Source organism: Sanguibacter sp. 25GB23B1, from assembly GCF_040012415.1.
Lineage (GTDB): Bacteria > Actinomycetota > Actinomycetes > Actinomycetales > Cellulomonadaceae > Sanguibacter.
This window is the reverse complement of record NZ_JBDYKL010000004.1, coordinates 1-115343: the sequence shown is the minus strand read 5'-3', so window position 1 is coordinate 115343 and position 115343 is coordinate 1. Positions and strand designations below refer to the sequence as shown.

Annotated in this window: 103 protein-coding genes, 1 tRNA gene and 2 pseudogenes; 36 read left to right on the top strand and 70 right to left on the bottom strand. The window is 70.0% G+C overall.

Annotation, left to right across the window (positions count from 1 at the left end):
• Positions 1-50: 50 nt before the first annotated feature.
• Both ABKW26_RS04220 and ABKW26_RS04215 read right to left on the bottom strand, forming a co-directional pair.
• A complete protein-coding gene (locus tag ABKW26_RS04220) occupies positions 51-1898 on the bottom strand; it encodes an ABC transporter ATP-binding protein (protein WP_348591189.1) in 1848 nt (615 codons plus the stop codon).
• A complete protein-coding gene (locus ABKW26_RS04215; RefSeq protein ID WP_348591188.1) occupies positions 1895-3712 on the bottom strand; it encodes an ABC transporter ATP-binding protein in 1818 nt (605 codons plus the stop codon). Before ABKW26_RS04215 ends, ABKW26_RS04220 begins: the two co-directional genes overlap by 4 nt.
• A 75-nt stretch (positions 3713-3787) precedes the next feature.
• Here ABKW26_RS04215 and ABKW26_RS04210 point away from each other — a divergent pair, with 75 nt between their 5' ends.
• The gene (locus ABKW26_RS04210) at positions 3788-4423 is read left to right on the top strand and encodes a TIGR03085 family metal-binding protein (protein ID WP_348591187.1); all 636 of its coding nucleotides are present in this window, start codon (positions 3788-3790) and stop codon (positions 4421-4423) included.
• Positions 4424-4455: 32 nt separating this feature from the next.
• Here ABKW26_RS04210 and hisF read toward each other — a convergent pair whose 3' ends face one another.
• From hisF to ABKW26_RS04180, 6 genes are all read right to left on the bottom strand, one after another.
• Positions 4456-5229, bottom strand: a complete 774-nt coding sequence (gene hisF, locus ABKW26_RS04205; RefSeq protein ID WP_348591186.1) for an imidazole glycerol phosphate synthase subunit HisF — start codon at positions 5227-5229, stop codon at positions 4456-4458.
• A 107-nt stretch (positions 5230-5336) separates the two neighbouring features.
• On the bottom strand, positions 5337-6242 hold the full coding sequence (locus tag ABKW26_RS04200) for an FKBP-type peptidyl-prolyl cis-trans isomerase (RefSeq protein WP_348591185.1): 906 nt from the start codon (positions 6240-6242) through the stop codon (positions 5337-5339).
• Between the two features lie 44 nt (positions 6243-6286).
• Positions 6287-7651, bottom strand: coding sequence for a Pup--protein ligase (gene pafA, locus ABKW26_RS04195; RefSeq protein WP_348591184.1), 1365 nt, complete (start codon positions 7649-7651; stop codon positions 6287-6289).
• Positions 7648-8370 carry a proteasome subunit alpha gene (gene prcA, locus ABKW26_RS04190; RefSeq protein WP_348591183.1) on the bottom strand — a complete coding sequence of 241 codons (723 nt, stop codon included), beginning with the start codon at positions 8368-8370 and terminating at the stop codon, positions 7648-7650. The genes pafA and prcA overlap by 4 nt, the downstream gene beginning before the upstream one ends.
• Entirely contained in the window at positions 8367-9227 is an 861-nt protein-coding gene (prcB, locus tag ABKW26_RS04185; protein ID WP_348591182.1) for a proteasome subunit beta, read from the bottom strand. The genes prcA and prcB overlap by 4 nt, the downstream gene beginning before the upstream one ends.
• 5 nt (positions 9228-9232) lie before the next feature.
• A complete protein-coding gene (locus tag ABKW26_RS04180) occupies positions 9233-9427 on the bottom strand; it encodes a ubiquitin-like protein Pup (RefSeq protein ID WP_348591181.1) in 195 nt (64 codons plus the stop codon).
• Positions 9428-9562: 135 nt separating this feature from the next.
• On the opposite strand from ABKW26_RS04180, the gene ABKW26_RS04175 reads away from it, so the two are divergent.
• Positions 9563-13543 (top strand): hypothetical protein, encoded by a 3981-nt coding sequence (locus tag ABKW26_RS04175; protein ID WP_348591180.1) that lies wholly within the window; start codon positions 9563-9565, stop codon positions 13541-13543.
• A gap of 27 nt (positions 13544-13570) precedes the next feature.
• On the opposite strand, the gene dop is transcribed toward ABKW26_RS04175, so the two are convergent.
• The 4 genes from dop to ABKW26_RS04155 all read right to left on the bottom strand — a co-directional run bounded on the left by dop (position 13571) and on the right by ABKW26_RS04155 (position 19272).
• Positions 13571-15172: a depupylase/deamidase Dop gene (gene dop / locus ABKW26_RS04170; RefSeq protein ID WP_348591257.1), complete on the bottom strand. Its 1602-nt coding sequence runs from the start codon at positions 15170-15172 to the stop codon at positions 13571-13573.
• 76 nt (positions 15173-15248) lie between these two features.
• The gene (gene arc, locus ABKW26_RS04165; RefSeq protein ID WP_348591179.1) at positions 15249-16949 is read right to left on the bottom strand and encodes a proteasome ATPase; all 1701 of its coding nucleotides are present in this window, start codon (positions 16947-16949) and stop codon (positions 15249-15251) included.
• 61 nt (positions 16950-17010) lie between these two features.
• Positions 17011-18021, bottom strand: coding sequence for a tRNA (adenine-N1)-methyltransferase (locus tag ABKW26_RS04160; protein ID WP_348591256.1), 1011 nt, complete (start codon positions 18019-18021; stop codon positions 17011-17013).
• A gap of 129 nt (positions 18022-18150) precedes the next feature.
• Positions 18151-19272, bottom strand: a complete 1122-nt coding sequence (locus ABKW26_RS04155) for a M50 family metallopeptidase (protein ID WP_348591178.1) — start codon at positions 19270-19272, stop codon at positions 18151-18153.
• Positions 19273-19325: 53 nt separating this feature from the next.
• Here ABKW26_RS04155 and ABKW26_RS04150 point away from each other — a divergent pair, with 53 nt between their 5' ends.
• Positions 19326-20216: a PD-(D/E)XK nuclease family protein gene (locus tag ABKW26_RS04150; protein WP_348591177.1), complete on the top strand. Its 891-nt coding sequence runs from the start codon at positions 19326-19328 to the stop codon at positions 20214-20216.
• Here ABKW26_RS04150 and ABKW26_RS04145 read toward each other — a convergent pair.
• Together ABKW26_RS04145 and ABKW26_RS04140 are read right to left on the bottom strand one after the other, a co-directional pair.
• The gene (locus ABKW26_RS04145; RefSeq protein ID WP_348591176.1) at positions 20188-20946 is read right to left on the bottom strand and encodes an HAD family phosphatase; all 759 of its coding nucleotides are present in this window, start codon (positions 20944-20946) and stop codon (positions 20188-20190) included. The two genes, ABKW26_RS04150 and ABKW26_RS04145, sit on opposite strands and share 29 nt — an antisense overlap.
• Positions 20947-20998: 52 nt before the next feature.
• Positions 20999-23140 carry a DEAD/DEAH box helicase gene (locus tag ABKW26_RS04140; protein ID WP_348591175.1) on the bottom strand — a complete coding sequence of 714 codons (2142 nt, stop codon included), beginning with the start codon at positions 23138-23140 and terminating at the stop codon, positions 20999-21001.
• 270 nt (positions 23141-23410) lie between these two features.
• On the opposite strand from ABKW26_RS04140, the gene ABKW26_RS04135 reads away from it, so the two are divergent.
• The gene (locus ABKW26_RS04135) at positions 23411-24286 is read left to right on the top strand and encodes a PAC2 family protein (RefSeq protein ID WP_348591174.1); all 876 of its coding nucleotides are present in this window, start codon (positions 23411-23413) and stop codon (positions 24284-24286) included.
• A 19-nt stretch (positions 24287-24305) separates the two neighbouring features.
• On the opposite strand, the gene mshC is transcribed toward ABKW26_RS04135, so the two are convergent.
• Together mshC and ABKW26_RS04125 are read right to left on the bottom strand one after the other, a co-directional pair.
• The gene (mshC, locus tag ABKW26_RS04130) at positions 24306-25583 is read right to left on the bottom strand and encodes a cysteine--1-D-myo-inosityl 2-amino-2-deoxy-alpha-D-glucopyranoside ligase (RefSeq protein WP_348591173.1); all 1278 of its coding nucleotides are present in this window, start codon (positions 25581-25583) and stop codon (positions 24306-24308) included.
• 90 nt (positions 25584-25673) lie between these two features.
• On the bottom strand, positions 25674-26540 hold the full coding sequence (locus ABKW26_RS04125) for an undecaprenyl-diphosphate phosphatase (protein WP_348591172.1): 867 nt from the start codon (positions 26538-26540) through the stop codon (positions 25674-25676).
• Between the two features lie 49 nt (positions 26541-26589).
• Between ABKW26_RS04125 and ABKW26_RS04120 the strand changes: the two genes are divergently transcribed.
• Positions 26590-27558: an aldo/keto reductase gene (locus tag ABKW26_RS04120; protein WP_348591171.1), complete on the top strand. Its 969-nt coding sequence runs from the start codon at positions 26590-26592 to the stop codon at positions 27556-27558.
• Positions 27559-27575: 17 nt separating this feature from the next.
• Here the strand turns inward: ABKW26_RS04120 and ABKW26_RS04115 are convergent, their stop codons facing one another.
• Positions 27576-27887: a primosomal protein gene (locus ABKW26_RS04115; protein WP_348591170.1), complete on the bottom strand. Its 312-nt coding sequence runs from the start codon at positions 27885-27887 to the stop codon at positions 27576-27578.
• 226 nt (positions 27888-28113) lie between these two features.
• Here ABKW26_RS04115 and ABKW26_RS04110 point away from each other — a divergent pair, with 226 nt between their 5' ends.
• On the top strand, positions 28114-28356 hold the full coding sequence (locus ABKW26_RS04110; RefSeq protein ID WP_348591169.1) for a DUF5703 family protein: 243 nt from the start codon (positions 28114-28116) through the stop codon (positions 28354-28356).
• Positions 28357-28371: 15 nt separating this feature from the next.
• Here the strand turns inward: ABKW26_RS04110 and ABKW26_RS04105 are convergent, their stop codons facing one another.
• Genes ABKW26_RS04105 through ABKW26_RS04090 form a run of 4 tightly spaced genes read right to left on the bottom strand, consistent with a single transcriptional unit; the run spans position 28372 to position 34276 of the window.
• Positions 28372-29748 carry a M20/M25/M40 family metallo-hydrolase gene (locus tag ABKW26_RS04105; RefSeq protein ID WP_348591168.1) on the bottom strand — a complete coding sequence of 459 codons (1377 nt, stop codon included), beginning with the start codon at positions 29746-29748 and terminating at the stop codon, positions 28372-28374.
• A complete protein-coding gene (locus ABKW26_RS04100) occupies positions 29745-31913 on the bottom strand; it encodes a M3 family metallopeptidase (RefSeq protein ID WP_348591167.1) in 2169 nt (722 codons plus the stop codon). Before ABKW26_RS04100 ends, ABKW26_RS04105 begins: the two co-directional genes overlap by 4 nt.
• 9 nt (positions 31914-31922) lie before the next feature.
• A complete protein-coding gene (gene ald / locus ABKW26_RS04095) occupies positions 31923-33077 on the bottom strand; it encodes an alanine dehydrogenase (protein WP_348591166.1) in 1155 nt (384 codons plus the stop codon).
• Complete coding sequence (locus ABKW26_RS04090; RefSeq protein WP_348591165.1) at positions 33077-34276, bottom strand: AI-2E family transporter; 1200 nt, start codon at positions 34274-34276, stop codon at positions 33077-33079. The genes ald and ABKW26_RS04090 overlap by 1 nt, the downstream gene beginning before the upstream one ends.
• Before the next feature lie 220 nt (positions 34277-34496).
• On the opposite strand from ABKW26_RS04090, the gene ABKW26_RS04085 reads away from it, so the two are divergent.
• Positions 34497-34579 (top strand) — tRNA-Leu (locus ABKW26_RS04085).
• A 122-nt stretch (positions 34580-34701) separates the two neighbouring features.
• Here ABKW26_RS04085 and ABKW26_RS04080 read toward each other — a convergent pair.
• The gene (locus tag ABKW26_RS04080) at positions 34702-35499 is read right to left on the bottom strand and encodes a methyltransferase domain-containing protein (protein ID WP_348591164.1); all 798 of its coding nucleotides are present in this window, start codon (positions 35497-35499) and stop codon (positions 34702-34704) included.
• 76 nt (positions 35500-35575) lie between these two features.
• Positions 35576-39127, bottom strand: a complete 3552-nt coding sequence (locus ABKW26_RS04075) for a S8 family serine peptidase (protein ID WP_348591163.1) — start codon at positions 39125-39127, stop codon at positions 35576-35578.
• A 163-nt stretch (positions 39128-39290) separates the two neighbouring features.
• On the opposite strand from ABKW26_RS04075, the gene ABKW26_RS04070 reads away from it, so the two are divergent.
• Positions 39291-40076 (top strand): lysoplasmalogenase, encoded by a 786-nt coding sequence (locus ABKW26_RS04070; RefSeq protein WP_348591162.1) that lies wholly within the window; start codon positions 39291-39293, stop codon positions 40074-40076.
• Here the strand turns inward: ABKW26_RS04070 and ABKW26_RS04065 are convergent.
• The 5 genes from ABKW26_RS04065 to ABKW26_RS04045 form a co-directional block, all read right to left on the bottom strand.
• Entirely contained in the window at positions 40033-40857 is an 825-nt protein-coding gene (locus ABKW26_RS04065) for a serine hydrolase domain-containing protein (protein ID WP_348591161.1), read from the bottom strand. The two genes, ABKW26_RS04070 and ABKW26_RS04065, sit on opposite strands and share 44 nt — an antisense overlap.
• 91 nt (positions 40858-40948) lie before the next feature.
• Positions 40949-41965 (bottom strand): dihydrodipicolinate synthase family protein, encoded by a 1017-nt coding sequence (locus ABKW26_RS04060; RefSeq protein ID WP_348591160.1) that lies wholly within the window; start codon positions 41963-41965, stop codon positions 40949-40951.
• Between the two features lie 51 nt (positions 41966-42016).
• The gene (locus tag ABKW26_RS04055; protein WP_348591159.1) at positions 42017-45379 is read right to left on the bottom strand and encodes an error-prone DNA polymerase; all 3363 of its coding nucleotides are present in this window, start codon (positions 45377-45379) and stop codon (positions 42017-42019) included.
• On the bottom strand, positions 45372-46970 hold the full coding sequence (locus ABKW26_RS04050; protein WP_348591158.1) for a DNA polymerase Y family protein: 1599 nt from the start codon (positions 46968-46970) through the stop codon (positions 45372-45374). The genes ABKW26_RS04055 and ABKW26_RS04050 overlap by 8 nt, the downstream gene beginning before the upstream one ends.
• Before the next feature lie 3 nt (positions 46971-46973).
• The gene (locus ABKW26_RS04045) at positions 46974-47924 is read right to left on the bottom strand and encodes a hypothetical protein (RefSeq protein WP_348591157.1); all 951 of its coding nucleotides are present in this window, start codon (positions 47922-47924) and stop codon (positions 46974-46976) included.
• A 225-nt stretch (positions 47925-48149) separates the two neighbouring features.
• Here ABKW26_RS04045 and ABKW26_RS04040 point away from each other — a divergent pair, with 225 nt between their 5' ends.
• Genes ABKW26_RS04040 through ABKW26_RS04020 form a run of 5 tightly spaced genes read left to right on the top strand, consistent with a single transcriptional unit; the run spans position 48150 to position 52040 of the window.
• Complete coding sequence (locus ABKW26_RS04040) at positions 48150-48542, top strand: metalloregulator ArsR/SmtB family transcription factor (RefSeq protein WP_348591156.1); 393 nt, start codon at positions 48150-48152, stop codon at positions 48540-48542.
• Positions 48543-48547: 5 nt separating this feature from the next.
• Entirely contained in the window at positions 48548-50248 is a 1701-nt protein-coding gene (locus ABKW26_RS04035; RefSeq protein WP_348591155.1) for a SulP family inorganic anion transporter, read from the top strand.
• Positions 50249-50256: 8 nt separating this feature from the next.
• A complete protein-coding gene (locus tag ABKW26_RS04030) occupies positions 50257-50787 on the top strand; it encodes a YbhB/YbcL family Raf kinase inhibitor-like protein (RefSeq protein WP_348591154.1) in 531 nt (176 codons plus the stop codon).
• 9 nt (positions 50788-50796) lie between these two features.
• On the top strand, positions 50797-51402 hold the full coding sequence (locus ABKW26_RS04025) for a YbaK/EbsC family protein (protein ID WP_348591153.1): 606 nt from the start codon (positions 50797-50799) through the stop codon (positions 51400-51402).
• Complete coding sequence (locus ABKW26_RS04020; protein WP_348591152.1) at positions 51399-52040, top strand: GNAT family N-acetyltransferase; 642 nt, start codon at positions 51399-51401, stop codon at positions 52038-52040. The genes ABKW26_RS04025 and ABKW26_RS04020 overlap by 4 nt, the downstream gene beginning before the upstream one ends.
• Here ABKW26_RS04020 and ABKW26_RS04015 read toward each other — a convergent pair.
• A complete protein-coding gene (locus ABKW26_RS04015) occupies positions 51966-52553 on the bottom strand; it encodes a TetR/AcrR family transcriptional regulator C-terminal domain-containing protein (protein ID WP_348591151.1) in 588 nt (195 codons plus the stop codon). The genes ABKW26_RS04020 and ABKW26_RS04015 overlap by 75 nt on opposite strands.
• 134 nt (positions 52554-52687) lie before the next feature.
• Complete coding sequence (locus ABKW26_RS04010; RefSeq protein ID WP_348591150.1) at positions 52688-53461, bottom strand: TetR/AcrR family transcriptional regulator C-terminal domain-containing protein; 774 nt, start codon at positions 53459-53461, stop codon at positions 52688-52690.
• Between the two features lie 228 nt (positions 53462-53689).
• On the opposite strand from ABKW26_RS04010, the gene ABKW26_RS04005 reads away from it, so the two are divergent.
• Positions 53690-53923: a hypothetical protein gene (locus ABKW26_RS04005; RefSeq protein ID WP_348591149.1), complete on the top strand. Its 234-nt coding sequence runs from the start codon at positions 53690-53692 to the stop codon at positions 53921-53923.
• Between the two features lie 26 nt (positions 53924-53949).
• Here the strand turns inward: ABKW26_RS04005 and ptsP are convergent, their stop codons facing one another.
• The 7 genes from ptsP to ABKW26_RS03970 form a co-directional block, all read right to left on the bottom strand.
• Positions 53950-55629: a phosphoenolpyruvate--protein phosphotransferase gene (gene ptsP, locus ABKW26_RS04000; protein ID WP_348591148.1), complete on the bottom strand. Its 1680-nt coding sequence runs from the start codon at positions 55627-55629 to the stop codon at positions 53950-53952.
• A gap of 11 nt (positions 55630-55640) precedes the next feature.
• Positions 55641-55901, bottom strand: a complete 261-nt coding sequence (locus ABKW26_RS03995; RefSeq protein ID WP_348591147.1) for an HPr family phosphocarrier protein — start codon at positions 55899-55901, stop codon at positions 55641-55643.
• Positions 55894-56184, bottom strand: coding sequence for a PTS transporter subunit EIIB (locus tag ABKW26_RS03990; protein WP_348591146.1), 291 nt, complete (start codon positions 56182-56184; stop codon positions 55894-55896). The genes ABKW26_RS03995 and ABKW26_RS03990 overlap by 8 nt, the downstream gene beginning before the upstream one ends.
• Positions 56181-57050, bottom strand: coding sequence for a PRD domain-containing protein (locus ABKW26_RS03985; RefSeq protein WP_348591145.1), 870 nt, complete (start codon positions 57048-57050; stop codon positions 56181-56183). Before ABKW26_RS03985 ends, ABKW26_RS03990 begins: the two co-directional genes overlap by 4 nt.
• A gap of 76 nt (positions 57051-57126) precedes the next feature.
• The gene (locus tag ABKW26_RS03980) at positions 57127-58551 is read right to left on the bottom strand and encodes a family 1 glycosylhydrolase (protein WP_348591144.1); all 1425 of its coding nucleotides are present in this window, start codon (positions 58549-58551) and stop codon (positions 57127-57129) included.
• Between the two features lie 87 nt (positions 58552-58638).
• On the bottom strand, positions 58639-60531 hold the full coding sequence (locus ABKW26_RS03975) for a beta-glucoside-specific PTS transporter subunit IIABC (RefSeq protein ID WP_348591143.1): 1893 nt from the start codon (positions 60529-60531) through the stop codon (positions 58639-58641).
• Positions 60532-60726: 195 nt separating this feature from the next.
• The gene (locus ABKW26_RS03970; RefSeq protein ID WP_348591142.1) at positions 60727-61578 is read right to left on the bottom strand and encodes an HAD hydrolase family protein; all 852 of its coding nucleotides are present in this window, start codon (positions 61576-61578) and stop codon (positions 60727-60729) included.
• 133 nt (positions 61579-61711) lie between these two features.
• On the opposite strand from ABKW26_RS03970, the gene ABKW26_RS03965 reads away from it, so the two are divergent.
• Entirely contained in the window at positions 61712-63307 is a 1596-nt protein-coding gene (locus tag ABKW26_RS03965) for an ABC-F family ATP-binding cassette domain-containing protein (protein ID WP_348591141.1), read from the top strand.
• 34 nt (positions 63308-63341) lie between these two features.
• On the opposite strand, the gene ABKW26_RS03960 is transcribed toward ABKW26_RS03965, so the two are convergent.
• The 3 genes from ABKW26_RS03960 to ABKW26_RS03950 form a co-directional block, all read right to left on the bottom strand.
• Positions 63342-63833: a hypothetical protein gene (locus tag ABKW26_RS03960; RefSeq protein WP_348591140.1), complete on the bottom strand. Its 492-nt coding sequence runs from the start codon at positions 63831-63833 to the stop codon at positions 63342-63344.
• Positions 63834-63942: 109 nt separating this feature from the next.
• The gene (locus tag ABKW26_RS03955; RefSeq protein WP_348591139.1) at positions 63943-64347 is read right to left on the bottom strand and encodes a hypothetical protein; all 405 of its coding nucleotides are present in this window, start codon (positions 64345-64347) and stop codon (positions 63943-63945) included.
• A 32-nt stretch (positions 64348-64379) separates the two neighbouring features.
• The gene (locus ABKW26_RS03950) at positions 64380-64682 is read right to left on the bottom strand and encodes a hypothetical protein (RefSeq protein WP_348591138.1); all 303 of its coding nucleotides are present in this window, start codon (positions 64680-64682) and stop codon (positions 64380-64382) included.
• 176 nt (positions 64683-64858) lie between these two features.
• Here ABKW26_RS03950 and nrdD point away from each other — a divergent pair, with 176 nt between their 5' ends.
• The 3 genes from nrdD to ABKW26_RS03935 are packed head-to-tail and all read left to right on the top strand — an operon-like array spanning position 64859 to position 68680.
• Positions 64859-67090, top strand: a complete 2232-nt coding sequence (gene nrdD / locus ABKW26_RS03945) for an anaerobic ribonucleoside-triphosphate reductase (RefSeq protein ID WP_348591137.1) — start codon at positions 64859-64861, stop codon at positions 67088-67090.
• 3 nt (positions 67091-67093) lie between these two features.
• Entirely contained in the window at positions 67094-67681 is a 588-nt protein-coding gene (gene nrdG, locus ABKW26_RS03940; protein ID WP_348591136.1) for an anaerobic ribonucleoside-triphosphate reductase activating protein, read from the top strand.
• Between the two features lie 9 nt (positions 67682-67690).
• Positions 67691-68680, top strand: coding sequence for a hypothetical protein (locus ABKW26_RS03935; protein WP_348591135.1), 990 nt, complete (start codon positions 67691-67693; stop codon positions 68678-68680).
• Positions 68681-68720: 40 nt separating this feature from the next.
• Here ABKW26_RS03935 and ABKW26_RS03930 read toward each other — a convergent pair whose 3' ends face one another.
• From ABKW26_RS03930 to ABKW26_RS03910, 5 genes and pseudogenes are all read right to left on the bottom strand, one after another.
• Complete coding sequence (locus ABKW26_RS03930; RefSeq protein ID WP_348591134.1) at positions 68721-69164, bottom strand: hypothetical protein; 444 nt, start codon at positions 69162-69164, stop codon at positions 68721-68723.
• Positions 69165-69303: 139 nt separating this feature from the next.
• A complete protein-coding gene (locus ABKW26_RS03925) occupies positions 69304-71034 on the bottom strand; it encodes a BCCT family transporter (protein ID WP_348591133.1) in 1731 nt (576 codons plus the stop codon).
• Positions 71035-71280: 246 nt separating this feature from the next.
• The gene (locus ABKW26_RS03920) at positions 71281-72840 is read right to left on the bottom strand and encodes an NCS1 family nucleobase:cation symporter-1 (protein ID WP_348591132.1); all 1560 of its coding nucleotides are present in this window, start codon (positions 72838-72840) and stop codon (positions 71281-71283) included.
• Positions 72841-73002: 162 nt separating this feature from the next.
• Complete coding sequence (locus ABKW26_RS03915) at positions 73003-73365, bottom strand: hypothetical protein (RefSeq protein WP_348591131.1); 363 nt, start codon at positions 73363-73365, stop codon at positions 73003-73005.
• Between the two features lie 157 nt (positions 73366-73522).
• Positions 73523-73907 (bottom strand): annotated as a pseudogene (locus ABKW26_RS03910) (TrmH family RNA methyltransferase); the annotation flags it as partial.
• Between the two features lie 114 nt (positions 73908-74021).
• On the opposite strand from ABKW26_RS03910, the gene ABKW26_RS03905 reads away from it, so the two are divergent.
• Entirely contained in the window at positions 74022-74837 is an 816-nt protein-coding gene (locus ABKW26_RS03905) for an abortive infection family protein (protein ID WP_348591129.1), read from the top strand.
• A 281-nt stretch (positions 74838-75118) separates the two neighbouring features.
• Here the strand turns inward: ABKW26_RS03905 and ABKW26_RS03900 are convergent.
• Positions 75119-75453, bottom strand: a pseudogene (locus ABKW26_RS03900) (TrmH family RNA methyltransferase); the annotation flags it as partial.
• A gap of 418 nt (positions 75454-75871) precedes the next feature.
• Between ABKW26_RS03900 and ABKW26_RS03895 the strand changes: the two are divergent.
• Positions 75872-76540 carry a DUF3223 domain-containing protein gene (locus tag ABKW26_RS03895; RefSeq protein ID WP_348591128.1) on the top strand — a complete coding sequence of 223 codons (669 nt, stop codon included), beginning with the start codon at positions 75872-75874 and terminating at the stop codon, positions 76538-76540.
• A gap of 463 nt (positions 76541-77003) precedes the next feature.
• On the opposite strand, the gene ABKW26_RS03890 is transcribed toward ABKW26_RS03895, so the two are convergent.
• The 10 genes from ABKW26_RS03890 to ABKW26_RS03845 form a co-directional block, all read right to left on the bottom strand.
• Positions 77004-78068: a UvrD-helicase domain-containing protein gene (locus ABKW26_RS03890; RefSeq protein ID WP_348591127.1), complete on the bottom strand. Its 1065-nt coding sequence runs from the start codon at positions 78066-78068 to the stop codon at positions 77004-77006.
• Positions 78065-79663, bottom strand: coding sequence for an AAA family ATPase (locus ABKW26_RS03885; RefSeq protein WP_348591126.1), 1599 nt, complete (start codon positions 79661-79663; stop codon positions 78065-78067). Before ABKW26_RS03885 ends, ABKW26_RS03890 begins: the two co-directional genes overlap by 4 nt.
• Before the next feature lie 240 nt (positions 79664-79903).
• Positions 79904-80314, bottom strand: coding sequence for a TrmH family RNA methyltransferase (locus tag ABKW26_RS03880; protein ID WP_348591125.1), 411 nt, complete (start codon positions 80312-80314; stop codon positions 79904-79906).
• 108 nt (positions 80315-80422) lie between these two features.
• Positions 80423-81241, bottom strand: coding sequence for a hypothetical protein (locus ABKW26_RS03875; protein ID WP_348591124.1), 819 nt, complete (start codon positions 81239-81241; stop codon positions 80423-80425).
• A 299-nt stretch (positions 81242-81540) separates the two neighbouring features.
• Positions 81541-82341, bottom strand: a complete 801-nt coding sequence (locus ABKW26_RS03870; protein WP_348591123.1) for an RNA methyltransferase — start codon at positions 82339-82341, stop codon at positions 81541-81543.
• A 57-nt stretch (positions 82342-82398) separates the two neighbouring features.
• The gene (locus tag ABKW26_RS03865) at positions 82399-84414 is read right to left on the bottom strand and encodes an ABC transporter ATP-binding protein (protein WP_348591122.1); all 2016 of its coding nucleotides are present in this window, start codon (positions 84412-84414) and stop codon (positions 82399-82401) included.
• Positions 84411-86144 (bottom strand): ABC transporter ATP-binding protein, encoded by a 1734-nt coding sequence (locus tag ABKW26_RS03860; RefSeq protein ID WP_348591121.1) that lies wholly within the window; start codon positions 86142-86144, stop codon positions 84411-84413. Before ABKW26_RS03860 ends, ABKW26_RS03865 begins: the two co-directional genes overlap by 4 nt.
• A gap of 166 nt (positions 86145-86310) precedes the next feature.
• A complete protein-coding gene (locus ABKW26_RS03855; RefSeq protein ID WP_348591120.1) occupies positions 86311-87576 on the bottom strand; it encodes an SPFH domain-containing protein in 1266 nt (421 codons plus the stop codon).
• 80 nt (positions 87577-87656) lie between these two features.
• Entirely contained in the window at positions 87657-88124 is a 468-nt protein-coding gene (locus ABKW26_RS03850) for an NfeD family protein (RefSeq protein ID WP_348591119.1), read from the bottom strand.
• Between the two features lie 94 nt (positions 88125-88218).
• Entirely contained in the window at positions 88219-89034 is an 816-nt protein-coding gene (locus tag ABKW26_RS03845) for an ABC transporter ATP-binding protein (RefSeq protein WP_348591118.1), read from the bottom strand.
• A gap of 76 nt (positions 89035-89110) precedes the next feature.
• Between ABKW26_RS03845 and ABKW26_RS03840 the strand changes: the two genes are divergently transcribed.
• Positions 89111-89968, top strand: a complete 858-nt coding sequence (locus tag ABKW26_RS03840) for a hypothetical protein (protein WP_348591117.1) — start codon at positions 89111-89113, stop codon at positions 89966-89968.
• On the opposite strand, the gene glgA is transcribed toward ABKW26_RS03840, so the two are convergent.
• Complete coding sequence (gene glgA, locus ABKW26_RS03835) at positions 89965-91185, bottom strand: glycogen synthase (protein WP_348591116.1); 1221 nt, start codon at positions 91183-91185, stop codon at positions 89965-89967. The genes ABKW26_RS03840 and glgA overlap by 4 nt on opposite strands.
• 58 nt (positions 91186-91243) lie before the next feature.
• On the opposite strand from glgA, the gene ABKW26_RS03830 reads away from it, so the two are divergent.
• Both ABKW26_RS03830 and serB read left to right on the top strand, forming a co-directional pair.
• Positions 91244-92482, top strand: coding sequence for a glucose-1-phosphate adenylyltransferase (locus ABKW26_RS03830; protein WP_348591115.1), 1239 nt, complete (start codon positions 91244-91246; stop codon positions 92480-92482).
• 214 nt (positions 92483-92696) lie between these two features.
• Entirely contained in the window at positions 92697-93311 is a 615-nt protein-coding gene (gene serB, locus ABKW26_RS03825; protein ID WP_348591255.1) for a phosphoserine phosphatase SerB, read from the top strand.
• Between the two features lie 22 nt (positions 93312-93333).
• Here serB and ABKW26_RS03820 read toward each other — a convergent pair whose 3' ends face one another.
• The 3 genes from ABKW26_RS03820 to fabG all read right to left on the bottom strand — a co-directional run bounded on the left by ABKW26_RS03820 (position 93334) and on the right by fabG (position 95477).
• The gene (locus tag ABKW26_RS03820) at positions 93334-93870 is read right to left on the bottom strand and encodes a histidine phosphatase family protein (protein ID WP_348591114.1); all 537 of its coding nucleotides are present in this window, start codon (positions 93868-93870) and stop codon (positions 93334-93336) included.
• On the bottom strand, positions 93867-94634 hold the full coding sequence (gene fabI / locus ABKW26_RS03815) for an enoyl-ACP reductase FabI (RefSeq protein WP_348591113.1): 768 nt from the start codon (positions 94632-94634) through the stop codon (positions 93867-93869). The genes ABKW26_RS03820 and fabI overlap by 4 nt, the downstream gene beginning before the upstream one ends.
• 111 nt (positions 94635-94745) lie before the next feature.
• Positions 94746-95477, bottom strand: a complete 732-nt coding sequence (gene fabG / locus ABKW26_RS03810) for a 3-oxoacyl-ACP reductase FabG (protein WP_348591112.1) — start codon at positions 95475-95477, stop codon at positions 94746-94748.
• Between the two features lie 250 nt (positions 95478-95727).
• On the opposite strand from fabG, the gene ABKW26_RS03805 reads away from it, so the two are divergent.
• The 3 genes from ABKW26_RS03805 to ABKW26_RS03795 are packed head-to-tail and all read left to right on the top strand — an operon-like array spanning position 95728 to position 97314.
• Entirely contained in the window at positions 95728-96132 is a 405-nt protein-coding gene (locus ABKW26_RS03805; protein WP_348591111.1) for a DUF3099 domain-containing protein, read from the top strand.
• Entirely contained in the window at positions 96125-96370 is a 246-nt protein-coding gene (locus ABKW26_RS03800; protein WP_348591110.1) for a hypothetical protein, read from the top strand. The genes ABKW26_RS03805 and ABKW26_RS03800 overlap by 8 nt, the downstream gene beginning before the upstream one ends.
• Before the next feature lie 2 nt (positions 96371-96372).
• Entirely contained in the window at positions 96373-97314 is a 942-nt protein-coding gene (locus ABKW26_RS03795) for an SURF1 family protein (RefSeq protein ID WP_348591109.1), read from the top strand.
• Between the two features lie 8 nt (positions 97315-97322).
• Here ABKW26_RS03795 and ABKW26_RS03790 read toward each other — a convergent pair whose 3' ends face one another.
• Complete coding sequence (locus ABKW26_RS03790; RefSeq protein WP_348591108.1) at positions 97323-97781, bottom strand: GatB/YqeY domain-containing protein; 459 nt, start codon at positions 97779-97781, stop codon at positions 97323-97325.
• Between the two features lie 94 nt (positions 97782-97875).
• On the bottom strand, positions 97876-99474 hold the full coding sequence (locus tag ABKW26_RS03785; RefSeq protein ID WP_348591107.1) for an ABC-F family ATP-binding cassette domain-containing protein: 1599 nt from the start codon (positions 99472-99474) through the stop codon (positions 97876-97878).
• 181 nt (positions 99475-99655) lie between these two features.
• Between ABKW26_RS03785 and ABKW26_RS03780 the strand changes: the two genes are divergently transcribed.
• The 7 genes from ABKW26_RS03780 to ABKW26_RS03750 all read left to right on the top strand — a co-directional run bounded on the left by ABKW26_RS03780 (position 99656) and on the right by ABKW26_RS03750 (position 105249).
• Complete coding sequence (locus ABKW26_RS03780; protein ID WP_348591106.1) at positions 99656-100330, top strand: biotin transporter BioY; 675 nt, start codon at positions 99656-99658, stop codon at positions 100328-100330.
• A 3-nt stretch (positions 100331-100333) separates the two neighbouring features.
• Complete coding sequence (locus ABKW26_RS03775) at positions 100334-101029, top strand: ABC transporter ATP-binding protein (RefSeq protein WP_348591105.1); 696 nt, start codon at positions 100334-100336, stop codon at positions 101027-101029.
• Positions 101026-101703, top strand: a complete 678-nt coding sequence (locus tag ABKW26_RS03770; protein ID WP_348591104.1) for an energy-coupling factor transporter transmembrane protein EcfT — start codon at positions 101026-101028, stop codon at positions 101701-101703. The genes ABKW26_RS03775 and ABKW26_RS03770 overlap by 4 nt, the downstream gene beginning before the upstream one ends.
• A gap of 34 nt (positions 101704-101737) precedes the next feature.
• Positions 101738-102625: a neutral zinc metallopeptidase gene (locus tag ABKW26_RS03765; RefSeq protein ID WP_348591103.1), complete on the top strand. Its 888-nt coding sequence runs from the start codon at positions 101738-101740 to the stop codon at positions 102623-102625.
• Between the two features lie 64 nt (positions 102626-102689).
• A complete protein-coding gene (locus ABKW26_RS03760) occupies positions 102690-102947 on the top strand; it encodes a ferrous iron transport protein A (protein WP_348591102.1) in 258 nt (85 codons plus the stop codon).
• The gene (gene feoB / locus ABKW26_RS03755) at positions 102944-104965 is read left to right on the top strand and encodes a ferrous iron transport protein B (RefSeq protein ID WP_348591101.1); all 2022 of its coding nucleotides are present in this window, start codon (positions 102944-102946) and stop codon (positions 104963-104965) included. The genes ABKW26_RS03760 and feoB overlap by 4 nt, the downstream gene beginning before the upstream one ends.
• A gap of 2 nt (positions 104966-104967) precedes the next feature.
• Positions 104968-105249, top strand: a complete 282-nt coding sequence (locus ABKW26_RS03750) for a hypothetical protein (protein ID WP_348591100.1) — start codon at positions 104968-104970, stop codon at positions 105247-105249.
• 72 nt (positions 105250-105321) lie between these two features.
• Here the strand turns inward: ABKW26_RS03750 and ABKW26_RS03745 are convergent, their stop codons facing one another.
• The 8 genes from ABKW26_RS03745 to ABKW26_RS03710 form a co-directional block, all read right to left on the bottom strand.
• Entirely contained in the window at positions 105322-105672 is a 351-nt protein-coding gene (locus ABKW26_RS03745) for a metal-sulfur cluster assembly factor (protein ID WP_348591099.1), read from the bottom strand.
• 43 nt (positions 105673-105715) lie between these two features.
• Positions 105716-106234, bottom strand: coding sequence for a Fe-S cluster assembly sulfur transfer protein SufU (gene sufU, locus ABKW26_RS03740; protein ID WP_348591098.1), 519 nt, complete (start codon positions 106232-106234; stop codon positions 105716-105718).
• Positions 106235-106247: 13 nt separating this feature from the next.
• Complete coding sequence (locus ABKW26_RS03735) at positions 106248-107609, bottom strand: SufS family cysteine desulfurase (RefSeq protein WP_348591097.1); 1362 nt, start codon at positions 107607-107609, stop codon at positions 106248-106250.
• An 83-nt stretch (positions 107610-107692) separates the two neighbouring features.
• Complete coding sequence (gene sufC, locus ABKW26_RS03730; protein WP_348591096.1) at positions 107693-108454, bottom strand: Fe-S cluster assembly ATPase SufC; 762 nt, start codon at positions 108452-108454, stop codon at positions 107693-107695.
• Positions 108455-108466: 12 nt separating this feature from the next.
• Complete coding sequence (locus tag ABKW26_RS03725) at positions 108467-108811, bottom strand: non-heme iron oxygenase ferredoxin subunit (RefSeq protein WP_348591095.1); 345 nt, start codon at positions 108809-108811, stop codon at positions 108467-108469.
• Positions 108808-110061: a Fe-S cluster assembly protein SufD gene (gene sufD / locus ABKW26_RS03720; RefSeq protein ID WP_348591094.1), complete on the bottom strand. Its 1254-nt coding sequence runs from the start codon at positions 110059-110061 to the stop codon at positions 108808-108810. Before sufD ends, ABKW26_RS03725 begins: the two co-directional genes overlap by 4 nt.
• Positions 110061-111509, bottom strand: coding sequence for a Fe-S cluster assembly protein SufB (gene sufB / locus ABKW26_RS03715; protein WP_348591093.1), 1449 nt, complete (start codon positions 111507-111509; stop codon positions 110061-110063). The genes sufD and sufB overlap by 1 nt, the downstream gene beginning before the upstream one ends.
• Positions 111510-111615: 106 nt before the next feature.
• Positions 111616-112317, bottom strand: coding sequence for a helix-turn-helix domain-containing protein (locus tag ABKW26_RS03710; protein WP_348591092.1), 702 nt, complete (start codon positions 112315-112317; stop codon positions 111616-111618).
• A 142-nt stretch (positions 112318-112459) separates the two neighbouring features.
• On the opposite strand from ABKW26_RS03710, the gene ABKW26_RS03705 reads away from it, so the two are divergent.
• From ABKW26_RS03705 to ABKW26_RS03695, 3 genes are all read left to right on the top strand, one after another.
• Positions 112460-113380: an ABC transporter ATP-binding protein gene (locus ABKW26_RS03705; RefSeq protein ID WP_348591091.1), complete on the top strand. Its 921-nt coding sequence runs from the start codon at positions 112460-112462 to the stop codon at positions 113378-113380.
• Positions 113377-114162 carry an ABC transporter permease gene (locus ABKW26_RS03700; protein ID WP_348591090.1) on the top strand — a complete coding sequence of 262 codons (786 nt, stop codon included), beginning with the start codon at positions 113377-113379 and terminating at the stop codon, positions 114160-114162. The genes ABKW26_RS03705 and ABKW26_RS03700 overlap by 4 nt, the downstream gene beginning before the upstream one ends.
• A gap of 73 nt (positions 114163-114235) precedes the next feature.
• Positions 114236-115165 (top strand): COX15/CtaA family protein, encoded by a 930-nt coding sequence (locus tag ABKW26_RS03695; RefSeq protein ID WP_348591089.1) that lies wholly within the window; start codon positions 114236-114238, stop codon positions 115163-115165.
• Positions 115166-115343 lie beyond the last annotated feature (178 nt).

The window sequence follows — 115343 nt, the reverse complement described above, 5'->3', positions numbered from 1 at the left end:
CGTGGATCTTCCCACGTCCGGGCCAGCCGACCCTAGTCGTTTCGCGGGCGTCAGTGAACCTGGACCACCCAAGCCTCGTGCATGCGGGCGTACTGGCCGTCCGCGGCGACGAGCTCGCGGTGCGGTCCCATCTCCACGACGCGTCCCGCCTCGACGACGACGACGAGGTCAGCAGCCTCGGCGGTCGACATCCGGTGCGCGATCGTGATCGTGCTGCGGCCCTCGGTGAGCGAGTCCAGCGCGCGGGCGATCCGCACCTCCGCCGCCGGGTCCACGGCGGAGGTCGCCTCGTCGAGCACGAGCAGGTCGGCACCGGCGAGGTAGGCCCGCGCGATCGCGACGAGCTGCCGCTCACCCGCGGAGAGGGACTCCCCCCGCTGGCCGACCTGCGTGTCGAGCCCACCCGGGAGGTCGGCTACCCAGTCGCCCAGCCCCAGCGCGTCGACGACGACCTCGAGCGCTGCGGCCTCGTCGCCTGGCGCGTCGGCCCCGGCCCTCTGGTCCCCCCGGTAGCCGTACGCGATGTTCTCGCCGAGGGTCCCCTCGAAGAGGAAACCCTCCTGAGGGACCATGACGACCCGCTCGCGCAGGCTCCGAGAGGAGATGTCCCGCAGGTCCACCCCGTCGAGCAGGACCTGGCCCCGCGTGGGGTCCATGAGGCGTGTGGCGAGCTTGGCGATGGTGGTCTTGCCCGAGCCGGTCGCGCCGACGACAGCGACACGCGTGCGGGGCGGGAGGTGCAGGTCGACGCCGTGGAGGACGTCGGGACCGCCCGGGTAGGCGAAGGAGACGTCGCAGAGCTCGATGCGTGCCGGGCCGCGCGGTGAGGTCACGCCGCCCGGGCCCGGGTCAGCGACGAGCACGGGCGTCTCGAGGACCGCCAGGACCCGACGCCACCCGGCGACGGCGTTCTGCAGCTCGTTGAGCACCTCCGTCGCCATCTGCACCGGACCGGTGAAGAGCTGGACGAGGAAGAGGAACGCCAGGAGCTGGCCCACCGTGAGCCCGTCACCGACACCGAGGTAGGTCCCGGCGACCACCACCACGCTGAGGACGAGGTTCGCGACGAGCACGCCGGAGGAGAAGACGACGCTCACGAGCTTCTGGGCGTGCACAGCGGCGGTCCGGTGGTCGTCGATCGCGGCGTCGATCCGACGCCGGGTGCGCGCCCCGACACCGTAGGCGCGGATGGTCTCGGCACCGACGACCGCCTCGGAGACGGCGCCCAGCATCGCCCCGACCTTGGCCCGCACAAGGGTGTACGCCCCGCTGACCTTCTGCTGCGCTGGTCGCAGGACGAGGAAGAGAGGGACGAAGCACACCCACACGAGGAGCGCGAGCTGCCACGAGTAGAGACACATGAGGACGGTGGCGGCGAGCAGCTGGAGGACCGAGACGAGGAGCATGATCCCGCCCCACTGGACGAACAGCGAGATCGTGTCGACGTCCGACGTCACCCGCGAGACGAGGGACCCACGACGTTCCGTGCTCTGGGAGAGCACCGACAGGTCGTGCACGTGCCGGAACGCCTTGACGCGCAGCGTCGCGAGGCCCGCCTCCGTGCTCCGGAAGAGCCGGACGTTGACGAGTGCCGAGCAGAGCCCCGCGACGAGGAGGATCACGGCGGCAGCGCCGACGAGGGTGAGCACCCGTCGCTCGTCGACACCACCGTCGGCGAGGATGCCGGTGTCGACCGTCTGCTGGACCGCCAGCGGCACGACGACGCGACCTGCTGCGGCGAGGACGGCCAGGACGAGCGTGATGACGGCGCCGTCGAGGATCTCGGGCGAGACCCGCAGGCCGTGGCGCAGCGTCGCGACCACGCCGGCCTCGCTCGCCGACGCGATCGATCCGTGCGCGGTCTGAGTGCTCGGTGTGGTGACCTTCCTCGTCGTCATTCCTCGTCCTGTCGTCGTGCGGCCTCGCGCTGGTAGGCGAGAGCGAGGTCGCGGTACCCGGGGTCGCGCTCGAGAAGCTCGTCGTGCGTGCCGACGTCGACCACCCGGCCGGCCTCGAGGTGGACGACCCGGTCGGCGAGCGCGACGCTCGACATGCGGTACGCCACCATGACCACGGTGGTCCCGGACGTCTCGCGCAGTCCCGCGAGGATCGACCGCTCGACCTCCGGGTCCACCGCCGAGGTCGCGTCGTCGAGGACGAGGAGCGCTGGCCTGCGGACGAGAGCGCGCGCGATGGCGACGCGCTGACGCTGACCTCCCGAGAGGTTCGCCCCACGTTCTCCGAGCGGGGCGTCGAGCCCTTCGGGCAGCGCGCGCACGACGTCGTCGACCCGGGCGAGACGCAGGGCTGCCCAGACCGCCGCGTCATCCGGTCGCGCGGGGTCGTCGTCGTCCGCGAGCGTGACGTTGGCGCGGATCGTGTCCTCGAAGATGAACGTCGACTGCGCGACGAGCGCGACAGCGCTCGTCAGGCTGCGGGGTGTCAACGACCGGACGTCCGCGCCGTCGAGGAGCACCTGACCGCTCGTCGGGTCGGAGAGCCTGCTCAGCAGGGAGACGAGCGTGGTCTTTCCCGCACCCGTCTGGCCGACGACCGCCACGGTGCTCCCGGCGGGGACGGTCACCGAGACGTCGCGCACGAGGTGCGCCTCGCCGGTCGGCAGCCGGACGGACACACCCACGTCGACGAGGTCGACGCGGGCACCACGAACCTCGCCGACGGACGCCGCACGCTCGGTGGTGCCGTCCACGAGCGCACCACGGGCGTCGAGCACCTGGCTGATCCGGTCGTGCCCCACGAGACCGCGGGGCAGCTCTCCGAGCACCCAGCCGAACGCCCGGACGGGCACCGCCATCATCGTGAGCAGGTACGCGGCGGAGACGATGTCGCCGGTCTCCACGTGCCCACCCGCTGCGCGGACGGTGCCCACGCCGAGGACGAGGAGGGTGCCGAGGGACGGCAGGAACTCGATGACGGGGTCGAAGAACGCTCGGACGGTCCCGACCCGGACGTTGGCCTCGCGCAGCTCGTCCGTGCCGCGGGCGAAGCGACGCTCCTCGCGCTCCTCGGTGCCGAGCGCCTTGACGAGGAGAGCCGCCTCGAAGCTCTCGTGGGCGACGTCCGCAACCTGGGCCCTCAGGTGCTGGGCACGCGTGATCGCCGGGGACATGTACCGCTGGAAGACGACGTTCACCGCCACCGCGAGCGGCAGGACGCTCAGCGCGGCGACAGCCAGCCACACGTCGATGCTCAGGAGCGCGACTGCCGCGACGACGATCATCACGCACACCCCGAGGGCGAACGGCAACGGGTTGAAGACCCCGGTCGCCGCCTCGACGTCCGAGCTGACGTTCGACAGGAGCTGACCCGTCGGGTGGGCGCGGTGCCACGACACGGGCAGCTCGAGATAGCGGCCCGTCACAGCCCGTCGGTGACGGGCCTGGAGGTTCGCGAGCCCGACGCCGGCGAGGATGCGCCGTGCGGCGACGCTCAGCGCGAGGCAGAGCGCGACGCCGGCGAGCGCTAGGCCGCCGAGCCAGATGGCATCCACGTCCGCGGTGCCCTCGAGCGCCGGGAGCACGAGCCGGTCGGTCACCTCACCGAGCACGCGGCTGACCGCGACGGTGAGGCCACCGAAGAGTGCGGAGGCGAGGATCGCCCAGACGTAGACGCGCCACTCGTCCCTGATGCCGCGGGTGATGAGAAGGACTGACCGACGGGTCCGTGACCCCTGGAGGGCGTGCACACTCACGAAGCCGATGTCCTTCCGATGGGAAGGTCGATCCTCTCACAGCCCGCTGCGCCGGATCGTGCCACCATTGCGACCATGCGGACCTCCTGGAACGAACTGGAACGTGCTCATCTCGCTCAGGCGCTCGCGACCGCCGGTCCCGGCGCCCCGACGCTCTGCGAGGGATGGAGCACCGAGCACCTCGCGGCGCACGTGGTGCTGCGCGAGCGCAAGCCGTGGGCCGTCCGGGGCGCCACCTTCGAGCGCACCGTCGCCGAGGCGAGGGATCGTCCGACGTTCGACACCCTCGTGACGACCTTCGCAGGAACGCCTCCTGTGTGGAGCCCCGCGCGCTGGGCGGGCGAGCCGATGAACCTCGTCGAGTATTACGTTCACCTGCAGGACGTCGTGCGGGCGGGCCCGGCCGACGGCACCCTGCTCGATCCCGAGCCGGCGCACGAGCGTGCCCTGTGGTCACACCTCAGGCCCGCCGCGCGGCTCCTGTACCGGTCCGCACCGGTGGGTGTGGTCCTCGAGGTCGTCGGCGGTCCACGAGCCGTCGCGCGCAAGCCCAGGTCGGGCACAGGGAGCGTCGTCGTCACGGGTCGCCCGAGCGAGCTCGTCCTGCACGCGTTCGGTCGTGGCGCGGTGGCCGACGTCACCGTCTCGGGTGCATCGCACGACGTCGCCGCGTTGGCCGCGCGCTTCCCCGCACCGCCGCAGCGCGCCTGAGCCGCGCCCGGTCCGAGGGGTCGCGCGGTCGTTCAGCGGCGGACCTCGACGCCGGCGCTCGCCATCGCGTCCTTGACCTCACGGATCGAGAGCTTGCCGAAGTGGAAGACGCTCGCGGCCAGGACCGCGTCGGCTCCGGCCTGCGCTGCTGCGACGAAGTCGTCCGTGGTGCTCGCACCACCGCTCGCGATGAGCGGGACGCCGACCTCTCGACGGACGAGGGAGAACATCTCGAGGTCGTACCCGCCGTAGGTGCCGTCGGCGTCCATGGAGTTGAGGAGGATCTCCCCGGCCCCGAGCTCCGCAGCCTGCGTCGCCCATCGAAGAGCGTCGATGCCCGTGCCGTGTCGACCACCGTGCGTCGTCACCTCGAACCCCGACTCCGTGCGCGTGTCCCCGCTGACACGACGCGCATCGATGGAGAGGACCAGCACCTGGCTGCCGAAGCGGTCGGCGATCTCCGCGAGGAGCTCAGGCCGCGCGATCGCCGCCGTGTTCACCCCGACCTTGTCAGCACCGGCGCGCAGCAGCCGGTCGACGTCGTCCGCGCTGCGGACACCACCGCCGACCGTCAGCGGGATGAACACCTGCTCGGCCGTGCGTCGCACCACGTCGTAGGTCGTCTCCCGGTCCCCCGAGGACGCCGAGACATCGAGGAACGTCAGTTCGTCAGCACCGCCGGCGTCGTACGTACGGGCGAGCTCGACCGGGTCCCCCGCGTCGCGGAGGTTCTCGAAGTTGACGCCCTTGACGACACGGCCCGCATCGACGTCGAGACACGGGATCACTCGGACTGAGACGGACATCTGCTGCTGCTTCCTCGCGGGTGTGGACGCCCGGAGGTCCGTGCTGAGGCCGGAGGCCGCGCGGGCGTCGTCAGACGGCGGCGAAGGTCTCGCCCACCGGGGTGTACCTATGCTGGCGGTGAGACCGCCAGGATGTCGACCACATAGACGAGCGTCTCGGCCGAGAGGTCGTTCCCGCTCGGACCGAAACCCAGACCGGGTGGGACGACGAGCATGACCTGGCTGCCGACCGGCAGGTCGACGAGGCCCTCGTCGAACCCCTCGATGAGCTGGTCCGCCCCCAGCGTGACCGTCTCCGGCAGGAGATCGGCTCCCCACGTCGTGTCGAACACCTCTCCCGTCGACCACTTGACGGCGACGAACTGGATGACGACCTTCTGACCAGCCGTGACCTGCTCCCCCGTCCCACGGATCAGCTGCTGCACGACAGGGCTCGGCGGCGGGAGCGCACCGGCCGGAACCGTGACCGTCGGTGCACCGGCCTCGTCGAGAGTGACCGTCGGCAGCCCCTCGCCCAAGGTCCTCGGCTCGCCCACCGCACGGGTGGGAAGGATGTCGATGCTCATGACGAGCGGGGTACCGTCCGCCTCGACGACGTGCAGCAGTCGTGTGCCGACCGTCTTCCCGCTCAGCACGGTGTAGAGATCCGTGCCGATGGCTTCCGGCGTGAGGAGGTACGGCTGGGGCACCGAGGCGAAGTCGTCACGCACGACCGTCGCGTCCGTCGCGTTCTCGGAGTAGATGCTCAGGAGAACGGGCTGGTTCTCGGCGACGGGCTCGCCGTCACCCTCCCAGACGACCTCGGTCGACGGCTCCTCGACGACCAGCGGGACCGTGTACGTGAAGACCGGTGCCTGGCCGCCGGTCCCGGAGATCTCGACGAGCGGAGCGGTCGTGGTCGTGGTCGTCGGCGCATCCTCGGGGGACGGCCCGCACCCGCTCACCACCAGGCAGAGCCCGAGCGAGAGGGCACACAGGCCGGATCTGACCGTTCGCATTCTCGAGTGGCGCATGGGGACCTATCCTACCGAGGCGCGCGAGCAGTCGGCGCCGAGAGCTACATGCTCTCGATGAGCCGCTCCACCCGCTCGTCGACACTCTGGAAGGGGTCCTTGCACAGGACGGTGCGCTGCGCCTGGTCGTTGAGCTTGAGGTGGACCCAGTCGACCGTGTAGTCACGCTTGGCCTCCTGCGCCTTGCGGACGAAGTCTCCACGCAGCTTCGCACGCGTGGTCTGCGGCGGGACCGCGGTGGACTCGAGCACCTCGATGTCGCTCGCCACCCGCTCGACCATCCCCCGGGCCGCCAGGAGGTTGTAGAGACCCTCGGTCCGAGAGATGTCGTGGTACGCGAGGTCGAGGCGAGCGATCCGCGGATCGCCGAGCTCGATCGAGTGCTTCTCCTGGTACCGACGGATGAGCCGGTGCTTGATGACCCAGTCGAGCTCGCGCTCGACCGGCGTGAGGTCCCCGGACTGCAGGGCGAGGAGCCCACGCTCCCAGAGGTCGAACACCTGCTTGTCCGTGGACGAGATCTCTCCGCTCGCCTCGACGAAGTCACGGACCCGGACGAGGTACTCCTGCTGCAGGTCGACCGCGGTCACGGTACGACCCGACGCCAGCACGACCGGGGCCTTGCCGGTCATGTCATGGCTGATCTCCCGGATCGCGCGGATCGGGTTCTCCAGGGCCATGTCCCGCATCGGGATGCCCGCCTCGATGACGCGCAGCACCATGTCGGTCGCGCCGACCTTGAGCATCGTCGTGGGCTCCGCCATCGACGAGTCGCCCACGATGACGTGCAGCCGGCGGTAGCGCTCCGCATCGGCGTGCGGCTCGTCCCGCGTGTTGATGATGGGCCGCGAGCGCGTCGTCGCGCTGGAGACCGCCTCCCAGATGTGGTCGGCACGCTGCGACAGGCAGAAGGTCGCTCCGCGCGGCCCGGGCAGCACCTTGCCCGCACCCGTGAGGATCTGCCGCGTGATGAGGAAGGGGACGAGGATGTCCGCGAGCCGCGAGAAGTCGCCCTGCCTCCGGACGAGGTAGTTCTCGTGGCACCCGTAGGAGTTGCCTGCGGAGTCGGTGTTGTTCTTGAAGAGGTGGATCGTGCCCGGGATCGACTCGAGCTCGAGGCGGCTCTGCGCATCGGCCACGAGGCCTTCGAGGATGCGCTCGCCGCCGCGGTCATAGGCGATGAGCTGACGCACGTCGTCGCACTCTGCAGTGGCGTACTCGGGATGGGAGCCGACGTCGAGGTAGAGGCGCGAGCCGTTGCGCAGGAACACGTTGGAGGACCGCCCCCAGGCGACGACCTTGCGGAAGAGGTACCGCGCGACCTCGTCGGGCGAGAGCCCGTGACCGTCCGGTGCGGCGCACGTCACGCCGTACTCCGTCTCGAGGCCGAAGATGCGACGCGTGCTCATCGCTGCACCCCCTGGGCGTCGAGGAGCTCGTCGAGGGCAGGCCCTGCGAGGCGCTTGAACGCACGTCGCGGACGATCCCGGTCGAGGATCGCGACCTCGAGGCTCGCCGGCGAGATCTCCCGGGGCGAGGCGTCGGCCTCGTCGCCGGTGGCCGGCGTCGCGAGCACGCGCCGGACGAGGGCGAGCACCTCGGCCAGCGAGAGGTCCGGCCGCCACCCGTCGCCGAGCACCTCGCCGAGCTGCTCCGACTGACCGCCGATGACGACCGCGCCGTGCTCGTCGGCCACAGAACCGTCGTAGGACAACCGGTAGATCTGGTCCTGCGCGGCGGTCCGACCCACCTCCGCGACGATGAGCTCGACCTCGAGCGGCTTCGACTCGGTCGTGAAGACGGTCCCGAGCGTCTGCGCGTACGCGTTCGCGAGCCCGCGCGCGTTGACGTCGGCCCGGTCGTAGGAGAATCCGCGCAGGTCCGCGTAGCGGACGCCGGCCACACGCAGGTTCTCGAACTCGTTGTACTTCCCGACGGCCGCGAACGCGATGCGGTCGTAGATCTCCGAGATCTTGTGCAGCGCGCGCGAGGGGTTCTCCGTCGCGAACGCGATGCCGCCCTCGTACGCGGCGACGACGACGGACCGGCCGCGCGCGATGCCCTTGCGGGCATAGTCGGCCCGGTCCTTCATGAGCTGTTCGGGCGAGACGTAGAACGGCATGCTCACAGCAGGTCACCCCCGTGGCGCGGTGCGTGGCTCGCACGAGCGACGCGGGACTGCTCGGTGCGCGACGCGAGGATCGCGTCGACCGTCTCCTCGAGCTCGGCGTCCGGCACCCGCCGGAAGCCCGTAGCGCCGATGGTCGCGACGACCGGCCAGATCTTGCGGACGGTGTCCGGCCCACCGGTCGCGGAGTCGTCGTCGGCCGCGTCGACCAGCGACTCGACAGCCACCCGGACGGCAGCTGCCGCATCCAGTCCAGGTCGCCAGAGCTTCTTGAGCGCCCCCCGGGCGAAGACCGAGCCGGAGCCGACGCTGTGGTGCTCCAGCTCCTCGTAGCGTCCACCCGTGACGTCGTAGGAGAAGATCCGTCCGACGTGTGCCGCGAGGTCGTACCCGGCGAAGAGCGGGACGACAGCCAGGCCCTGCATCGCGAGGGCGAGGTTCCCGCGGATCATCGTCGAGAGCCGGTTCGCCTTGCCGTCGAGAGAGAGGAGCGTGCCCTCGATCTTCTCGTAGTGCTCGAGCTCGAGCTGGAAGAGACGCACGAGCTCCAGCGCGATCCCGGCTGATCCGGCGATCCCCACCGCGGAGTACTCGTCTGCTGCGAAGACCTTCTCGATCTCGCGGTTGGCGATCATCGACCCCATCGTCGCGCGCCGGTCCCCCGCCATGACGACACCACCGTCGAAGGTCGCGGCGACGATCGTGGTCGCCCGCGGGCTCGCAGGGACGTCACCGTGCGGGAGCGGGCGGCCGCCCGGCAGCATGGCCGGCGAGTGGGACGCCAGGAAGTCGACGAACGACGACGTGCCCGGTGTCGTGAACGCTCGAGGGAGACGGCCCGTCGGTTCCTCCGTCATGCGGCCTACTGCCCGCCCTTCTGGACGAATCCTCTGACGAAGGACTCGGCGTTCGTCTCGAGGACGTCGTCGATCTCGTCGAGGAGCGCATCGACCTCCGCGTCACGCACGACCGGCGCGCTCGTGGGGGCCGGTGCCGGGTCGACGTCGTCGGGCGTCCGATCCTGCGGAGAGTGCTGCTGGTGTTCCTGACCTGACATGTGCTCCTCCTACCGTCCGCGCACAACTGTGACGAACTCCCATCTAACCTCATCGACGCCCCGACCGAGCAAGTGTCCACAGGCTCCGGCGGCAGATGCACGCCGGCAGCAGCACGTACGGCAGGATCAGGCCCCATGACGACGACACGATCGGCCGGACAGGCCTCGCAGTGGTTCGACAGGGCCCTGCTGACGGACGCCTCACGGTGCCCGGCCTGCGGCGCAGCCCTCGCGGGACCGCGGTGCGGCGCCTGCGGGCTCTCCCTCGTCGGCCCCGGGGGCACGGAGCTGTGGGACGTCTCGACCCGCGCCGCCAGCCTGCTCGATCGTCGTGACACCCTCATCAGGACGATGCGCAGCACTGGTCGTGCGCACGCCATGCCGGCGCAACAGCCACCTCTCGCGCGCCCGTCGCAGACACCTGCCGTGTCGCCGGGCGCTGCGTACCTGCCACCCGGGGTCCCCGTCCCGCGCATCGCGGTGCCCCACCAGCCGCCGACGCCCCACCAGGCACCAGCACCGAGGGCGAGCTGGCCGCTCCAGAACGTCCTCCTCGGGCTCGGTGCGCTGCTCCTCGCGGGCGCGAGCATCGTCTTCCTCGCCTTCGCGTGGGGCGTCATGCCGCTCGGTCTCCGCGCCACCGTCATCGCCGTCGTCACCGCGGCCGTCTTCGGCGCCGCCACGCTCGCGGGCCGCAAGGGGCTGTCCTCGTCCGCGGACGCCATCGCGGCGCTCGGATCGCTGCTCGTGGTCCTCGACGCGTGGGCACTCCACGCGACCGGTCTGGTGCCGCAACCGGACGGAGCCACGTTCGCGGCCGTGGCCGCTCTCGGGTCGGCAGCGGCGCTCGTCGGGCTCGGTGTCCTCCTGCGGCTCGACGTCCCTCGCACGGTCGGCTGCATCCTGCTGCCGGTCGCACCTCTCCTCCTCAGCCTGGACGCGCGCACGGTGAGCCTGGGAACGCTGCTCGTGGTCTTCGCGGTCATCGCGTGCGGCATCCAGTTCACCGGCTTCTGCGACCGGCGGGCTGCACCCGTCCTGCGGGTGCTGGCCATGGTCCTCATGGCGCTCGCGCTGCTCCTGACGGTCGTGGTCCTGCTCGTCGACGGCCCGCTCGCGACAGCAGGAGTCCTCGTCGTCGTCGCCGTCGTCTCCCACGCGTGGTCGTGGCTCCTCCGATCACGGAGCACGGTGTGGTCGATCGCCGCCGGCTCGAGCCAGACCCTCGCCGTCGTGTGCCTGGCCCTCGCCCTCGCAGGCGACGTCGTGAGCGCGTCCTCGCTGTGGGTCGTCCCGCTGGGCGCCCTCGCCGGCGCAGCGAGCATGGTCCTCCTCGTCCGCCTCCTCCCTCGACTGGACTCCGGTGGCTCGACTGCGGGGTGGTGCGTCTTCTTCGCGACGACCGCACTCCCGTCGCTCACCATCGTCCTGCTCATGCTCTCGGTGCTGGGGAACGGCCCTGTCTCCCCGGACCTGCAGCCCACGCTGTGGGCAGGGCTGCTGGGAGTCGTCGTGGCACTGGGCGGAGCGTGCGTGCACGCGGCTGTCGACCGTCCGACGCTGCCGTCGACGCCCGCGCCCGCACCCGCACCCGCACCCGCGCCCGCACCCGCACCAATGCTGTGGACGGCTCCCGGACACCCCGGAGGGCCGTCGGGCGGGTTCACGACCAGACGGGCCGTGCTCAGGCCCGCGCCCTGGTATGCGGCCCTCCTCGTCCTCGGTGTCGCACTGCTCCTGACGGAACCCGCTCTCGTCGTCGCCTACTGGCTCGTCGTCCCGCTGGTGCTCGTCGTCGCAGCCGGACGCCGTCTTCCGCGCGAGTGGTCCACGGCACTGCGCACCACCTGTCTCACGGCCGTCGGGCTCGCGATCCTCCTGAGCGTCGACCTGGCCACCGGCACTGCGGCCACGGTCACGGACCGCGACGGCGGGCTGCTGCTCGCCGCCTCGCTCGGCACGCTCATGACCGTCCTTCTCGTCGCCCGGTCCTGGGTCGGGGGCACGACCACGGTTGCGCAGCCGGCCCAGGACTCTCGGGCCGGTCTCCTGCTCGTCGCGCTCGTCGTCGGGGCAGCAGGCGCTGCCACCGCGCTGGGTTCGGCCACGGCCGAGCCCAGCGCCGCCTGGCCGGGTGCGACACTGCCGCTCGTCCTGCTGGCTCTCGGGATCCTCGCGGTCGCCGACAACTCCGTCCGGGACGCCACCGGGCAGGTCAGGGTTCTCTCCTGGACGATCACGGCACCGGACGTGCACGCGGTCCTCGGTGCGACGACCGCCGTCAACGCCCTCGCGATCGTCGCAACAGCACTCACCCCAGGCGGGTGGCTCGTGGCCACACCCTCAGCCGACGCACCACCGCCATGGGTCACCGTCCTGGCACTCACGAGCGTGACCCTGCTCGCAGTCCTCGCCGGTGCGCTCGCCCTCGGTTCTCGGCAGTCCGTCCGGCCGGTCGCGGTCGTCGCCGGCGCGGCCGCGACACCGGTGCTGGCCGTCCTCGCCGCTCTCACCGTGCGCCCCCTCGTCGCCGACCGTGCGATCGAGTGGGAGATCATCAGCCTCGTCGTCGTCGCACTCTTCCCGATCGTCGCCGGCACACGCAGGACCGGCGACGCCCGTGTGCGGAACGCCATGGAGACGAGCTCCGTGGCCCTCGGGCTCCTCGTCCTCCTCCTCGTCGCCGTCCATCGGCCCGTGGACGTCCTCACGGTGGCCCTCGTCATCGCTGCGACCGCCACCGCGGCCTGGGCGTTCATGCCCGGCCGCGCTCGTGCGGGCTGGTTCGCGCTCGCGCTCGCCATCAGCGCATCGTGGAACGCACTCGGGTCAGGAGGGATCGAGACGGTCGAGGCGTACACGGCACCCGGCGCTCTCGTCCTCGCCGCGGTCGGTGCACACGCCGTGCGGCACCGACGACGTGCCGGTCGCGATCTGCTCCTCGCGGGCTGCACGATCCTCCTGCTGCCGACCGTCCTCCTCGCCCCGGGCTCGACCCAGTGGCGCTCTCTCGCGGTCCTCGCAGCCCTCGTCGTCGTCGCGGCCGGGGTTCTCGTCGCCGGGGAGCTCCGCGTCGCACGCGCGAGCAGCCACGAGGGCACCACCGGTCCAGCCGAGACCCGGGGCGCCGCGCTCGGCGGTCCGGCTCCGGTCCGAGCGGTGGTGCCCGGCCTCACCACGTGGTTCCTCCTGCTCGGCCTCGTCGTCGCCGTGATCGGTGTCGCCGGTCGTTCCGCGGTCCTCGCTACGGCGTGGGCAGCTCTGCACGGCCGCGGGACCGCGATGTCGCAGGACCACGCCCGGTCCCTGCTCTCCGACACCGCCGCCCAGCCCGGTCTGTGGATCGGCCTGGCTGCGCTCACCGTCTCCGGCTTCTCCTGGCTGCTCGCCCGGGAGTGGCCGTGGGCACCGACCGCGGGGCCTCGCAGCTGGGCTGCGAGCCTCACGGCTCTCACGCTCACGGTCCCCGCGTGGACCCTGGTGGCGAGCGGCTCGCTCGGCGACACCGGCACCCTCTGGACCGTCGTGTCCCTCGTCATGGTGTGGGGTGCCGTCGCACTCCTCGGGACACCGCCCGGACTGCCTCGCGTCGGCTCGCGGGCGGAGTTCCTGCGCCGCGCCGTCCCGCCGCTCGTCGCCGCCTACGCGGTCGCCCTCGGGCTCACGTCCTCCACCGCGGTGCCACCCGACCTCATGCTCACGCTCGTCGGGGTCTTCGTCGCGGTCGCGGCGGTCCGCGCAGCCATCGTCGAATCGGCCGTCCCCACATGGAGCACCGTCAGCTATGGCGTCTTCGCGACGCTCGCACCGGTCACCGTCACGCTCATGAGCGACCCTGAGGGCTGGCGCGTCGCGCTCGGCGTCCTCACCGCCTGCGGCTGGCTGCTCGCCGGGCTCCGGATGCGCTGGCAGGCGCCCGTCGCGATCGGTGCCGCCGCCCTCGTCCTCCAGGTGGTCGTCCTCGCCGGGCCGCCCGCTCTCGCAGCGCTCACCGGTATCCCGGGATGGGTGGTCCTCGCCGTGACCGGCCTCGTGCTCCTCACGCTCGGGCTCACCTACGAGCGTCAGATCACGACCGCTCGAGCAACCCTGCGCCGGTACGCCGAGCTCCGGTAGACCGCCCGGTCGGAACGGTCGCGACAGCTAGGCCAGGAGCGCCGCGAGGAACTCGCCGGGGTCGGTCGTCGACTCGAAGAGGCGACCCACGTGCTCCTGCGTCCCACGCCACGGATCCATCATCGGCACCCGCTGCAGGGACGCGGCGCCCGGGATGTCGAAGATCACGGAGTCCCAGCTCGCGGCCGAGACAGCGTCACCGAACCGAGCCATCGCCTCCCCGCGGAAGAACGCCCGGGTGTCGCGCGGCGGATGGGCGACGGCCCACCCGACCTCGGCATCCTCGACCAGCCGCTCGACAGCACCGGCGCTCACGAGCCGGTGGTAGATCCCTCGCTCGGGGCGCACGTCCGACCACTGGATGTCCATCGCTGCGAGCCGCGGGTGGTCCCACTCGAGCCCGTCGCGCGAGCGCAGCCCCTCGAGGAGCCGGAGCTTGGCCACCCACTCGACGTCCCGTGCGCACGACTCACGGTCCGCGGCGAGCCGCCGGAGCACGGACGCCCACCGGTCGAGGACCGACGAGGTGTCGTCGTCCCACCCGTCGACGGCGTCCAGCGCCCGGCGCACCGCCGCGACGTGGAGCTCCTGGATCTCCAACGCGGTGAGCCTGCGGCCGTCCGCGAGCACGAGAGGCGCAGTGAGGTCGAGGTCGCGACTGACGATGCGCACCGCACCGACGGGGTCCGCCAGCCGGAGCGCAGCGAGCTCTCCCCGCAGACCGGGGACCGCATCGAGGTTCTCGAGCGCCCAGAGCACGAGCGACGTGGTGCCGAGCTTGAGGAAGGTCGCGGTCTCGAAGAGGTTGGCGTCACCGATGATGAGGTGGAGCCGGCGCCACCTCGACCGGTCGGCGTGCGGCTCGTCGCGGGTGTTGATGATCGGCCGACGCAAGGTGGTCTCGAGCCCGACCTCCGCCTCCATGTAGTCGGCGCGCTGGGAGAGCTGGAACCCGGGCTCCGCCCCGGTCGCCCCGATCCCCACCCGGCCCGAGCCGGCGAAGACGTTCCGGGTGACGAGGAAGGCCGTGAGGAGCTCGACGATGTCGCTGAACGGCACGTCGCGATCGACGAGGAAGTTCTCGTGCGTGCCGTAGCTCGCCCCCTTGCCGTCGGTGTTGTTCTTGTAGAGCTGGACGTCGACGTTCATCGTCCCGGCCACCTCGCGGGCAGCGGTGAGCATGATCCGCTCCCCCGCCACGTCCCAGCGCACGGCGTCGAGCGGGTTGCTCACCTCGGGCGACGCGTACTCGGGGTGAGCGTGGTCGACGTAGAGGCGCGCACCGTTCGTGAGGATCGCGTTGGCGGCGCTGGGGTCGTCGTACTCCTCGGTCGTCGGCCGGTCGATGATCTCCAGCCGGGCGTGGTCGCCCGGAGCCCCGGGGACCGGGCCTGCGGGCGCCGGGTTCCGCGGGTCGTCCGTGAGCATCGACGGGTGCGCAGACGCGCGCTGCACGTGGAAGCCCCGCGCATCGAGCAGCGGGTCCTCGTCGACGTAGTCCCACCGGGCCCGGCCTCGCGCGGACGAGCTGATCGCCCGGTAGGCCATGACCACCTGGCTCGACATGAGCATCGGGTTCGCCATCGGGTTCCCGCGCTGGAGCACGCCGTACTCGGTCTCGATCCCCATCACGCGTCGCACAGTCACGGGTCAACCGTAGTGCCCGGCGCCGACCGGACCTGACGAGGACCGTCCGACGGACGGTTCAGAGGTACTGGCCGGTGTTCGTCACCGTGTCGATCGTGCGGCCGGACGCGGTCTTCCCCTTGCCCGTCTTGTCCTGGACGATCGTCCGGATGAAGACGATGCGCTCGCCCTTCTTCCCGGAGATGCGCGCCCAGTCGTCGGGGTTCGTCGTGTTGGGAAGGTCCTCGTTCTCCTTGAACTCGTCGACGCACGCGGTGATGAGGTGCTCGACGCGGATCCCGCGCTGTCCGGTGGCGAGGAAGTCCTTGATCGCCGACTTCTTCGCCCTGTCGACGATGTTCTGGATCATCGCCCCCGAGCTGAAGTCCTTGAAGTAGAGGGTCTCCTTGTCTCCGGAGGCGTAGGTGACCTCGAGGAACTGGTTCTCCTCGCTGTCGGTGTACATCCGCTCGACGACGCGCTGGATCATCGCCTCGAACGCCGCTGCGGCGTCGCCGTCGTGCTCGGCCAGGTCGCCCGCGTGGAGGGGCAGGTCCGGCGTGAGGTACTTGCCGAAGATCTCCCGCGCACCTTCCGCGTCGGGGCGCTCGATCTTGATCTTCACGTCGAGCCGGCCGGGCCGCAGGATGGCGGGGTCGATCATGTCCTCGCGGTTGGACGCGCCGATGACGATGACGTTCTCGAGGCGCTCGACCCCGTCGATCTCGCTGAGCAGCTGCGGCACGATCGTCGTCTCGACGTCGGAGGACAGGCCCGTACCGCGGGTGCGGAAGAGCGACTCCATCTCGTCGAAGAACACGACGACCGGGTTCCCCTGCGACGCCTTCTCCCGCGCTCGGGCGAAGATGAGACGGATATGGCGCTCGGTCTCGCCGACGTACTTGTTGAGGAGCTCCGGGCCCTTGATGTTGAGGAAGTAGCTCTTCGACTGGGTGGAGGTCTCGACGACGGTCCCGCCCTCCCCGCCATCGAGCGCGGCCTTCTCCGCGGCGCGGCGGTCCACCGCCGCGGCCAGCGAATGGGCCACCGCCTTCGCGATGAGCGTCTTTCCGCAACCGGGTGGCCCGTACAGCAGGATCCCCTTGGGCGGTCGGAGGCCGTGCTCGCGGAACAGGTCCGGGTGGTTGAACGGCAGCTCCACCGCGTCACGGATCTGCTCGATCTGCGGTCCGAGCCCGCCGATGTCCGTGTACTCGATGTCCGGCACCTCCTCGAGGACGAGGTCCTCGACCTCGGCCGTGGGGATGCGCTCGTAGACGAAGCCGGCCCGCGGGTCGATCGTCAGGGCGTCGCCGACGCGCAGCGGACCGTCGGCGAGGGGCCCCGCGAGACGGACGACGCGTTCGTCGTCCGCGCGGCCGACGACGAGCGCACGACCGTCGTCGAGCAGCTCCTTGACCGTGACGAGCTCACCGACCATCTCGTAGCCACCGGCGGCGACGACGGTGAGCGCCTCGTTGAGCTTGACCTCCTGGCCGGGACGGATGCTCTCGAGGTCGACGGCAGGGCTCGCGCCGACATGCATCTTGCGACCGGCGGACATGATGTCGACCGTGCCGTCCTCGTGCGCGCCGAGGAAGACCGCGTAGGTCCCAGGTGGCTTCGCGAGGTCGTCGATCTGCTGCTGGAGCTCGACGATCTTCCCGCGGGCCTCCCCCAGGACCTGGGCGAGGCGCTCGTTCTGGGCGGAGAGCGTCGCGAGGCGCCGGGCCTGCTCGTCGCGTTCCCCCCGGAACGACGTCGCTGACATGTCACTCATGTGGGTGCACCTCTTCCGCTGTGAGAGCATCGAGTCGTCCGCTACCGGAGCAACGACCTTGTCATACATCCTCGCCCGGTGCGGGACCGTCCGCATCAACGTCGTGTGTCGGTCCGGTAACACCGGACGCGTCGAGCGCCTGGCCCACGTCCCGGCGCACGCGGCGCACCTTCTTGTCGGAGACGGCACGCTCGCCGAGCTCCTCTGGGCTCCACTCGCCGTCGACCGGGTACGCGCCCTTCGACGGCCTGCGGCGACGCACCGGGGCGTCGATCCCGTCGGCCATCCGACGGCTCTTGAGGAGGAAGCCGGTGTGCCCGACCATCCGGTGCTCGGGGCGCACCGCGAGCCCTTCGATGTGCCAGCCGCGGATCATCGTCTCCCACGCCTCAGGCTCGGTGTACCGGCCGTCGGCGCGCAGCTCCTCGCCCAGGCGGGAGAGCTGCGTGGTCGTCGCGACGTAGCAGATGAGCACCCCGCCCGGAGCGAGCGCGACGGCCGAGGCCTCGAGGTTCTCCCAGGGCGCGAGCATGTCGAGGACGATCCGGTCCACCGAGCCCGGAGCCGCGACCTCGGGCAGCACGTCCGAGAGGTCACCGATGGAGAGCTCCCAGGCGGGGTGCGGCCCGCCGAAGAAGAGCTCGACGTTCCCGCGGGCGATGTCGGCGAAGTCCTCGCGACGCTCGATGGAGTGCAACGAGCCGCCGTCGCCGACGGCGCGAAGGAGCGACATCGTCAGCGCACCGGAGCCGACGCCCGCCTCGATGACGCGCGCGCCGGGGAAGATGTCCGCCATCGCGACGATCTGGCCGGCGTCCTTGGGGTAGACCACCGCGGCACCGCGTGGCATGGAGAGCGTGTAGTCGCTGAGCAGCGGCCGCAGGGCGAGGTAGTCGATCCCTGACGTCGTGGTGACGACGGAGCCTTCGCTCGTGCCGATGATGTCGTCGTGCTGGAAGTAGCCGCGGTGCGTGTGAAAGGAGGCCCCGGCGGCGAGGGTGATCGTGTGGAGCCGGCCCCGGGGGTCGGTGAGCTGCACCCGGTCGCCCACGCGGAACGGGCCGCGCCGCATGGCCGCTCCGGTGGGGGCGACCCCGTCGTCCGGCGCGCTGCCCGCGAGCGCCGCGGAGGGTTCGAGCGGGGCGGTCGGAGCGTCGAGCGGGGCGGGTGGCACGGTGTTCACGTCATCAGTCACAACGGGTCAGTCTAGGTGCATGGCTCGCGCGACGTCCGTCACGCGCAGCAGCCCGACCACCTGCGGGCCGTCCGTCACGGCGAGAGTGCTCGTCTGGCGGGCCGCGCGCACGACGGCCGAGTGGAGCGCGATGCCGCGCAGCCCGACGTCGACGAGGGAGCCCGGTGGCAGGGCGACGCCGACCGACCAGGCCGGCGTCGAGGAGGCCACGGCGGAGGGGACACCGGCCAGCGCGTCCTCGTCGACGTAGCCCACGGGGTGACCGTCGGTCGTCAGGACGCACGCGACGGCGACGTCCACCGACCCGGCCTGGACGGCCGCGAGGACGTCCGCGACGCTCCCGCGAGCGTCGACCGCGACCGCGGGGCGGGCCAGGGCCCGCGGGTCCAGCGCCTCGGCCTGAGCCCGCACGCGGCTCGCCGCGAGCGCCTGCGACGCCGCGGACCACATGAACGCTCCGATGAACGCAGCCCACACGACCATGAGGAGGTTGACCTCCTGGCCGCGCAGACCAGGGACGGAGATGGCGGCGACGACGACGAGGACGGCCAGGACGCGACCCGTCCATGCCGCGACGGACGTCCCGGTGAGCCGTGACCCGGTCGCGCGCCAGACGACGGCCTCGACGACCTGCCCACCGTCGAGCGGGAGACCGGGCAGGAGGTTGAACACACCGACGGCGGCATTGGCGTAGGCCGTGACGTAGAGCAGGAGGGCGACGAGCCCCGCGCCGTCCTGGACGACGTAGCCCCACCAGGCGACGAGCGCGATCGAGATGTTCGTCAGCGGACCCACGACCGCGACGAGACCGCTGGAGAACGGGGTCGAGCTCGTGTCGGTGAACGCCGTGTGTCCACCCCAGAGCGTCAGCGCCAGCTCCCGGACCCGCATCCCTCGGGACCGCGCGACGAGAGCGTGCGCGAGCTCGTGGAGGAACACGGAGAGCATGAGGAGCGCGACGACCACGAAAGAGCCGACGAGCGCCCTCGAACCGAGCGACGGCGCCATGGAGCGCACGGTCGGCAGGAAGAGGACGGTGAGGATCGCCACCATGACGAGCGCCGACGGCTGGAGGACCACGGGTGCCCCTGCGACGCGTCCGACGACCCACCCTGTGCGCTTGTCCACAGCGGCCACCCTACGGTGCCCGGACTGTGGGCAGCACGCCCTACGCTCGAGACATGCCCGCCACGCCTCCCGACACCACCCCGTCTGCACCGGTCCCGGCCGACACGGTCCGCCGCCCCGGTCTCTCCCCGTCGCGGGCGAACGACTTCACGCAGTGCCCGCTCCTCTTCCGGTTCCGCGTCGTGGACAAGCTGCCCGAGCCCCCGAGCACGGCTGCCGTGCGCGGGACGCTCGTGCACTCGGTGCTCGAGCGTCTCTACGACGCCCCGCTCGGCGAGCGCACGGTCGCCCACGCCCAGGGGCTCCTCCCCGGCGAGTGGTCCCGCCTCCAGGAGGCCCGGCCCGAGTACGGGGACCTCTTCGCGTCGACGGAGGAGTCCGCTGCGTGGCTCGCGAGCGCCGGCCGGCTCGTCGCGACGTACTTCACCCTGGAAGACCCGACGCGCCTGGAGCCGGAGTCCCGCGAGCTCTTCGTCGAGTCGCAGCTCGACGGCGGGCCGCTGCTGCGCGGGATCATCGACCGGATCGACGTGGCCCCGGACGGAGCGGTTCGGGTGGTGGACTACAAGTCCGGGAAGTCCCCGCGTGCAGGGTACGAGGGGTCCGCAGTCTTCCAGATGCGCTTCTACGGCCTCGTCGTGTGGCGCGAGCGCGGGACCGTGCCGAAGATGCTCCAGCTCGTCTACCTCGGTGACGGCAAGGTGCTGCGGAACGAGCCGACCGAGAGCGACCTCGTCGCGACGGAGACGCGTGTGCGCTCCCTGTGGTCGAGCATCGAGCAGGCAGCTCTCTCCGGCGAGTGGCGACCTCGCCGGACCCCGCTGTGCGGGTGGTGCGCCCATCAGAGCATCTGCCCCGAGTTCGGGGGCACCAGCCCGGACGTGGACCCTGACGCCGTGGAGCGGGCGCTGGGTGTCAGGCCGTTGGAGCCAGCAGGTCGATGACCTCCCCGCGGACCACACGGTCGACGAGGTCGGGGGTGAGGTCGCGGAGCGACGGGAGCCTGGTCAGCCGCGGCGAGTCGGACAACGGGACAAGGACCTCGACACCCACCGGGATGCCGCCGCACGCGAGAGCAGAACCGATGCCGGCGGGCGAGTCCTCGACGACGAGACAGTCCTCGATCCGGACGCCGAGGATCTCCGCAGCACGGAGGTAGGGCTCCGGGTGCGGCTTGCCGTGCGTCACCTCGTCACCCGTGACCACCGCCGCGAAGGTGCCGGCAGGTGTCCGCTCGACGAAGGCGTCGGCGAGGGACCGGTAGGACATCGTCACGAGCGCGCACGGGACGTCGAGCTCCCGCAACCAGGCGAGGGCCTCGACCGCACCCGGCTGCCATGGCACCTCGGCAGACACCCGGGCGGTCACCCGCGTGATGAGGAACGTGATGATCTCGTCCACCGAGAGATCGACACCGTGCGCCTGGAGGATCTCCGCCGACGCGTCGAGCGGGTTCCCCACGAGGCTCAGCGCGTCCTCGTGGGTCCACACGCCTCCGTGGGAGCGGACGAGCTCGTGCTCGGCGGCCATCCAGTACTGCTCGGAGTCGATGAGCGTCCCGTCCATGTCCCAGAGCACGGCGGCCGGCAGGACCCGCGAGCCTTCGGTGCCTTCCGCGCCTTCAGTGCCGTCAGGGCGCTGACCTGCGTCGACGTCCGTCTCGGGAAAAGGCAAGATGTCCTCCGTCTGTCGTGGTGCACCGTCGTCTGTGGTGCGGGGGCCGAGGCTAGTCGCGTTCGGCGAGAGCGTCCGTCAGCAGCCCGACGAGGGCGTCGAGCTGCACGGTCGCGGACGAGGAGACGTCCTCCTCGCTGGCGCCGTCCAGCGCGCGGGCGGCGAGCCCGGACTTGCTGTCGATGAGCTCGGCGATCCTCGAGTCGATCGTCTGCGCGGCGATGATCCGCCACGCGGTGACGGGCTCGGCTTGGCCGATCCGGTGGATCCGGTCGATGGCCTGGGTCTGCTCGGCGTAGGTCCACGAGAGCTCGGCCAGCACGAGGTTCGAGGCCACCTGGAGGTTGAGGCCGACACCCGCGGCCGTCAACGAGCACACGACGATCGACACCTCCGGGTCGTCGGTGAACGCGGCGATGTTCTTCTCGCGCACCCTGGGCGTCTGGTCGCCGCGGATCGAGGCGTAGCGGATGCCTCGGTCGGCGAAGAGCTGCTCGGCCTGGTCCATGACGTCGACGTGCTTGGCGAAGAACACGACCTTGCCGACGTTGCGGGCGAGCTGTGCCGCGTAGTCGGCGGCCGGCCCGGCCTTGGCCTGGCCGATCCGGCGGACCATCGTGAAGACGTTCTCGCCCCCGGCCTTCGAGCTCGAGTCCTTGAGCTCGGCCGCGGCGATCCGGCGCACGAGCTCGTGGTCGATCTCGTCGGGGTCGCCGCTGACGGCGCGCAGCTCCAGGGCGGTCCGGTACCGCTGGACCAGCCGGTCGACGAGCGCGGACTCGGCGGCGCGGATCGATCGGCCGGCCGCACCGTCGAGCTCGACCGGCAGGTCCGCGACCCGGCGGGCCGGGATGTCGGCGACCACGTCGACCTTGCGACGGCGCACGATGCCCATGTCGATCACGCTGGACCGCGCTGCGGCCGAGAAGCCCGGGTCGGCCGGGGTCAGCCCTGTGTCTTCGAGGGCGCTCTGGAGCGCACCGAGAGGGGCCTCGTCGTCGATCCAGCCGAGGAACTGCCAGATCGCTCGGAAGTCCTCGATGTCGTTGATGAGCGGGGTGCCTGTCAGGGCCATGAGCAGCGGTCTGGCGACGCGCGTGCGGATCCGCTCCGAGAGCGCCAGGACGTGCTGGGAGCGCTGGGAGGTCTTGTTCTTGATGAAGTGCGCCTCGTCGACGACCATGCCGCGGAAGCCCATCTCGCCGAGCCAGCCCACGTGCCGGTCCAGCAGCTCGTAGTTGACGATCACGACGTCGGCGAAGCCGTCCATCCGGTCGCCGTCACCGTGGACCACCGTGGCCGGCCGCGACGGGGTCCACAGGGCCACCTCGTGCGCCCAGTTCGCCTTGACGACGTTGGGCACCACGACGAGGAGCGGATAGGCGTCGGCCACCTGGGCGGCGAGCAGCGCCTGCGCGGTCTTCCCGAGCCCGGGCTCGTCGGCGAGAAGGAACGTGCGATGTCCGCGGGCCACGGCTGTCACGACCTGGGCCTGGTGCGGCATGAGCTCCTTGCCCCGGGGGACGGACACCGCGCGCGGGTCAGGCAGCGTCATGCACGCAGGCGCTCCGGTGGCGGCTCGCTCGAAGGACCGGAAGAGTGGCTCGAGCAGCTCCCAGCCAGCGAGCCGGCGAGCGCGTGTCGCGGTCCGCGCAGCCGCTGCCTCGAAGTCCGGGGCGAGGAAAGGGTTCGCCATCTGGCGCGAACGGACCGACTGGGGTACCACCGAGGTCGAGGCTGCGGGCACGGGTGCGGTCGGAGCCACCGGCGAGGGCTCTTCCGGCGGCTCCAGGCCGCCGGCGCGCATCACCGACGCCTTGTAGGCGCGCGCCGCGTCAGAGACACGGGCGTCGTCAGCGAGCAGCGCGAGCAGCGAGGTGTCCCGGACAGCGGTCCTGGCCAGCATCGTCGCGACACCGTCGAGGCGCTTGAGCTGCTCGCCGCGTCGGGCCACCGTCAGAGAGTCGTCGGCCATCACCCGGGCCCGTTCCTCCCGCACGAGCAGCGCCACGACCTGGAACTTCGTGCGCACCGCCGGGCGCGTCGGCGGTCGCTGCACTGCGCTGTCGACCTCACGGGCGACGTCGGCGAGCACCGGGATGATCCCCTGCGCGGTGCGACGCGGGGCGCGGCGGCGCTGGGCACCGGGGGCCGTCTGAGCGCCGCCGGACCGGCCTTGGCCTCGTCGTGCCACATCTCCTCCTTCTCAGCATCCGCACGTCTGCTGCGGCGCGGCACGAACGTGCCACGTCGGCCCGGGACCGGTCGGTCGCCGAACCCTACCCCGTATCGCTGGCAGCCCGTCCGGGCCCGGGACCGGGCGCGCGGACGGTGGTGAGCATCGCCGCCGCGTGCAGCTCGTGCGCGGTACGCCGTCAGTCAGGCGCGGTCGGGTCAGGGTATCGATCCATCGTATCGGCTCGCGCGGACGGTCGATCAAGACCCGTCGCTCTAGGCTGGTGGGATGAACGCGCCTCTCCCCACTCCCGACCCCCAGTCTCCGACCAGCGGTGCGGACGACCAGGACGCCATCATGCTCGCCGCGTTCGAGGGCTGGAACGACGCCGGCAGCGCGGCCAGCTCGGCGCTCCTGCACCTGAGCGACATGTGGGACGCCGACCAGGTCGACGAGCTCGACCCGGAGGACTATCACGACTTCCAGGTCAACCGACCTGTCGTCGCGACCGACGCCGAGGGCAACCGTGAGATGACCTGGCCCACGACCACGATATCCGTCGCGCAGGGACCGACCACCGGGCGACGGATCGTCCTCGTGCACGGCATCGAGCCGTCGATGCGGTGGAAGAGCTACTGCGCCGAGCTCGTCGAGATCGCCCGCACGCTGGGGGTCACGACGATCGTCACGCTCGGGGCGCTCCTCGCCGACGTTCCGCACACCCGCCCGATCCCCGTGACGGTCACGTCGGACGACCCGGCCGTGCAGTCGTTGCTCGGTGTCGAGCGCAACTCCTACGAGGGCCCGACCGGGATCGTCGGCGTCCTGCACCACGCGGCGCAGGTGGCCGGCTTCCACTCGTTGTCGGTCTGGGCGGCCGTGCCCCACTACGTGGCGCACCCGCCCTCGCCCAAGGCGACCGTCTCGATCCTCTCGCGGCTCGAGACGTTCCTCGGCGAGACGATCCCGCTCGGCGAGCTTCCCGAGGACGCCGAGGCGTGGCAGCACGGCGTCGACGAGCTCGCGGCGGAGGATGCCGAGATCGCCGAGTACGTCCAGCAGCTGGAGCAGGCGAAGGACACCGTCGAGCTGCCCGAGGCGAGCGGCGAGGCGATCGCACGCGAGTTCGAGCAGTACCTCAGGCGCCGGGACAAGGGCTCCTGAGACCGGTGCGTCAGGACATCTAGAGCCGCACGCCCAGCAGGCTGTTGACGGCGCGCGCCATGACTCCCGGAGCGCCCTCGAGCGTCTCGCCCGCGCCGGCGAGCGAGAGCTTGGCCCACTCGTCGACCGCGGCGAGGGCCGCCGGTGCGTCGAGGTCGTTGGCCAGGGCCTCCCGGATCGCGGCGAGCGTGGACGTCGCGTCGGGCCCGCCGTTGCCGGAGACTGCTGAGCGCCACGTCTCGAAGCGGCGCGCGCCCTCGGCGAGGTCGACGTCCGTCCACTCCCAGTCGCTGCGGTAGTGGTGCGCGAGGAGGGCCAGGCGGATCGCCATGGGCTCGACGCCCTGAGCACGCAGCCGGGAGACGAACACGAGATTGCCGCGGGACTTGCTCATCTTCTCGCCCTCGTAGGCGACGAGGCCCGCGTGGACGTGGGTCGCAGCCCCGACGCCGTGGGTGTCGCCGTCGCCGAGCAGGCGGGCGTGCGACGTGCTCATCTCGTGGTGCGGGAAGAGGAGGTCAGAGCCGCCGCCCTGCACGTCGAACGGCAGCCCGAGCGCGCCCCGCGCGATGACGGCGCACTCGATGTGCCAGCCGGGTCGCCCGGTCCCGAGGCTCCCGCCGTCCCATGCCGGCTCGCCCACGCGTTCCCGACGCCACAGGAGCGGGTCGAGAGGGTCGCGCTTGCCCGCGCGGTCCGGGTCACCGCCACGCTCGCGGAAGAGCTCGACCATCGTTGTGCGGTCCTGCCGCGAGACCTGCCCGAAGGACGGGTCGGCGGCGACGTCCGCGTAGACGTCGCCCACCTCGGGAGACAGTCCTCCCGCACCGTCCTCGAGCGGGACTCGGTACGCGGCGCCCTGCGCGACGAGGTCTTCCACCGCGCGGGCGACCGGCTCGATGGTCTCGACCGCACCCAGGTAGACGTCCGGCGGGATGACGCCGAGCGCGGCCATGTCCTCGGCGAAGAGCGCGGTCTGGTCGGCCGCCAGGTCCCGCCAGTCGATCCCGAGAGCGGTCGCGCGCTCCAGGAGCGGGTCGTCGACGTCGGTGACGTTCGAGGCATAGGTCACAGCGAGGCCTGCGTCACGCCACGCCCGGCCGAGCAGGTCGAAGGCCACGTACGTGGCGGCATGGCCGATGTGGGTCGCGTCGTAGGGCGTGATGCCGCACACGTAGAGCGTGGCGTGCGGCCCAGCAGCCGCGACGACGAGACGACCCGTCGAGCTGTCGTAGACGTGGACGCTGTCACCGCGGCCGGGGAGAACGGGGATCTGTGGAGCGGGCCAGGTGAGCACTGACCAAGACTAGCCGCGATCCGGTCCTGCCCGCCCCGTGCACGGCACGTGCACGAGCCCGGACAGGACCGAACCACGCGAGGGCGAGGGTCAGACGCCGCCCTCGGCCTCGAGCACGCCGAGCAGGAGAAGCAGCACGACCACGATCGCGAGACCGATGCGATAGCGCACGAACGGCTTGTAGCTGAACGTCGAGACGATCTTGAGGAAGACGATGATGACGAGGTAGCCGACGACGAACGCGACGAGGGTCGCGAGGAACGTCGCAGCCATGCTCGGCATGCCGGGCGCGCCGATCTCGCCCGCAGAGGTGGCGAGCTTGTAGAAGCCGGAGCCGAGGACCGCCGGGATGGCGAGGAAGAACGAGTATCGCGCCGCAGCCTCGCGGGTGTAGCCCATGAGCAGACCGGCCGTGATGGTCCCGCCGGAGCGTGACACGCCCGGGATGAGTGCTGCCGCCTGGGCCAGGCCGAAGTAGAGCGCGTGCCGCGGGTTGAGTCCCTCGAGCGGCGTCGCCTTGCGCCCGACCTTGTCCGCCCAGCCGAGCAGCAGAGCGAAACCGGCCAGCATGAGCGCCGTGAGGTAGAGGTTGCGGAAGGACGTCTCGATGGAGTCCTGCAGGAGCAGGCCCAGCACGACGATCGGGATGCTCCCGAGGCCGATGTACCAGCCCATCTGGGCGTCGTGGTCGCCGGCACCCATCCGCTCACGCCACGTGGGGCCGTGGTCGCCGCGCAGGGCCTTCCACCACGCCACGCAGATGCGTGCCAGGTCCCTCCTGAAGTACAGCAGCACGGCGCACTCCGTGCCGATCTGGGTGATCGCAGTGAACGCAGCACCCGGGTCCGAGGACCCGATGAGCTCACCGATGATGCGCAGGTGCGCGCTGGACGAGACGGGGAGGAACTCGGTGAGTCCCTGGACCAGTCCGAGGAAGATGGCTTCGAACGCGTTCACGCTGAGACACGTTACAGGCCGGGACATGCCCGACACGTACGCTTCCGTCATGGAACAACGCCGCATGGGTCGAACGGGTCTGTACGTCTCGCTCCTGGGGCTCGGCACGATGTCCTGGGGGCTCGACACCGACGCCCAGGACGCGGCGGAACAGCTGCGGGACTTCTCCGAGGCCGGAGGGACCTTCGTCGACACGGCGGCGTCGTACTCGTCGGGAGCGAGCGAGGAGATCCTCGGCTCGCTGCTCGGCTCCGTCGTCGGCCGTGACGAGGTCGTCCTGTGCACGAAGGGCGGGATCCGGTCGACGCCGTCCGGGCGTGTCGTCGACGCGTCCCGGGGCGGGCTGCTCGGCTCGCTCGACGCGTCGCTGAAGCGCCTCGGGACCGACCACGTCGACCTCTACCTCGTCCAGGCGCCCGACCCGCACACCCCTCTGGAGGAGACCGTGTCGGCGATGCGCCACGCCCTGACCAGCGGGCGCGCCCGCTACGTGGGGCTGTCGAACCACGCGGCCTGGCAGACCGGCTTCGCGGCGGCGATGCTCCCGGCCCACGGCGACGCCGAGCTCGCGGCCGTCGAGGTCGAGCACTCGCTCCTCGAGCGCGAGATCGAGAGGAACCTCGTCCCGGCCGTCGAGGCGCTCGGGACAGGCCTCATCGCCTGGTCGGCGCTCGGCCGGGGCGTGCTCACCGGGAAGTACCGTCGCTCGCTGCCTGCCGACTCCCGTGGTGCGTCACGGCACCTTGCCGGTTTCGTCGAGCCGTACCTCGACGCCCGGGGCTCGTCGATCGTGGACGCCGTGTGCACCGCCGCGCAGGGACTCGGCCGCGCACCGCTCGAGGTTGCTCTCGCGTGGGTGCTCGAGCGACCGTACGTCGCCTCGGCCCTCGTGGGTGCCCGGACACCGGCCCAGCTGCGGGAGGTGCTGACCGCTGTCGACCTCGACCTGCCGCACGCCGTGGCGATGGCTCTCGACGACGTCAGCTCGAGCGACGCCGAACCGTCGCCCATCGGCTGACCGTCCCGGCGGGCGGGTCAGCTCGCGGCGTCGTCCTCGTCGTCCTGCTCGTCCTCGTCGAGGTCGGTGCCCTCGAGATCCTCGTCGTCCTCGATGTCCTCGTCGTCGTCGTCCTCGTCGTCGTCATCTTCGTCCGCGAGATAGAACGGGGTGGCCTCGTGGTGGACCTGCTCGAGGGCCGTGTCGTAGACGTCGAACGCGTCGGCGAGCACGTAGTAGAAGTCGTCCACCGCGGGGTCGTCGGCGCCGCGCCGGTTGACGATCGCTGAGTAGTGCGCCTCGAGGGCTGCGACGAGGCGATCGAGGGCTGCGCGTGGGTCGACGGTCATACCCCTGACGTTAGCGCCGACTCGCGACGATTGGCACCGGATACCCCTGTGAGTTCGGCACGACCGGCCTGATCAGGGGTGAAACTGCTGCTCACAGCGTCGCAGGAGAATGTCGGGGGGACCTGGTACCTTCGGTCGACAAGCACAGCCGAGCCCGTTCGGCTCCGGCCTGTCTCAGACCGGCGGCGCCCCAGCGGCGCCGAACCGTCGCTCGAAGGTGGTGGACATGACCGACGCCAGCAGCGCCCCCGTGCAGGACCGTGAAGGGCACTGGTCCGCCGAGGGCCGCCAGTACGAGTACCGCGTCGTCGCGGTCCCCCGCGATGCGTCGCGGTCGCAGACCCGACAGCTCCTCACCGAGGAAGCCGAGTACGGGCGCTGGGAGCTGGCTCGTTCCGCCCTCTACGTCGGTGGCGAGCGCCGGGTGTGGCTGCGGCGCAAGATCATCCGCGTGCGCAGCACGCTCTAGCGAGCGCGCCTGCGCCTAGCAGTCGCGCACCAGCCGGTCGAGGACGCGGACGCCGAACTTCAGGGACTCGACGGGCACGCGCTCGTCGATGCCGTGGAACATCCCGGGGAAGTCCAGGTCTGCCGGCAGCTGCAGGGGCGCGAAGCCGTACCCGGTGATGCCGAGACGGGCGAGGGACTTGTTGTCCGTCCCGGCGGACAGCGCGTACGGCAGCACGGTGGCGTCGGAGTCCTCAGCGAGGACCGCGCTGACCATCGAGTCGACGAGGCGACCGCTGAACGGTGCTTCGAGCGCGATGTCCTCGTGGATGGGCTCGATCCGGACCTTGTCGCCGGCGAGCTGTCGCAGCGTCTCCATGCCGCTCTCGGTGTGACCGGCGAGGAAACGCACGTCGATGGTCGCCTCGGCCCGTCCCGGGATGACGTTGGCCTTGTACCCGGCGGACAGCTGCGTGGGGTTCGCGGTGTTGCGGATGGTCGCCCCGACGAAGCGGGACGCGGGTCCGAGCGCGTCGATGAGCCGGTCGACGCCTGCAGGGTCGGCCGGGTCGTAGGTCAGGCCGGTCAGGCGCGAGACGCCCTGCAGGAGCGCGTCGACCGTCGGCGTCATGACGGTGGGCCACTCGTGCTGGCCGATACGGGCGATCGCCGCGGCGAGGTGGGTCACGGCGTTGTCCTGTGCGACCTGCGAGCCGTGACCGGCCCGGCCGTCGGCGACGAGACGCAGCCAGCCGAGGCCCTTCTCCGCGGTCTGCAGGAGGTAGGCGCGGTGCCCGTTGATCTCGACGGAGAACCCGCCGACCTCGCTGATGGCCTCGGTCGCGCCTTCGAAGAGCTCGGGCCTGTGGTCGACGGCGTACCGAGCCCCGTACCGGCCGCCCGCCTCCTCGTCGGCGAAGAACGCGACGACGACGTCCCGTGCGGGCTTGCGCCCCTCGCGCACCATCTGTCGCACGACCGCGAGGATCATGGCGTCCATGTCCTTCATGTCGACGGCGCCGCGGCCCCAGAGGAGCCCGTCGATCTCTTCGCCGGCGAACGGGTCGACGGCCCAGTCGGCGGCCTGTGCGGGCACGACGTCGAGGTGACCGTGCAGGACGAGGGCCGGACGTGTGGGGTCCTCGCCCGGGATCCGCACGACGACGTTGGCCCGCCCGGGCGACGACTCGAAGAGCTCGGGCTCGAGGCCGACCTCCTGGAGCAGACCCATGACGTGCTCGGCGGCCGCCCGCTCCCCCGGTCCCTCGTTGTCGCCGTAGTTCGACGTGTCGATGCGCAGCAGCTCTTGGCAGATCCGCACCACCTCGTCCTGCGCCGTCGGGACGGGGGCGCCCGGGCGCTGGTCGATGGTCTGGCTGGTGGGGAGCGGAGCACCGCTGAGGGCAGACGTCATGCCCTCACGCTACCGTCGTGGGCCGCGAGGACCACCGGCGACGGGGTGAGCCCGCGACGAGCGAGGAGCGGCTCGATGTCCGGTCCACGGCCGCGCAGCGCGGCGAAGGCCTCCATGGGGTCCGTCGAACCGCCGCGAGAGAGCAGGGCGGCACGGAACACGTCACCGTTCTCCCGCCGCAGCCCACCGTTCTCGCCGAACCACTCCACCGTGTCGGCGTCGAGCACCTCGGACCAGATGTAGGAGTAGTAGCCGGCCGAGTAGCCGCCCCCGAACACGTGGTTGAAGTACGTCGTGCGGTAGCGCGGCGGGACGGCGGTGAGCCCGACGCCCGCGTCCGCGAGCGCAGCGGCCTCGAACGCGAGCACGTCCTCGACGTCGGTCGGCACGTCCTCGGGTGCCAGCGTGTGCCAGGCCTGGTCGAGGATCGCCGCCGCGAGGTACTCGGTCGTGGCGAAGCCCTCGTTGAACTGGCGGGAGTCGACGAGCGTCCGTACCCAGTGCTCCGGGAGTGGTTCGCCGGTCTCGTGGTGGATGGCGTAGCGCGTGAGGATCGCCTCGTCCCACGCCCACATCTCGTTGACCTGGGAGGGGTACTCGACGAAGTCGCGTGGGACCTCGGTGCCGGAGTGCGACGGGTAGCGGACGGCCGAGAAGAGGGCGTGCAGCGCGTGGCCGAACTCGTGGAAGAGAGTGATGACCTCGTCGAGCACGAGGAGGGTCGGCTCCCCCGCCGGCGCGCGGACGATGTTGAGGTTGTTCACGACGACGGACCGGTGGCCGAGGAGGTCGCTCTGGTCGACGAGGGTGTTCATCCATGCGCCCCCGCGCTTGGACTCGCGTGTGAAGAAGTCCGCGAGGAAGAGGCCCAGGCCTGAGCCGTCGGCGTCGAGCACCTCGAAGGTCTGCACGTCGGGGTGGTAGCCCACGAGGTCGGGCCGGTCGACGAACGTGATGCCGTAGAGGAGGTTCGCGGCGCGGAAGACGCCGTCGCGCACCACACGGTCGAGCTCCAGGTAGGGGCGCAGGAGCGCATCGTCGATCGCGTAGCGCTCCTTGCGGAGACGTTCGGCGTAGTACGCCCAGTCCCAGGGCTCGAGCACGGCGTCGGCAGGGCCGGCGAGGTCGGCGGCGAGCGTGGTCTGGAGATCCTTCGCCTCGCGGTGCGCGTTGGCTGCCGCGGCGGGCGCGAGTCGCGCGAGCATCGCCGTCACGGCCTCGGTCGTCCTGGCCGTGGCGTCCTCGGCGATGTACGCGGCGTGGTGCTCGTAGCCGAGGAGGCGTGCGTGCTCGGCGCGCAGGCGGGCCAGCTCGAGGAGCGTCTCGCGGGTGTCCGTGTCGTCGCCGGTGGCGCCGCGGGTCGTGGCCGCGCGGTGGACCCGCTCGCGGACGTCGCGCCGGCGCAGGGATGCGAGGACGCCCTGCTGTGTGGGGAGCTGCATCTCGAGGAGGTACTTCCCGGTCTCGCCCCGGTCCTGCGCGGCGAGAGCGGCCGCGGCGATCGCGTCGGCAGGCATGCCGTCGAGGTCGGCGACGTCGTCGACGAGCACGCTCGCCGCGTTGGCCCCGGCGAGGAGCTTGCGGCCGAAGGCGGACTCGAGGGACGTGATCCGTGCGTTGAGCTCGCGGAGCCGGTCCTGGTCGGCGGGGTCGAGGTCGATGCCGGAGCGGCGGAAGTCGCGCAGGAGGTTCTCCAGCAGCCAGGACGTCTCGGGGTCGACGGTGACGCTGCCGTCACGGACCGCGGTGTCGAGCGCGGCAACGCGCGCGTAGAGGCGTGCGTCCATGAAGATCGCGTCGTGGTGGGCCGAGAGCTCGGGGGCGAGCATCTCCTCGATGTCCTCGATCGATTCCGTCGCGTCGGCGCTCGCGACGTTGAAGAGGACGCTCAGCACGCGGTCGAGCAGCGCGCCGCTGCGCTCGAGCGCCTCGAGGGTGTTCTCGACGCTCGGCGGCTCCGGGTCGGTGACGATCGCCTCGACGTCTGCGAGCTCGGCAGCCATCCCGGCGCGGACCGCCGGGACGTAGTGCTCGTCGCGCACACGCGCGAAGTCCGGGAGCCCGTAGGGCAGGGTCGACGCGGTCGCGAACGGGTTCTCGGGATCGAGCGGCAGGGCCGGGTCGTGCGGGAGTGCTGGGTCGTGCGGGAGCGAGGAGTCAGGCATGGGATCCATTCATACGGGAGAACGGTCGTCAGGTCGACCGAGGACGTCGTCGTGCGGCAGCCCGTGCGCCTGGGCGACCTCGGCGCTCGCGAGCCGGCCGTCGTGCGTCATGAGACCGCGAGCGAGCGGGGCGGAGGAGCGCAGCGCGGTGAGGACCTGCGCGAGAGGGTCGTGGTCGCCCGCTCTGCCGGTGAGCGCGACGAGATAGGGCAGCGTCGCGCCTGCGAGCGCCTGCGTGCTCGTCACCGGCACGGCGGCCGGCATGTTCGCGACGGCGTAGAGCACGGCGCCGTGCACCGGGTAGACCGGGTCGGCATGAGTCGTCGGGCGGGTGTCCTCGAAGCACCCGCCCTGGTCGACCGCGACGTCCACGAGCACGGACCCCGGCCGCATCCGTGAGACGAGCTCGTTCGAGACGAGCCGGGGAGCCTTGGCGCCGGGGACGAGGACCGCGCCGATGACGAGGTCCGCGGCGAGCACCTCCTCCTCGATCGCGAGCGGGCTGGAGACGACGGTGCGGACGTGGCCGCCGAACTCTCGGTCGAGGTCCCGCAGGACGGGCACGGAGAGGTCGAGGACGGTGACGTCGGCACGCATGCCGTGGGCGATCTGGGCGGCGTTGCGCCCGGCCGTCCCCCCGCCGAGGACGAGGACGCGCGCAGGGCGGACGCCCGGGACGCCACCCATGAGGATCCCGGCCCCTCCCCCGGTGCGCATGAGGTGGTAGGCCCCCATCTGCGTGGCGAGCCGGCCGGCCACCTCGCTCATGGGTGCGAGGAGCGGGAGCGAGCCGTCGGGCAGCTGGACCGTCTCGTAGGCGATGGAGGTGGTGCCCGCGTCGAGGAGGGCGCGTGTGCAGTCGAGGCTCGCTGCGAGGTGGAGGTAGGTGAAGAGCGTCAGCCCGCGTCGCAGGTAGCCGAACTCGGACGCGACAGGCTCCTTGACCTTGCAGACGATGTCCGCCTGGGCCCACACGTCGGCCGCGGTGTCGACGATCCGCGCACCCGCAGCCACGTACTGGGCGTCGGAGACCGCCGACCCGGCACCGGCTCCTGCTTGCACGACGACCTCGTGACCGTGCGCGGTGAGCTGGTGCACCCCCGTGGCCGTCACGGAGACGCGGAACTCGTTGTTCTTGACCTCTGTCGGTACACCGATCCGCATCAGATCTCCTCGGTCTCGTCGTCGGCGCCCGCAGGAGTGTCCGCGAGCGTGTCCAGATCGCCCTCCTCGATCTCGTCCATCGGAGGGTCGGGGCTGTGGAGCTTGGAGAACACCGCCCAGGCGACGGCGACGAGCGGGACCGCGATGACGGCACCGAGGATCCCGGCGAGGAGCGTCCCGCCCGTCACGACGAGCGCGACGACCATGGGGTGCAGCGAGACCTGCTTGCCCATGACGAGCGGCTGGAGGACGTGCCCCTCGAACTGGCCGATGAGCGCGATGCCGATGCCGACGATCGCGGCCTTGACGATGCCGTCCGCAGCGAGGGCGACGACCATCGCGATGACCATCGCGAGCGGGGCGCCGATGAGCGGGATGAAGCCGCCGAGGAACACGAGCACCGCGAGCGGGACGGCCAGCGGCACACCGATGATCGTCAGCAGCACCCCGGCGAGGAACCCGTCCGAGAAGGCGACGATCACGGTGCCTCGCGTGTAGCCGGAGAAGGTGTACCAGCCGGCGCCGCCGGCGACCTTCCACGTCTCGCGGGTCCCGCTGGGGAGCTGGTTGAGGAACCAGATCCACATGTTCTCGCCGCGCGCGAGGAGGAAGACGGTGCAGAAGATCGCGAGCGCGATCGTCGAGAACACCTTGACGACTGTCCCGACCTGCTCGAAGGCGGTCCCGGCGATGTCGCCGGCGTGCTGCTGCACCCACTCCTGGCCCTCTTCCACCCAGCCGTGGAAGTCGTCGGTGGTGATCGTGAACGGGAGGGGCCCGTCCTCGAGGAACTCGAAGATCTGGTCGGTGCCCGACGCGAACTGGTCGGAGAGCGACTGCCACTGGCCCGCGACCGACGCGATGACGTACGTGACGAGCCCACCGACGACGAGGAGCCCGGCAAACATCCCGAGCGCCGTCGCGAGGCTGCGCGGCATGACCCGCGCGAACAGGCCGACGAGCGGCCGCAGCACCGCGGTGAAGACGAGAGCGATGAAGAGCGCGACGAAGACGATCTGCACACGGGACGTCGCGATGAAGATCAGCAGGATCGCGGCGGCCACGAGGAGGAGCCGCCACGACCAGGCGGCCGCGGTGCGCAACCAGCCCGGCACAGCATCGTGGCTCTCCGGCGCGGGCGGACGGATGGAGGCTGTGTTCCTCCTCACAGCAGAGCTGCGGACGCGCTGGACTGCCATGCGTTCTCCCCGTGTTGCCCGTGGGCCCGATATACGCCCGTGTGACCTGCATAAACACTACTCTTCTGGCCGTCCGGCACACCATCCGACAAGGCGTCCGGAGACCCTCCCGCAGCCAGAGCCAGTGTGCACCCGGACGCGGATTCATGCTCGGCGCAGAAACCGTGCTAGATTTTCCGACGCACCCAAGAGGACGCCAAGCGGCCTCGAAGGTCCACCTGTCCGGGTGGCGGAATGGCAGACGCGCTAGCTTGAGGTGCTAGTGCCCTAACGGGCGTGGGGGTTCAAGTCCCCCTCCGGACACTCGTTGAGACAGCGAATGATGAAGGCTCTGACCCGCAAGGGTCAGGGCCTTCGTCGTTTCCACCCGGAGTCGTCTCCACCCGGAGTCGTCTCCAGCCGGACCTCGCTCGCCCGGTCGTCGCTCAGTCGCGGTTCAGCCGCGGTTCAGTCAACGGGCGGACGAGGTGCGCGCTGACGTAGACGAGGTCGCCGTCCTCGAAGCGCCGGTAGGTCCTGCTCCCCTGCAGCGCGGCGAAGCGCGCGACGAGGCCGTGGACCGGCCGCGGGAACCACGTCCTCATGAGCGTCGCCTTGCGGTCGCTGTCGATGCGCAGCGCGTCGAGCACCTCCGCGGTGATGTCCTGGCGCGAGACCAGCCGCAGCCCGCTCGTCTCGAGCTGCTCGACGAGCGTGTCGATCTCCTGGCGGTCACGCAGGTCGGCGAAGAGCAGCGCGCCGCCCGGCCGCAGGACCCGGTGCACCTCGCGGAGGAAGTCCGGGACCGAGCTGTAGCAGTGGGAGGACTCGACGTTGACGACGACGTCGACCGACGCGTCGGGCAGGGGCAGGTGCAGCGCGTCACCCTGGACGAACGTCAGGCCCGGCCCGGACCGGTGGCGACGGCAGAGCTGCACCGCACGGTCGGAGAGGTCCACGCCGGTCGTCGTGCGCGGGCCTCGGTGACGGCTGATCCACTGGGCGCCCCCGCCGCGCCCTGCGCCGACCTCGACGACGTCCTTGCCTGCGAGGTCCACGGGTGCGACGACGTGGTCGTAGAGCTGGATGCACATGCGGTCGGCCGTCTCCGAGGCGTCCAGCGCCAACACCTGCGCCCCCGGATCGGACGGCGCATAGCCATAGTTCATGAACGACCACTGGTCCCCGCGACCGCGGGAGGCGAGCAGGTCGTAGCACCAGCGCCAGGCAAGCTGTCCGGTCATGCTCCGGATGCTAGCGCGAAGGCCCGGTCCGTGACGGACCGGGCCTTCGCTGGTCTCTCAGTGCCTCACGCCACGCTCACCGCCCGCCGGAGCAGCACCGCTCAGGAGAACGGCACGGGCGCTTGTGCCCCTGCTCCACATAGTGCGGGTGCCGCGGCGGGTTGGCCTTGCAGGGACCCGTCGTCGGTGGCGGCGTCGGGGCGGGAGTGGGCTTGGGCGGCTTCGGCGGCCATCCCTTGCTCGTGGAGGTCGCGACGATCTCGGCGCGGTCTCCGCTCGCGTTGTGCAGGTGGAGCAGGAGGACCTGCGGCTCCACCTTCGGCGACCCACGGCCCGCACCGGCGCGGTGCGGCCAGCGGCTCTCGACGCTCCGGTTGACGGCCACCGTGCCCGGCGTGTCCTGGAAGACGACGGACTCGCTCGCTCCGTCCCTGTTCGTGCCGAACCACAGCGCGGGCGTGAAGACGTCGAACGTCGCGGCGTCCGTCTCGTCGACGACGACGTTCTGCGGGTCGTCCCGGTAGCCGGGAGCGTAGTAGGACTCCGTGTGCACGCTGTAGGAGATCTGCGTGCTCGTCGAGGCTGCGGTGAAGCCGATGGCGGCGAGGCTCACCGGCAGGACCATGACGTTCGTGTCGAAGAGGTTGGCGTCGAGCCCTCCGGGCTGGACGTTGACCAGCTGGATGTCGACGACTTCACCCGTCTCCGCCACGGTCGTCACCGCGACGTCGACGTCCACCGCGCCGAGCTTCGTGACATAGGTGGAGTAGTCGGCCGTCCCGTCCGTGTTCACGTCGATGGAGACCACCGGGTACCCGGTGGGCGACAGGCTTGCCGAGTTCCCCTCGGTGACGATGCCGAAGGACACCGTGCCCTGGGACGGGTCGGTGAGCTGCGGCGCCGTGGTCGACGCTCCGACATAGCGGACGTCGAGGCCCGTGAGCGTCTGGAGCGCGGTGCCCTCGGGGAACGTCTCCGCCGGGTCCTCGATGCCGAGCTGGAACGGTGCGAGGAGGGAGACGTACGCCTCGGCACCCTCGCCCTGGGCCAGCCCGCGCCCGGTGAGCCGGAGCCAAGCAGTCTCGGCCTTCTTGCCCGGGAACACGACGGGGGCTGCTGCAGCCATGTCGCTCACGGGCTCGGGTGCCGCGTAGACGGCGACCCGCAGCTGCGAGACCCCGTCCGGGCCCGGCGTCAGCTCGATGATGCCCGACGCGTCGGCGACGAACTGCCGGACGATGTCGTCCTGGACGGACTCCATCGTCGGGTCGATCGTCTTGCGCAGGGCCGTCGGGTCCGGGACGGAGAGAGTGACGGTGACGTCGACCTCCTCCCCCGGTGCGACCGTCACGGAGTCGGTGCTCAGCGAGTAGGTCACGCCCGGCATCGTCGTCCGCGGCACGTAGGCCACCGAGTAGGTCGCCGCGGTCTCGCCGCGGTTGGTCACCCGGACGGTGCGCTGCTCCTCGACGGCGGCGCCCACCTCGACGACGCCGAAGGACGCCGTCACGAGGCCGCCGCTGTCGACCGACGCGGCGGTGACCGTGCTCGTCACCGCCTGCAGGGCGTCGATGCGCCCCGTGCCGACGCGCAGCGGCGCGAAGGTCTGCGTGCTGTCCACCTCGCGCACGTCGTGCGTGGCCGTGTTGATGATCGCGGCCTTGAGGTCGTCAGGCGTCCACGACGGGTGCGCCTGCGCCACGAGCGCTGCGACACCTGCGGTCATCGGGGTGGCCATCGAGGTCCCGCTGCTCACGGCGAGGTCCGTTCCGGTGCCGGAGCCGGCGGAGCCGATCGAGACACCAGGCGCGGCGACGTCGGGCTTGACGACGTCGCCGTAGGACCCGTGGACGCCGCGGGACGTGAAGCTCGCCGGGGTGTCCTCGAGCGCTCCGTCGTAGACCTCGACGGTGTGCTTGAGGTCGCTGCGGAGCTCGACCTCGAGCGTGCCGGCCTGCGCCGCGGGCCGCAGCGCCTCCGACCCCACCACCGTGAGCTGGATGCCCGGGATGGCGAAGTTCCCGGCGATGCCGGACTCGAAGATGCTCAGCTCGGACGTGAGGATCACGCCCGTGGCGCCCGCCGCGGCCGCGTTCATGAAACGCGCGCCCGAACCGCACGCGACGTCGTCGTCGTCCCACTCGAGCCAGGCGATCCTGCCCGCCAGCAGCGCGGCGTCCGCGTCGCCGAAGCGGGCACACCCGTCGAGGTTCTCCGGGTCCGTCGGAACGGAGACCGTCCCGGCGACGGTGAACTCGCCGTGGAAGTTCGCCGAGTACTGGCCGGCGTAGGGCGAGCCGGACGTGAGCTCGGCCGGGGCGGTGACGGCCATGGCGTCGAGCAGGCCGTGGCCGCTCGAGGTGGCCGCGACGGCCAGCGCGCGCCCAGCGTTGCCGGGGCTGCCCGCGATGTCTGTGAGGTCGCCGGCGTTGCCCGCCGCGATCACGGGGAGCACCCCGTGGTCCATGAGGGCGACGACCTTGGCGTTGTCCGGGTCGTCGACCGTGCCGTAGTCGCTGCCGAGAGACATGTTGACGACGTCGACCTGGTTGCCGTTCGCGATGGACTCGCCGACCCAGTCGAGCGCCGCGCCGACCACGTCGGTGCTCCCGCCGTAGTCGCCGAACACCTTGAGCCCGTAGAGGCCCGCGAGGGGCGCGGACCCGGGACCGACGACGAAGGTGTCGAGCGCCTCGGCCGTGAGCTCGGCGTAGCTGCCGCGGAACGTCGTCGAGTCGGCGGTGACGCCGTAGCCGAGCGCTGTTCCCGACACGTGCGTACCGTGGCCCTCTCCGGGGCCGTCGATCGGGTTGGCGTCCGGCACCGGGACGGGCTGGTAGTCCGGGCTCGACGGGGTCGCGTTGTAGGTGGTGCCCGCGAAGTCGTAGCCGCCGAGGTACTTCGCCGGGTCGTACCAGCCCTCGGCAGGCGCGTCCGTCGTGTCGACGGCGGTCTCGTAAGCCTCGATCGTGCCGGGGCCGCCGAAGTCCGCGTGGGTGTAGTCGATGCCGGTGTCGATGACGGCCACCGTCACGCCTGCGCCCGTCTGCCCCGTCTGGGTCCAGGTGTCGAGCGACCTCACGAGCTCGGCCGAGAATGCGTTCGCCGGGTCGACGTCCTGCGGCAGCCCGGTCGAGCGCGGCACGATCGGGGTGATCTTCACGACGTCGTCCTGATCGACGAGCTGGCGGATCGCGTCTGCATCGGCCGAGATGGCCACGCCGGGCACGGTGTACCGGGCGACGTAGAGAACCTCGGCGGACGGGTCGTCGGCGACGACCTCGGACTCGATCGTGTCGGCGGTGCCGTCGATCTCGTCGGCCCGCTGCTGGGCCTGCGCCGACTGACCCGCCACAGGTGCGCGCTGCGTCTGCTTGGCCCGCTGGTCCACGGCGAGCGCGCTCTCTCCCTCGGTCTGCACGAAGACCGAGATGCGACCCTCGAGGTCCAGCAGACGCGGGGAGAGGACGGTGCCGTCCGGGTCGATCGATGCCTGCGTCCCGTAGGACGGCACGTCGGCCGGGTCGGTGCTCGCGGATGCGGTACCGGCCACGAGACCGGTCGCAGCGAGCGACGTGGCGAGAGCCGTCGCCAGGATGGTGCGTGGTGCGGAGAGTCTCGAGCGCATGTGGAGCCCCGTTCCAGGATGCTGAGTCGGACACGAGCCGCGATGTCGGCGATGACAGACGGCATTCGCACACGATACAGACATACTTCCCACAGGGCTCGTTCACAGACGGGACACATCTCGGGCGTCGTGCCCACACTGCATCGCATCGAAGGAGACCTGCATGTCGCAGACCCGTCGGCTCGCCCTCCTCCCCGGAGCGGCGTTCGCACTCGTCGCGCTCGTCCACCTCGGCGCACACCTGGGCGGTCAGGAGACGCTCGCGGGGTGGTCGCAGTGGCTCCTCATGCCGCTCCTGGCGCTCACGCTCGCAGCGGCGACTCGACCACACGGGACGCGACCACCTGCCGGCCGATCCCGCAGGCCACGGCTCGTCCGGCTCACGCTCGTGGCGCTGGTCGCCTCGTGGCTCGGCGACACGGCACCCGATCTCGCCTCCGAGGGCGCGGGGTTCCTCGTCATGGTGGGGTTCTTCCTCGTGGCGCAGGTGGTGCTCGTCGCAGCGTTCTGGCCGTACCGCGACCGCAGCGTCCTGGCTCTCGGCTCACGGTCAGCCAGGGCGCACCGACGCTGGTTCGTCGTCCCCTACCTCGTCGCGCTCCTCGCGCTCGTCGTCGCGTGCGCACCCGGGGCGGACGCCCTGCTCGTGCCGGTCGTCGTCTACGGCCTGGCCCTCGTCACGATGGCGGTGCTCTCCACCGGCGTCAACACGCTCGTCTGGGCGGGCGGGGCGATCTTCCTCGTCTCGGACTCGCTCATCGCCCTCGACGCGTTCGCCGACGGCTACGACCTCCCGCGGCACGGCTTCTGGGTCATGCTCACGTACATCGCGGCGCAGGTCCTCGTCGCCGCCGGCGTCTACCGGGAGACGAGCAGCGCGGAGGTCGGGCGGGCGATCAGCCCCCTCAGCCGCCGGTTCCGGCGGCCTCTGCGAGCACAGCGTCTGTGAACGCAGGCCACACCTCAGCGGCCCACGGGCCGAAGTCGCGGTCCGTGAGCGCGACGCACGCGAGCCGCGCCTCGGGGTCGACCCACAAGAACGTGCCGGACTGACCGAAGTGACCGAAAGTCCTCGGGGAGCTGGTCGCCCCGGTCCAGTGCGGCGACTTCTCACCCCGGATCTCGACGCCGAGGCCCCAGTCGTTCGGCGTCTGGCGGCCGAAGCCGGGCACCACGCCGTCGAGTCCGGGGAACACGACCGAGGTGGCCTCGGCCACCGTCGACGCGTGAAGGATCGTGGGGTTCTGGAGCTCGCTGGCGAAGCGGACGAGGTCGTTGACCGTCGACGACGCTCCGGCGGCCGGCGAGCCCGTGCACGACGTCGACGTCATGCCGAGCGGGACGAGGAGCGCGTCGCGGACGTAGTCGGCGAACCCGATGCCCGAGCGCGTCTCGATCGTCTCGGCGAGCACCTCGAAACCCGTGTTCGAGTAGATGCGCCGCGCTCCCGGTGCGGCCCGCACGGTGCGCTCGCTGAAGTCGTACCCAGAGGTGTGGGCGAGCAGGTGGCGCACGGTGGCACCCTCCGGACCGGCGGGGTCGTCGAGCTCGACGACGCCCTCCTCGACGGCGACGAGCGCCGCGTACGCCGTGAGGGGCTTCGTCACCGACGCGAGGCGGTACACGTGGTCGAGGTCTCCGTGGGAGCCGAGCACGTCACCGGCGGCCGAGATCACCGCCACCGAGGCATTCGTCACGGGCCAGGACTCGACGATCTCCACGCTGCGCATGGGACGACCCTAGGACATCTCTGCCGACGACAGAGTCGACGGGCCGGTCGAGCACAGCGGGTGCGACGGTGATCACACGGTGGCTGCGGTCTCAGCCGGAGTGACGCCCTGCCGCTCCGGCGGGCTCGGCGGTGCCGGCGTCCCGGGTCTCGTCGTCGGTCGGTGTCGTCGCCTGGGTGCGCTGGCGCTTCGGAGCGGGCGGCTTGGGGACGTCGATCGCGGCGACGGCCATCTGGACGAGCGTGCGCGCGTCAGGCGGCAGCGGGAGCAACGGCTTCGGGAGCGCACCGGGATCGAGCCCGAGGATCTGGGCGATCGCGTGGGACACGCGGATGCCGCCGTACTGGCGGACGATGATCGCGAGCGGCGTGAGCTGGCGCTGGAGCGCACGCGCCTCCGTGGCGCGGTCGGACGTGGCGGCGCGGGTGATCGCCACGCAGATCTCGGGGAGCACACCGGCGAGGCTCGAGTGCCACGCGGAGGCGCCGGAGAGGAGGATCTGCGCGCCGAGACCGTCCCCGCTGAAGCCCCAGTCGAGTCGTTTCGCGGTCCGCTGCGGCAGCTCGGCGGTGATCTTCTCGATGCGGTCCTTGATGTCGGCGCCGTTGGCACCGCGATCCTTGAACCCCGCGACGCTCGACAGCCGACCCAGCCGGGCGAGCTCGTCGACGCCGAACCGGTGTCCTGTGGTTCCCGGGTTGTTGTAGACCCAGATGGGGATGTCCGCGGAGGACGACGCGTCGCGGTAGAGCCCGTAGATCTCCTCGGGCTGCAGGGGCTGGTACGCCATCGGCTGCAGCAACGCGCCGCTCGCCCCGGCGCTGTGGGCCTCGGCGAGGTTGGCCACGACCTCGGCGGTGCTCAGGGCACCGACACCGACGATGACCGGGACACGTCCTGCGGCGACCTCGACGGCGCTGCGCGCGATGCGCTTGCGTGCGCTGCGCGGCATGTAGGCGAAACCGCCGGTGCTTCCGAGGACTCCGACGGCGCTGGCACCCGCCGTGATCGCCGCGTCGACCAGGCGCTCGAACGAGCCGGTCAGCAATCGCCCGTCCTCCCCTCGTGGGGTGAGCGGGTACGCGACGAGAGGACCGATCGAAGGCATCAGTTCAGAGTAGCCATGCCTGGGTAGAAGAGAAGGCTGAAAACCCTCTCATCAGCGAAAGTCTCGTGAAGATGTCCGAACCTGCAGGGACAGGGGCGCGAGATGCTCGGCGACGAGGTTGGTCGCCCCGTCCGCACGCTCGATGCGTCCACGGACCACGAGAGCGGCGGACGTGCGCGCCACCCGGCGGAACCGCTGCCACAGGCCCGGCGAGCAGATGACGTTGAGCATGCCCGTCTCGTCCTCGATGGACAGGAACGTCACCCCGCGCGCCGTTCCCGGCCGCTGCCGGTGGGTGACGACGCCCGCGACGGCGATCCGTCGTCCGTCCTCGTGCGTGAAGGTGGCCCCGACCGTGAGGACGCCCGCAGCCTCGAGGCTCGTGCGCACGTACTGCGTCGGGTAGGAGTCGACGCTCACGCCGGTCGCCCAGACGTCGGCGACCGAGGTCTCGATCTCGGTCATGCCCGGGAGCATCGGGGCCGCTACCCCGACAGAGACTCCGGGCAGGGTGTCGGGGCGTTCCTGGGCGAGCGCGCCCGCGGCCCAGAGCGCCTCGCGGCGGTCCACACCGAGACAGTCGAGCGCCCCGGCCGTGGCGAGCGCCTCGAGCTGCGTGGTGCTCAGGCGCACCCGGCGGGCGAGGTCGCGCAGGTCGACGAACGGCCCGCCCGAGGTGCGCTCGTCGACGATGCTCTGCGCCACGTCCTCCCCCACGCTGCGCACCGAGGCCAGGCCCATGCGCACGACAAGCTCGCCGGCCGCCTGCTCCGGCCCGGTCGCCTGCTCCGACCCGACGGCCTGCCCCGGCCCGGTGACCCGCTCGAGGCCCGCCTGGACGCCGGAGGCCGCGACGTCGGGGCGCAGCACCGACACCCCGCGCCGGCGGGCGTCGGCGACGAGGGACTGCGGGGAGTAGAAGCCCATGGGCTGGGCGGCGAGCAGACCGGCGTAGAACGCCGCCGGGTGACGCACCTTGAGCCACGCGCTCGCGTAGACGAGGTACGCGAAGGAGTAGGCGTGGGACTCGGGGAAGCCGAAGTCGGCGAAGGCCTTGAGCTTGTCGAAGATCTGCTCGCCGACTGGAGTGCTGATCCCGTTCGCCGCCATGCCGTCGAGCAGCCGGCCGTGGAGGGCCTCCATCCGCTCGGTCGAGCGCTTCGAGCCCATCGCCCGGCGCAGCTGGTCCGCCTCTGTCGGCGTGAACCCGGCCACGTCGATCGCCATCTGCATGAGCTGCTCCTGGAAGAGCGGCACGCCCAGTGTCTTGGAGAGGGACTTCTCGAGCAGCGGGTGGAGATAGGTGACCTTCTCCCGGCCGCGGGCCCGGTTGATGTACGGGTGCACCGAGCCGCCCTGGATGGGGCCGGGGCGGATGAGCGCGACCTCGATGACGATGTCGTAGAAGGTCCGTGGCCGGAGGCGGGGCAGCGTGGACATCTGGGCGCGCGACTCCACCTGGAACACCCCGATGGTGTCCGCTGCGCACAGCAGGTCGTAGACCGCGGGGTCGTCCTCGGGCAGTCCGTGCAGGGTGAGCGGGATCCCTTCGTGCTCCTCGACGAGGTCGAAGCCGATCCGCAGGGCGGTGAGCATGCCGAGGCCGAGGAGGTCGAACTTCACGAGCCCGGCGTCGGCACAGTCCTCCTTGTCCCACTGGAGCACGGTGCGCCCGGGCATGCGCGCCCACTCCACGGGGCACACCTCGATGACGGGGCGGTCGCACATGACCATGCCACCGGAGTGGATGCCGAGGTGCCGGGGCAGGCGCAGGAGCCGCTCGGCCAGGTCGACGACGGGGTCGGGGATGCCGTCGACGTCGCCGCCCTGGGTCTCGGGCGGCAGCGGCCACATACCGTCCCGTGCCTGCGAGCGGTCCACCCGCGCCGTCGGGATGCCGGGCGGCGGTGCGGCCGGGCGCGCGGGCGCGGGGGCAGCGGGGCCGGCGGGGTCGACGCTGGGGCGCAGCGAGCCCCAGCGCTCGATGCGCTTGCTCCAGGCGTCCTGCTGCCCGACGTCGTAGCCGAGCGCGCGCGCCGCGTCCCGGACCGCCGACCGCGGACGGTAGGAGATGACGTTCGCGACCTGGGCGGCGTGGGTGCGCCCGAACCTCTCGTAGACGTACTGGATGACCTCCTCGCGGCGTCCGGACTCGATGTCGACGTCGATGTCCGGCGGGCCGTCCCGCTCGGGAGCGAGAAACCGCTCGAAGAGCAGCTCGTGGCGCACGGCGTCCACCGCGGTGATCCCCAACGAGTAGCAGACCGCCGAGTTGGCTGCCGACCCGCGGCCCTGGGCGAGGATGCGGTTGACGCGGCAGAACTCCACGAGGTCGAAGACGATGAGGAAGTACCCGGGGAAGTCGAGCTCCTCGATGACCTTCATCTCGTGGTCGATCTGCGCGTAGGCGCCGGGGATCCGCTCGGACTCCCGGGGGCCGTAGCGGTCGAGCGCCCCGCGGGCGACGAGCTCCCGCAGCCACGTGGCCTCCGTGTGCCCGGCGGGAACGGGGTAGGGCGGGAGGTTCGGGGCGACGAGCGCGAGGTCGAAGGCGCACTCGGCCGCGAGCGCCGCGGCTGTGGGCACCGCGCGCGGGTGGCGGCGGTGCCGGGCGAGCATCTCGGTGGCGGAGCGCAGGTGGGCGGTGGGCGCGGCGGGCAGCCAGCCGTCCATGTCGTCGAGCGAGGACCGGGCACGGATGGCGGCCAGGGCGGCGGCGAGGTCGGCGTCCTGCGGGCGGGCGTAGTGGGCGCCGGTGGTGGCGACGTACGGCAGGTGCGCCGCCTCGGCGAGCTCGACGAGGAGGTCGTTGCGCTCGCCGTCGAAGGGGTCTCCGGTGTCGGTGAGCTCGACGGCCACGTTGTCGGGGCCGAAGGTCGCGACGAGCCGGTCGAGCTCGGTGCGCGCCGCAGCCGGGTCCCACGAGGCTCGTCCGCTTCCGAGCGCCTGGCGCACGGCACCCTTGCGGCACCCGGTGAGGACGAGCCACTCGCCCGCGGCCTGCTCGCCGAGGCGTTCCAGGGTGTAGTCGGCCGCGCCCTTGTGCCCGGTGGCCAGGTGCGCGGTGGCGATGGCGCTGGAGAGGTTGCGGTACCCCTGGGGGCCGCGGGCCAGGACGAGCAGGTGCGAGGCGCGCGGGTCGGGGATGCCGGTAGGTGCGTCGAGCGCGCCGTCCGGGCCGGGCAGGTGGAGCTCGGCCCCGAAGACGGTGGGCAGACTGACCTCGCGGGCGACCTGGGCGAAGCGGACGACGCCGTACAGCCCGTCGTGGTCGGTGATCGCGAGCGCGGACAGCCCCAGTCGCACGGCCTCGGCGACCATCTCCTCGGGGTGGGACGCGCCGTCGAGGAAGCTGAAGGCGGAGTGCGCGTGCAGCTCCGCGTAGGCAGGTGGGCGCTCAGGCCGTCTAGTCATAGAGGGCCTCGCAGGTCCACCGGCCGCCGGTGCACGCGAGCAGCAGGGCGCTCCCGTCGTCGAGCACGGCCTGGACGTAGACGCGGCGCTGGGGTTCGCCCGTCCACCAGCGTTCCGCGACGGGCCAGGGGCCGGCCCAGCCGCTGACCGGGCGTGTGCCGTCCTCGCTGATGATCGCGGCGGGCTCCCCGCTCAGGGCGAGGCGCACGCTGACGCCCACGAGCTGCCCGGTCGCGTCGACGACCTGCACGGGGGTGGGCTCGGTGAGGACCGTCGCCGGGGCGGGTTCGGGCAGGCGTCCGGGCCACGGGCGGTCGACGGGGCGCACGGCGGCGTCGGCGTCACCCCAGGGGACGAGGTGGATCTGGTCGACGAGCCCGCGGCCGCCCTGGATGCTCGCGCTGAGCACGGCGTCCCCGCCGAGGATGCCCTGGACGCGCTCGGTGACGCGCCGTGCCCGCAGGTCCTGGCCACTCGCCGCTCCCCACAGGCGGCCCTGCTGCGAGCCGGCGGGGGCCACGTCCTCGGCCGTGATGCCGAGCCGGACGAGCGCGGCGGGCTCGGGGTCGTCGTCGTCCCCGCCGCGGCGGGCAGCGGACAACCATCCTTCGAGCTGCCAGCGCACGCGGTCGGTGATGCGGGCGGCGGAGAGGCCCCCGAGGGCGCCGTCGTCGGTGCGCCAGGTCCGCACGAGGTCGGTCCCGGACTCGGTGCGGGCGGTGATGCGGATGCGCCCGCACGTCACAGAGCGCTCGAGGACGAGCGTGTAGAGCTCCTCGGCGAGCGAGCGGGCGGCGAAGGCCGCGATGTCGACGCGCTCGGCCGGCGGGTCGAGGACGCAGCCCACCTCGATGTCCGCCTCGATGCGCCGGCGTGCGGGCGGGCGCAGGTCGGCGCCGCGGGCGAGCCGGTGCGCCCACCGGCCCTGTGCACCGAAGCGCGTGTGGACGTCCGCCTCGGCGAGCGCCGTGAGGTCGCCCAGCGTGCGCAGGCCGAGCCGGCCCCACAGGTCGATGAGCTCGCGGACCTCGGCCACCGCCTGCGGCGTCGTCGACGCGTGGAGCAGCGCCTCGAGCGGCTGCGGGGCGAGGTGGTCGACCGAGACGCCCGGCGGGAGGATCTGCGACGTCCGTGCCGCGAGGACGGCCGCGAGGATCCCGTCGGCGATCCCCACCTGGCTCTCGTGACCGGTGCGCTCGGCCACGGTCTCCACGAGACGCCGGGCGAGGTTCTCCTCCGAGCCGTGATACCTGCTCGCTCCTCCGGCAGGGAGCAGGACGAGGCCTGGGCGGGCGATCTCCAGGCCGGCCACGAGGGTCTCCACGGCGACGGCGACGGGCTCGAACTCCCGGGTGTCCCGGCCCTCGTCGACGGGGAGCAGCTCGATGTCGGGGCAGCACTCCTGGGCCGCCCTCAGGCGCATGCCCCGGCGCACGCCCTGGGCGCGGGCGAGCGCCGAGACAGCGGTGATCCGGCGTCCGTCCTGGACGGCGGAGGGCGTGCCGGCAGAGACGTCGTCTGCCCGCATGGCGGCCAGCACGGGCCAGTCGGGGACCCAGACGACGGCGGTCCGGTGCGCGGTGTCGGCCACGTCTCAGCCCACCCTCGCGAGGTGCGGAGGTTCGGGCGGCCGCGGCACCGAGGACACCGAGGTGCGCGCGCCACCGGTCGTCCGCGGCATGCTGACCGTCCCGGGTGCGCGGGATGCCGCCGGGTGGGTGCTGCTCGCCGGGACGCGGGCGGCCGGGAGCCACATCTCCTGCTGCTGACGGTTCCCCGCGCTCCCCCGTCCGGTGCGGGTCACGGTGAGCTGCCGCGAGAGGAGCCGCCCGTGCCCCGCACCGAGGCCGGACCACTGGCTTCGCTCGGCGGTGAGGACGAGGTGCGCACCGGGCCACGGGGTCGTGGCGAGGATGACGCTCGCGCGCTCGCGGGCCCGGGAGGTGAGGCGTCGCCGGTCGGTGTCGAGCAGGACCGCCCGCGGGCCGACGACGACGACGTCCATGCCGTCGAGCAGCGCGGCGACCGCCGTGGCGGACTCCACACCCGGGTGGGGCACGAGGACGAGCCGGTCGAGGTCGACACCCGCCTCGGCGACGGCGAGCAGCCCGATGCCCGGGGCACCGACGACGGCGACCCAGGACCCGGCCCGTGAGACCTCGCCGAGGAGCGCCAGGAGGAGGGACGTCGAGCCGCTGACCACGGCGGCGCTCCCCCGCCGCAGCCCGCCGGGGACGAGTGCGGCGAGGTCCGCCGGGACGGGCAGCGGTGGCCGCTCGTCGCTCGTCAGCGTCGCAGCGGGGCCGAGCGCCGGGAGCGTCGGACGAGCCGAGGGGCCGTGCACACCGACGACGACCGGCCGAGACGCCGCGCTGGACGGAGGATCGGCCTCAGACGAAGGAGCCGTGCCGGACGGAAGGTCCGTGCCAGACGGAGAGACCATGCTCAGGGTCCGGGCGCCGGTGAGCTCCTCGGCGCGGCGGAGCGCGGCGCGGGCTCGGGCGACCCGGCTCGAGGGGTCGTCCATGACGGGTTGGGCGGACATCGTGCCTCCCCCTTCTCGCTCGGATCGTGACTGCGTCCGCTCATGCGTTCGAACACTTGTTCGAACAACGATACGTCACCCGGCGACCCTCTGACGGCGCGCGGTGAGGTTCACCCGGTCGACCATCGGGGGAAGGCGAGGCGGCAGGCCGAGGTCCTGCACGGATGCTCGACGTCAGGCGTACGATTGATGAATCCATCAAGTCATCAAACACAGAGGCGTCCCATGCCACTCCACGCCCTCGGCGTCGACACCCCGCTCCACGAGCTCAAGTCCGAGCTCTTCAAGGCCCTCGCCCACCCCGTGCGCGTCCGCGCGCTCGAGCTCCTCGTGACCGGCCCCCGCGCCGTCGCCGACATGCTCGTCGAGACCGGCATGGAGGCCTCCCACCTCTCCCAGCACCTGTCCGTGCTGCGCCGCTCCGGCCTCGTGACCGCCCAGCGGGAAGGCAACACCGTCACCTACCGCCTCGCCCACCCCGAGGTCGCGAACCTCCTCACCGTCGCCCGAGCCGTGCTCCTCCAGGCGCTCGGCACGAGCACCGACGCGCTCACCGCGCTCCTCCACCAGGACGACGAGCAGCAGAACCGCGACCACCAGAGCGACGGCACACCGTGAGCCAGGTGAGCGAGGCGAACCACGGCTGGCAGCTCGCCCGCGACCGTCTGGCCGCGCGCACCCTCCCGCGCCGCAGCGACTACGCCGGGCTGCGCCGCTCATGGCGCGGCGACCTCGTCGCCGGGGTGACCGTGTCCGTCGTCGCCCTGCCGCTCGCACTCGGCTTCGGCGTGAGCTCCGGCGTGGGCGCGACCGCCGGGATCATCACGGCGATCATCGCCGGGCTCGTCGCAGGAGTCCTCGGCGGCTCCAACCTCCAGGTCTCCGGCCCCACCGGCGCCATGACCGTCGTCCTCGTCCCCGTCGTCGCCCAGCACGGTCCCGGATCCGTCGTGGTCGTCTCGATCATGGCCGGCATCGTCGTCGTCGCCGTCGGGCTCCTGGGCCTCGGACGCCTCGTGCACTACATCCCCTGGCCCGTCGTCGAGGGCTTCACCTTCGGCATCGGCGCGATCATCTTCCTCCAGCAGGTCCCCCTCGCCCTCGACACCGCCCCGGCCGAGGGCGAGAACACCGCCGTCGTCGCCGTGCGCACGCTCGCCGGGACCGACTGGCGGGCGTCGTTGCCAGCGCTCGGCCTCGTCCTCCTCGTCGTCGCCGTCATGCTCGGTGTCACCCGCGTGCGCCGCACACTGCCCGCCTCGCTCGTCGCGATCGTCGTCGCGACGCTCGTCGCCCGCCTCGCCGACCTCGACGTCCGCCTCATCGGCGCGCTCCCGTCCGTCCTCGGCGCCCCGCAGATGCCCAGCACCGATCTCGCGACCGTCCGGGCCCTCGTGTCCGCCGCCCTCGCCGTGGCCGCGCTCGCAGCACTCGAGAGCCTGCTCTCCGCCCAGGTGGCCGACGGCATGGCCGACGACATCCCCCGCACCCAGCCCAACCGAGAGCTCTTCGGCCAAGGGATGGCGAACATCGCGAGCGGCTTCTTCGGCGGCATGCCCGCCACCGGCGCGATCGCCCGCACGGCCGTCAACCTGCGCTCCGGCGCCCGCACCCGGGTCGCCACGATCACGCACGCCGTCGCGCTCGCGGTGATCGTCCTCGCGGCCGCGCCGCTCGTGGCGCAGATCCCGCTGAGCGCGCTCGCGGGAGTGCTCGTCGTCACCGCGCTGCGGATGATCGATCTCCGCACGGCCCGCTCGATCCTGCGCTCCACGCGGCCCGACGCCCTCGTGTTCGCCCTCACGGCGATCGCCACGATGGCGTTCGACCTCATCACCGCCGTGGGTCTGGGCGTCCTCGCGGCGATCCTCCTCGCCCTGCGAGCGCTCGCCCGGGCGAGCCGTCTCGACCGGGTCCCCGTCCCGGACGCAGAGGTGAGCGCGGACGACGAGCAGCAGCTCCTCGGTGAGCACATCGCCGTGTTCCGGATCGACGGCGCGCTGTTCTTCGCGGACGCACGCCGCTTCCTCGACGAGCTCCTCGAGGTGACGGACGTCCACGTGGTGGTCCTGCGCCTGAAGAACGTGACGATCCTCGACGCGAGCGGGGCGAACGCCCTCGCCCAGCTGGTCCAGGACCTGGCGCGTCACCGGGTGGCCGTCCTCGTCAAGGGTCTGCGTCCGGAGCACCGGAACGTCATGGCCTCGGTCGGGGCGCTGGCCGAGCTCGAGCGTCGTCATCACGTGTTCGACGACCTCGACGAGGCGATCGAGCACGCCCGCAAGCATGTCCGTCGTGCACAGTCGGCGGCCGACCCCGCATGATGGGTGCCATGGAACTCACCAGGCCAGTGCCTCCCGACCCGTACTCGCTCCTGCCGCAGGTCCCGTCCTTCACGCTCACCAGCGACGACCTGACCGACGGGGCCGCTCTCGATCCCGCGTTCGCCCAGTCGGGCGACAACACCTCGCCGCACCTGTCGTGGTCCGGCTTCCCGGCCGGCACACAGTCCTTCCTCCTCAACGTGTTCGACCCTGACGCCCCGACGCCCGCAGGGTGGTGGCACTGGACGGTCGTCGACCTGCCGACCGACGTGACCGAGCTCGAGCAGGGCGACGGCTCGAGCGACCTCATGCTTCCCGGTGCGGCGTTCCACGTGCGCAACGACGGTGGCGAGTTCGACTACTCGGGTGCCGCCCCGCCGAAGGGTGACCGCGCGCACCGCTACGTCTTCGCCGTCCACGCGCTGGACGTCGACACGCTCGACGCCGACCCGGAGGACGGCGCCACCCTCGTGGCGTTCAAGGCCGTCTTCCACACCATCGCGCGGGCGACCCTGACGGCAACCTTCCAGCTGGGTTAGCCTGCCCGCATGGCACAGCACCAGCCCGCTCCAGCAGACGCCCCGGCCGAGCCGGCCACGCCGACCGAGCCACCGCTCGGTACCCTCACGTGGCTCCGCGCCGTCGATCACCCCGAGCTCCTCGCGGGGCCGACGCACGCCGCGCTGCTGGAGTGGGCTCGCCACGACCCGTCGGTGGCGGCGGACGTGCGCGTCGCCGAGATCGACCCCGAGGTCTCCGACACCGCCGCGATGAGCGAGCGGTACGAGATCCCGATGGAGGCCTCGGTGAACTGTGTCCTCGTCGCAGGCAAGCGCGAAGGGGTCGAGCGCACGGCCGCCGCGGCGGTCCGCGCCTCGACGCGGGCGGACGTCAACGGCGCGATCAAGAAGCTGCTCGACGTGCGCAAGGCCTCCTTCGTGCCGACCGGGCGCGCGGTCGAGGAGTCCGGGATGGAGTACGGCGGCATCACGCCGATCGGGCTGCCCGTGGGATGGCTCGTCCTCCTCGACGCCGCTGCGGCCGACGGGTGGATCGTCATCGGTTCGGGCGTCCGCCGCTCGAAGATCGCGCTCCCCGGTGAGCTCCTCGCATCCTTCCCCGGGGTGCAGGTCGTCGAGGACCTCGCCCGATGATCACCACGCGCATCGCGACCGGTGCCGACGCGCCTGCGCTGGCGATGCTCGCCGCGCACACCTTCCCGCTCGCGTGCCCGCCAGGCACGAAACCGGAGGACATCGCCGAGTTCCTCGCCACCGTCCTGTCCCCGGGTGGCTTCGCCGCGTTCCTCACCGACCCGACCCACACGATCCTCCTCGCCGAGACGTCCGACGCGCCGGAACCCGGCGCCGGGCGGAGCGATGCCGTGCCGGTCGCGTACGCGATGCTCGTGACCGAGGAGATCACCGACCCGGAGGTCGCCGCGGTCGTCCCGGCCGGCGCGCCGCTGACGCTCAGCAAGTTCTACGCGCTGCCGGCCGAGCACGGCGGAGGGGTCGCGCGCGTGCTCATGGACGAGGTCGTCGCGCACGCCGTGGGCGCTGGCCACGACGCGCTGTGGCTCGGCGTGAACCAGCAGAACGTGCGCGCTCGTCGCTTCTACGAGAAGTCGGGCTTCGCGGTGGTCGGCACCAAGCACTTCACGGTGGGCTCCGAGGTGCACGACGACTTCGTCATGCTGCGCACCCTCGTGGTGCCGTCAGACGTGCCGGGCACGCAGCCCGTCGACGAAGACGCTCAGACCGAAGCCGAAGCGGGCGGTAGCACCGGCTAGCTCCTGCGGCGCCGGGGTGACGTTCTCTGCCTCTGCGGAGCCCGGCTCGCCGGGCACCGCCTCTGCACCGACCCACTGCTCGTCGGCGGTGTGGCCGAGGACGTAGTGCAGGAGCGTCAGCGCGGCGAGCTGCGCCTCGGCGGGCGTGAAGCCTGCGTCGGTGAGCACCCCGGCCATGAGGGTCATGGTGCTGCTGCGCCCGGTCCGCGGAGGATAGGCGGTCGCGACGAGCTGCGCTCCGTCGCGGTGGGCGAGCAGGGCCGCGCGCAGCCGGTGGGCGAGCTCGTTGATGCGGGTGTCCCAGTCCCCCATCGGCAGGCCGGCCTCGATGCCGTCGAGGATCTCGTCGGCGAGCGCCGTCAGGAGGGCCTGCTTGTTCGCGACGTGCCAGTAGAGGGCGCCGGCCTGGATCCCCAGCGACGTCGCGAGCCGGCGCATCGTCAGCGCAGCGAGCCCGTGCTCGTCGAGGAGCGCCAGGGCGCCGCGCAGGACGTCGTGCTGGGTGAGGGCCACCGGTGTCCTCTCCGTGGGCAGTCTCGTGGCGAGCACTGCGTGGGCGTGCGGGTTCGTGGGCAGGGCGCTGCCGGAGCGGTCCCGCTCGACGACGCCCGACCGTACCCCACCGGGAGACGAGGCTTGAACGTGGTTCAGCGAGCGGGCGGTGCATCCCGTCCCGCGAGCAGCGCACCCACGCCGTCGATGAGTCGTTCGAGGCCGAACGTGAGAGCGTGGTCGGGCGAGGTCGCGGCGTCGTAGGCCGCTCCGGTCGCGCTGCCGACGCGGCTGGAGACCGGGAGCTGCGACGCGTCGACGTGCTCGGCGAGGACGGGGCTCACACGCTCCCACCACTGGGCGTCGGACAGCCCGGAGACCGTCGCGGCGCGCAGGACGTCGGCCCGGGCGCGTGCCGCGCCGGCCACGTGCGTGAGGACGAGCGTGACGACGGCGTCCATCTCGACGTCGGTGAGACCGGTGCCGTCGAGGGGTCGCAGCTCCGTCTCGTAGGTGAGCAGGGTGCTGGGGCCGAGGACGGGGCGCGCGGAGCCGTGGTCGAGCAGCCAGGGGTGGGCGCCGAACAGCCGCCAGCGGGCGTCGGCCATCGCCCGCAGCGCGTCGGGCCAGGAACCGAGACGCGCGAGCGTGTCGACGTTCTCGTAGAGGCCGTCGAGGACGCGGTCGGCCATGAGGTCGACGAGGTCGCTGCGCGCCGGGACGTACGTGTAGAGAGACATCGCTGCGACCCCGAGATGGTCGGCGACCCGCCGCATGGAGACCGCAGCGAGACCGTCGGCGTCGGCGATGGTGACCGCCGCGGCCACGACGGTGGCGACGTCCAGGCCGGTCCGTCCGGGCCTCGGGCCCGCTCCCCAGAGGAGCGCGACCGATCTCGCGGGGTCACGGGGGGCGGTGTCACGCGGCATGGTCGACTTCCTGTCGATCTCGGAGGGCAGATCCGCCCGGACGGTCACGTACACCGTACGACCAGCTCGAGGCGTTCCGGGCCGAGGGCACCCTGCCTGAGAGGCAAACCCGTACACATCCCCCACGCCGACACCACCATGATCGTGACCAGACTGGTACCTTTGCGCCAAACGTCTGCAACACACGTATCAATGCGCGACACGCAACGCAGGGGCAAGGAGGGTTCCATGGCGAGGATTCAGATCACGGTGTGCGACAAGTGCAGCTCGCTCGAGCGCCTCGTCACCCAGTACGACGTCACGCACAACAACCGCACCGTGACGGTCGACCTCTGCAGCGAGCACGGTGCCCCGCTCGACGCGATCATGGGCCTCGTCCCCGACTTCTCGAAGTGGGAGGCGGCCGTGGAGACGAACGTCACCACGCTCGAGGACCACCGCCGGCGGCCGGACGGCAAGTAGCCCGGCCGCCTGTCCCGGTGCGGGACTCACGTGAGCGCCAGCACCTCGCGCACCTCGGGCTCGACGAGCGAGAGCGCAGCACGGTACGCGGCTGCTGCACTCCGCGCCGACCGTGCGGCAGCCGCCACGGCACGACAGGTCGTCATGGAGTGGGCCCCCAGCGCGAACCGCACAGAGGGGATCGCCGCCGGCGCCATCGACAGGGAGGTGATGCCCATGCCCGCGAGGACCAGGGCCATGACCGGGTCGGCTGCCGACTCGCCGCACACCCCGACGGGCTTGCCCGCATCGGTCCCTGCACGGGCCACCGTCGCGACGAGGTCGAGGACCGCCGGCTGCCACATGTCGAGGAGATCGAGCAGCTCGCCGCGGAGCCGGTCCGTGGCCATCGTGTACTGGGCGAGGTCGTTCGTCCCGATCGAGACGAAGTCGACCTCGGCGAGCACCTCGTGCGCGCGGAGAGCGACAGCGGGGACCTCGATCATCACGCCGACCCGGGCGATCCCGGCTCCACGTGCCAGCGCCGCGAAGTCACGGGCTTCGTCGGCCGTCGTGATCATCGGCGCCATGACCCAGGGGTCGCCGCCGGTGTCCACGGCCGCGCGGGCGATCGCCGCGAGCTGGGTCTGGAGCAGCTGCGGCGCCGTGCGGACCAGCCGGTAGCCACGGACACCGAGGGCAGGGTTCTCCTCCCCCGGCTGCGTGACGAAGGCGAGCGGCTTGTCCGCACCAGCGTCGAGCGTGCGGACGACGACCTTCCGGTCACCGAGTGCCGTCAGCGCGCGAGCGTAGACCGCTGACTGCTCGTCCTCGGTCGGCGCCGTCGTGGCGTCGAGGAAGAGCACCTCGGTGCGGAACAGCCCGACTCCCTGGACGCTCGCGCCCACGAGCCGCTCGGCGTCCTGAGCGGTACCGATATTGGCGAGCAGCTGGACGCCGTGCCCGTCGGACGTCGCGCCGTCCGCGGTGTTCTCCGCGAGCGAGGCGAGCGAGGCGCGTCGTGCGTCCACAGCCGAACGGACCGCGCTGTCGGGCGCGACCGTGATGATGCCGCGCGCGGCATCCACCGCGACGTCCTCGCCGTCGACGAGAGAGGCTGCGGCGGTCGCCCGCACGATGCACGGCAGCCCGAGCTGCCCAGCGATGATCGCCGTGTGGCCGGTCGGTCCGCCCTGCTCGATGACGATCGCGAGCACCTTCGTGAGGTCGAGCGCCGCAGTGTCCGCGGGCGAGAGGTCTTCGGCCACGACGACCGAGGGCCGCTCGAGGGCGGGGACTCCCGGCTCTGGCAGGCCCTCCAGGAGGGCCACCACCCTGTCCCGGACGGAGAGGAGATCGGTGGCACGATCGGCCATGTATCCCCCTGCCGCGCGGAACATCTCGACGAACTGGTCCACCACCTGATGCACGGCGACGGACGGTGCCGTGCATTCCTGGACCCGGGAGACCACCTGCCGGCACATCGTGCGGTCGCGTGCCATCGCCGCGGTCGCACCGAGCACCGTACCGAGCGTTCCGGTCGCGACGTCCGCACGCGCCTGGAGCGTGCTCGCCACCTCGGCGAACGCCGCCTCGACCCGTTCGACTGCCGCAGGAAGGTCGTCGGGCACGGGGAGGTCCACCGGAAGGTGAGGCGCCGGGTGGGCTCGCGCCACCGGACCGGTGACCGCACCCCGACCGACCCCGACGCCGACGATCTCTCGCATCCCTGCCGCCCTCAGCTCGCGTCGAGGTCGGTGTCGAGCAGCTCGACGAGACCGTCGAGGACGGACTCGTCCTCGCTCGCGAGGACGACCTCGTCGCCGTTCTTCACACCCATGCCCATGACGGACAAGATGCTCGACGCATCGACGGGCGTCGCGCCGGGTCGCGCGATCGTCACGTCCGCCCCGCATGCGGACACCGCCTGCGTGAACAGCATCGCGGGGCGTGCGTGAAGCCCGACTCGTGCCGCGACAGCGACTGTTCGCTCAGCCATGGTGATCCTCCTGGTGTTCGTTGATGAGAGTGATGAGCTCGTCGTAGGTCTCGAGCAGCCCTGCGCGCAGGGCGACCTGGTACTGGCCCTGCTGGTCGACGGCGATCGCGACCTCAGGGAGTGCTGTGACGGTCGCGTGGTCCACGGCCGCCCGGTCCTTGAGGACGAAGCGCAACCGTGCCCAGCAGTGGGTCAGCGCCTGGACGTTCTCTCCGCCGCCCACGGCCGCGAGCAGGGACGCAGCGGTGCTCGCTGCGCCGCCGCGCACGGCACCGTCCGTCACGGCACCGACCCGTCGTCACGACGTGGGGCACCCACGTCGACGAGCCGGCTCACGTGGAGCGCGAGGTAGAGGAGCTCGTCCGTGGTGATCGACCAGTCGAACTCCTCCCCCAGCAACGTCCCGATGCGCCCCGCGGTGACGTACTCTCGCGGCCGCGCTCCGCGCAGCGCCTCGTGCAGGGCATCAGCGGTGCCGCTGAGCTTGTGGCCGCGCTGCTCACGCAGGAAGAGGTAGCGCAGGTGCGTGACGAACCGAGCGACCTCGACCGAGCCCTCGTCGATCTGCAGCCCGTACTCCCCGCTGATGTGCGCGAGGATCCGGCGCAGCACCTTGGTCATCTGGACGGTCGTGCTGAGGTCGGGTGCGCCCAGCTGCGCATTGACCAGGTGCAGCGCGAGCGGCACGGTCTCGACGGTCGCGAGACGAACCCCTCGTTCACGCTCGATAAGGTCCAGTGCCTCCCCTGCCACGGCCACCTCGGCCGGGTACAGGTGCTGGACTTCCCACCGGAGCGGGTACTCGATCTCTTCCGCGCCCTGCGCGGCACGCCTCAGGGCGAAGCTGATGTGGTCGGCCAGCGGTACGAGGACGTGCTCGGTGACGTTGGCACCGAGACGTTCCCGCGCGAGGTCGACGACGCGCTCGGTGAGCTCGATGTCCGCGAGCGGGATCTCGTCGATGAAGGCTGCGATGCGGTCGGCGTTCGCGGCCGAGCTCGGGACGAACCGCCGCTCGATGCGGTCGGCGTCGACCTCGTCGCCCGGCGTCGCCTGGAAGCCGAGCCCGCGGCCGAGCAGCACCCGCTCGCACCCGCGCTCGTCCATGCCCAGGACGACGTTGTTGTTGAAGACCTTGACGACCTTCACCTGCTTCTCCTCTCCGTGTGCCGAGAAGAGCGGGGGCAGGCGACGCACGGGGTGTGTCGCCTGCCCGGCGCCCGTCCTACGAGGTCAGGCTCGCGCCGTTGGTCCGGATGACGTCGGCGTACCATGCGAACGACGTCTTGCGGTAGCGCTCGAGCGTCCCGGAACCGTCGTCGTTGCGGTCGACGTAGATGAACCCGTACCGCTTGGACAGCTGCGCTGTCGACGCGGACACGATGTCGATCGGGCCCCACGAGGTGTACCCGAGCACGTCGACGCCGTCCTTGATCGCCTCGCCCACCTGCACGAGGTGATCGTTGAGGTACGAGATCCGGTAGTCGTCCACGACCGTGAGCGTCCCGTCGACCTCGACGAGCTCGTCCTTGGCGCCCAGCCCGTTCTCGACGATGAAGAGCGGCTTGCCCCATCGGTCCCAGAACTGGTTGAGGACGATGCGCAGGCCGACGGGGTCGATCTGCCAGCCCCACTCGCTCCCGGGGAGGTGCGGGTTCGGGACGCCGCCCATGATGTTGCCCTCGCCACGGACCTTCTTGGCCGGGTCGCCCGTCTCGCACAGGCTCATGTAGTAGCTGAAGGACACGAAGTCGACGGTGTGGGAGAGGATCTCGCGGTCCTCGTCGGTGATGTCGAGCTCGATGCCGTTCTCCCGGAAGTAGCGCAGGGCGTACCCGGGGTAGACGCCGCGCACGTGCACGTCGGAGAACATGAGATTCATGTGGTCTGCCTCCATGACGGCGAGCGCGTCTGCGGGGTCAGGGGTGAGCGGGTACATCGGCATCGCGATGATCATGCACCCGACCGTGATGTCCGGGTAGAGCTCGTGAGCGATCTTGGTGACGAGCGCTGACGCGACGAGCTCGTGGTGGACGGCCTGGTGCAGGTCTTGTGGTGTGAGCTGGTCGACGGGTGTGCTGATCCCACCGGACATGAAGGGGGCGTGGAGCACCGAGTTGATCTCGTTGAACGTCAGCCAGTACCGCACCTTCGACGCGTACCGATCGAACAGGACGCGCACGTACTTCTCGTAGAAGCCGATGAGGTCGCGCGAGACCCATCCGTCGTACGTCTCGGAGAGGTGGAGCGGTGTCTCGTAGTGGGAGATCGTCACCATCGGCTCGATGCCGTGCTTGGCGCACTCGTCGAAGACGCGGTCGTAGAAGGCGAGCCCTTCCTCGTTCGGTTCCTCTTCGTCGCCCCGAGGGAAGATCCTGGACCACGCGATGGACAGGCGGAACACCGAGAAGCCCATCTCGGCGAAGAGCGCGATGTCGTCCGCGTAGCGGTGGTAGAAGTCGATGGCGTCGAGCTTGAGGTTGTCGGGCGTGGGCCTGTCGGAGCGGGGTCCGACGATGCCGCGAGGCATGACGTCCTGGATGGAGAGGCCCTTGCCTCCTTGGTCGTAGGCGCCTTCTGCCTGGTTGGCGGCGATGGCGCCGCCCCAGAGGAATCCGTCGGGGAACGGCGTGGTCGTGTGGTCGTGCATGGGTGGTCCTTCTTCCGGGAGCTTCGGTGGCCTCGGTCGGGTCCTGCGGGCCGGGGAGAGGCGCTGGCTCTCTCCCCGGCTCGGGGCTCAGCTGACGATCTCGAGCAGCTGCTCGTTCGGACGGACCTCTCCGTCGGTGACGGGGACGACTGCGGTGTAGCGTGCCGCGTTCGTCACGAGCATGACGGTGACGGGGTCGTAGCCGGCGGCGACGATCGCGTCGATGTCGAAGGTCACGAGGAGGTCGCCGCTGCGGACCGTGTCGCCCTGGCGCACGGCGGGGACGAAGCCCACGCCGTCGAGCTCGACGGTGTTGAGGCCGACGTGCACGAGCACCTCGAGCCCGTCGTCGGCGCGGATGCCGAACGCGTGCGGCATGACGGTGAGCAGCGTCCCGGAGATGGGTGCGAACGCCTTGCCCTCGCTCGGGATGACGGCGAGCCCTGTGCCCAGAGCGCCGGACGAGAACACCTTGTCGTTCACGGCGGAGAGCGGGATGACCTGGCCTGCCACGGGTGCGGCGACCGAGAGCGCCTGGCTCCCGTCCTCGCGTCGCGCGTCCGCTGTGCCGGGGGCGACCTTCGTGGCGCCCGGCTCAGGGATGTCGGTGAAGCCGAGCACGAGCGTGAGGACGAACGCGATGACCATCGCGAGGCCGGTCCCGACGAGCTGGAGCGTGAAGTTGCCGACGTTGAGGGTGGAGGTCAGGGTGATCGCGCCCGGCAGGACGAAGCCCTCGGCTGCGGAACCGCCGGCCGCGGCGATCGCCCCACCGACGGCACCTCCGATGCACGCGTAGATGAAGGGCTTCTTCAGGCGGAGCGTCACTCCGTAGATCGCCGGTTCGGTCACACCAGCCAGGAAGGCGGAGATGCTCGCTGGTCCCGCGACGCCCTTGAGCTCGCGGTTGCGGGTCTTGATGAGGACGGCCGCGGCGGCGCCTGCCTGGGCGAGGACCGCGGCGAACAGCGGACCGGAGATGAGGGAGTATCCCTGGGTGGCGAGGTCCTGGACCATGACAGGGACGAAGCCCCAGTGGACTCCGAAGATGACGAAGACCTGCCAGAACGCGCCCATGAGCGCGCCGCCGACGGCGGGCGAGAGTCCCCAGAACCAGTTGACGCCGTCGGAGAGCCCGGTCCCGACCCAGTCGGCGACCGGACCGATGGCCAGGAACGTCAGGGGGACGATGATCACGAGGACGAGCATCGGCGTGACGAAGTTGCGGATCGCGTCCGGCAGCACACGGTCGAGCAGGCGTTCGAGGTGTCCCTGCGCGTAGATCGCGAGGATCGTCGGGATCACCGCGGACAGGTAGCTGACCATGATCACGGGGATGCTGAGGAACGTCAGCTGCTCGCCGCCGGCGGCGAAGGCCTGCAGCGTGACGCTCGCGCCCTCGGCGTTCGGGATGACAGCGACCGTCGCCGAGTAGATGAGCGCGCTCGCGATCGCGAGCGCCGTGTACACGTTCGCCCTGAACTTCTTCGCCGCGGTGACCGCCAGCAGGATGGGCAGGAACTGGAAGATCGCGTCGCCCGCGGTGAAGAGGATCGCATAGGTCGGGCTCGCGGTGACCTCGGGAACGACGTTCGCCCAGACGGCCAGGAGGGCCTTGAGCAGACCGGACGCGGCCAGCACCCACAGGAAGGGCGTGAAGATCGACGTGATGAGGTCGATCGCCTTGGCCAGGATCCCGCTCGAGGAGGGCCCTTCGGCGGAGAGGTCGCCGCTCGCGGTGAGCGCCTCGTACACCTTGCCGACGTTGTTGCCCACGACGACCTGGAACTGGCCGCCGGACTCCACGACGGTGATGACCCCCTGGGTGGCCTCGACAGCGGCCTTGTCCACCTTGGCGCGGTCGGCCAGCTGGAATCGAAGCCTCGTGGCGCAGTGCGTCACAGACCTCACGTTCTCGGTTCCTCCGACGGCCCGCAGGACTTCTGCAGCTGTCGTCTCGTGCTTGCTCGCGGTTGCCACGATTCCTCCTTGAATACGCGTGTCCGTCGAGTGGGTCCTGCCTCGGGCAACAAAAAAGACCCAAGCCACGATCCGTCGCGATTCTTCGTCGCGTCGGTTCGAGCTCGGGTCTTGCCTGCTGCGCAGTAACAATCCCAGACGTAGGGGCTGCTCCTTGAGCAACCACCGCCAAGTTACTGCGAAGGTCCGGCACCGTCAAGCATCGGGTGCGTCCTGCCCGTCGACCAGGCCGAGCTCTGCGAAGGCTGCCACGAGCCCTTCGGCCTGCGGCCCGCGGGCCACCCTGTCGGCCACGGCGAGAACACGCTGGTCAGCCCCCTCGATCGCCACACCGATCCCTGCGTAGGCGAGCATCTCGATGTCGTTGAGCCCGTCGCCGAAGGCGATCGTCCGCTCGCGCGGGATGCCGAGCTGCTCGATCGCGATCGCGATCCCGACGGCCTTGTCGACGTCCGAGAGGTAGATCTCGCCGGCGGAGTCGCCCATGTCGGGGATGGAGCTCGGGAGCACCGCCGTCGGGCCACCGATCTCGTCGCGGAGCAGCTCCGCGCTGATGCGCGAGTCGAACACGGTGATCTTGCCGAAGGAGACGCCGCTGAGGTCGTCGGACATCGTCAGCCGGTCGAGGATGTCCCGCGGTCCTTCGTGGTGCTCGGGCCCGGGGCCCAGGTGGTGGGTGAGGAGCGCGGTCAGCCGCACGTCGAGGCCGAGCGGCCCGTAGAGGGAGTCGGGAGCCTCGAGGAGGTAGGCGGCGTCGTGACGTGTGAGGACCTCGACCGAGCGGGCGGCGAGCTCCGGCGAGAACCGCAGGTCGCTGTGGACCACGCCGCCGATCTCGACGTAGCCTCCGGCGGCAGCGACGATCCCGTCGAATCCCGCGGCCAGGAGCCGTGGCGGGAGCATGGAGAGCGGGCGCCCCGTGCACAGGAGCACCTTGTGCCCGTTGGCTCGGGCCGCGCGCACCGCCGCGACGTGGGCGTCGGGAACGGCACCGTGGTGCGCATAGGTGCCGTCGACGTCCAGGAATACTGCTCGCTGACCAGTCATCGGGCCAGTGTGCCCCGCGCCGACCGGACCGAGCCAATCGGTGCGTCGCGCGGTCCGGTCTTTGTAGACTCGACGGTAGCCAGTCGCCGGACACACCTCCGAGACGCGATCCCCCTCGAGAGGTCCCCCAGCAATGAGCCTGATCCGGCTGCACGACGTCCATGTGCGCTACGACAACGCCCAGATCCTGCGTGAGGCGTTCTTCCGCCTGGAGCCGGGCGACCGGGTGGGACTCATCGGCAAGAACGGCTCGGGCAAGACGACGCTGCTCAAGCTCGTCCTCGGCCAGGTGGAGCCTGACTCGGGGACGGTGACGCTCGACCAGGGCATGAAGGTCGGCTACTTCTCGCAGTTCTCCGAGCTCGACGGCGAGGCGACGATCACCGAGGTGCTCGACGCGCTCTTCGTCGAGATCAAGGCCATCGAGGCGGAGCTCGCGGCGATCGACGCGTCCATCGCCGCCGACTCCTCGGACGGCAAGGCTCTCGACGCGCTCGTCCACCGTCAGTCCGAGCTCTTCGAGGACATGGAGCGCCTCGATGGCTGGGACTATCACCGCCGCATCGACACCGCACTGACGACGCTCGGGTTCGACGAGGCCCACCGCACGTGCTCGATCGACGAGCTCTCCGGAGGTTGGCGCAACCGTGCCGCCCTCGCGAAGATCATGCTCGAGGCCCCGGACGTGCTCCTTCTCGACGAGCCGACCAACTACCTCGACGTCGCCGGCGTCGAGTGGCTCGAGGCGTGGTTCCGCGACTTCCGCGGCGCGGCGATCATCGTCTCGCACGACCGCAAGTTCCTCGACGCCGTCATCACGCGCACCGTGGAGGTCGAGAACTTCCACCTGCACGAGTACCCAGGGAACTTCGGCGAGTACGTCACGCAGAAGCAGTTCCGGCTCAAGACGCTCGAGGCGCAGTTCGTCCACGAGTCCGAGCTCCTCGCGTTCGAGGCCGAGGGCATCGCCGACCGTCGCGAGGCCGCCAAGGCGGCGAGCAAGGGGCTCGGCAACCAGCTCGCGAAGATCAAGAAGTCGCGCGCCCCGCGCCCGGTCGACCAGATCATCACGGAGATCTACGGCGGGCTGCACGTCAAGGACGTCCTCTGCCGGGTGGACGGGCTGAGCAAGGCGTACGGCGAGAAGGTCCTCTTCGAGGACCTGAGCTTCGAGATCCGCCGCGGCAACCGCATCGTCGTGCTCGGCGCGAACGGCAGCGGCAAGACGACCCTCCTGCGCGTCCTCACGGGCGAGGAGCAGGCCGACTCCGGCGAGGCGGCCTGGACCAAGGGCACGTCGACGATCTCGTACAACCAGGTGGTCGACGAGCTCGACGACACCGACACCGTGAGCCACGCCGTCAACGCTATGCCGGACAGCCTCGCGCTCACGGCGACGCGCAAGTCCGTCAACCGCTTCCTCGCGATGTTCCAGTTCTCCGACGCCGACCTCAAGCAGAAGATCGGCAACCTCTCCGGTGGTCAGCGGGCCCGCGTCGCGATGGCGCAGTGCCTGCTCTCCGGGGCGTCGGTCCTCCTGCTCGACGAGCCGACCAACCACCTCGACCTCTCGAGCACCCAGGTCATGGAGCGTGCGCTCGTCCACTTCCCCGGCGCTGTCGTGGTCGTCAGCCACGACCGCTTCTTCACGGAGAAGATCGCCAACCGCCACCTCGTCTTCGGCACCGCCGGGGCGGGGCCGGGCGAGATCGAGGTCCGCGGCGCATAGTCGCCTGCGACCCCGCCCACCTGCTCGCTCTCCGCTACATGCCGGCGTGCTCGACGCGCACGACCGGCGGCTCAGCACCGTCGTAGTCGTCGGGGATCTCGATGACCGACGTGGTCGGCACGAAGTCCATGGTGCAGGGGCCGGCGTCGTCAGCGGCCACGGTCACGACGATCTCGTCCCCGTCGACGGTCACGGCGGTGGGGATCGCGGGGCACGTCGAGCTGCCGGTCGTGAAGACGTGGATGGTTCCGTCGTCCGGCATGACGACCGCGCCCGTCTCCTCGGCGCCAGCCTCGCCCTCCGGCAGTCCTGCGTACTGCTCGAGGATCTCGACCTCGGAACCGGTGCCGACCGACGAGTCCGGGGCCGTCTCGGAGGAGGTCGCCGTCGGTTCGGTCACCGGGTCGTCGGAGTCCTGCGTCCGGTTGACCAGGAAAACCACGACAGCGATGACGAGCACCGCGACGATGACGAGCACGGTCCAGAGGGTCCTGCGAGGCTGCGACTCCTGCGGGTGAGCGTCCATGCGTTCACCGTAGACCCGCTCGGGCGTCGTGTCCTGGTATAGGCCGTTCTGCTCCCCCGACGTCGCGACGACCGGTCGGGCCGTCGAGCCTCCCCCGGCCGCCCGGGGCTCAGGCGTACTCGACCGTGACCGTCGGGACGACGTCGGAGTCCTTGAACTCGTCGGGGAGCTCGACGACGGATGTCGTCGGGCCGTAGTCGGCCGTGCACGGCCCGTCGGAGTCGGAGTCCACGGTGATAACGATGTCGCCGTCGATGATCACGAGGTCGATCGGGACGGCCGGGCAGGACGAGCTGCCCATGGTTGTCACGTGGATCGTCCCCTCGTCCACCAGGACGAGGGCGGTGGGCTCCTGCCCCTCCCCTACGCGAGGCGGTCCGCCGCGGTACTGCTCGATGACGAGGTCGTCACGCGTCAGGAGGTAGACCCAGAGGCCAACGGCTGCGAACACGACGATAACAAGGGCGACGGCGACGATCTTGCGGCGGCCGAAGCCCGTGCGCGCGGTGTTCATGCAGGCCACCGTAGCGCTGAGAGACGTCGGCGTCAGCCGTTCTCCGGGCCGGTCGTGCTGGTCGACGGCTGGGCGCGGCGCTGGCCGAGGTGATAGCCGCCGGCTGCACTGAGGAGGAGTGCGCCGAGAACGAGAACGACGAGCGCGGCGCTGCCGGACCTGCTCAGGGCGACGATGTCGTCGGAGAAGTTCACCTCGGTGGTTGCCGAGTACGTGAACCATCCGAAGCTCACCGCCCCGAACCCGGAGCCGACGAACCATGCCCCGCCGGCGATGACGAGGACAGCTCCGGAGACGACGAGGGCGGACAGCGGGCGGGACCGGATCAGACGCATGACGTGATCATGCCACGACGGGGTGACGCTGCGTCGGCCCTCGCGGCAGCCACGTCGGGACCAAGGGCCCATCCGTCATGAACCACAAGATCTAGGCTCGAATAGACGTCCACTACACATGATCTTGTGTCCAGGGGATGTCACACCGGAGATCACGAACAGGGAGCGAGACGCAGTTGACCGTCGTCGAGGACAACCGAACAGGCCGCGTGGCCACGCAGGCGCACGGCACCATGCCGACGATCGTCAAGCGGGACGGTCGTGTGGCCGAGTTCGATGCGTCGCGCGTGGAGCATGCGCTCCTGGCGGCATTCGCTGCCGTCCGCGACGAGCCGCGCCCGCTCGTCCGACCGATCGTCGAGGGCCTGACGCAGGAGGTCGGCGCAGAGATCGCGCGACGCTTCCCGGAGACCGTGCAGATCTACGAGGTCCAGAACGTCGTCGAGCACGTCCTCATGGAGAGCCGTCACTACGACGTGGCCGAGGCCTACATCAGCTACCGCGTGCAGCGAGACATCGCCCGGAACCGGTCGACGGACGTCAACCACTCCATCGGTGAGCTCATGAGCAAGGCGAGCGCGGTGGTCAACGAGAACGCCAACAAGGACAGTGACGTCTTCAACACCCAGCGCGACCTCACGGCCGGCGCGGTCGGCAAGGCCATCGGTCTGACGATGCTCCCGGCGCACGTCGCGAACGCCCACCAGAAGGGCGAGCTGCACTATCACGACCTCGACTACCACCCCTACTCCCCCATGACGAACTGCTGCCTCATCGACTTCAAGTCGATGCTCAGCAAGGGATTCCGCATCGGCAACGCAGAGGTGGAGCCGCCGCGGTCGATCCAGACGGCGACGGCGCAGATCACGCAGATCATCGCCAACGTGTCGTCGAGCCAGTACGGCGGGTGCACGGTCAACCGGATCGACGAGCTCCTCGCTCCCTACGCCGCGAACAACCTCGCCAAGCACCTGGCCGATGCCGAGGAGTGGGTGAGCGAGCCTGAGCGGCGCGAGGAGTATGCCAGGGCCAAGACGCGCAAGGACATCCACGACGCGATGCAGTCGCTGGAGTACGAGATCAACACGCTCTTCACGTCGAACGGGCAGACGCCGTTCACGTCGCTCGGCTTCGGTCTCGGCCTCGGATGGTTCGAGCGCGAGATCCAGCAGGCGATCCTCGACATCCGGATCGAAGGTCTCGGCGGTGAGCACCGCACGGCGATCTTCCCGAAGCTCATCTTCACGCTGCGCCGCGGCGTGAACCTCGAGCCGGGCGACCCGAACTACGACATCAAGCAGAGCGCGCTCGAGTGCTCTACCAAGCGCATGTACCCGGACGTGCTCAGCTACGACAAGATCGTCGAGCTCACCGGGAGCTTCAAGGCGCCGATGGGCTGCCGCTCGTTCCTCCAGGGCTGGGAGGACGAGAACGGCGAGGATCTCGTCGAGGGGCGCATGAACCTCGGTGTCGTCACGCTCAACCTGCCGCGCATCGCGCTGGAGACCCGCGGCGACAAGGACGCGTTCTGGGCGCTGCTGTCCGAGCGCCTCGACACGGTCCGCGACGCGTTGCTGTTCCGCATCGAGCGCTGCACCGAGGCGACGCCGGGCAACGCACCGATCCTCTACCGCTACGGCGCGTTCGGGCGTCGTCTCGACCCGGAGGACTCGGTGGACCAGCTCTTCCGCGACGGTCGCGCCACGGTCTCCCTCGGCTACATCGGCCTCTACGAGGCTGCGGCCGCGTTCTTCGGTGGCGCCTGGGAGGACGACCCGGAGGCGAAGGAGTTCACGCTCGACATCCTCCGGACGCTCTCGGGCCGGACCCACGCGTGGACGGCCGAGTACTCGTACCAGTTCTCCGTGTACTCGACACCGAGCGAGAGCCTCACCGACCGTTTCTGCCGGCTCGACAAGGCCAAGTTCGGTGCCGTCGCGGACATCACCGACAAGGACTACTACACGAACAGCTTCCACTACGACGTGCGCAAGAACCCCACGCCGTTCGAGAAGCTCGACTTCGAGAAGGACTACGCACCGCTCACCTCGGGTGGGTTTATCCACTACTGCGAGTACCCGATCCTCCAGCACAACCCCAAGGCCCTCGAGGCCGTGTGGGACTACGCCTACGACCGGGTCGGCTATCTCGGTACGAACACGCCGATCGACCACTGCTACGCGTGCGGCTTCTCGGGCGACTTCTCCCCGACCGCCCGCGGCTTCAAGTGCCCCGAGTGCGGCAACGAGGACCCGCGCACGTGCGACGTCGTCAAGCGCACGTGCGGCTATCTCGGCAACCCGCAGGCCCGCCCGATGGTGCACGGTCGGCACACGGAGATCGCGTCGCGCGTGAAGCACCTGGTCGACGGCGGGGCCGCCTCCCAGGCAGACGGTCAGGCGGGCTGAGCCGTGCGGCAGCCGCAGGCGGACTGGCTGTCGGAGAAGGTGAGCCAGGACCATGTCGCCGACTACAAGCCCTTCGTGTTCGTCGACGGCGAGGGCGTGCGCTGCAGCCTCTACGTCAGCGGGTGCCTCTTCGCGTGCGAGGGGTGCTTCAACGAGGCGGCGTGGAGCTTCCGCTACGGCCAGCCGTACACGCCGGAGCTCGAGGAGCGGATCGTCGCCGACCTCGGCCACGAGTCGGTGCAGGGCCTCAGCCTGCTCGGCGGCGAACCGTTCCTCAACACGAGCGTCTGCCTGCGGGTGATCGCCCGCATGAAGGCGGAGCACGGCTCGACGAAGGACGTCTGGGCGTGGAGCGGGTTCACGTTCGAGCAGCTGCTGGGGGGCAGCCCGGACAAGGTCGCGCTTCTGGGGGAGCTCGACGTGCTCGTCGACGGGCCCTTCACGCTCGCCGAGCGCGACCTCACGCTCCCGTTCCGCGGGAGCAGGAATCAGCGGGTGCTCGACGTGCGGGCGTCGCTGCACGCGGGCGAGGCGGTGCACTGGATGTCGCAGCGCACCATCAGCGACGAGCGGTTTGTCCGGATCGACTAGTTTGATCCCATGACTTCTCGGGGGCGCACCACGAACCATCACGTACGGACCGCCCTCTCGCGCTTCGGGTTGACGACGGCCGTTGCTCTGCTCGTCGGCGTGGTCCCGGCCGTGATCGCCGCGGTCGGGACCCGCAGGTACGTCATCTGGTCGCTCATGTGGAATGGCTTCCCCGACGGCGGGCAGGAGCGACACGCCGCTCTCGTCCTCGTCGGCGTGGGGATCGGGCTGGGGCTCGTCCTGCAGCTCGGGACCGTGATCATCGCGGCGCGGGTCAACCGCGACGCTGTCTACGCACCTGCACCGTCGGCCGTCGGTGCAGCGCTGGGGGCATCGGGGATCCTCACGACGATCGTCCTCGCCGCGACAGGGTCGACGTACACGGTGGCCGTCGCAGGGGCTCTCACCGTTCTCTTTTTCCTGGCCGTCGCGGTGCTCGTGGCAACGGCGGGCGCCGCGGTCGGACCACCGGCACCCGTCTCCGACCAGGCCACCAGCCCGTCCGCCCCGGGTGCTCAGAGATCACCCGTGACGATCGCGATCACCCGGTTCGGGCTGACGACCTCGACGGCGATGCTGGTCGGTGCCCTTCCCGCTCTGGTCGTCGCGCTGGCCGCATGCAGGTACACGGACCTGACGTGGGGGTGGTGGGAGGACGACCTCTTCCACGACGAGGTCTGGGGCGAGGCTGTGCGCCTCGGCGGCCCCGCGATCGTCGTCGGCCTGGTCCTGGCGCTGGTGCTGGTGCTCCTCGCTGCTCGGATCAACCGCGCCGTCGTCCCCGTTCCGGTCACGTCAGCCCTCTGCGGTGTCGTGGCGGCGTCCGGACTCTTCGCGACGATGATCCTCGCGGCGACCGGATCACGGCACACGACCGACGTCGGAGCGTCGACGGCGTACTTCCTGGTGTGTGCCGTCGCTCTCGTCACAGTGGCTGCGAGCCGACGCGTGCCCGACGTGCAGGAGCCCGCCTGTCCTCAGACCTCCGCGGGACGGTAGCGCTGGACGGTGTGCCGTGGGGCGTCACGTCGAGCCGACGTCACGCGACGGGCTTCAGCGTCAGGGCCACACCCCTCGCGTCCGAGACCACCAGGACGATCGTCTCTCCGACGACGACTCCGCTGATGACGGTCCCGTCCCACGCGACGGCCAGCCCGGCCTGCGGTTCCCCGTCGATGACGAGTGCCGCGGACTCTGCCCGGACCTCGGCCGTCCTCGCCTTCCGGACGGCCGCCGCCATGGCGTCCTTGGACGCGCCCTCGCTCAGCGCACGCTCGAGCGCGGCACCGACCAGCGCGTCGGTCACGGCGCCGGCAAGAGTGTGCGCGGTATCCGACGCGAGCGCGGACGTGATCGTCCGCGTCTCGGCACCGGACGTCGCCACCCACGTCCGACGGCTCTCGGGCGCAGGGCTCTCGCTGTCCGTCATCCATGTGTCCTCGACGAGGAGCAGAGCCTCGCCGTGGTGCTCGACGCTGGACACGACGCGCACTGTCTCGGTCGATGACGAGGGCATGGAACCCCGTTTCCTCAGGAGTCGGCAGACGAGCGAGCAGGCTCAAGGTTCTCACGACCGCCGACGTGATCACAGCGTCCTGACGTCACCCTCGATGTCCGCTGTCCTACCGGTCGACGTCCGGCTCCGTCGTGTCGTTGCCCTTGTCCGGGGCGTGGTCGACGGACAGCCGGAAGTTGTCGCCGTGCTGCTCGACGCCCTGCACGACGGCGTCGCGGACCATGTCGATCGCCACCTCTCGACGCACGATCAAGGGGTCGGTCCGGAGGTCCTTCCAGAGCGCGAAGGTGATGAGCAGCATGACGAGGACGAACGGCAGCGACGCTACGACGGTGAGGTTCTGCAGACCCGTCAGGGCTTCGGCCCCGCCACCGCCGATGGCGAGCATGATCGCTGCGACGGCGCCCATGAGCACGCCCCAGACGACCACGACGCGGGTTCGCGGCTCGATCGCTCCGCGTTGGGACAGGGTGCCCATGACGATGGACGCGGAGTCGGCTCCGGTGACGAAGAAGATGGCGATGAGCGCGATGACGAGCACGGTGCTGATGCTCGCGAGCGGGAAGTTGGACAGCAGCTGGAACAGCGCTGAGTTGGAGTCCACGGCTCCGTCGATGGTCATGTCGCCGCTGGTCTGCTGCTGGCGGATGGCGGACCCGCCGAGGATCGAGAACCAGACGAGCGCGACGAGCGTCGGCGCGAGGAGCACGCCGGTGACGAACTCCCGGATGGTGCGCCCGCGGCTGATCCGCGCGATGAACATGCCGACGAACGGTGTCCAGGAGATCCACCACGCCCAGTAGAAGATCGTCCAGCTGGACAACCACGCGGACACCTCTTCGCCCCCCGTGGCGGAGGTCCGCGAGGCCATGTCCGTCATGTCACCGAGGTAGGAGCCGATCGTCGTGGGGATGAGGTTGAGGATGAAGAGGGTGGGCCCGACGACGAAGACGAAGACGGCGAGCACCAGCGCGAGGACCATGTTGGTGTTCGAGAGCCACTGGATGCCGCGCGCGATCCCGGAGACGGCGGAGGCCACGAACGCGACGGTGAGGACGGCGATGATCCCGATGAGCAGGGGCGTCCCGAGGTCGTCCGCCCAGCCGCTGAACTCGATCCCGGCACCGATCTGCGTAGCACCGATGCCCAGGGAGGCTGCGGAGCCGAAGAGCGTAGCGAAGATCGCGAGCATGTCGATGATCCTGCCGACCTTGCCCTCGCTCTTGTTCCCGAGGACGGGCCACAGCACCGAGGAGAACAGCTGTCTGCGCCCCCTGCGGAACGTGCCGTAGCCGATGGCGAGCCCCACGACCGCATAGACCGCCCAGGGGTGCAGACCCCAGTGGAACATCGACGTCGCCAGCGCGGTCCGCACGGCGGCCTCGGACTCCGCTGCGGTCGTCCCGGGTGGCGGGTCGATGAAGAAGCTCAGCGGTTCGGCGACGCCGAAGAACATGAGGCCGATGCCCATGCCGGCGCTGAACATCATCGAGATCCATGACACGGTGCGGAACTCGGGCACCTCGTCGTCTGCCCCCAATCTGATCCGCCCGTACTTGCTGGCGGCGATCCACAGGACGAAGACGACGAAGAAGCTCGCGGAGAGCACGAACAGCCAGCCGGCCTTGTCGATGACCCAGCTCTCAGCGGTCGCGGAGACGGATCCGAGGTTCTCCGTGCTGATGAGACCCCACGCGACGAAAGCCAGCGCGAGGGCCGCTGTCACGCCGAAGACCCAGCGGTCCAGGCCGGAGCTCTCCGGCTGGTGGACCTTCGTCGACCCGGCGTTGCGGGCTTCGAGCAGGCGATGGCCGGAGTGGTCCACATGATCGGACAACGACCGCGTCGTCGGGGGCTTCAAGGTCTTCCGTCCCCCCGCGGGTCGGTTCGACCCGGGCGATGTCTTCTTGTCGGGTGTCGACATGTGCAGTGGTTCTCCCACGAGTCTTCGCGGGGTCGAGACCTCGCATCCTGCGGAGCAATGGACGATCGTCCACGCTATCCCACAGTCCGGAGGTGCGCCCCGTGACGGCTCAGGTCACGGGCGTCGCCGCGGACGTCGGCGGCGACGCCCAGCCGCAGCTCACTGCGCGTCGGCGGGGACGACCACCGGGCGGCTGCGCATCGCGAGGAGGTAGACCACGGCGCCGAGGAGCGCCCCGAGCACCCAGGCGAAGCCGCTGAGCTCTTGGAGCGCCGGCACCCAGACCGCGCTGACGGAGAAGATCGCGGCGAGCGCGAACGCTCCGACGGCCCGGACGTTCCACCCACGCGTGAAGTAGTACGCACCGTCGGGGGATGCCGAGTAGAGGTCGGAGACCGCGAGCTTCTGCTTCCGCAGGATGTAGTAGTCGACGACCATGATCCCGTAGAGCGGCGCGAGGACGGCGCCGAGGGTGTCGACGAACGTCGGGAGCCCGATGGTGCTGATGACCGAGACCCACAGTGCCCCGATGACGAAGGCGACGATGGCGGTGATGTAGCCGCCCTGCTTGAAGCTGATCCGCTGCGGCGCGAGGTTCGACAGGTCGAACGCGGGCGGGATGAAGTTCGCGACGAGGTTGATGCCGATCGTGGCGACGAGGAACGTGACGGCGGCGAGGACGGTGAGCGGGACGCTGCCGGTGAGCCCGACGATCTCGGCCGGGTTGGTCAGTGGTTCGCCCGTCCCGTCCTGGTAGACGATGTACGCGCCCGCGGTGATGAACAGGGACAGGAACGTGAAGAACGCGAGACTCACGGGGAGTCCGAGGAGGTTGCCGCGGCGCATCGCACCCTGGCTGCGGGAGAACCGTGCGAAGTCGCCGAAGTTGATGATGACGGCCGAGAAGTAGGCGATCATCGTGCCGATGACGCCGACGAACGCGGAGATGGCAGCGCCGCCCGTCACTGTGTCGTTCGTGAAGATCGAGCCGACGGCGGGCAGCAGCTCGTCGCCGGCCTGCACCCAGACCGCTCCGAGCAGCAGGAGCATGACGACGTAGACCGCAGGGCCCGCAAAGTTGAGGAACGCCGTGATGGAGTCCATCCCCTTGAGGAACAGACTGATCTGGATGATGGAGACGATGACGTAGGAGACCCAGTCCACGGCGTTCATGCCGAGGAACGTGCCGCCGCCGGGGGTGCCGAGGATCGCGTTGAGAGCGAGCGCGACGGCGGTCGACGCGAAGTAGGTCTGCGCGCCGTACCAGAAGATCGCGACGATGCCCCGCACGAGGGCTGGCAGCTGCGCTCCGCGCACGCCCATGCTCGAGCGCGCCATGACGGGGTAGGGGATGCCGTACTTCACGCTCGGTCGTCCGGTGAGGTTGACGAGCCCCATGACGATCGCGCCGGCCGCGACGATCGCGAGGAACACCCACCAGCCGCTGATCCCTGCCGTGATGAACAGGCTCGCCGCGAGCGTGTACCCGGCGAGGCTCTGCACGTCGTTGGTCCACACGTTGAAGATCTCGAAGGAGCCCCACCGCCGCTTCGACTCCGGCAGCGGCGCAAGATCCTCGTTGTGCAGGGAGGCGTGCGGGTCGCTGAGGATGAACCCGCCTGTTGCTGCGGCCACCCGCTCGGCGAGGTCCGGTGTCGACGAGGTGTCGGGCGTGGCCGTCGGCGCTGCGGCAGCGTCGGTGTCCTTCTGGATGGTCATGAACGCTCCTGGAGATGGCAGTTCTCGGGAGATATCGGCAGCGGCTCGCTGTCCCGATGACGCTATCCAGGTGCGTTATGTCCCGGGTTTCGGCCGGGTGAAGATTTGTTTCGGTGCGGGGTCGCGGGGAGAAGACCACAGCCTCCGACGCCACAGCCCGAGCTACTCGATGTAGAACCCGCCCTCGCCGCGGGAAACACGCAGGTGACCGCTCACAGGCAGGTCGATCTCGACGCAACCGATGACAGCCTCTGCGAGGAGGCACACAACCGCCGGCCCGGCGGGCACGTTGATCCGAAAACGTCCGTTGGGCTCCACCTCCACTAGGACAGCGCCGAAGTCGTCGGCAAGCGCGTCGAGGTCGAGTGTCGGGTAGAAGTCACTGAACACGGGCCCTTCGTCTGGAGCCGCGTCATCTGGCCAGACGTCGCGCACCTTCACACCGGGAATGACGAGGAACGTGCCATCGTCGGCGCGGTAATCGGGTCGGCCAGTGTCACTCACTCCAACGTACGTGCCCGTCACTCCTCCAGCCTGGGGGTTGGGCGTCGACGTATGCGTAGATGATCCCGGCAATGACAGCGACGACGATGAGTCCGCCCACAGCGCCCCGGGTGCGCACCCTGATCGGCATGGTCCCCCATTCCAGGCGGGGCGCGCTGTGCACTCTGACTAGCGCAGGCTAGCGCGTCGCGTAGAACACCACAGCCACCGACGCCGCCACGTTCAACGAGCCCACTCCCCCGGCCATCGGGATCTTCACCACAGCATCCACCGCGGCGAGCGTCGCGTCCCCGAGCCCGTGCCCCTCGGTCCCGAACACGAACGCGACCTTCTCGTTTCCCTGTTCGACGAACTCGTCCAGCGTCACTGAATCGTCGCTCAATGCCAACGCCGCCACCGTGAACCCCTCCGCCTGCAGCTCCGCAACGCCGCCCGGCCAGCTCTCGATCCGCGTCCACGGCACCTGGAACACCGTCCCCATCGACACCCGAACGCTCCGCCGGTACAGCGGGTCCGAGCACCGCATCCACCCCGAGCGCCACAGCCCCACGAAAAATCGCTCCACCGATGTCGGCTTTGGACTACAAGATTCCACGGCGGGCCTCCCCACTTGGCATGTAACAGAGCCCTCCAATCAGTCCCAGGACATGACTCGCTAGATCTGTCATCCTTGCCGTATGGCGGAACCTGTGAGTGCAGATATCGGAGCGACGTTCGGACAGTTCTTCTTTCGTGGAGATGGGCCGTCACACTCGACGCTCACCGGCGTTATCCATGAGGGTGGCTACGGAGACGACGATCCGTTCGATCCGGCAACGAAAACGCCAAGCAAGCAGCAGAGGGTGCTCACCGTCTTCAGGTCTTCTCTGCGACACCCCTCGGGTGCTCACAAGCTAGTGACAGCTATGCTCAGCGCGCTCCGGGTAGGTGACCATTTCACGCCTGGGTCATCCGTGTACTCACCAGAGCTGGTGAGTAGGCTCAGGCGAGCGTTCGCTATGCAAGGTTGGGACCTATCGTCAGATGGGCACCTAGCCCGACTTGGAGACATCGACCTAGACACCGGTGGTCGGGAGGCGCTCGAGGAGCAACTCGCGCGGATCCAAAGGAACGTTGAAGACCCAGCAGCACTCCTCGGCGCAGCCAAGGACCTCATCGAATCGATCTCGAAATTTGTCCTCGAGGAAACTCACATGCTGCCTGAGCGGAAGATGGACTTTCCGGAAGCCCTGCACCTGGCAATGGACCAACTGGGGATGGTCCCCCGGGCAGTCGATTCGTCGGTGCCTGGTGGCAAGGCTGTGCGCGCGGTCTACCAATCGGCACAGACAATAGCTCTCCAGGTTAACGAACTGCGCAACGCGCAGGGAACTGGTCATGGCAGAACACTCCCCACAGGGGTAACCGCGGAGACTGCACGCTTCGTGATTCGAGAGGCCGCTATCATCGCTGAACTGCTCCTATCATCGCTTGATCGACAGACGCGAGCCTGAACAACCCTGCCCAATGCGCGGATACCTAGGAGACAGGCTCCGTTATCCCCTCGGTGCGTCGTCACGCCCCGCCATCCCGCAAGCGTTCGAGCAGGGAACTGCTCGTCGGGTTGCGCTTGCATTGACTCCCAAACGCTCTGGGAGCGGCCTGGACGAGCCTTCGCGTTTCGAACGTCGGCGTGAGCCTCGCAACACCCCGGGGCAAGCAACGTTTAATTTGTTGCCATCTCGGAGGAGTGGCCGTCCGGGCTGGGCGGCGGCCCATCCGGGCACCCGGTCCGTTACAGCGACTCGCCACGCGGCGGCTCCCGCGTCGCGTAGAACACCACAGCCGCCGACGCCGCCACGTTCAACGAGTCCACTCCCCCAGCCATCGGGATCTTCACGACTGCATCCACAGCCGCTGAGGTCGCATCCCCGAGCCCGTGCCCCCCCCCTGTCGCGAACACGAACTGGATCTTCTCGTTCCGCAGCTCCACGAACTCGTCCAACGTCACGGATCGTCGCTCAGCGCCAACGCAGCGACCGTTAACCCCTCCGCCCGCTGCTCCGCGACCCCACCGGGCCAGCCCTCGATCCGCGTCCACGGCACCTGGAACACCGTCCCCATCGACACCGGACGAGCGAAGCATGGACGCGGACGGCGCGGTTGACGCCTCGAAAGGTGGCCTCTTGCAAAGCTGTGCGAGCCCTCCGCGGCGGCGACAGGCACGCGGAGTGGTTCCTCTAGGAACACGCGGGTTCCTACTGTCTGGCAGAGCTCTACAGTGTCCAAGCTGCTCCGCTCAGTCCGTGCGCCTTCGGCGTACCGCTCTCGGGGTGGCTGCGGACGGAATAACTCACCACCTTCGCCACCGGAAGTCAAGTGGAGGGTGTAGCGGGCGAAGTGGGATGAAAGCCGACGGACACGCATGGTCAACGAGGCGTTCCTTGACGCGAGACACTCAAGATCAGCATGGTGCATCCGACGAGATTCACGCTACTATCGACTATTACAGAGCGACACGAAGCGGTCAGAAAATTGGAGATGCAGCATGGTTGCCAAACCCGTCGTACTCCCGAACATGTCGTTTCCTACACGCGGTGCGGCAAAGAACTGGGTCCGCGACAACATCAAAGATGCCTATGATACTGGCGAGATTATAGACAATCCACTACACGTCATGGTCCTATTTGACCTCCTCGAACGTGACAACGACGTCGAAAAGATCGGCGTGGGGGTTCGTGAGTTCTTCATAAATCTAACTTCGCGAGGCAAGGGTAGTCTCCAGCACGTCAAGCGCAATGCTCGAGGAATCTGGATTCGCCGATTTGATGACTCAGAGGACGACTGGAGCTACACAAGCGCAATCGACCAGGAAGGCATCGTCTCGGATGTGAAAGAAGCATTGCGCACCGTGGTCGATGAGAACCGTGTAGAGTTCCGAGAACGTCAGTTCGCGAACGGCCCAGTGCATTGCTACCGGACGGGCCAAGCGATATCAACCTACACAGAGGCAGAGGTTCGATACGTCGCGCCCTCCTGGGCTGAACTCACCCAAGGTTTTGCAGCGTCTCAAGGAGGCTGGGACCGGGTCGAACTGAGTTCCGCCAAATCTGTCGGCCAGATCGCCGGAGACCTGGCCGACGATTCGCAGCGATCAGCATGGAAGGCGTACTGGAAAGCGCATGCGCGTCCGGTTCTCGTACAGAAAGCTCCATAACCCCCCTAGGGTTCCCTTTTGGAACCGAAGGCAAAGGAGCCGGGTAGCGAAGACGGTGAGGCCGATCGTCGACGTTGGACTCGACTCCCTCACGCTTTGATCCAGGGCGCTCACACCTCGTCGCAGCCCCCGAAATGACCGGATGCAACGAACCAGAGTGCGCGACCCTCCCCTGATCGGACGGCCAAATCCCCGCCAACCTGGGTACGCATAATACGGCACGTTTGCCACTGTGAACTGAATCAAAGCCCTTTCGTCTAGATGAGTCCGCCTCGCATTCCGGACGCCGCCGCCCCTCACCCACCAACGTGGCAACTAAGCTCCACGCCCGGATGCCGGGTTCGCGTGACCAGGCCTCGTTGCAGCATCGGCCAGCGAGCGTGCGCCAGAGGTTTCGCGGTTGCAGTCGCCTCGGGACGGATGGGTGTAGCGGTTCCAGGCTGGGACACCCTGGAATTGATGCCTATTTCTGCCAAGCGGTGAAATTGGGAATCTCGGTGTCGGCGATGAAGGCAACGCTAAACCGTGCGCGGGTGACACCGATGTAGAGAGCACAAGCAGCGGCACCCTCGAGCCGGGCACCACCGGCGAGGAACTTGAGCGCCCTTTCGGTTGGATAGATTAGCACGTGGTCGACAGTGCGGCCTTTGGCTATGCCGAAGGTGGAGAAGGGAAGCTTGAGATTCTTGGCTACCGACTTACTGTGGCGGAGGCACAGGGCCCCATGACTGCGGGCGTAATCGATGGCCTCGGACTCTCGCACGACGAACAGGCCAGCATGCGGATGGGCATCACGCGATTCCGACACGGTCGGTGCGTAGCCGAGTGAGGGGTCAAAGATGGAGTCGGAAAACGTCGCTATAGTCTGATTGGAGCGATATGTGGTTGGCCTCTGCGCGATCTCGAGGAGATTCCTCTTCTCCATGAGTCGAAACCAGTCAAGCATCTTCTCCTTGCGATACTTCGCGTTCTTCGGATCTCGGACGTTCGTAGAGAGCAATGCCTGCCGCACGTCACCGACCATCGTGATTTTCAGCTTCGACCGCAATAGAGCTTCAACAACTTCGAGGTCCCACCCTCCGAGGTCTTGCACTTCGTCGATGTAGATCTCGTCATAGATATGCTCCAGACGATCGATCGCGCCGTCATTACTCGCAAGCATAACGTCGCGCGCAAGCTTGGCGAGGTGGAGCTTATACGCACGGTCATCTTCGTCGAGGAACCGCTTCGCATCTGTTGCATAACGGCCGGGATCACCGTCGAAGTTGAGGCCCGTCAACTGGTGCCCCTCGTAGAGAAGAGGGAGGTAGGGGCGTACAAGGTGCCGCAGGAGGAAAGCGAACCAACCCATGACCTCTACGTGATGGCCGTGGACTCCGGCCGCTCGAATTCGAGTGGTGAGTTCGTCTTGGCTTGCCGCAGTGTATCCGAGCACAAGGATGCGGTGGTGTTCCGGGCACGACTCGCAGTCGTCGACAATCGACTGAGTCTTGCGTCCCCCCGCTACGGCCAAGATGGCACGGTTCATGCGAAGTGCTCGATCGCCCGTTTGATGTAGGCAGGCATCGCCACGGCTTCCGGCGACTCGAGGATCCGCAAGGCACCTTCGGTCTTGTGATTGGGCATCCACGTCTCCGGGTCGTCCTGCTTGCGTAGTCGCAGGATCGTCCGCATCTTATCGACGCTGTTGGCCTTGATAAGTTGTGGTTCAAGCGTCTTACCGAGCGCCGGCTCACCCACATACATCTGCCGATGATCCGACAAATAATCGCTGAGCTCGCCAAGGATCTCAGCAACTGAAGTGCCGTCGTTGTCCTGAAGAGCAACGACGTCGCGGTTGAGGCGCGCACACAGCTCAAGTGCCCGCTTGAAGGTAATCCCGTTCATCGAAATAACGTCGATGCCGTCGGACTCAGGAGTCTTGTTGAACCTGTCGCGGTAGCCTCGCTTGAAGATCATCTCGTCAGACGGCCCCTCGACAAGAACAAGCCGAGTGGCCAGGACAAGACGTAGGGTGTCGTATCCCGAAAGGTGCTTGAAGTATAGAACGGTCGCGGCTTCTAGTTCGGTAAGGCGACTCGAGGTGTCACCATGCAGACAGATCAGTTTGTTGAGGCCGAGGCGGTTGAGAACGAAAGAACTATGGGTAGTTACAAACAGCTGCTGGCTCTCGCCTGCCAGGTCCTCTACCCGATTTAGCAGCCTCTGAAGGCGGCTATAAGCAAGGTGGGTTTCGGGCTCCTCGATCAGCACCGTTCGGGCAGAGTGAGCTCGCCGCTTCATTGCCAGCGCCACCTTGATAGATGCTTGCTGCCCCTGCCCTGCCATCGCGAACGGAACATCGTCTACCTGAGGCACCACGCCCGCTTCCCAAGAAGCGCGAGCAGACTGGTCCATTGTCAGGCCGAGCGGAGCATCGTGAAGCGCCTCGAATCCCTCACGCACTTTTTCGTTGAGGCCGTTTAGCACAGAACGCGTCATTTCGTGGCGAGATTTGCGATGGGCCACCGAGATCGACGCTCGCTCCGTCGGATCGAGGAACGAATCAAGAATCTCCCGGGTATGGTAGTCAACTCCTGCCTTCGACCGGATAGTGCGTGAGTCAATCACCGACACCCCCAGAGCACTCGGGCGACGGCGCACTGGTAGATCGCTGAAGTCCTTCCATGTTGCCTCGAAATACTCAGTCGGCAGAACATCGGGTCGATCGGGGTCCGCCATGTAGGCAGCGAATTCCTCGTCAAAGTCAGGGTTACGGGCGACCGTGAGCTTGATGCCCGGACAGTCGATATGCAATGAGTTGTGGATTCCGCGCATCCGTTGAATGTCCGGGTCTGGGCAATCGAAGTATAGTTCGATTTCGATCCTGGGTGCGGGCGTTCTCGGGTTATTCGCGTAAGCAGCGAGATATTCGCTCACGTCGTCGACATTGAACCAGTAAGGATTTAGTTCCTCGTTCGCCCAACGGCCGTCGATCCGCCCGCTCAAAGCGAGGGTGATCGCTTCCAGCAAGGTTGACTTACCAGCCTCGTTGTCTCCGATAATGATATTCATTGCAGGATCGGGTTCGATGGTGAACTGACGGAACTTGCGATATCCCTGGATGACGACTTTTGTAATCATGGTGCATCTATGGTCTCAGGGCGAACGCCACAGTGGGGTCCGCCACGCCGATCTTGCATGTCACGCAAGACTGACCGCCCCTTCAGGGCGGTCAGCTTCGCCGGGCGAACGGTCTCGGCTCAGTCCAAACCCCAGCCGAGGCCCCAGGTGCAGTTGTCCCCTCGCGAGCCTCAGCAAGCAAGCGAACCATTCCACCCGAGCCGAAGCCTTGGTTGCCGGCATGAGATTCCCACGGAACGCCTACCGTGGCCTGCAGGACGGCACCGCCGCCGACGCCGCCACGTTCGACAAGTCCGCTCCCCCAGGCGTCGGGATCTTCACCACGGCATCCATCGCCCCGAGCGTCGCGTCCCCGAGCCCGCGCCCATGCCCCTCGGTCCCGAACTCGAACGCCACCCTCCCGTTCCCCTGGTCCACGAACTCACCCAACGTCACGGAATCATGGCTCAACGCGAGCGCCGCCACGGTGAACCCCTCAGCCTGCATCTCCGCCACCCCACCCGGCCAGCTCTCGATCCGCGTCCGCAGCACCTGGAACACCGTCCTCATCGACAGCCGTAGACCCCGCCGATACATCGGATCCGAGCACCGCGGTGTCACCAGCACCGCGTCCACCTCGAGCGCAGTGGCCCCTCCAAGGATCGCACCCACCGATTTCAACTTCGGTCGACGAGTCGCGGGATCTCCGGCGGCGCACAGGACGTCGCCACCGAGGTGGGCATCATCCTCAACACATCGTGAACGACCGTCGACCCGCTGCTACTCAGGTTCGCCAGGAAACCGCAATGCCTCTTTCATCCGCTCACTTTCAAGCTGAAACAATCCATCGCTCTCTCTTGAGCGCACGAGCACGGCCAGGTCGTCCAAGATTCTGGGTTGGGACACGAGCAACGAATCGAGGGCATTCCTAACCTGCTCTGGAGTGAGCGCTTGTACAGTAGCGGCCAATTCTTGCGGAACTCCACGCCCCCGGATTCGCGCGTTGGCGATGATTCGCCTCTTCTCGTTGACGAAGTGTTGCGCTATCAGTAACTCGGTAAGGTGCTGTCGCGCTTCGCCACTGGTCATATTCGCTTCGTAGGCCTCCAGGGCGTCGCTGACTTCATTCACCTCTTCGAGGAGAATGGGATCGATAACGACTGGCTCATCGTCGACAGCTGCCGTGAGCACGCTCCGTCGCGCTCGGAGCCCTCGCCATGCCTTCCGCTTCTCCTTGAAATATGGCAAGGCCTGTTCCATCCACCACTGCCTAATCAGAGGAACAGTCACCTCGGCGGCTTTGACGATGGCGAGCAAGACGACAGCACGGAGCATCTCTTCGAGCTCTTCCTGCTCCCGAGTCTCGGCCTGTAATCGCAGCGAGTAGTTGTTGCCATAGTCCGGCTGCAGTGGAGAGTCACGTTGCAGTTCGTCGACGTCCTTCTTCAGACGGATCTCGACGTGTTCCGGCCCCTTCTCGCTGGACCTGGGGGTGAAGCCGCGACTCCACCCGTCCGTCTTCTTCGAGTCTGCGAGGGACCTTCCCTTGGGAATACGAACGACGGCATCGACCTCGACGTATCCTTCATCGTCGGCCACGAGCCACCTCCGTTGGATGCCACCGACGGGATTTGGCGGGAGGGTGTGCATCAGGCCACATCATTCGCCTACTCTAGCGTTGATCTCTCCTAGAGTGCTGGAACAGCACCGTGTGGCGAGGTTGCCGTTCAAGCGTTCCTAATTCGTCTACTCGTTCTGGTGGGGAGGTTTGTGGCGACGGACGTGTACGCCGCCTTCAGGAACGGTCTTCGCGCAGCGGATCGTGGTGGTAGAGGGCGGAGCGGGGTATTTAGCCGGGTGCGGCGGCGTATCCCTCTCGCAACTGGCGACGGCCCTATCTACCTAGTCACATAGAACACCACAGCCGCCGACGCAGCCACGTTCAACGAGTCCACTCCCCCAGCCATCGGGATCTTCACCACGGCATCCACTGCCCCGAGCGTCGCGTCCCCGAGCCCGTGCCCCTCGGTCCCGAACACGAACGCCACCTTCTCGTTCCCCTGCTCCACGAACTCGTCCAACGTCACCGAATCGTCGCTCAACGCCAACGCAGCCACGGTGAACCCCTCGGCCTGCAGCTCCGCCACCCCACCCGGCCAGCTCTCGATCCGCGTCCACGGCACCTGGAACACCGTCCCCATCGACACCCGCACGCTGCGCCGATACAGCGGGTCCGAGCACCGCGGTGTCACGAGCACCGCATCCACCCCGAGCGCAGCAGCCCCACGGAAGATCGCACCGACGTTCGTGTGGTCGACGATGTCCTCGAGCACTGCCACCCGCCGCGCGCCGGTCAGCAGCTCGCGCACCGAGAGCAGCGGCGGCCGGTGCATCGCCGCGAGCGCCCCGCGGTGCAGGTGGAACCCGGTGATCGACTCGAGCACCGCGGGCTCGCCCACGTACACGGGCACGTCCGGCCACTCGGCGAGCACGTCGTCCATCGACGCAAGCCACTTCTCCGCCATGAAGAACGACCGCGGCCGGTACCCCGCCGCGAGCGCCCGCCGGATGACCGTCGAGCTCTCCGCGATGAAGAGGCCCTTCTCCGGCTCGTGCTTGGACCGCAGCACGATGTCGGTGAGGTTGGTGTAGTCGGCGACGCGGTCGTCGGTGGCATCGGTGATGAAGGAGGGAGGCACCCGACGATTCTCCCCGACACCGAGACCGCCGGGCGTCACACCAGCACCGAAGCGGGATCAGTCGACCGCAGCCGCCGCGAACTGGCTCTCGTACAGCCGCGCATACGCGCCACCGGAGGCGAGCAGCTCGTCGTGCGACCCCTGCTCGACGATGTCGCCGTGCTCCATGACGAGGATGACGTCCGCGTCGCGGATCGTCGACAAACGGTGCGCGATGACGAAGCTCGTCCGGCCGGCGCGCAGCGCGTTCATCGCCTTCTGCACGAGCACCTCGGTGCGCGTGTCCACGGACGACGTCGCCTCGTCGAGGATGAGGATCGCCGGGTCCGCGAGGAACGCCCGCGCGATCGTCAGCAGCTGCTTCTCGCCGGCGCTCACGCTCGAGCCGCCCTCGTCGAGCACCGTCTCGTAGCCGTCGGGCAGCGTGCGGACGAACGGGTCTACGTGCGTGGCCTCCGCCGCCTCGAAGAGTCGCGCATCGTCGATGTCCGTGCCCGCGCCGTAGCGGATGTTGTCCGCGATGGTGCCCTTGAACAGCCACGTGTCCTGGAGGACCATGCCGATGTTCGAGCGCAGGTCGTCCCGCGTCATCGTCGCGACGTCCACACCGTCGAGCGTGATGCGCCCGGAGCCCACCTCGTAGAACCGCATGATGAGGTTGACGAGCGTCGTCTTGCCCGCACCCGTCGGCCCGACGATCGCGACCGTCTGCCCCGGCTCGGCGACGAGCGAGAGGCCCGTGATGAGCGGCGCGTCCGGCGAGTAGCTGAACGCCACGTCCTCGAACGCCACCCGCCCCTGCACGCGACCGACCCGCACGGGGTCCGCCGGGTCCGGCGTCTGCTCGTCCGCGTCGAGCAGCTCGAAGACGCGCTCGGCGGAGGCCACCCCGGACTGCAGGAGGTTCATCATCGACGCGACCTGCGTGATGGGCTGCGTGAACTGGCGCGAGTACTGGATGAACGCCTGGACGTCACCGAGCGTCATCGTCCCCGACGCCACCCTCAGCCCGCCGACCACCGCGACGATGACGTAGTTGAGGTTCGCCACGAAGCCCATCGCTGGCTGGATGATCCCCGAGATGAACTGTGCCTTGAAGCTCGCCTCGTACAGGTGCGCGTTCTCCTCGTCGAACATCTCGATGGCCCGCTCCTGGTGCCCGAACACCTTGACGAGCGAGTGGCCCGTGTACATCTCCTCGATGTGCGCGTTGAGCCGGCCCGTCGATGCCCACTGGCGGACGAACTGCGGCTGCGAGCGCTTCGCGATCGCCGCCGTGATGACCACGGACAGCGGCACCGTGACGAGCGCGACGACCGCGAGCAGCGGCGAGATCCAGAACATCATCGCGAGCACACCGATGATCGTGAGGATCGACGACACGAGCTGCGAGAGCGTCTGCTGGAGCGTCTGCGCGACGTTGTCGATGTCGTTCGTCACGCGCGAGAGGACCTCGCCGCTCTTCTGCTTGTCGAAGTACCCGAGGGGCAGGCGGTTGATCTTCTCCTCCACCTGATCCCGCAGCCGCAGCACGGTGTTCTGCACGACGATGGCCGTGAACCGGCCCTGCAGCCACCCGAAGAGGAACGCCCCGACGTACACGGCGACGACGAGCAGCAGGACGTCGCGCAGCGCGTCGAAGTCCAGCCCGACGCCCGGGGTGAGCGTCATCCCGCCGAGCATGTCCGCGAGCTGGTCCTGACCGTCGGCGCGCAGGCCAGCGATGACCTCGGCCTTCGTCGCACCGGCCGGGAGCCCGCGGCTGACGAATCCCTCGAAGATGAGGTTGGTCGCGTTGCCGAGGAGCTTGGGTCCCGTGACCGTGAGCCCCACGGACACCACCGCGAGCACCGTGACGAGGACGACGCGGATCTTCTCCGCGCCGAGGTAGCCGGCGAAGCGGCGGAGCGACCCGGTGAAGTTCATGGCCTTCTCGGTCGGCATGCCCATGTTCCCCATGGGTCCGTGACCGGGACGTCCGCCCGGTCCGGGCCGGGCAGCAGGCGCGGCAGGCGCCGCCGGCGCCGCCGGCGCGCCGTCGGCCGGGCGCTTCTCGCTCTGGTCGGTGCTCATGCTGCTTCCTCCGCCGAGAGCTGGGAGTAGACGATCTCCTGGTACGTCTGGCACGTCTCCAGGAGCTCCGGATGGGTCCCTTGCCCGACGATCCGGCCGTTGTCGAGGACGATGATCTTCTCGGCCTGGCGGATGGTCGCGACCCGCTGGGCGACGACGATCATCGTCGCGCGGTGCGTGATGGGCACGAGCGCCCGGCGCAGCGCGGCGTCGGTGGCGTAGTCGAGCGCGGAGAACGAGTCGTCGAAGAGGTAGATCTTCGGGTCGCGGATGACCGCGCGCGCGATGGCCAGGCGTTGGCGCTGGCCACCCGAGAGGTTCGTGCCGCCCTGGGAGATCGGCGACTCGAGACCGTCGGGCAGCGCCTCGACGAAGTCCCGCGCCTGGGCCACCTCGAGGGCGGCCCACATCCGTTCCTCCGAGGCGCCCGGCAGGCCGTAGGCGAGGTTGGAGGCGACCGTCCCGGAGAACAGGTACGGCTTCTGGGGGATCATGCCGATCCTCGACCACAGGTCCTGACCCGCGGCGTCACGGACGTCGATCCCATCGACGGTCACCGATCCCCCGGTCGCGTCGAAGAGCCTCGGGATGAGGTTGATGAGGGTCGTCTTGCCGGAGCCCGTCGACCCGATGATCGCGGTCGTCTCCCCCGGCTCCGCGGTGAAGGTCAGGTCGCCGAGGACCGGCTGCTCGGCACCGGGGTACCGGAACTCGACCCCGCTGAAGGCCACCCGGCCGCGCGCCTCGCTCATCGAACGCGGGACGAGCGGCTCGACGACGCTCGCCTCCGTCGCGAGCACCTCGCCGATGCGCTCGGCCGAGACCGCCGCACGCGGCACCATCATGAAGATCATCGTCGACATCATGACGGCCATGAGGATGTACATGATGTAGCTGAGGTACGCGGTGAGCGAGCCGATCTGCATCTCGCCGGAGTCGATGCGCGCGGCACCGAACCACATGACCGCGACGCTCGAGAGGTTCATGATGAGCATGACGACCGGGAACATGAGCGCCATGAGCTTGCCCACCCGCAGCGACGTCTCGAAGAGCTCGGTGTTCGCGACCGCGAAACGCTCCTGCTCGTGGCGCTCCTTGACGAACGCGCGGATCACACGGATGCCGGAGATCTGCTCGCGCAGGACAGCGTTGATGCGGTCGATCCGCTTCTGCATCGCCCGGAAGTACGGGATCATCCGCGAGACGATGAGCGCGATCGTCACCCCGAGGACGGGCACGATGACGACGAGCAGGCCGGAGAGCCCCACGTCCTCGCGCAGCGCCATGACGACGCCGCCGACGAGCATGATCGGCGCCATGACCATGACCGTCAGCCCGAGCATGACGACCATCTGGACCTGCTGGACGTCGTTCGTCGTCCGGGTGATGAGCGTCGGGGCGCCGAAGGTGCCGACCTCCTGGCCGGAGAACGACTGGACGCGCGTGAACAGCGCCCCGCGCACGTCGCGGCCGAAGCCCATCGCGGCGCGCGCCCCGAAGTACACGGCCACGACCGCGCACACGACCTGGCCCAGGCTCACGAGCAGCATGATGACGCCGATGCGCACGATGTAGCTCGTGTCGCCCTGGGTCACCCCGCTGTCGATGATGTCGGCGTTGAGGCTCGGCAGGTACAGCGACGCGATCGTCTGGACCAGCTGAAGGACGAGCACGAGGACCAGAGCCTGCCGGTACGGGGCCAGGTGGGTCTTGAGGAGCGAGAGCAGCATGCAGAGCCTCGAGGTCACGGAGAGACGACCAGGGCCGCGCCCCGGACTGACGGTCGATCACGAGTGATCGACTGACAGCCTACGGTGCGCGGCCCTGGTGACCGTGCTGAATTATGTCGGTTCCGCTGAGGGCTGGTGCCCGGGTGGAACCTCGTGCGGCTCGGGTCTACTGCCCTGCGGGCGGGGTCCCCTTGTCGAGGTCAGGTCCACCCGGTGCCGTCTCGGTCGGAGGGACCGGCTGGTCGCCGGTGACCGGCGGCGCATACCGCGCACCCTCGGTCCCGAGCACCCGCGGTGAGGTTCCCGGCACGCTGCCGTAGCCCGTGCTCGGCTGCTGTCCGCTCTGCTGCGTCGGGTCGAACGGCACACCCGAGTGGGTACCCGCGCTCGTCGCGTCGGCCGTTGCCGCCTCGGCGAGGCGACGTGCCTCGGCAAGAGCCTGCGTCGGGTCCTCGAGCGAGGACGTCAGCGCCGTCTTGGTCCGCTCGCTGCGCTCGCGCCGCCCTTCGGGTCGCGTGCCGCTCGAGTCGTCCGACGGTGCGTCGGCGCCCGCCCCGAAACCCTTGGTGATCGAACCGAGAGCTGCGGTGAACTCCGTCGGGACGATCCACATCTTCGACGACGTGCCGTTGGCGATCTGCGGCAGCATCTGGAGGTACTGGTACGCCAGCAGCTTGGGGTCGGCGTCGCCCTCGTGGATGGCGTCGAAGACCTGGAGGATCGCGCGCGCCTCGCCCTCGGCCGTGAGGATCGCCGCCTGGGCCGAGCCCTCGGCACGGAGGATCGCGGCCTGCTTCTCGCCCTCGGCCGTGAGGATCTGCGACTGCTTGAAGCCCTCGGCCGTGAGGATGACGGCACGACGGTCACGCTCGGCACGCATCTGCTGCTCCATGGAGCCCTGGATACTCTGGGGCGGGTCGATCGACTTCAGCTCGACCCGGTTCACGCGGATGCCCCAGCGACCCGTCGCCTCGTCGAGCACACCACGGAGCTGACCGTTGATCTGGTCACGGCTCGTGAGCGTCTGCTCGAGGTCCATCGACCCGATGACGTTACGGAGCGTGGTGACCGTGAGCTGCTCGATCGCCGTGATGTAGTTCGCGATCTCGTACACGGCCGACTTCGGGTCCGTCACCTGGAAGTACAGGACGGTGTCGATGCTCACCACGAGGTTGTCCGAGGTGATGACGGGCTGCGGCGGGAAGGACACCACCTGCTCGCGGAGGTCGACGCTCGCGCGGACGCGGTCGACGAAGGGGATGAGGACGTGCAGCCCGGCGTCCATGGTGCGCGAGTACCGACCGAGACGCTCGACGATGAGAGCCACGGTCTGCGGCACGATCCGGACAGCGCGGACGAGCGCGATGATGAAGAACAGGGCGATGAGCCCCGCCAGGATGATGCCGATCAGCTGCCTGGTGTCTTCCGGCATGAAGTGTCCCCTCTGGTTTGCGGCTGGTGTGGTGCGGAAGACCCACGCTCAGAGTCGAGCGCGGATGTCACGTGTGGATGTCAGGCGGGCAGCTCGGGACGGTGCAGACCCGTGACCGGGGCGTCGGCCGAGCCGACGATCGCGGTCGCTCCGTCGATGCGGACCACGACGACGTCGGAACCGAGCGGGTAGGTCGCGTCGCTGGCGGACCGCGCGCTCCACACCTCGCCGAAGAGCTTGATCCTGCCGCCACCGTCGGTGACCTCCGCGACGACGACCCCGGTCCGACCGACCTGCGCCGCGGCGTTGGTCTCGGTGAGCGGTGTGCGCTGGCGCAGGTACGTGAGCAGCCAGGGGCGGAGGGCGAACAGCAGCAGGGTGGAGACCACGCCGAAGACGATGATCTGCACGGCGAGACCGGCTCCGAGAGCGCTCGCGACACCGGCCGCGAGGGCGCCGCCGGCGAACATCATGAGGACGAGATCGAGCGAGACCATCTCCACGACGACAAGAACCAGGGCCGCGCCGATCCACCAGTACCAGTCCATCGTTCCTCCGATCGCCGTCCCCTGCGTCTTTGCCTTAACTTTACGCTACGAAGACGTGAAAGTGTGCAGTGAACGACCGTCAGATCGGCGGTGATCAGCCGGAATGCCCGCCCGACCGTGCCGAGGCCTGCGCCGCGCGCGCGGTCCACCGGTCACCGGTGCGCGTCACCTCGAGCGGCAGACCGAAGGCGGCCGTGAGGTTCTCGTCCGTCAGCACGTCCGCGATGGGCCCGCCGCTGTGGACTCCCCCGTCCTGCATGAGCATGACGTGGGTGAAGCCCGGCGGGATCTCCTCGACGTGATGGGTGACGAGCACGAGGACCGGCGACTGCGGGTGAGCAGCCAGCTCCGCGAGCGCACCGACGAGCTCTTCGCGGCCACCGAGGTCGAGGCCTGCCGCGGGCTCGTCGAGCAGGAGCAGCTCAGGATCCGTCATGAGCGACCGGGCGATCTGGACGCGCTTGCGCTCGCCCTCGCTCAGGGTGCCGAAGCGGCGGTCGGCGAGGTGGTCGACGCCGAACGCGGAGAGGAGGTCGGCCGCACGCTTCTCGTCGGGCTCCTCGTAGGACTCGCGCCAGCGTCCGGTGACGGCGTAGGCGGCGGTGAGGACCACGTCGGCGACGCGCTCGGACGCCGGGATCCGGTCTGCGAGCGCGGCGCTCGTGAGACCGATGCGAGGGCGGAGCTCGAAGACGTCGACCGAGCCGAGCCGGGAGCCGAGGACCTCGGCGACACCGCTCGTCGGGTGCATGCGGGCCGCGGCGATCTGGAGGATGGTCGTCTTCCCTGCGCCGTTGCGGCCGAGGACGACCCATCTCTCTCCCTCGGCGATCTGCCACGAGACGTCGTCGACGATGTTCTTCTCGCCGCGCCGGACGGTGACGTTCTGCAGATCAAGAACCCAGGTCATGCCTCCAGACCCTATCCGGTGGCGAGGCACCCCGGCGACGCGGTGCGCGAGCACCCGGGCGCGTACTTTGATCTGTGTGAGCTCGACACCTTCTCTCCCGTCCGTGCCCGATCCGGGCGCCATCCTGCCCCGTTCCGCGTCGCTCGCCCTGTGGCTGTGGGGCACCGACCCAGCAGCCACGTCCGCCCAGCGGGCGTTGCGCGCCGTCGTCCAGGACGACGAACCCCATGCGCTGTGGGGCGACGTCCCGAGTGATGTGGCGGAGAGCACACTCCTGGCGCTGCTCGGTGCCTGGGGCGGGCGGGTCGTCGCATCCGCGGCACTCTTCCCCGAGCCCGGGGACGCCATGGGCGTTCCGGCCGAGGTGAGCGCTCCGGCGATCGAGGCCGAGGAGTGCGTCCTCGTGACCATTACCGCCGACGCACCGGCGGTGGACCGGGACCGCACCGAGAGCTGGGCGCTCGTCCCCGACATCGAGTCGTTCGGGAGCGCACTCGAGCAAGGTCACCTCGTGCGCTGGTCCATGACCCAGGTCGCGCCGTGGGCGCACCGGACGCTCGGCACCGTCGGGTCGCTCGGCGACGCCGAGCGCGCGCTCCAGCGCAGCCTCCGAGCAGCCACGGAGGCTCTCACCGCCCTCGACGTCTCGCGCTGGAGGGACGACGCCGGCGAGGCGATCGCCGCCCTGCGGTCCACGGTCGACCTCCGCGACCACCTGCCCCCGGGCCTCGACCCGCGCCGGTCGCACGTGTTCCAGTCGGCGGCGCGCCTGCGCGCGATCGTCGACCTCGCGACCGTCGACGACGGAGGTGCCGTCAACCTCTGGCAGGCCGACCAGCGGTCGACCGCGCTGCGGGAGATCGACCGAGTCGCACGACGAGCGATGGCGGCGGCGACGTTCAACGCGCCGGACAACCAGGCGACCGGACGCTAGCTCGCGTCGAGCACCGCCTGGTAGACCTCGAGCGTGCGGTCGCCGATCGCGTCCCACGCGAAGTGGTCCTCGACCCGGGTACGGGACGCGCGGCCCATCTCGCGCGCGCGGTCGGGGTCGCCCACGACCGCCTCGAGCGCCGCGACGAGATCGGTGACGAACTGCTCCGGGTCGATCGGGGTCCCCGTGCCGTCCTGGACCTGGTCGATCGGGACGAGCAGGCCGGTCACCCCGTCGTCGATGACCTCCGGGATGCCACCGGTGGCGCTGCCGACGACGGGCAGGCCCACGGCCATCGCCTCGAGGTTGACGATGCCGAGCGGCTCGTAGACCGACGGGCACACGAAGACCGTCGACGCCGCGAGGACGGCCACGAGGTCGGGGCGCGGGAGCATCTGCTCGATCCACACGACGCCGGTGCGTCGCGTCGAGAGCTCGGCCACCGCGCCCGAGACCTCGGCGGCGATCTCAGGGGTGTCGGGCGCTCCGGCACAGAGGATGAGCTGGACGTCCGGGTGCAGGCGCTCTGCCGCCTTGAGGAGGTACGGCAGCCCCTTCTGCCGCGTGATGCGCCCGACGAACACGACCGCCGGGCGGGACGGGTCGATACCGAGGTCGCGGACGACGCGGTCGGCGCGCTCCACCTCGTCGCCCTCGGGCCGCTTCCAGCCGGCGAGGTCGATCCCGTTGTGGACCACGTGGACCTTCGCGGGGTCGACCGCGGGGTACGACCGCAGGATGTCGGCCCGCATGCCCGCGCTCACGGCGATGACGCCCGCCGCGCCCTCGTACGCCGTCTGCTCGGCCCAGCTCGACAGGGCGTAGCCGCCGCCGAGCTGCTCGGCCTTCCACGGCCGCAGCGGCTCGAGCGAGTGCGCCGAGAGCACGTGCGGGATGCCGTGCAGCAGGCTCGCCAGGTGCCCGGCAAGGTTCGCGTACCAGGTGTGGGAGTGCACGAGGTCGGCGCCTGCGACGTCGTTCGCCATCGCGAGGTCCACGCCGAAGGTCGCGAGCGCGGCGTTGGCCCCGTCGAGCCCGCTCGGCGGTGCATAGCCGGTCACCCAGTCGGCGGCGTCGGCCCCCGTCCGTGGTCCGTCGAAGCAGCGCACGCGCGCGTCGATGCGTCGGCGCAGCACGGCGGACAGCTCGGCGACGTGCACGCCGGCCCCGCCGTAGACGTGCGGCGGAAACTCCCGGGTCAACAGATCTACTCTCACAGTCGACACGGTAGCGCTTTCTGGTGCATTCGAACGTCCGCGGCCATAAGGTCAGGTCATGGCACCTCCAAAAGTTCTTGCGATCGTCCTGGCGGGTGGAGAAGGCAACCGCCTCAAGCCCCTGACCGCGCACCGGGCCAAGCCCGCGGTGCCGTTCGGCGGCATCTACCGCCTCGTCGACTTCGCACTCTCCAACCTCGTCAACTCGGGGTACCTGCACATCGTCGTGCTCACGCAGTACAAGTCGCACAGCCTCGACCGCCACATCTCCAAGACGTGGCGCATGTCGGCCCTGCTCGGCAACTACGTCGCACCTGTCCCCGCCCAGCAGCGCGTGGGCAAGCACTGGTATCTCGGCAGCGCCGACGCGATCTTCCAGTGCCTGAACATCATCGAGGACGAGCGTCCGGACATCGTCGTCGTGGTCGGAGCCGACCACGTCTACCGGATGGACTTCTCCCAGATGGTCGACGCGCACATCGCGTCGGGCGCAGAGCTCACCGTCTCCGCGATCCGCCAGCCCATCGCGCTCGCGACCGAGTTCGGCGTCATCGACACGGCCCCCGAGAGCCCGGAGAAGGTCCGCGCGTTTCTCGAGAAGCCGCCGAACCCCACCGGGCTCGCCGACTCCCCCGGCGAGATCCTCGCGTCGATGGGCAACTACGTCTTCAACGCCGACGCCCTCGTCGAGGCCGTCACGCGCGACTCCGAGAACCTGGAGTCGCGGCACGACATGGGCGGCGACATCGTCCCGTACTTCGTCGAGCGCGGGACCGCGGGCGTCTACGACTTCATCCGCAACGACGTGCCGGGCTCCGCCGACCGTGACCGCGACTACTGGCGCGACGTCGGGACGATCGACTCCTACTACGAGGCGAACAAGGACCTCATCGCCGTGACCCCCGTGTTCAACCTCTACAACTCGCTGTGGCCGCTGCACACCGGCTACGTCGGCCTCCCCCCTGCGAAGTTCGTCCACGCCGGCGCTGGTCGCCTCGGTCACGCAGCCGACTCGATCGTCTCCCCCGGAGTCCTCATCTCCGGTGCCACGGTCGTGGGCTCCGTCCTCTCGCCGGACGTCCATCTCCACTCGTGGGCCGCTGTCTCCGACAGCGTCCTGCTCGACAACGTGCAGGTGCACCGCCACGCGCAGGTCCACCGCGCGATCGTCGACAAGAACGTCGTCATCCACGAGCGCGCACGCGTCGGACTCAACGCCGACGAGGACCGCGCCCGCGGGTTCACCGTCACCGACTCCGGCATCACGGTCGTCCCGAAGGGCACGATCGTCGAGTAGCAGCACCTCGACCAGCAGCACCCCGCTCCACCGCCCGGGCGCTCCTGCGCTGCGACCCTCACGGCACACCGACGTGTCCGTGTCGTGGTCGCAGCGCGGGAGCGCCCGGTCGTGCGTCTACGCTGGCGCGGTGACCGGACCCGTTGCGCAGGACCCACCAGGACCACCCTCAGGAGCAGGCGCCGAGACCTGGGGGCCCCGACGCCTCCTCGTCATGGACGTCGACTCCACACTCATCTCCCAGGAGGTGATCGAGCTCATCGCCGAGCACGCCGGGACGCGCGCCGAGGTCGCCGAGATCACCGAGCGTGCGATGCGCGGAGAGCTCGACTTCGCCGCCTCGCTGCGCGAACGGGTGGCCACCCTCGCCGGCGTCCCGGTCGCAGCGCTCGCCGAGGTTCGCGAGCGGGCGACGTTCACGCCCGGCGCACGCGAGCTCGTCGCCGAGTGCCACCGTCGGGGATGGCTCGTCGCCCTCGTCTCGGGCGGCTTCGAGGAGATCGTCGCCCCGCTCGCCGCCGAGCTCGGCATCACGCTCTTCCGCGCGAACCAGCTCGAGGTCGCCGACGGGATCCTCACCGGCCGGACGACAGGCCAGGTCGTCGACCGCGCCTACAAGGCCCAGACACTCCGGGAGCTCGCCGCCGCGGCAGACATCCCCCTCGAGCGCACCATCGCCGTCGGCGACGGCGCGAACGACCTCGACATGATCGCCGCCGCAGGGATCGGGATCGCTTTCGCCGCGAAGCCCGTGGTGCGGGAGCAGGCCCCGTTCGCGGTGGACGGACCCCGCCTGGACGCCGTGCTCGAGGTCATCGACGCGGCGTGAACCGCCCGGACGGCGTGAGCTCTCAGGACTCGGGGCGCCCGAGGTGCGTGAGCACCGCGGTCTCAGCCGCCCAGTCGGCCCACGGCAGCTGAGCCTCGAGCACGACGTACGTCGCGGTCTGCACGCCGACGCGCACCTGGGCGAGGCCCGCCGAGTCCGACCCCGGCCCTGCCAGACGAGCGGCGACGGCCGACATGACCGGCTCGTGACCGACGACGAGCAGCGTCCGGACCGGCTCCTCGGACTCGCGGACGAGCCGGACGATGTCCTCGACGCCCGCCGAGTAGATCTCGCCGGTCACGGTCACGTCCGGGGAGACGTCGCCGAGACCCGGCCGGAGGAGGTCCCAGGTCTGGCGTGTGCGCACCGCGTCGGAGCACAGGACCCTCTCGGGAACCAGACCGAGCCCCGCGAGTGCCGTGCCGACCCGCAGCGCCTGCTTGCGACCAGGCAGCGCGAGCGGCCGCAGCTCGTCGGACACACGCCCGCCCGGCTCCGCCTTCGCGTGGCGCAGGAGCACCAGACGACGGGTGGAGGGGTCCTGCACCGTCGAGGTCACAGGCCCATCGCGTGGACGCCGCCGTCCACGTGGACGATCTCCCCGGTGGTCGCAGGGAACCAGTCGGAGAGCAGCGCAGCGACAGCGCGTGCGGTGGGCTCCGGGTTGTGCTGGTCCCAGCCGAGCGGTGCGCGCTCCGGCCAGCCGCCCTCCATCTTCTCGAAGCCCGGAATCGACTTCGCAGCCGTGGTCCGGATCGGACCGGCAGAGACGAGGTTGACGCGGATGCCGGACGGGCCGAGGTCGCGCGCCAGGTAGCGGGAGGTCGACTCGAAAGCAGCCTTCGCGACGCCCATCCAGTCGTAGACCGGCCAGGCGTAGCGCGCGTCGAACGTCAAGCCGACGATCGAGCCGCCGGAGGACAGCAGCGGGAGCGTCGAGACCGCGAGGGACTTGAGCGAGTACGCCGAGACCTCGAGCGCGGTAGCGACGTCGGGCCACTCGCCCGAGAGGAAGTTGCCGCCCATGACGGACTGCGGGGCGAAGCCGATGGAGTGCACGACGCCGTCGAGGTGGTCCGTGTGCTCACGCACGCGCCCCTCGAGCGCGGCCAGGTCCTCGGCGGAGGTGATGTCGAGCTCCACCACGGGAGCCGCCTCGGGGAGACGCTTCGCGATCGCCTGCGTGAGGCGGAACTGCCGTCCGAACGAGGTGAGGACGACCTCGGCGCCTTCCTGCTGCGCCAGGCGCGCCACGTGGAATGCGATCGAGTGATCGGTGAGCACTCCTGTCACGAGCAGCTTCTTGCCTTCGAGCAGACCCATCGTTGTCCTTCCGTCGGTGGTGGAGCGGGGTGACGAACGACGCTGCCCCACCCATGAGAGTACTGGCGCGGCCACCGTCGGTGCCGCGCTGAGAACGTGTCGTGTCGTGCGCTAGTGGCCCATGCCCAGTCCGCCGTCCACGGGGACGACGGCGCCGTTGATGTAGCCGGCGTCCGGCGACGCGAGGAACTGCACGACCGCGGCGACCTCGTCGGGCTGCGCGAACCGGCCCGCCGGGATGAGTGCCTTGTAGGCGGCCTGGCGCTCGTCCGGCAGCGCGGCCGTCATCGCGGTGTCGATGAACCCCGGGGTCACGACGTTCGCCGTGATGTTGCGCCCGCCCAGCTCGCGGGTGATGGAGCGCGCCATCCCGACGAGCGCGGACTTCGACGCCGCGTAGTTGACCTGGCCGGCGCCCCCGTAGAGACCGACGACGGACGAGATGAGGACGATGCGGCCGCTGCGGGCCCTGATCATCCCCTTGGACGCACGGCGCACGCAGCGGAACGTGCCGGTGAGGTTGACGTCGACGACGTTCTCGAACTCCTCGTCCGTCATGCGCATGAGGAGCTGGTCGCGGGTGACGCCGGCGTTGGCGACGAGGACCTCGACCGGGCCGAGCTCGGCCTCGATCGCCGTGAACGCCGCGTCGACCGCGGCAGTGTCGGTGATGTCGCCGACCGCACCGAACACCCCGGCAGGCAGGTCACCGGACCGGTAGATCGTCGCCACGCGGTCGCCCGCCGCCACGAAGCGCTCGGCGATGGCGCGGCCGATCCCACGGTTGGCGCCCGTCACCAGGACGACCCGGGACGTCTTCTCGTTTCCCTCAGCCGGAGCCACGGGTCCTCCTCGTCGATCATGCTCTTGCGCGCGGGGCTCGGTGAGCGCAGCGCGAGACGAGCATCGTGCTCGTCGTGCGGTTAAAGACGTTAACGGACCCGTCACCCTCAGTGCGCGCAGGATTCACTGCATCTTGAGATGGGGGCTAGTGGGAACCTTACACATCTGGTCCGGATGCACCTGCGGCGGTGGGATGCCTCACACCCTCCTCGCACCGACGACAGTGCGGTATCGCGCGTAAACTCGGGGGGTGAACACACGTGGCTCGACCTGGCTCGGTCGCCGTGCCGGAGGCGGCGCGGGCACCGACGACGGCACGGACGCCCGGCAGGCGCCCGAGGTCTACCGCATCACCTCTGCGGCGGACTCTCTCAGCGACGACCAGTCACGACGGGTCAAGCGCTACCTCCTCCAGATGGGGATCCGCATGGCGTGCTTCATCGGTGCCGTGTTCGTCGACGGGATCCTCATGTGGGCACTGCTCCTCGGAGCGGTCATCCTCCCGTACATCGCGGTCGTCGAGGCGAACTCCGGCCGGGAGCGACGCGACGACGACCTCCCCCCGCTGGACTACGGACGCCAGCTGCCCGGCGCCCCGACCGCGCCTGCCGTGACCGGCGCGGGCCCGTACACCGCAGGAGGCGACCGTGCCTGATCTTCTCGGACTCGCAGACCCCGTCTCGGACGACGAGCTCGTCTGCAGCGGCAAGGGATGCCGTGCCGAGGCCGCCTGGGGCCTGCTGTGGAACAACCCGAAGATCCACACGCCCGAGCGTCGCAAGGTGTGGCTCGCGTGCGACGACCACCGGGAGCACCTCGAGACGTTCCTCGGGGCGCGGAGCTTCCTCCGGTCGACGGTGCCGGTGAGCGACCTCGACCGGACCGCTCCTTGACCGTGAGCACCACGCAGCCGGGTTCCGCCCAGGCCGGCGGGGCGGCGGCCCCCGCACGGACCGTCCGACAGTGGGTCGTCCTCTGGGTCGGCGTCCTCCTCCTCGTCCTCGGGTGCCTCGCGGCGTCTCGCTGGCAGTGGGAGCGCCACGTCGCACGCACCGCCGCGATCGAGGTCGTCGAGGCGAACTACGCGTCCGAGCCCGTCCCGCTCGAGGAGCTGCTCCCTGCCCCCGGAGCCGGTGTGGACCCGGACGACGTGTGGCGGTCGGTGACCGTCCACGGACGGTACGAGCCGGACCGCACCGCGCTCCTGCGCAACCGACCTGTCAACGGCCAGGCGTCCTTCCACGTCCTCGTGCCCTTCGTCACCGACGTCGGGACGGTCCTCGTGGTGAACCGAGGCTGGCTGCAGTACGACGCCGGCAGCGCAGGCCCCGGATCCGTCCCTGCCCCGCCGACGGGCGACGTGACGATCACGGTACGGCTGCGGGCGGACGAGGTCGCCTCCACGCGCGGTGCCCCGCAGGGCCAGGTCCAGGCGATCAACGTGCAGCAGGTCCTCGCCGCAGGGTCCGGCGGTGGCGCGTGGGCGGACGGACTCGCGTACGACGCGTACGGGTCTCTCGTCTCGGAGGACCCGAGGCCTGTCGAGCAGGTCTTCCGCCTGCCGAAGCCCGACACCGACCCGGGATCGCACCTCTCCTACACGTTCCAGTGGCTCGTGTTCGCCGTCGGCGGCGTCGCCGGCGTGATCATCCTCCTGCGCCGCGAGCGTCACGAGCAGGTCCTCGTCGAGCTGGACGGGGCGGAGCACCCCTTCGCCACCGCAGGCACCCCTGAACCGGGCGGCCGCGGCGCGCGGACGCGCCGCGACGGGTCGCCCCGGACGCCGAGTGCCGAAGAGATCGAGGACGCACTCATCGAGGCCCAGCACACGCGCTGACCTCGTGCTCAGCCCTGGAGCGCGTCACGCACCTTCTGGGAGAGCGTCTTGCCGTCGACGCGGCCGAGACCGACCGCTGCCGTGTTGGCGGCCTTGATGACCAGTCCCATCTGCTTGGGCGTCGTCGCTCCGGTCGAGGCGATCGCCTCGGCGACGACGGCGTCGAGCTGGGCCTCGGTCAGGACCGCCGGCAGGTAGCTCTCGATGAGGTCCGCCTCTGTGGTCTCTGTCGTGGCACGCTCGTCGGCACCGGCCTCGGTGTAGATCTGGGCGCTCTCGCGGCGCTTCTTCACCTCGCTGGTGAGGACGGCCTCAGCCTCGCGCTCGGACAGCTCGTGCGCCGTCCTGCCCGCCTTCTCCGCGGTGCGCAGCGCGGCGATCATCTGGCGCAGGGTGTTGGTCCGGAAGGAGTCGCGGGCCTTCATGCTCGTGGTCAGGTCGCTGGTCAGTCTGTCGAGGATGGTCATGGTCACCATCGTGCCCGACGCGCAGGCGTCCCGTACGCACCGACGCCGCCCCTCTCGCAGGAGGGACGGCGTCGGTCGAGCCTCGAGCGCCTGCTCAGGCGAGCTCGATGAGCTCCGCGTAGGAGTCGTTCCAGAGGTCCTCGTCACCGTCGGGCAGCAGGAGGACACGCTCGGGGGCGAGCGCCTCGACCGCACCGCTGTCGTGGGTCACCATGACCACGGCACCCTCGTAGTTCTTCAGGGCTCCGAGGATCTCGGCACGCGACGCCGGGTCGAGGTTGTTCGTCGGCTCGTCGAGCAGGAGGACGTTCGCAGACGAGACGACGAGGGCTGCGAGCGCGAGCCTCGTCTTCTCACCACCGGACAGCACGTTCGTCGGCTTGTGCGCGTCGTCTCCGGAGAAGAGGAACGACCCGAGGGTCGAGCGCACCTCGACGTCGGAGAGGTCCGGCGCGCTGTGGCGCAGGTTCTCCACGACGGTGAGGTTCATGTCGAGCGTCTCGTGCTCCTGGGCGTAGTAGCCGAGCTTGAGCCCGTGCCCCGGGTGCACAGCCCCCGTGTCGGACTCCTCCACGCCCGCGAGGATGCGCAGCAGCGTCGTCTTGCCCGCACCGTTGAACCCGAGGATGACGACCCGGCTCCCCCGGTCGATCGCCAGGTCCACCCCGGTGAAGACCTCTTGGGACCCGTAGGCCTTGCTCAGCCCGGACGCGGTGAGCGGCGTCTTTCCGCAGGGTGCGGGCGTGGGGAAGCGCAGCTTCGCGACCTTGTCGCTCACGCGCTCGCCCTCGAGCGAGGAGAGCATGCGCTCGGCGCGGCGGATCATGTTCTGCGCAGCGACGGCCTTCGTGGCCTTGGCGCGCATCTTCTCGGCCTGGACCATGAGGACGGACGCCTTCTTCTCAGCGTTGGCGCGCTCGCGTCGGCGGCGTCGTTCGTCCGTCTCCCGCTGGAGCAGGTAGGCGTCCCAGCCGAGCGCGTACTGGTCGAGCTCGCCACGGTTGGCGTCGAGGTGGAACACCTTGTTGACGGTCTCGCGCATGAGGTCGTTGTCGTGGCTGATGACGACGAACCCGCCGGCGTAGTTCTTGAGGTAGTCGCGCAGCCACGTGATCGAGTCGGCGTCGAGGTGGTTGGTCGGCTCGTCGAGGAGGAGCGTGCCGACGCCGGAGAAGAGGATGCGCGCGAGCTCGACACGGCGACGCTGGCCACCGGAGAGCGTGCCGATCTTCTGGCCGAGGACACGCTCGTCGAGCCCGAGGTTGGACGCGATGCGCTCCGCCTCGCTCTCGGCGGCGTAGCCACCGGCGGCGGTGAAGCGTTCCTCGAGGCCGGGGTACCGGTCCATGGCGGCCTGCTGCGTCTCGTCGTCCGCGCTGGCCATCTCGCCCTCGGTGTCGCGCATCTGGCGCACGAGCTTGTCGAGGTTCCGCGCGGAGAGCACGCGGTCCATGGCGATCATCTCCATGTCGCCGGTGCGCGGGTCCTGGGGCAGGTAGCCGATGTCGCCCGCGCGCGTGATCGAACCGGCCGTGGGCAGCGTCTCTCCCGCCAGCGCCTTGGTGAGCGTGGTCTTTCCGGCTCCGTTGCGGCCGACGAGGCCGATCCGGTCTCCCGCAGCGATGCGGAAGGTAGCCTCTTCGAGGAGGACGCGGGCGCCGACCCGTAGTTCAACGGCGTGGGCAGAGATCACTGAGGTTTCCTCCGTAGGATGCCCACAAGACTTGGGGGCGGGCACAAACGCCTCCAATCCTATGGGCGGATAGCCTTCTCGAGGCACCACTGTGACCCATCACGCGTGTGACGCGCGTCGAGAGGGCACCGTGGGCTCACCATCATCCGAGGCGCCAGCCGCCGAGACCCGTGGGAGAACGATGACGAGCAGCACGGTGCGCACGACGCCCACCCCGTCCCCGAGCGACGCCGGACCGACCGGTCCGAAGACCGTCGAACGGGAACCCGTCCGCCGTGAGCTGACGGCTGCGTCTCCCGGCCGGGACGTCGCGCTCGTCTCGACGTTCGCGGCGCTCGTCGCGGCGTGCGCCCTCCTGCCGGCGATCACCGTGGGCGCCGGGCTCGTCCCCATCACCCTGCAGACGTTCGCGGTCCTGCTCACCGGCGCCGTCCTCGGGTGGCGCCGGGCCGGCCTCGCGATCCTCCTCTACCTCGCCGTCGCCGTCGCGGGCGTCCCGATCTTCTCCGGCGGTCGGTCCGGTCCCGGTGTGTTCGCCGGCCCGTCGACCGGGTATCTCGTGGCCTTCCCGCTCGCGGCGATGCTCGCCGGCTACCTCGTCTCACGCATCCCCGCCCAGGTGAGCCGCACACGACGCACGGTCCTGACCTTCGCCGCCTGCCTCGGTGCGAGCTTCGCCACCATCCACCCGCTCGGCATCCTCGGCATGGTGTGGCGCGCGAACCTGTCGCTCACCGAGGCGATCGTCGCGGACGCGGTCTTCATCCCGGGCGACCTCGTGAAGTGCGCCGCGGCCGCCGTCGTCGCGACCGCCGTGGTCCGTGCGTTCCCGGCACTGTCCGCACGGTCGCGCTGAGCGATGATCGAGCTCGACGCAGCGAGCGTCTGCGTCGAAGGGCCCTCGGGTGAGGTGACGATCCTCTCCCCCACCACGCTCACCCTCACCGAGCGTCGGGTGAGCATCATCGGCGCCAACGGCTCGGGGAAGTCGACGCTCGCCCGGCTGGTCAACGGCCTCGCCCTCCCGACCACGGGGTACGTCCGCGTCGACGGCCTCGACTCCCACGACGACGGGGCCGCCGTGCGCCGACGCGTCGGCTTCGTCTTCAGCGACGCCGACTCCCAGATCGTCATGCCCACCCCGCTGGAAGACGTTGCTCTCTCCCTGCGGCGCCTCGGCCTCCGCGGCCGGGAGCGCACGGACCGGGCGCGGGCGATCCTCGCCCGATACTCTCTCGACCACCTCGCCGACGTGAGCGTCCACGCGCTCTCCGGCGGGCAGAAGCAGCTCCTCGCGCTCGCCGGCGTCCTCGCCACGGAGCCGTCCATCCTCGTGTGCGACGAGCCCACCACCCTGCTCGACCTGCGCTGGCGGACGACGATCACCGCACTTCTCGCTGCTCTCGACCAGCAGGTCGTGCACGTCACCCACGACCTCGACGCGGCGCTGCTGGCCGACCGGGTGCTCGTCGTCGACGAGGGCAGCGTGGTGTTCGACGGCGAGGCCCGCACGGCCGTCGCTCACTACCGGGCTCTCATGGGCACGCCAGCATGAGCGGGCGCGCCGAGCGCGCCGCAGGCGGCCGGGGACGCCGGGGACGGCGCCGCCCGGTCCGCCCCGCCTGGACCGGGCCCCTCGGCCTGTACTCCCCGCGCGCCACGTGGCTGCACGCCGTCCCGCCGGGCTGGAAGTTCGGCGCGGTCGCTGTCGTCTCGATCGCGATGACGTTCGTCCGCGAGCCGGTCGTCGCGCTCGGAGCGCTCGTGGTGAGTCTCGCCCTCCTGGCGTGCGCGCGCGTGCCCCTGCGCGGCACCCTCCGCGCTCTCGGGCCGTTCGTGGTCCTCGCGGCCGGTATCGGGCTCTTCCAGTGGTGGACGCGCGGCTGGGCGGCTGCCGTCGTCACGGCGAGCACGCTGACGGCCCTCGTGGTGCTCGCGACGGTCGTCACCGCCACGACGCGGACGGACAGGATGCTCGACGCCCTCGTCCGTGGCGCCCGGCCGCTGCGCCGCGTCGGTCTCGACCCCGAGGTCCTGGCCCTCGCCGTCGCGCTCATGCTCCGCACCATCCCCGCGCTCGTCGAGCTCGTCGGAGAGGTCCGCGACGCGGCGCGGGCGCGCGGGCTCGAACGGGAGCCGCGCGCGCTCCTCGTGCCGTTCGCGCTCCGCACGGTCGCCCGTGCGCACGCCACGGGTGATGCGCTCGCTGCTCGGGGAATCCTCGACTGAGCACCGTGGGACCCCCGCCGGTACTCTCCCCCGTATGACATTTCGAGATGGTGGAGACTTCGAGAGCGGACGGGTCCGCAGGCGCGCGGGCGGCAAGGGCGGCGTCGCCGTCGGCGGCGGTGTCGCGGCGATCGCGATCTTCCTCCTCTCGCAGGCTCTCGGGGTCGATCTCAGCGGTCTCCTCGGCAACGGGGGCAGCAGCGGCAGCACGGCGGAGCAGAACGAGACCACGTTCGACTGCACGGCCGAGCAGGCGAACACCGACCCGGAGTGCCGCTACCAGGCGACCCTCTACGCCCTCGACGAGTACTGGGCCACCGCCCTGCCCGCCCAGACCGGTGTGGACTACACGCTGCCCGGAGCTGTGAGCTTCTCCTCAGGCACCGTCGACACCGCCTGCGGGACGGCATCGAGCTCCACCGGCCCCTTCTACTGCCCGCCGGACACCACCGTGTACGTCGATGTCGAGTTCTTCACCGTCCTGCAGGAGCGGTTCGGTGCCTCGTCCGGCGCGCTCGCCCAGCAGTACGTCGTGGCCCACGAGGTAGGACACCACATCGAGCAGCTCACCGGCGTCATGAGCTCGGCCGACCGCACCGGCACCGGACCCGAGTCCGACTCGGTGCGGATCGAGCTCATGGCGGACTGCCTCGCCGGCATGTGGGTGGGCAACGCAGCGACGGTTCCCGACCCGGAGACCGGACAGCCGTTCCTCGAACCGATCACGGACGCACAGCTCGCCGACGCCCTCTCGGCGGCCGAGGCGGTGGGCGACGACCGCATCCAGGAGTCGACCTCGGGGCGGGTCGACCCGGAGGCCTGGACGCACGGCTCGGCCGAGCAGCGCCAGCGGTGGTTCCTCACCGGCTATGACGGCGGGACCTTCGACCAGTGCAACGCTCTCGAGGCCGCGACGCTCTGAGCATCCGCACCTCCAGGACTTCCGTCCCATGAGGTTAGGCTTACCTCGTCCCTAGAGTCGAGCCATGCGACTGTCCGACGCCCCCTTCTCCACCCCGCTGCAGCTGACCGCGCACAGCGTCGGTGATCCACTGCGGATGCGAGAGCTCGGGCTCGGCGCCGGGGCCGTGCTCGAGATCAGCCACCGTGCGGGGTTCGGCGGCAGGGTCCTCACGCTCGGCCCTACCCGGATCGCCGTCGACCACGTCACGTGCGCCGCGCTCGACGTGGTCGTCATCGCCCGGCCGACGTCCACGTCCGCCCCGGCGACGGACACGCCATGAGCTGTCCGAGCTGCTCTCCCACGTCCTCGCCGGGCCCAGGGGTCGCGACGGACGGACGCACACCCACGCTCGCTCTCGTCGGCACACCCAACGTCGGCAAGTCCACGCTGTTCGGCACCCTGACGGGTATCCGTGCGGCTGTCCGCAACGCGCCGGGCACGACGGTCGAGCTCGCCACCGGAACCTGGCACCCCCGCTCGCCCGCGACACCCCGGGTGCGCCTCCTCGACCTCCCCGGGGCGTACTCCCTCGTCCCCCGCTCACCGGACGAGCGCGTCACCCGCGACACCGTGGCGGGCACCCACGGCGAACCGCCGGACGCAGTCGTGCTGGTCGTCGACGCGAACGAGCCGGCACGGTCGGTCTATCTCGCGGCCCAGGTGGCACGGACGCGCCTGCCCGCTGTCGTGGCGCTGACGTTCGCCGACGTGGCGCGCACCCGTGGTCGCGGGATCGACGCCGCCGCCCTCGAGCGGTCGCTCGGGGTGCCGGTCGTCGAGCTCAACCCGCGCACCGGCGAGGGCCTGAGCGCGCTCGACCGGGCGGTCGATCATCTCTTCGCCCACCCCGCGCCCCTGACCGGTCCGCCGGGTGCCGGGACCGACTGGTCCGAGCACGCGCTGACGGACGCCGCCGAGGAGACGTTCGAGTGGGTCCGCACGGTGCTCGACACGACGGTGCTCGACGAGACGGCGCTCTCGGCGTCCACCCGGACGGCAACCGGGACAGGGCCCGGCCGGCGTGCGCATCCCGGCCCTGGTGTGCGGGTGACCTTCACCGACCGTCTCGACCGCGTCCTGCTCAACCCTCTCTGGGGGATGATCGCCGGTCTCCTCGTGCTCTGGGGGCTGTTCCAGGTCGCGACGTCCGTCGCTGCCCCCCTCATGGACGCCGCAGACACCCTCGTCAGCGGTCCCGTGGCCGCGGCCCTCTCCGCCGTGCTCGGCTGGGCCGGCTGGGACGGTGGATGGTTCGAGAGTCTGCTCACCGACGGTGTCCTCGTCGGTGTGGCGACCGTCGCGTCCTTCGCCCCCTTGATGGGGCTCATGTTCCTCGCGATCGCGGTGCTCGACGACAGCGGCTACCTCGCCCGGGTCGCCCTCGTGACCGACCGTGCGATGCGCCGGCTCGGCCTCGACGGGCGTGCCGTGCTCGCCCTCGTCGTCGGTTTCGGGTGCAACGTGCCGGCCCTGGCCGCGACCCGGACGCTGCCCGACCGACGCCAGCGCCTGCTCGTCGGCCTGCTCGTGCCCTATACCGCGTGCGCCGCTCGGCTCACGGTCTTCGTGCTCCTCGCGACCGTCTTCTTCCCGGAGCACGCGACGCTCGTCGTGCTCGCGATGTACGGCGTGAGCGTCCTCCTCGTCGTCGCCTCCGGGCTCGTCCTCCGAGCGACGGTCTTCCGCGACGTGCGCTCGGCCCCGCTCGTCATCGTGCTGCCCAGCTACCAGCGACCTCGGCTCCGGTCGCTCGTCGCAGCGACCTGGATCCGCACGTGGGGCTTCGTCCGCGGAGCGGGCGCCATCATCGTCGCGACCCTGCTCGTCGTGTGGGTCCTGCTGGCCGTCCCCGTGCACGGCAACCACACGGTCGGTGCGGTCCCGGTCGAGGACAGCGCCTACGGAGCGACAGCGCAGTCCCTGGCACCGGTGTTCGCGCCTGCAGGCTTCGGCGACTGGCACGCGACCTCGGCCCTCATGACCGGCTTCGTCGCGAAGGAGGTCGTCGTCGGTGGCCTCGCTCAGTCCTACGCGGTGGCAGAGCCGAGCCCCGACGCACCGTCGAGCCCGCTCGGTGACGAGCTCATGGCCACGTTCGAGCAGTCGTCCGGCGGTCACGCACGATCGGCCGCCGCAGCGTTCATGATCTTCGTCCTGGCCTACACGCCGTGCCTGGCGACGGTCGCCGAGCAGGCCCGCGTCCTCGGCGGACGGACGACCGCCATCGCTGTGCTCGTGCAGCTCTCGGTCGCCTGGCTCCTCGCCGTCGCCGTCTTCCAGGTCGGTCGGATCCTGTGAGCGTGCTCGAGGACGTCCTGCGAGAGCTGCGCACCGGCGCGAGCGCGACGACGATCGCCCGACGTCTGGGGATCACCGACGACCTGGCCGACACCCTCGTCGACCACTGGGTCGAGGCCGGTCAGGCGCAGCGTCCGCCCAGGGCCGCCGGGGTACCGCTGCGGGCGTCCGAGCGTCCGGACGAGCCCGCCCGGACCACGCAACCGTGCCCGAGCTGCGCACCACGACCTCGGTGGCTCACCCCGACGTCCTGCCACGGGTGCCCGTTCGCCGGCCGGTCCTGACGCAGCAGGACCCGGCACCGCGAACGGTCCGGGCCCTGCCACCTGCTCCGCTCGGCGTGCGAGCGACCGGTCTCAGACGTTGAAGCCCAGCGCGCGCAGCTGGTCCTTGCCGTCCTGCGTGATCTTCTCAGGACCCCACGGCGGCATCCAGACCCAGTTGATGCGGTAGCCGTCGACGACGCCGTCGAGCGCCTGACCGGCCTGCTCCTCGATGACGTCCGTCAACGGGCAGGCAGCCGACGTGAGCGTCATGTCGATGACGGCGTGGTTGTCCTGGTCGACGAGCACCCCGTAGATGAGGCCGAGGTCGACGACGTTGATCCCGAGCTCGGGGTCGATGACGTCGCGCAGTGCCTCTTCGATGTCGGCCACGTTGGGCGGTGTGCCCACCGGGCTGCTCGAGCTCGCTGTGTCGCTGCTCATGGGTTCTCCTCCGAGACGATGGTGGTGCTCAGGTGATGGGTGCTCACGCGTGGTGGTGTGCTGCAGGGGTGGTGGTCGCTCCGTCGGTCAGAACTCCCGACCGTGCGAACGTGTCGCGCAGCGCGGCCCAGCCGAGGAGCGCGCACTTGATCCGGGCGGGGAACTGGGAGACGCCGGTGAACGCCGTGGCGTCCCCGAGCTCGTCCTCGAGGGCGTCGTCGATGCCCTTGCCGCGCGAGCCCATGAGCTCGCGGAACGCGGCGGCGATGTGCTCGCTCGTGGCGACGTCCTTGCCGGTGACGAGATCGTTGAGGACGGACAGGGAGGCCTGGGAGATGCTGCAGCCCTGACCCTCCCAGCTGATCCGCTCGACGACGGTCTCGCCTCCAGCCCCCTCGGCGAACTGGACGCGCATGGTGACCTCGTCACCGCACGTCGGGTTCACCTGGTGCGACTCGCTCCCCGGACGTGCCGGGTCGAGGTCGACGAGACCACGACCCTGCGGGTCCTTCGCGTGGTCGAGGATGACCTGCTGGTACAGGGCTTCCATGGAGCTGCTCATGCGTGGTGCCTCCTCATGTCAATCCGAAGAACGCGCGGACCGTACCCAAGGATTCCCGGAACGTGTCGATCTCCTCAGCGGTGGTGTACACCGAGGCCGAGGCGCGCGCCGAGGCGGCCACCCCGAAGCGACGGTGGAGCGGCTGCGCGCAGTGGTGGCCGACGCGCACGGCGATCCCGGCGTCGTCGAGCATCTGCCCCACGTCGTGGGAGTGCACGCCGTCGACGACGAACGAGACGACCGCCAGCCGGTCCGCGGTGTCGAGAGGGCCGATGATCCGCACGCCGGGCAGATCGCCGATGGTCAGCAGCTGGGCGGCGAGCTCACGCTCGTGCGCCGCGACCGCGTCCATGCCGAGCTCGGTGAGGTACCGAGCCGCTGCGCCCATCCCGACGGCCTGCGCGACCATCTGGGTGCCCGCCTCGAAGCGCTGCGGCGGCGGCGCATAGGTGGTCTCGGTCATCGTGACGACCTCGACCATGGACCCGCCGGTCGTCACGGGCGGCATGGCCTCGAGGAGCTCACGGCGCCCGTAGAGCGCGCCGACCCCCGTGGGGCCGAGCATCTTGTGGCCGGAGAACACGGCGAAGTCGACACCCAGAGCGTGGAGGTCGACGGGCATGTGCGGCACGCTCTGGCACGCGTCGAGCACGCTGAGCGCCCCGACGGCCCGGGCCCGGGCGACGAGCGGCGCGACGTCGGTCACGGCGCCGGTGACGTTGGACGCGTGGGTGAACGCGAGCACCTTCGTCCGGTCCGTGACCACGGTGGCGGCCTGCTCGGTGCGGATCCGGCCGTCGTCGGCCACCTCGAGCCAGCGCAGCACGGCACCTGTCCGTGCGGCCAGCTCCTGCCAGGGCACGAGGTTGGCGTGGTGCTCGGCCTCGGTGACGACGATCTCGTCGCCGGGCCGCAGCACGAAGCGCTCCGCGGCCGCGCCACCGCGTCCCGCCGTCGCGTTCGACATCGCGTAGGCGACGAGGTTGATGCCTGCCGTCGCGTTGGACGTCCAGACGATCTCGTCCGGGTCGGCGCCGACGAACTGCGCGACGGCGAGCCGGGCTCCCTCGAACGCCTCGGTGGCCTCCTCGGCGAGCTGGTGCGCGCCGCGGTGCACGGCGGCGTTGCGCTGGAGGTAGAAGTCCTGCTCCGCGTCGAGGACGGGATCGGGCTTCTGCGACGTCGCGCCGGAGTCGAGGTACACGAGGGGCTTGCCGCCGCGCACCGTGCGCGCCAGCAGGGGGAAGTCGGCGCGCACCGCGGCGAGCTCCGTGGCGCTCAACGACGCACCGTGCTTCCGGGGCGCGTCCGTGCCGCTGCGGACCTCGTCCGCCGTGCCGGCGAGGACCGAGACGGACTGGTCGATCGCACTCATCTTCACCCGATTCCTGGTGGCGACCCTGGTCGGGTCGCCACCGTGCTGTTCCCGTCGTGCATCACGTCGTGCAGCGGAGACCGTCAGGCGGTCGCCGTGGTGAGGAAGCGGTCGTAGCCCTCGTTCTCGAGGCGCTCGGCGAGCTCCGGTCCACCCTCTTCAGCGATGCGACCGTCGACGAAGACGTGCACGAAGTCGGGGGTGATGTAGCGCAGGATGCGCGTGTAGTGCGTGATGAGCAGGACGCCCACCTCGCCGGAGGCGCGCACGCGGTTGACGCCCTCGGAGACGACGCGCAGCGCGTCGACGTCGAGGCCGGAGTCGGTCTCGTCGAGGATCGCCATCTTCGGGTTGAGGAGCTCCATCTGGAGGATCTCGTGGCGCTTCTTCTCACCACCGGAGAAGCCCTCGTTGACGGAGCGCTCGGCGAAGGACGGGTCCATGCGCAGGTTCTCCATGGCCCCCTTCATGTCCTTGACCCAGGTGCGCAGCGCGGGCGCCTTGCCGTCGATCGCGGTCTTGGCGGTCCGCAGGAAGTTCGACACGGAGACGCCGGGGACCTCGACGGGGTACTGCATGGCGAGGAACATGCCTGCGCGGGCGCGCTCGTCGACGGTCATCGCGAGGACGTCCTCGCCGTCGAGCGTGACCGTCCCGGACGTCACCTGGTACTTCGGGTGCCCGGCGAGCGAGTACGCGAGAGTGGACTTGCCGGAGCCGTTCGGCCCCATGATGGCGTGCGTGTGACCGCTGTCGATCGTCAGGTCGACCCCGCGCAGGATCTGCTTGGGACCTTCCTTGGTGTCGACGCTCACGTGCAGGTCACGGATCTCAAGTGTGGACATTGCGGGTTCTCCTCAGGAAGACGACAGGGGTGAGTCGATGTCGACGAGCACGTGCTCGCCCTCGACGGTCAACGGATAGACGGCCACGGGACGCATGGCGGGCGGGCTGGTCGGCTGGCCGGTCCGGAGGTCGAACTGCGAGCCGTGGAGCCAGCACTCGATGAGGCAGCCCTCGACCTCTCCCTCGGACAGCGACACCGCACCGTGGGTGCAGATGTCGTTGATCGCATGGAGGGTGCCGTCCTCGTCGCGGACGATCGCGACCTCGACGGGGCGACCGTCGACGTCGTCGAGCTCGACCTTCAACGCGCTGGCCGGCCCGACGTCGCCGGTGAAGCAGGCGATCTGTGCGGTCATGCGTCCGTCGGTCCGGCCTCGATGATGCTCATCGACTTGGCGAGCTCCGCCTCGATCGACTCGAGCAGTCGCTCCTCGATGGCCTCCACGCCGATGGCGTGGATGAGCTCGGCGAAGAAGCCTCGCACGACGAGCCGGCGGGCGTCGCCCTCGGTGATGCCGCGGGCCTGGAGGTAGAAGAGCTGCTCGTCGTCGAAGCGTCCAGTCGCGCTCGCGTGGCCGGCGCCCTCGATGAGACCGGTCTCGATCTCGAGGTTGGGGACGGAGTCGGCACGTGCGCCCTCGGTGAGGACGAGGTTGCGGTTGAGCTCGTACGTGTCCGTGCCCTCGGCCTCGGCGCGGATGAGGACGTCGCCGACCCACACCGTGTGCGCGCCGGCGCCCTGGAGTGCCCCCTTGTAGGTGACGCGCGACTTGCAGCGCGGGACCGCGTGGTCGACGAACAGGCGGTGCTCCTGGTGCTGGCCCGCGTCGGCGAAGTAGAGACCGATCATCTCGACGTCGCCGCCCTCGCCCGCGAACTCCGCGTCGGGGGTGACGCGCACGACGTCGCCGCCGAGCGTGACGACGATGTGCTTGACCTTCGCGTCGCGGCCGAGCCGGATGCGGTGCGAGCTGGCGTGCACCGCGTCGGGCGCCCAGTCCTGGACGCTGACGAGCGTGAGGTGCGCGCCGTCGTCGACGACGACCTCGACGGTCTCGGTGAGGTGCGCGGAGCCGATGTGGTCGAGGACCACGACGGACTCGCTGAGCGCCTCGGCGTGCACGAGCAGGTGGCTCGCGGCTGGGGCGAGGTCGATGCCCTCGACCCGGATGGACGTGACCGAAGAGGCGACGACCTGCGACGGGATCGTGACGATCGTCGCTTCCTTGACGCTGTTCCAGGCCGCGACGGCGGCGCGGTCGCCGGGCTTGCCGGCCAGGCCGAGGCGCTCGTCGGTGCGGTCGACGATCTCGACCGTGACCTCCGACGCCTCGACGACGGTGGTCCGCACGCCGTGCGTGCTCAGGCCGAGCTCGAAGAGCGGCGCGAGCTTCGCGACGGGAGAGAACCGCCACTCCTCCTCGCGACCGCTCGGGACGCCGATGACGTCCGGGTCGAAGGACGAGATCCGCTCGGCGCGGGAACCCTGGGGCACTCCCCCGGCGCCGTGCGTGTGCGCACCGTCGGAGACGGCCCGCGTGTGGTCGGTGCTGAGGACCTCGGCGGCGACACCGGCGAGGGCGTGATCTGTGGTGCTGGTGGTCATCAGCCGACGGACCCTTCCATCTGGAGTTCAATGAGGCGGTTGAGCTCGAGCGCGTACTCCATGGGGAGCTCGCGCGCGATGGGCTCGACGAACCCGCGCACGATCATGGCCATGGCCTCGGTCTCCTTCATGCCGCGGGACATGAGGTAGAAGAGCTGGTCCTCGCTCACCCGGGAGACCGTCGCCTCGTGGCCCATCGACACGTCGTCCTCGCGGACGTCGACGTACGGGTACGTGTCCGAGCGGGAGATCTGGTCGACGAGGAGAGCGTCGCAGAGCACGTTCGAGGCGGAGTGCGAGGCGCCCTCGAGCACCTGGACGAGACCGCGGTACGACGTGCGGCCACCTCCGCGGGCGACCGACTTCGAGACGATCGACGACGACGTGTGCGGCGCGGCGTGCACCATCTTGGCGCCGGCGTCCTGGTGCTGTCCTTCGCCCGCGAAGGCGATCGACAGCGTCTCGCCACGGGCGTGCTCGCCCATGAGGTAGATCGCCGGGTACTTCATGGTGACCTTGGAGCCGATGTTGCCGTCGACCCACTCCATCGTCGCGCCCTCGGCGGCCGTGGCGCGCTTGGTGACGAGGTTGTAGACGTTGTTCGACCAGTTCTGGATGGTCGTGTAGCGCACGCGTGCGTTCTTCTTGACGATGATCTCCACGACAGCCGAGTGCAGCGAGTCGCTCTGGTAGATCGGGGCGGTGCAGCCCTCGACGTAGTGCACGTACGAGCCCTCGTCGGCGATGATGAGCGTCCGCTCGAACTGGCCCATGTTCTCCGTGTTGATGCGGAAGTAGGCCTGGAGCGGGATGTCGACGTGGACGCCCGGGGGGACGTAGACGAACGAACCACCGGACCAGACGGCGGTGTTGAGCGAGGCGAACTTGTTGTCGCCGGCGGGGATGACCGAGCCGAAGTACTGCTCGAAGATCTCCGGGTACTCGCGCAGCCCGGTGTCGGTGTCGACGAAGATGACGCCCTGCTCCTCCAGGTCCTCACGGATCTGGTGGTAGACGACCTCGGACTCGTACTGCGCCGCGACACCGGAGACGAGACGCTGCTTCTCGGCCTCGGGGATGCCGAGACGGTCGTAGGTCTCCTTGATGTCGTCGGGGAGGTCGTCCCACGTCGTCGCCTGCTTCTCCGTGGAGCGCACGAAGTACTTGATGTTGTCGAAGTCGATCCCGGACAGGTCGCTGCCCCAGCTCGGCATCGGCTTCTTGTCGAACAGGCGCAGCGACTTGAGGCGGAGCTTGAGCATCCACTCGGGCTCGTTCTTCAGCGCGGAGATGTTGCGGACGACGTCCTCGTCCACGCCGCGGCGCGCGAGACGGCCTGCCTCGTCGCTGTCGTGCCAGCCGTAGCCGTACGAGCCGATCGAGGCGATGATCTCGTCATCGCTCTGTGCCGCTGGAGCGTTCGCTGTGTCTTGCGTGGGGGCGCTCATCTGTTTCCTTCCACGAGCCGTTGGTGTCGTGTGGTTCTGTGGTTCGTCGGGAGTGTGCGGGGCGCCTGCCGGGAGACGGCGTCCGAGGACTGTGCGGGTGAGGGTCTCATCCGGGCACCGGTGGAGGCGTGGGTGCGAGGACCGGGACGTTGGTGGTGCAGACGTGCCCGCCGTTGGCGAGGGTCACGAGGCGTTGGGTGTGCGACCCGAGGAGCCTGGAGAAGACTCGTGACTCGGCGTCGCACAGCTGGGGGAACTGCGCCGCGACGTGCTGGACCGGGCAGTGGCCTTGGCACAGCTGGACGGTGAGCGCTCCCTCGACCGGCCGCACGCTCGCGGCGAAACCGTCGGCAGAGAGCGCCTCGGCCAGCTGCTCGACGCGGCCACGGACGTCGGTCGCGGTGACCCGCGGGGCGTAGCGCTCCTCGAAGGCGGCGAGCCGCTTGTCCGCGAACTCCTCGACGCCTCGCGCCCCGACCGTCTCCTCGATGAAGTGCAGCGCCTGGGCCGCGATGTCGGTGTACTCGCCGTTGCGCGCGGCGTGGGCCCGCTCGGTCGCGACGTAGGCCTTGGCTGGTCGTCCACGTGTCCCGGTCCGCCGCCCGACCTCGCGGACCGTCACGAGGTCGGCCTCCTCGAGACACCCGATGTGCCGCCGGATGCCGGCGGCGGTCAGGTGGAGGGTGGCGGCGAGCGACGCGATCGTCACCGGTCCCTCGGCGATGATGAGCTGGAGCACGCGGGCACGGGTGGTGGACTCGTGGTCGGCAGGCTCGGTGGGCGTGGAGGCATGGGCGAGCTCGTTCATGACACCTTCCCTCCGTCGGTCCTGCATTAGGAAACATCCTCATTGGTTAAATCCATTCCCGCAAGCAAGGAAACCCTCACCTGGGCCCGTCGGCAGCCTCGACCGCGGGCGCCTCGGCGCGCGCCCACTAGACTCAACGACCGTGCCCCCCACCGCTCCAGCCGTCGAGATCGTCGGCCTCGTCAAGCGATACGACGGCCGAGAGATCGTCCGCGGACTCGATCTCGTCGCCGCCCGCGGCCAGGTGACCGCCGTCCTCGGCCCGAACGGCGCCGGCAAGACCACGACCATCGAGTGCTGCGAAGGACTGCGACGGCGCGACGGCGGCGAGGTCCGCGTCCTCGGACTCGATCCTGAGACGGACGGCGCGGAGCTCCGCGCGCGGGTCGGCGTGATGCTGCAGGACGGCGGCCTGCCGACGTCGGTGCGTGCTCTCGAGATGCTTCAGCACGTCTCCTCCATGTACGCGGACCCGCGGGACGTCGCGGACCTCGTCGACCGCCTCGGGCTGGCGGGCTTCGCCCGGACCACGGTGCGACGGCTCTCCGGTGGTCAGCGCCAGCGGCTCGCCATGGCGGCCGCTCTCGTCGGACGCCCCGAGCTCGTGTTCCTCGACGAACCCAGCGCCGGGCTCGACCCGCAGAGCCGCCACGCGGTCTGGCAGCTCGTGCGCGAGCTGCGTGACCAGGGCACGAGCGTCGTGCTCACGACGCACCTCATGGACGAGGCGGAGGACCTCGCGGACCACGTCGTCATCGTCGACCACGGGACGGTCCTGGCGGAGGGTTCGCCGCGGGACCTCGTCCGGGCCGACGCCGGCTCCTCGCTGACGTTCCAGACCGAGCCGGCGATCGACGTCGCCGCCCTGGGCCCCGTGCTCGGGGCGACCGTCCACGAGAGCGAGGCCGGCAGCTACGCGGTCGCCGGACCGGGCACCCCCGCGATGATCGCGTCGCTCACCCGGTGGTGCGCGGAGCGCGACCTTCTCGTCTGGCGCCTGTCCGCGGGGCGCCGCACCCTCGAGGACGTCTTCCTCGACCTCACCGGACGGACCCTGCGATGACCCCCTCCTCGACGCCCACCGTGGTCCACGACGCACCGCGGGCAGCGCCGCCGCTGCAGCGGATCAAGGCCCAGACGATGTTCGAGGCCCGCGCGATCCTGCGCAACGGCGAGCAGCTCATGGTCACCATCCTCCTGCCCGTCATGCTCCTCGTCGGTCTCTCGCAGACGAGCATCATCGACCTCGACACCGGTGGCGCCAGCCGGATCGACTTCGTCACCCCGGGGGTCCTGGCGCTGGCCATCATGAGCTGCGCCTTCACGTCGCAGGCGATCGCCACCGCCTTCGACCGTCGTAACGGTGTGCTGCGTCTGTTGTCGACGACGCCGCTCGGACGGAGCGGGCTGCTCGTGTCGAAGATCCTCGGCGTCCTGTGCGTCGAGGTCGTCCAGGTCGTCGTCCTCTCCGCAACAGCCGTCGCGCTCGGCTGGCGCCCCGACCTGGTCGGGATCCCGCTGGCGATCATCGCTCTCGTCCTCGGCACCGCGGCGTTCACCTCGCTCGCCATGCTGCTCGCCGGGACCGTCCGCGCGGAGGGGGTCCTCGCTCTCGCGAACGTCGTGCTCGTCCTGCTCACGGTCGGCGGCGCCGTCCTCGTGCCGGCCGACCAGCTCCCCGGAGCCCTCGAGCACCTCGCTCTCCTGCTGCCCTCGGGGGCCCTCGGGGAGGCCGTCCGCGGCGCCTTCCTCGACGGCGCGATCCCGCCGTACTCGGTCGTCGTCCTCCTCGGTTGGACCGCCGCCCTCGGCTGGGGTGCGGGCAAGCTCTTCCGGTGGACCTGAGCCCGTACCCGCACGGCGCATCTCACACGCCGCGAGGTCCCGTCCGCGGCGCACGCACGACTACCGTGGGAGCGTGAGCACACCGACGACGACGCCCGCGACCGAGAACTCGACCTGGTGGGACCGCGCACGCCGCTGGACCCGGCCGGTGGTCCTCGCCAACCTCGTCGCACAGATCGCCATCATCGTCACCGGCGGCGCCGTCCGCCTCACCGGCTCGGGCCTGGGCTGCTCGACGTGGCCGATGTGCGAGCCGGGCGAGTTCACCCCGCGGTTCCACGACGCGACGAACCTCCACCCGTACATCGAGTTCGGCAACCGGACCCTCACCGGCGTGCTCGGAGTCATCGCCATCGCGGTCGCGGTGCTCGTCTGGAGCGACCGGTCGCGCAGCCGGTCCTTCCGGTTCCTCGGCCTGGTCCCGCTCGTCGGGGTTGCGGTCCAGGCCGTCATCGGCGGCATCACCGTGCTGGTGGACCTCCACCCGGCGATCGTCGGTGGTCACCTGCTCATCTCGATGGCGCTCGTCGCCGCGTCGACCGTGCTCCTCGACCGTGCCACAGAGGGCGACGGCCCACCTCGGCCGCTCGTCGACCCGCGGACCAGGCTGGCCGCCGCGGCACTGCAGGTGGCGCTCGTCCCGGTGCTCGTGCTCGGTGTGGTCGTCACCGGTGCCGGACCGCACTCCGGCGACAGCGAGGTCGGCTACCGCTTCGCGGTGGACCCTGCCCGCTTCACGCAGCTCCACTCAGCATCCGTCTGGTTGTTCCTCGCCGTGACGGTCCTCGTCGTGATCCTCGTGACACGGACCCGGCCGGCACCGCCCCGAGCTCGTCGTGTCCTCGTCACCCTCGTCGTCATCACCCTCCTGCAGGGTGCGATCGGCTATGTCCAGTACTTCACGGGGCTGCCCGAGATCCTCGTCGGGCTCCACATGCTCGGGGCAGCGCTCCTGACAGCAGGGACGGTCCGCGTTCCGCTGGCTCTCCGCGATCGTGCCTGAGGCCGGCGCCTCCGCTCCCTGAGCATCTGGCACGACGAACGCTCCCGCCCGTCACCTCTCTCGAGGGACGGACGGGAGCGTTCGTCGTCGTGCGTAGCGGTGCACCGGTGGTGCTGTGCTGGGGTGGTGCAGGTGGTGCTAGCTGCAGGTGGTGCCGTTGAGGGTGAAGGTGGTGGGT

Coding starts and splice junctions, on each gene's coding strand:
- ABKW26_RS04220 (WP_348591189.1), bottom strand. CDS start 1,898: ATGACGACGAGGAAGGTCACCACACCGAGCACTCAGACCGCGCACGGA.
- ABKW26_RS04210 (WP_348591187.1), top strand. CDS start 3,788: ATGCGGACCTCCTGGAACGAACTGGAACGTGCTCATCTCGCTCAGGCG.
- hisF (WP_348591186.1), bottom strand. CDS start 5,229: ATGTCCGTCTCAGTCCGAGTGATCCCGTGTCTCGACGTCGATGCGGGC.
- ABKW26_RS04200 (WP_348591185.1), bottom strand. CDS start 6,242: ATGCGCCACTCGAGAATGCGAACGGTCAGATCCGGCCTGTGTGCCCTC.
- pafA (WP_348591184.1), bottom strand. CDS start 7,651: ATGAGCACGCGTCGCATCTTCGGCCTCGAGACGGAGTACGGCGTGACG.
- prcB (WP_348591182.1), bottom strand. CDS start 9,227: ATGACGGAGGAACCGACGGGCCGTCTCCCTCGAGCGTTCACGACACCG.
- ABKW26_RS04180 (WP_348591181.1), bottom strand. CDS start 9,427: ATGTCAGGTCAGGAACACCAGCAGCACTCTCCGCAGGATCGGACGCCC.
- ABKW26_RS04175 (WP_348591180.1), top strand. CDS start 9,563: ATGACGACGACACGATCGGCCGGACAGGCCTCGCAGTGGTTCGACAGG.
- dop (WP_348591257.1), bottom strand. CDS start 15,172: ATGGGGATCGAGACCGAGTACGGCGTGCTCCAGCGCGGGAACCCGATG.
- arc (WP_348591179.1), bottom strand. CDS start 16,949: ATGAGTGACATGTCAGCGACGTCGTTCCGGGGGGAACGCGACGAGCAG.
- ABKW26_RS04160 (WP_348591256.1), bottom strand. CDS start 18,021: ATGCGGCGCGGCCCGTTCCGCGTGGGCGACCGGGTGCAGCTCACCGAC.
- ABKW26_RS04150 (WP_348591177.1), top strand. CDS start 19,326: ATGCCCGCCACGCCTCCCGACACCACCCCGTCTGCACCGGTCCCGGCC.
- ABKW26_RS04135 (WP_348591174.1), top strand. CDS start 23,411: ATGAACGCGCCTCTCCCCACTCCCGACCCCCAGTCTCCGACCAGCGGT.
- ABKW26_RS04120 (WP_348591171.1), top strand. CDS start 26,590: ATGGAACAACGCCGCATGGGTCGAACGGGTCTGTACGTCTCGCTCCTG.
- ABKW26_RS04115 (WP_348591170.1), bottom strand. CDS start 27,887: ATGACCGTCGACCCACGCGCAGCCCTCGATCGCCTCGTCGCAGCCCTC.
- ABKW26_RS04110 (WP_348591169.1), top strand. CDS start 28,114: ATGACCGACGCCAGCAGCGCCCCCGTGCAGGACCGTGAAGGGCACTGG.
- ABKW26_RS04105 (WP_348591168.1), bottom strand. CDS start 29,748: ATGACGTCTGCCCTCAGCGGTGCTCCGCTCCCCACCAGCCAGACCATC.
- ABKW26_RS04100 (WP_348591167.1), bottom strand. CDS start 31,913: ATGCCTGACTCCTCGCTCCCGCACGACCCAGCACTCCCGCACGACCCG.
- ald (WP_348591166.1), bottom strand. CDS start 33,077: ATGCGGATCGGTGTACCGACAGAGGTCAAGAACAACGAGTTCCGCGTC.
- ABKW26_RS04090 (WP_348591165.1), bottom strand. CDS start 34,276: ATGGCAGTCCAGCGCGTCCGCAGCTCTGCTGTGAGGAGGAACACAGCC.
- ABKW26_RS04080 (WP_348591164.1), bottom strand. CDS start 35,499: ATGACCGGACAGCTTGCCTGGCGCTGGTGCTACGACCTGCTCGCCTCC.
- ABKW26_RS04075 (WP_348591163.1), bottom strand. CDS start 39,127: ATGCGCTCGAGACTCTCCGCACCACGCACCATCCTGGCGACGGCTCTC.
- ABKW26_RS04070 (WP_348591162.1), top strand. CDS start 39,291: ATGTCGCAGACCCGTCGGCTCGCCCTCCTCCCCGGAGCGGCGTTCGCA.
- ABKW26_RS04065 (WP_348591161.1), bottom strand. CDS start 40,857: ATGCGCAGCGTGGAGATCGTCGAGTCCTGGCCCGTGACGAATGCCTCG.
- ABKW26_RS04060 (WP_348591160.1), bottom strand. CDS start 41,965: ATGCCTTCGATCGGTCCTCTCGTCGCGTACCCGCTCACCCCACGAGGG.
- ABKW26_RS04055 (WP_348591159.1), bottom strand. CDS start 45,379: ATGACTAGACGGCCTGAGCGCCCACCTGCCTACGCGGAGCTGCACGCG.
- ABKW26_RS04045 (WP_348591157.1), bottom strand. CDS start 47,924: ATGTCCGCCCAACCCGTCATGGACGACCCCTCGAGCCGGGTCGCCCGA.
- ABKW26_RS04040 (WP_348591156.1), top strand. CDS start 48,150: ATGCCACTCCACGCCCTCGGCGTCGACACCCCGCTCCACGAGCTCAAG.
- ABKW26_RS04030 (WP_348591154.1), top strand. CDS start 50,257: ATGGAACTCACCAGGCCAGTGCCTCCCGACCCGTACTCGCTCCTGCCG.
- ABKW26_RS04025 (WP_348591153.1), top strand. CDS start 50,797: ATGGCACAGCACCAGCCCGCTCCAGCAGACGCCCCGGCCGAGCCGGCC.
- ABKW26_RS04020 (WP_348591152.1), top strand. CDS start 51,399: ATGATCACCACGCGCATCGCGACCGGTGCCGACGCGCCTGCGCTGGCG.
- ABKW26_RS04010 (WP_348591150.1), bottom strand. CDS start 53,461: ATGCCGCGTGACACCGCCCCCCGTGACCCCGCGAGATCGGTCGCGCTC.
- ABKW26_RS04005 (WP_348591149.1), top strand. CDS start 53,690: ATGGCGAGGATTCAGATCACGGTGTGCGACAAGTGCAGCTCGCTCGAG.
- ptsP (WP_348591148.1), bottom strand. CDS start 55,629: ATGCGAGAGATCGTCGGCGTCGGGGTCGGTCGGGGTGCGGTCACCGGT.
- ABKW26_RS03995 (WP_348591147.1), bottom strand. CDS start 55,901: ATGGCTGAGCGAACAGTCGCTGTCGCGGCACGAGTCGGGCTTCACGCA.
- ABKW26_RS03980 (WP_348591144.1), bottom strand. CDS start 58,551: ATGCACGACCACACGACCACGCCGTTCCCCGACGGATTCCTCTGGGGC.
- ABKW26_RS03970 (WP_348591142.1), bottom strand. CDS start 61,578: ATGACTGGTCAGCGAGCAGTATTCCTGGACGTCGACGGCACCTATGCG.
- ABKW26_RS03965 (WP_348591141.1), top strand. CDS start 61,712: ATGAGCCTGATCCGGCTGCACGACGTCCATGTGCGCTACGACAACGCC.
- ABKW26_RS03960 (WP_348591140.1), bottom strand. CDS start 63,833: ATGGACGCTCACCCGCAGGAGTCGCAGCCTCGCAGGACCCTCTGGACC.
- ABKW26_RS03955 (WP_348591139.1), bottom strand. CDS start 64,347: ATGAACACCGCGCGCACGGGCTTCGGCCGCCGCAAGATCGTCGCCGTC.
- ABKW26_RS03950 (WP_348591138.1), bottom strand. CDS start 64,682: ATGCGTCTGATCCGGTCCCGCCCGCTGTCCGCCCTCGTCGTCTCCGGA.
- ABKW26_RS03935 (WP_348591135.1), top strand. CDS start 67,691: ATGACTTCTCGGGGGCGCACCACGAACCATCACGTACGGACCGCCCTC.
- ABKW26_RS03920 (WP_348591132.1), bottom strand. CDS start 72,840: ATGACCATCCAGAAGGACACCGACGCTGCCGCAGCGCCGACGGCCACG.
- ABKW26_RS03905 (WP_348591129.1), top strand. CDS start 74,022: ATGGCGGAACCTGTGAGTGCAGATATCGGAGCGACGTTCGGACAGTTC.
- ABKW26_RS03895 (WP_348591128.1), top strand. CDS start 75,872: ATGGTTGCCAAACCCGTCGTACTCCCGAACATGTCGTTTCCTACACGC.
- ABKW26_RS03890 (WP_348591127.1), bottom strand. CDS start 78,068: ATGAACCGTGCCATCTTGGCCGTAGCGGGGGGACGCAAGACTCAGTCG.
- ABKW26_RS03885 (WP_348591126.1), bottom strand. CDS start 79,663: ATGATTACAAAAGTCGTCATCCAGGGATATCGCAAGTTCCGTCAGTTC.
- ABKW26_RS03865 (WP_348591122.1), bottom strand. CDS start 84,414: ATGAGCACCGACCAGAGCGAGAAGCGCCCGGCCGACGGCGCGCCGGCG.
- ABKW26_RS03860 (WP_348591121.1), bottom strand. CDS start 86,144: ATGCTGCTCTCGCTCCTCAAGACCCACCTGGCCCCGTACCGGCAGGCT.
- ABKW26_RS03855 (WP_348591120.1), bottom strand. CDS start 87,576: ATGCCGGAAGACACCAGGCAGCTGATCGGCATCATCCTGGCGGGGCTC.
- ABKW26_RS03850 (WP_348591119.1), bottom strand. CDS start 88,124: ATGGACTGGTACTGGTGGATCGGCGCGGCCCTGGTTCTTGTCGTCGTG.
- ABKW26_RS03845 (WP_348591118.1), bottom strand. CDS start 89,034: ATGACCTGGGTTCTTGATCTGCAGAACGTCACCGTCCGGCGCGGCGAG.
- ABKW26_RS03830 (WP_348591115.1), top strand. CDS start 91,244: ATGGCACCTCCAAAAGTTCTTGCGATCGTCCTGGCGGGTGGAGAAGGC.
- serB (WP_348591255.1), top strand. CDS start 92,697: ATGGACGTCGACTCCACACTCATCTCCCAGGAGGTGATCGAGCTCATC.
- fabI (WP_348591113.1), bottom strand. CDS start 94,634: ATGGGTCTGCTCGAAGGCAAGAAGCTGCTCGTGACAGGAGTGCTCACC.
- ABKW26_RS03790 (WP_348591108.1), bottom strand. CDS start 97,781: ATGACCATCCTCGACAGACTGACCAGCGACCTGACCACGAGCATGAAG.
- ABKW26_RS03780 (WP_348591106.1), top strand. CDS start 99,656: ATGACGAGCAGCACGGTGCGCACGACGCCCACCCCGTCCCCGAGCGAC.
- ABKW26_RS03775 (WP_348591105.1), top strand. CDS start 100,334: ATGATCGAGCTCGACGCAGCGAGCGTCTGCGTCGAAGGGCCCTCGGGT.
- ABKW26_RS03770 (WP_348591104.1), top strand. CDS start 101,026: ATGAGCGGGCGCGCCGAGCGCGCCGCAGGCGGCCGGGGACGCCGGGGA.
- ABKW26_RS03765 (WP_348591103.1), top strand. CDS start 101,738: ATGACATTTCGAGATGGTGGAGACTTCGAGAGCGGACGGGTCCGCAGG.
- ABKW26_RS03760 (WP_348591102.1), top strand. CDS start 102,690: ATGCGACTGTCCGACGCCCCCTTCTCCACCCCGCTGCAGCTGACCGCG.
- feoB (WP_348591101.1), top strand. CDS start 102,944: ATGAGCTGTCCGAGCTGCTCTCCCACGTCCTCGCCGGGCCCAGGGGTC.
- ABKW26_RS03745 (WP_348591099.1), bottom strand. CDS start 105,672: ATGAGCAGCGACACAGCGAGCTCGAGCAGCCCGGTGGGCACACCGCCC.
- sufU (WP_348591098.1), bottom strand. CDS start 106,234: ATGAGCAGCTCCATGGAAGCCCTGTACCAGCAGGTCATCCTCGACCAC.
- ABKW26_RS03735 (WP_348591097.1), bottom strand. CDS start 107,609: ATGAGTGCGATCGACCAGTCCGTCTCGGTCCTCGCCGGCACGGCGGAC.
- sufC (WP_348591096.1), bottom strand. CDS start 108,454: ATGTCCACACTTGAGATCCGTGACCTGCACGTGAGCGTCGACACCAAG.
- ABKW26_RS03725 (WP_348591095.1), bottom strand. CDS start 108,811: ATGACCGCACAGATCGCCTGCTTCACCGGCGACGTCGGGCCGGCCAGC.
- sufD (WP_348591094.1), bottom strand. CDS start 110,061: ATGACCACCAGCACCACAGATCACGCCCTCGCCGGTGTCGCCGCCGAG.
- sufB (WP_348591093.1), bottom strand. CDS start 111,509: ATGAGCGCCCCCACGCAAGACACAGCGAACGCTCCAGCGGCACAGAGC.
- ABKW26_RS03710 (WP_348591092.1), bottom strand. CDS start 112,317: ATGAACGAGCTCGCCCATGCCTCCACGCCCACCGAGCCTGCCGACCAC.
- ABKW26_RS03700 (WP_348591090.1), top strand. CDS start 113,377: ATGACCCCCTCCTCGACGCCCACCGTGGTCCACGACGCACCGCGGGCA.